This is a genomic window from Devosia enhydra, assembly GCF_900119845.1.
In the GTDB taxonomy this organism is placed as follows: domain Bacteria; phylum Pseudomonadota; class Alphaproteobacteria; order Rhizobiales; family Devosiaceae; genus FPKU01.
The window spans coordinates 398,930-509,968 of sequence record NZ_FPKU01000002.1 but is presented as its reverse complement, the minus strand read 5'-3'; the positions used below and the strand labels follow the sequence as shown (position 1 = coordinate 509,968).

The following is a 111,039-nucleotide window of genomic DNA, read 5'->3' as shown; positions in this document are numbered from 1 at the left end:
CCTGACGCAGCCTGAATATGCCATCCTCGAAGGCGCGATCTCGGGGCGGGCGCTGTATGACGGGCGCATTGATTCACGTGAAGCACTGGCCTTGATCAAGGCGGCAAGGAGCGGGCGATGACCCTCAAGACCCGCCTCATCCCCTGCCTCGACGTCAAGGACGGACGCGTGGTCAAGGGCGTGCAGTTCGTCGATCTCGTCGATGCCGGCGATCCGGTCGAGGCAGCGATCGCCTATGACGCGGCCGGGGCCGACGAGCTCTGCTTTCTCGACATCGCGGCAAGCCATGAAGGTCGCGACACGATCTTCGATGTGGTGGCGCGCACCGCCGAGCACTGTTTCATGCCGGTGACGGTGGGTGGGGGGGTCCGGTCGCTCGAGGATATCCGCAAGTTGCTGCTTTCGGGCGCCGACAAGGTGTCGATCAATTCGGCCGCGGTGCGCGACCCGGACTTCATTTCTCGGGCGGCCGACAAGTTCGGCAACCAGTGCATCGTGGTCTCGGTCGATGCCCGCACTATCGCTCCGGGGCGGTGGGAAATCTTCACCCATGGCGGGCGCAACGCCACCGGGCTCGACGCGGTGGAGTTTGCCCGCGCCATGGTCGGACGCGGGGCAGGGGAGCTGCTCGTGACCTCGATGGATCGCGACGGCACCAAGTCCGGCTTCGACCTCGCCCTCACCCGCGCCATCGCCGATGCGGTGGAGGTGCCGGTGGTGGCCTCGGGCGGCGTCGGTACGCTCGATCACCTCGTCGACGGGGTGAAAGAGGGTCATGCCTCGGCGGTGCTTGCCGCCTCGATCTTCCATTTCGGCACCTTCAGCATTGGGCAGGCCAAGGCGCATCTGGCCGCCCATGGCGTGCCGGTGCGCATGGACCCCAGCGACGCCCCCTAGGGCGAGGAGCAAACGCTCATGAGTTTTTCCCTCGAAGAGCTGGACCGGCGGGTGGCGGTGCGCGCTTCCGCCTCGCCCGATGAGAGCTACACCGCCAAGCTCATCGCCCGCGGCGTCGAGAAATGCGCACAAAAGCTGGGCGAGGAGGCGGTCGAGGCCGCCATCGCCGCAGTGGCGGGCAGGAAGGAGGAACTGGCGGCGGAAGCCGGCGATGTGCTCTATCATCTGCTCGTGCTGCTCCGCGCATCTGATGTGCCGCTGGCACAGGTGATGGCGGAACTGGAGAGCCGCACCGCCCAGTCCGGTCTTGCCGAAAAGGCCGGGCGGCCGCGCTCATGAGCCGGGGTTCGACGCTCGTTTCGCCCTATGTGCGGTTCAGCAAGGCGGAATGGTCGCGGCTGCGCGCCGACGAGCCGATGACGCTGGATGCCGGCGACATCGAGCGGCTGCGCGGGCTGGGCGATCCGATCTCGCGGCAGGAGGCAGAGGAGGTCTATCTGCCGCTCTCGCGTCTGATCTCGCTCTATCACGAGGCCATGCAGGGCCTGCATCGGGCGAGCCAGGCGTTTCTGGGGACCAATGGCGGCAAGGTGCCCTATATCATCGGGGTGGCCGGATCGGTTGCGGTCGGCAAATCGACCACGGCGCGCATCCTCCAGGCGATGTTGTCGCGCTGGCCGGCCTCGCCCAAGGTCGATCTCGTGACGACGGATGGCTTCCTCTTTCCCAATGCCGTCCTCGAGGCGCGTGGACTGATGGCCCGCAAGGGCTTTCCCGAAAGCTATGATCGCGGACGGTTCCTCGGCTTTTTGTCCGATATCAAGTCAGGCCGGCCCAAGGTGACGGTGCCCGTCTACTCGCACCTGGCCTATGACGTGGTGGCGGGGCAATCGATCCTCATCGACCGTCCCGACATCCTGATCGTGGAAGGTCTCAACATCCTGCAGCCAGGTGAGGCGCCCAAGAGCGGCAATCCGGTTCTGTTTGCCTCCGACTTCCTTGATTTCTCGATCTATCTCGATGCCGAGGAGCGTGACCTCAGGCGCTGGTTCCTCGAACGCTTCTTCCGGTTGCGCGAGACGGCCTTCCAGGACCCGCGCTCCTTCTTTCACCGGTATGCGCGGATGGAAGAGGATGAGGCCCGCGCCTTCGCGCTCTCGGCCTGGGAGGGTATCAACAAGCCCAACCTCGTGGATAACATTCTGCCTACGCGAAGCCGGGCCGACCTGATTCTCAAGAAGGGTCCGGACCACGCCATCGCCGAAGTGGCGCTGCGCAAGCTCTAAGGGCTGCCATCAGCGTCAGACGGCGACGCCTTCCCGTTCGGCCAGGGTCCGCAGATCGGCCACCGGCCTCGCCCCGATATGGGAAATCACTTCGGACGCCGCGAGGCAGCCGGCCTTGAGCGCCATTTCGAGCGGCTGGCCACGCGAGAGGCCAAGAAGGAAGCCCGAGGCGAAGAGATCGCCGGCGCCGGTGACATCGACGACATCGGGCACGGGATAGGCCGGCACGGAAATCACCTCGCCATTGGCGACGACCATTGCGCCATCGGCGCCCATGGTTATGGCTGCGAGCTCGGCATCCTTGGCGATGCCGCGTACGGCAGTGCCCAGATCCTGCGTCTGGTAGAGGGCCTTGAGCTCATCGACATTGGCGAGCACGTAGTCGATCGTCTGCGAGCGGATGAGATCGAGGAATTCCTCGCGGAAGCGATGGACGCAGAACGGGTCCGAGAGCGTGAAGGACGTGGCGCGTTCATGCTTGTGGGCATAATGGGCGGCGCGCACGAAGGCCTTCTTGGCCTCGACCGGATCCCAGAGATAGCCCTCCATATAGGTGAGGCCGGCGTCGCCGATCTCGTCTTCATGGATGTCGGCTTCGGTCAGCTGGTGGCAGGCGCCCAGATAGGTGTTCATGGTGCGCTCGCCATCGGCCGATAGCAGGATCATCGAGCGGGCGGTGGCGGCGCCATGGATGAGGCGGGTCGTGGTGTAGTGCACCCCGATGGCCTCGAGATCGGCGGCGAAGACATCGCCGAGCTCGTCATCGGCGACCTTGCCGATAAAGGCAGCCCGTCCGCCGAGAGACGCGACACCGGCCGCCGTATTGGCGGCGCTGCCCCCCGAAATCTGCGTCTTGCTCTCGGGCATGCGGGCATAAAGATAGGCCGAGCGGTCGGCATCGACCAAATGCATGATCCCCTCTGACAGCCCCTCGCGCGCAAGGAAATCGGCATCGATCGGGGCAATGACGTCGACGATGGCGTTGCCGATGGTCAGGACGTCGAAACGGGTTTCGGGCACGGGCGGGCTCTCCAGGAACGGGGGAGGCAATAGAGGATGGGTGCGGGCGACGCAACCTCAAGCCTCAGGAGACCCGCTCGAACCCCGGCCTCAGGACGGTTGCGCCGGGGGTGGCCCTCAGGCCGGCGACGAAGGTCTGGAGGATGCCGGCGACCAGCCGCTCGCTGCGTTCGGCATCGAGGTCGAGAAGGCCCGGATCGAGCAGCAGCTGCGCTAGCCCGTGCATCAGCGCCCAGGCGCCGAGTGTGGCATCGAGCGGATCGCGCCGTCCGGCTTCGTGGGTCGCCGCGCTGGTGAGGGGCGCGAGCGTTGCTTCCATCGCCACCTTCAGGCTGTCGTCCCCGATCCGGTCGATCTCGGGCGAGAACATCAGCTGGAAGAGCGGCCGGTTTTCCCGCGCAAACCGCACATAGGCGCGCCCAATGGCAGGCAATTGAAGATCGGCAGGGCGGCCTGCTGCCGCCTGCTGCAGGAGCCTGGCGAAGCGGTGGAAGCCCTCGGCGGCGATGGCAGCCACGAGTTCGTCGCGATTGCGGAAATGCCGGTAGGGCGCGGCCGATGAAACGCCTACGCGGCGCGCCAGTTCGCGCAAGCCGGGTAGGGGGCTGCCCGCCGCCATTGCATCCAGCCCCGCATCGACGAGCGCCTGCGCCAGATCGCCATGATGATAGCTCTCCTCCCGCGCTTGCGCCGATGTGGGCACTGGAAACATCTGACTTAACCCTGTTCACATACGCTGCTAACATCGTTCGCGTGATTTGAGCAGCGCTCACATCGCGCTTTCCACCAAGTGAGCGGAGTCAACATGGGCGATATCGTCCTGACCATTGCCCATCATCTGGGCGTTTTCGCCGTCGTGGCCATGCTGGGCGCCGAATTCGCGGTGCTGCGTGCCGGAGTGACCCCGAACGCCGTCCGGCTGCTGGGTCGGCTCGACGCGATCTATGGCGGGGCGGCGATCCTCGTCCTGCTGGCCGGGTTCGGACGGGTGTTTCACAACGAGGCGAATTTCTATCTCGCCAACCCGGTGTTCTGGACCAAGATCGGGCTGTTCGTCGTGGTGGGGCTTTTGTCCGTGCCCCCGACGCTGGCCTTCCTGCGCTGGAACAAGGCATTGAAGGCCGATGCAGCCTTCACGGTGCCGGCCGGAGACCTCAAGCGCGTGCGCACGCTGCTCCATGCCGAACTGGGCCTCCTCTTCCTCATTCCCATTGCCGCAGCCCTCATGGCCCGCGGCATCGGATTGTAGGGGACAAAAGGGGCGGGGGGATTTCTCGGGGGACTGCTTCGTACGTGCCCCGGGGTCATTCCCGAAGGCGGGAAAGCAGTTTTGTTTCGCCTGGTGGTGCCTGTAGATCGCAAACTGGATCCCCGCTTTCGCGGGAATGACGTCGAGTATGGGGTGGGTTGGGTGGCGTAGGACCGTATGGGCGCCGCGTCGCCTCGCCTAAGGCTCCTCTCCCGGAAGGTCGCCTTCGAGCGGCAGGGTACCTTTTGGCGGCGGGGTCTTGGGTTCGAAGCGGCACCATTCGGCGATGAGGCAGTGCCAGCATTCGGGCTTGCGCGCCTTGCATACATAGCGGCCGTGCAGGATCAGCCAGTGATGGGCGTGCCGCCGATAGCGGTCGGGCACGATCTTTTCGAGGCCCAGTTCCACGGCCAGCGGCGTCTTGCCGGGGGCAAGGCCCGTGCGGTTGCCGACCCGGAAGAGATGGGTATCCACCGCGATGGTGGGCTGGCCGAAGGCGATGTTGAGCACCACGTTTGCCGTCTTGCGGCCGACGCCGGGCAGCGATTCGAGCGCTTCGCGAGTCTGGGGCACTTCGGAACCGAATTCGGCGATGAGCCGCTCGGAGAGCGCCAGCACGTTGCGCGCCTTGGTGCGGAAAAGCCCGATGGTGCGGATATGGGCCTCGATGGTCTCGAGCCCCAGCGCCACCATTTTCTCGGGCGTATCGGCGATGGCAAAGAGCGGCCCGGTGGCCTTGTTCACCCCCACATCGGTGGCCTGGGCCGAGAGAACGACCGCCACCAGCAGGGTGAACGGGTTGACATAATCGAGCTCGCCCTTCGGTTCCGGGTTCGCTGCCGAAAAAGCGCCAAAAATCGCGTCGACATCTGATCGTGAGAGGCGTCTTGTTCGTTTAGGCGAAGTCATGCGAGCCTCGATTCCATCCGACGAAGTGATGCAAGGATGTCGACCACCACGCAAGCCCGGCCGCTCTTTGCCGCCAAGCTCACACCGCACAATTCCCTGACCGGCAACGGGCAGCGCATCGTCATCGCCGTGATGGTGGTGATGGCCTCGGTGCCAGGGATGGTGTTTTTCTCGATGGGCGCCTGGCCGATCGTCGGGTTCATGGGCCTCGACATCCTCGCCGTGTGGTGGGCGCTGTCGGCCGCGCGCCGCAATGGACGCGCCTTCGAGGAGGTGACGCTCTGGCGCCACCAGCTCGACATCCTCAAGGTGGACGGCAAAGGCCAGCGCCGGAGTTTTTCGTTCAACCCCCTCGCGGTGCGCCTCGTGATCGACCGGGACATCAACGAGCGCACCCGCGCGCTTCATCTGCGCGGCGCGGACCAGACGCTGGAGATCGGGGCCTTTCTCGCCGAAAACGAGAAGTCGAGCTTTGCCAAGGCGTTCGGGACGGCGCTGCGGCAGGCCCGCAGATAGGCCGATCCGTCAAAATCGGGTCGATCGCGAGGGGGCTCTGCCCTAGTCTGGGGTGATGAGCTCCCCATCGACAGCCCACGAAATGCCTCACGACCAGACCCTTGCCGCCCATCACGATTACGAGCGGGTACGCCGCGCCATCGCTTATCTCACCGAGACGGGACCGGAAGATCTCGACCTGCCTATGTTCGCAAAGGCGCTCGACCTTTCCGAACGGCAGCTCGTGGCGCTGTTCCAGGCCTGGTGCGGGCTGACGCCCAAGAGTTTTTCGCAAGCCGTTGCTCTCGATCATGCCCGACGCCTGCTCGGCGGAGAGGGCAGTATAATCGGGGTCGCCTATGACGTGGGTTACTCCTCGGCATCGCGGCTGCACGATCTCTTCGTGACCCATGAGGCCATGCCGCCCGGCGCCTGGCGCGACAGGGGCGAGGGGCTGGCGATGGACTGGGGCGTGGCGCCCTCGCCCTTCGGCCTCGCCGTGATGGTCACGACGCGCTGGGGGCTCGCCGGCCTCGGCTTTGCCGATGGACCCGAGGACGTGGAGGCCGCTTTCGCCGATCTCGCCCGCCGCTGGCCCCGGGCCCGCTATGCCCGCAATGATGCGGCCGTTGCCGCGCTGGCCCGCCGCATCTTCGAGCCCGGACGCTGGCAGTCCGACGAGCCGGTGCGGGTGGTGCTGATCGGCACCGATTTCGAAGTCTCGGTGTGGCAGACCCTGCTCGGCGTGCCGGTGGGCCGGGCGACCACCTATGGCGCACTCGCCCAGAACCTCGGCCGGCCGACGGCGGCGCGGGCGGTGGGGGCGGCGGTGGGGCGCAACCCGATCTCCTTCGTCGTGCCCTGCCATCGGGTGGTGGGCGCGACGGGCGCGCTCACCGGCTATCACTGGGGATTGCCGCGCAAGCGCGCCATGCTGGGCTGGGAGGCCGGGGTGACCGCGGTCTAAAGCGCTTCACCTTATGGTTGAACCGCCTCTCAGGACGAACTGAGCTCTCAGTCGGCCTCCCTCTCCTTGGACGGGGGAGGGCCGGGGTGGGATGAGGGGAGCAAGTGAATCAACGGTGCGTCTGGTGGCTCCCCGCCCCCCACCCTTGATCCCTCCCCGCAAAGGGGGAGGGTGACGACTGCAGCGCCGCGCATCAGCCCAAACGTGAAGCCTCTAGAGTGTAACCTTCTCGATCATCGCGCCATCGGGCCCGATGCGGTAAGCGACGGGCTCGCCGGTGGCGATCTCGCGCTTCAGGATCTCGTCGGGGGTCAGGCCCTCGATGGCCTTGACCAGCGCCCGCAGCGAATTGCCGTGCGCGGTGACGAGCACAGTCTTGCCGGCCTTGAGATGGGGCAGGATTTCGGCCTCGAAATAGGGCTGGGTGCGATCGGCGGTGTCCTTGAGGCTCTCCCCGCCCGGCGGGGGCACATCATAGGAGCGGCGCCAGATCAGCACCTGCTCGTCGCCCCATTTGGCCCGCGCATCATCCTTGTTGAGCCCCGACAGATCGCCATAGTCGCGCTCGTTGAGGGCCTGGTTGCGGGTGATGGTGAGGTTGACGATGCCCATTTCCTCGAGGATGAGGTCGAGCGTGTGCTGCGCCCGGCGCAGGGCCGAGGTGTAGAACAGGTCGGGCACGATGCCGGCCGCCGCGAGCTTCTTGCCGGTGGCGCGCGCCTCGCCGATGCCCTGTTCGGTCAGCTCCACATTGCGCCAGCCGGTAAAAAGGTTCTTGAGGTTCCATTCGCTCTGGCCGTGTCGGACCAGGATCAGCATGCCCGTCATAATCTCTCCTAATCCTTGAGGCCGAGCACATCGGCCATGTCGTAAAGCCCGGCAGGCTTGTCAGCCGCCCAGAGCGCGGCGCGCACGGCGCCATTGGCAAAGATGGCGCGATCATCAGCGCGGTGGGAGAGGGTGATCATCTCGCGATCGCCCGCAAGGATGACGCTGTGCTCGCCCACCACGGTGCCGCCCCGCAATGTGGCAAAGCCGATGGTGCCCGGCTCGCGCGGCCCGGTATGGCCATCGCGAACGCGCACGGACACATCATCAAGCGCAACGGCGCGGCCCTCGGCAGCCGCCTGCCCCAGGAGCAGGGCCGTGCCCGAAGGCGCATCGACCTTGCGGTTGTGGTGCATTTCGAGAATTTCGATGTCAAAGCCCGGCAGCGCCTTGGCCGCCTGCCGCACGAGACCAGCGAGCAGGTTGACCCCGAGCGAGAAATTGCCGGACTTGACGATGCGCGCGCCGGCCCGGGCGGCCGCGGCGATCTCGTCGCTTTCTCCCGGCGTGAAGCCGGTGGTGCCGCAGATATGGATGAGCCCATGCTCTGCGGCATGGCGCGCCAGCATGACGCTGGCCGAGGGCACGGTGAAATCGATGATGGCATCGGCCCCGGCAAGGGCGGTAGCGATGTCGTCGACGACAGCAACGCCCAGCGCATCGGTGCCCGCAAGCGTGCCGGCATCCTTACCGATGGCGGCCGAGCCGTGCCGGTCGAAGGCGGAATGGACGGAAGCGCCCGCGATCTGCGCGGCCCGGATGACGGCTGCGCCCATGCGGCCGCCGGCCCCGGCCACCGCGATCTTTACATCCGACATCGCCAACTCTCCTTCAAAGCCCCGGCCTTTTACCAAGAGCGGCCGGTTCAGGCCAGCCGCGTGCCGCTCGCCATTTCGGCCAATATCGCGCGGGCGGCCTCGGCAGGGTCCTGTGCGGCGGTGATCGGGCGGCCGACCACGAGATGGGTGGCGCCCGCCGTAAGGGCCTGGCCGGGGCCCATAACCCGCTTCTGGTCGCCCTGCGCGGCGCCAAGCGGGCGGATGCCGGGGGTGACGATGGCCATGTCGGGCCCCAGCACGGGGCGTACCATCTGTGCTTCGGTCGCCGCGCAGACGAGCCCGCCAATGCCCGCATCGCGCGCCTGCTGCGCACGCAACAGGACGAGCCCGGCTGCATCGCGGGCATAGCCGGCTTCCCTGAGATCCGCATCGTCCATTGAGGTCAGGACCGTGACCCCGAGCACGGTTGCGCCCGAGCCCTCCGCCGCTTTTGCCGCGACACGCATCGCCTTGGGATAGGCGTGGATGGTGAGCATCTGCGCGCCAGTCGAAGCAAGGGCCGTGACGCCTTTTTCGATGGTGTTGTCGATGTCGAGCAGCTTGAGATCGAAGAACACGCGCTTGCCGGCGGCGAGCAGCGCCTTGCCGAGCGAAAGGCCATCCCCGCCGTAAAACAGCTGGTAGCCGATCTTGTAGAAATCGACGGCATCGCCCAGCCGGGCGATCAGCGCCTCGGCTTCGGCGCGGCTATCGAGATCGAGGGCGACGATGAGGGTTCCGGCCATGACACTCTCTCGGCGTTTCGGTTGCCGCCTCCTGCCACAGGGGGCGATGGCGGGCAAGCGCTTCGGCATGGGCGATGGCCGGCAGGGCGTGGCCCATCCGGGTTCGGGGTAAGGTTGGGCGGCCCGGCGAGGCGGTTTGCCTCGGCGCGGGTGGTCCGCAGTGTGGTGAGACTTGCGCCTCGCCGGGTGTTCGGGATTTTTGGCTTAAGTCGGGATGCGAACTGGGCGTCTGGGCTATGTCCCCGGGTCCCGGGAGTGTTGAGGTCCCGTCCTGGCCTTGGCCCTCTGGCCATGCGCATCATCGAGGGCCTGCGAGCCCGCGACCGGCCCCGCACCCGCATCCCACCCCGATCTTTGCCGTTCGAGCGTAGCTCTCATGGCCTTCTCCCCTCAAATCGCTCCACTGGAGCGATTTGGCCTGCGGCACGGCTCGAAGCGTCGCGACACCACCCGGGTGGGAGATGAGGGCATTATGGGGGCGGTGGATGGGGGTGGGGATAAATTCTCTGCTTTCAGGCTGCTGGCAGAGAGACCTCATGGTGAGGAGCGGCGCAGCCGCGTCTCGAACCATGAGCGGGGAATTCGGTGCAAGCGGCCCTCGTGGTTCGAGACGCCCCTGCGGGGCTCCTCACCATGAGGGCCTCTCTTTACGTCACATCGCGGCCTTTTCGCCTCAGAGGCCAAGGCGGCGGAGGGCGGTTTGGGCGTCGGGCATACCACCTCTGGCGCGTTCGCGGAGGAGGCGGATAAAGTTGGCGCGCCAGATGGTGTCGCCGGCGGCGTCGAGCAGGGCGAAGCTTTTGGCGTAGTCGTGCCTTACGCAGCGGCTGCCCATATGCATGCCGTGGAAATAGAGATGGGCGGCCGCCACCTGATCCGCACGGCTGCGATCGGCATTGGCCACGACGGCCTTGCAGAGCGCATCGGCCTCGGCATTGGTGATAGCCTTGCCCGGCGGCGGCATCTCCGGCTTGCGGCCGGTCTCTACTGCGGTGATCAGCGCCGCGAGGGTGACCTGGCGGCTGTCGAGGGTGAAGGGCGGCTTGTCCCGCCCCGCAAGGCCGAGCACGTCGCCCGTGCGCGATTCGGTCATGAACCGGCGATGCTCGGACAGTAACTGGCACGACCAGGTGGCGCCGCGCTGGCCGGTCACCGGATTGTAGGTGTTGGCGCCATAGCGGAAGCAGATGCGATTGCCTTCGGTCTTCCAGTCGCCGCGCAGGATGACGCGATTGCCCGGATACCAGAGGTAGCTCGTGCCGCCCTTGGCGAGATATTCGACCTGGGTGCCGTGCCCCGGTCCGAAGAAGAGCTGCGTCTTGTTGACGAGGCTCGATTGCGCCAGGGCCGGAAAACTACTGAGCCCGAAAAGCAGAAGGCCGGCAAAAAGCCGGCGCATTGAAACAGTGATCACCAATAGCCCCCCGAAATACATGCCGCAGTATCTGGCATGCAAAGCAGGGGCAGGTAAAGCCGGCCTCAGGCGCCGCCGCGCGAGAAGGCCATGAGTTCGCGGACCTGGGCGTCGACCTTGCGCTGGATGCCGGCTTCCCTGGGGGCGCCCTCGGCGTCGAAGGCGTCCGAGGCAGGGCCGACGCCGAGGAGGGTGGGGGTGACGAGAGCGCCGACTTTGAGCAGCGCGTCGCGCAGGTGGTAGATGCCGACGATGGCGCCATATTTGCCCGAGGAGACCGCCCCGAGCCCGAACACCGCATGCCTGAACTGGCCCTGCTTCTGGCGCGAGATCCAGGTGATGGTGTTGAGCATCAGCGGCGAGACGCCCGAATTGTATTCGGGGCTGGCGATGAAGATGATATCGGCCGCCGCGAACTTGCCGGCCAGAATGCCGGCCGCCTCGGGGGTGTGATCGGCCTCGAGATCCTCGTTGAAGATCGGCATGGGATAATCGCCCAGATCGATATCCTCGACCGCGGCGCCGGCGGCGCGCAGTCTGCCGCTCACATGGGCGCGCAGGATCTCGTTATACGAGCCCTTGCGGATCGAACCGCAAAGCGTGATCGCCGTCTTCATGTCGTTGCCCTCATGCTGCCGGCGATATCAGGTCTCGAAAAAGCTCTTGAGCTTGGAAAAGAACCCGTCCGAGGTCGGCGAGGTCTCGCGCGTGTTGAGCTTTTCGAACTCCTCGAGCAGCTCGCGCTGGCGCCGCGACAGGTTCTGCGGCGTTTCCACATCGAGCTGGACATAGAGATCGCCGATATCCTTGCTGCGCAGGATCGGCATGCCCTTGCCCTTGAGGCGCACGCGCTGGCCCGGCTGGGTTCCGGGCGACACCTTGACCCGGGCGCGCGCGGCATCGAGGGTTGGCACCTCGAACTCGCCGCCAAGCGCCGCCGTGGTCATGGCGATGGGCACGCGGGCATAAAGATCGGCCCCGTCGCGCTGGAACAGGTCGTGCGGCTTGACCGACACGAAGATGTAGAGATCGCCCGGCGGCCCGCCGCGCAGCCCGGCCTCGCCTTCATTGGCGAGCCTGATGCGGGTGCCGTCCTCGATGCCCTTGGGAATGTCGACCGAAAGGGTGCGGTTCTGCTGGCGCCGGCCCTGGCCGCCGCAATCGGTGCAGGGATTGTCCATCATCTGGCCGCGGCCGTGGCAGACCGGGCAAGTGCGCTCGATGGTGAAAAAGCCCTGCGCCGCGCGGACCTTGCCGTGCCCGTTGCAGTGCTTGCAGGTGGAAAGCCCCGTGCCGGGCTTGGCGCCCGAGCCATCGCAGGTATCGCAGGTGACGAGGGTGGGCACGTCGATGTCGACGGTGCGCCCGAGGAACGCTTCCTCGAGGGTGATCTCGAGATTGTAGCGCAGGTCCGAGCCGCGCAGGCGCGACTGGCTGGCGCGTCCGCCCTGGCCCTGGCCGCGGCCCCCGCCCATGAAATCGCCGAAGATATCCTCGAAGATATCGGACATGGAGGAGGAGAAATCGGGCCCGAAACCGCTGGCGCCGCGCCCGCCGCCGTTTTCGAAGGCAGCGTGGCCGAACCGGTCATAGGCCGCCCGTTTCTGGGCGTCCTTCAAGGTATCATAGGCCTCGTTGATTTCCTTGAAGCGGTGTTCGGCTTCGGCATTGCCGGGGTTGCGATCCGGGTGGAACTGCATGGCAAGCTTGCGATAGGCGCTCTTGAGGGCCGCCTCGTCGCTCCCCTTGGGCACGCCGAGCACATCGTAGAAGTCGCGTTTAGCCAATCTCGATCGTCTCTCGGGCTGTTCTGGCAGGGCGCGCGCCGGCCCAAAGGATCGAGCCGTCGCGGTGCGCCCGCCTCAAATAGGTATGGTGCGCCGCTCTTACCATAGGACAAGCGCGAGGCAACACCCCGCGCGGCCGGCGGAACCCCTCAGATGTAGCGCGGATCGGTGCCGAGCGCGAGGGCGAGCGCCATCCCGACCTCGCCTTGGGCGAAGGCCGCCTTGGTCACGACCTGCCCCAGGCCGAAGAAATCATGGGTCACCCCATCATAAAGGCTGGTGGTGACGCGGATGCCGGAGCGCTTGAGCGCCTGGCCCAGTTGCTCGCCATCGCTGCGCAGCGGATCGGCGCCGGCCAGAACGAGGCTGATGGGCGGCAGGCCGGAAAGATCGGCCCGAAGCGCCAGCGCGATGCGCTTGTCATAGGCCTGCTTGGTCTGCTCGAAAACCTGCTGGCCGAGCCATTTCGCCCCGGGCGTGCCGAGCGGCAGGGCCGCGCCGCATTCGCGATGGCTGGGCGTATCGAGCCCGCCCCCGGCAACCGGGGTGAGCATGGCGACATGGACGGGATGGGGCAGCTTGTCGGCGCCACGGCTGTCGCGGGCAAAGAGCGCGACATTGAAAGCGAGATTGCCGCCCGACCCTTCACCCGCCACCGCGCAGCGGCGCGGATCGATGCGCAGGCCCTCGGCCTCGCGCATCAGCCAGGCCCAGAGCGCATTGGCATCGTCATGGGCGGCGGGGAATTTGTGCTCGGGCGCCTGCCGGGGCAGCACCGCGATCACCACCGCCCCGGTGCGCAGGGCGAGGGTGCGGCAGGTTTCGTCATGGGCATCGAGGCTGCCCAGCACCCAGCCGCCGCCCGGAAAGAACAGGATGGCGCCGGCTTCCCCCGAACGGGCCGCGGCGCGGCGGCGATAGACGCGAGCATCGAGAAGTCCTGCGGCGCCGGGGATGCGGGCCGGCTCCATGTCGACGCCCATGTCGTCTGTGCGCCGGAGGATGGTGCGGGCGGCGAGGACCAGCGGGGGCAGGGCGCGCGCCTCCTCGAGCTTGAGCCCCTGCAAGCCGCGACCGCCCAGCTTCTGCCAGACCGCGAGCACGTGCCCCATATCGGCATCGAGCCGCGGCGGCTCGACCGGCTTGGGGGGAGCAACCGAAAAACTGGCGGTTGCGATGAAGCTCTTGGGGTCGGCGGCGGACAAGGGTCAGCGGCTTTCTGGCAACGGGCCAAATCAGTTGGAGTAGGCCAAAGATGACCGCTTTGTGGCATGCGCCGCAACCCTGATTCACGTGAAACGCCCCCGATGCGCACAGGGCAATGCAAATGTTGCCCCAAGGTCGCAGCCGGACCAACAGCGCAAACAAAAAGGGCCCGGCGCTGTGCCAGGCCCTTGAAGACTGTCGGAAGGAAACGATCAGGCCGACTTCTTGTCGTCCTTGACCTCTTCGAAATCGGCATCGACGACATCGTCGTCCTCGGGCCGGGCGCCTGAGGCCTTGGCCTCGGCTTCCGCCTGGGACTGCTTGTACATCGCTTCGCCGAGCTTCATCGAGGCTTCGGCGAGGGTGGCGGTGCGCTCCTTGATCTGCTCGGCATCGTCGCCGTCGATCACTTCGCGCAGGCCCACGATGGCCGCCTCGATGGCGCCCTTTTCATCGGCCCCGACCTTGTCGCCATAATCCTTGAGCGACTTCTCGGTCGAATGGATAAGCGATTCGGCCTGGTTCTTGGCCTCGACCGCCTCGCGCCGCTTCTTGTCGGCCTCGGCGTTCTGCTCGGCCTCCTTGACCATGCGCTCGATGTCGGCATCCGACAGGCCACCCGAGGCCTGGATGCGGATCTGCTGCTCCTTGCCGGTGCCCTTGTCCTTGGCCGAGACATTGACGATGCCGTTGGCGTCGATGTCGAAGGTCACCTCGATCTGCGGCACGCCGCGCGGCGCCGGCGGAATGCCGGAGAGGTCGAAATTGCCCAGGAGCTTGTTGTTGGCGGCCATTTCGCGTTCGCCCTGGAACACGCGGATGGTCACCGCCGACTGGTTGTCCTCGGCCGTCGAGAAGGTCTGGCTCTTCTTGGTCGGGATGGTGGTGTTGCGATCGATGAGGCGCGTGAACACGCCGCCCAGCGTCTCGATACCGAGCGAGAGCGGGGTCACGTCGAGCAGCAGCACATCCTTGACGTCGCCCTGCAGCACGCCGGCCTGGATGGCGGCGCCCATGGCGACCACTTCATCCGGGTTGACGCCCTTGTGCGGCTCCTTGCCGAACAGCTGCTTGACGATCTCCTGCACCTTGGGCATGCGGCTCATGCCGCCCACCAGCACCACTTCGTCGATCTGCGCGGCGGTGACGCCGGCATCCTTGAGCGCCATCTTGCAGGGGTCGATGGTCTTCTGGATCAGGTCATCGACCAGCTGCTCGAACTTGGCGCGCGAGAGCTTGAGGGTGAGGTGCTTGGGGCCCGAGGCATCGGCGGTGATGAAGGGCAGGTTGATTTCGGTCTGCGTCGAGGACGAGAGCTCGATCTTGGCCTTTTCGGCAGCCTCCTTGAGGCGCTGAAGGGCGAGCTTGTCCTTGCGCAGGTCGATGCCCTGCTCCTTCTTGAACTCGTCGGCGAGATAATCGACGAGCCGCATGTCGAAGTCTTCGCCACCGAGGAAGGTGTCGCCATTGGTGGACTTCACCTCGAATACGCCATCGCCGATCTCGAGGACGGAAATGTCAAAGGTGCCGCCGCCAAGGTCATAGACCGCGATGGTGCCGGTGTTCTTCTTGTCGAGGCCGTAGGCGAGTGCCGCCGCGGTGGGCTCGTTGATGATGCGCAGCACTTCGAGGCCGGCGATCTTGCCGGCATCCTTGGTGGCCTGGCGCTGGCTGTCGTTGAAATAGGCCGGCACGGTGATGACCGCCTGGGTGACGGTTTCGCCCAGATAGCTTTCGGCCGTTTCCTTCATCTTGGTGAGGATCATGGCCGAGATTTCGGAGGGCGAGTATTTCTTGGCCGCGACATCGACCCAGGCGTCGCCATTGTCGCCCTGCACGATCTTGAAGGGGACGAGGCCCTTGTCCTTTTCCACCATCGGGTCGTTGTAGCGGCGCCCGATCAGGCGCTTGACCGCGAACAGCGTGCCTTCCGGATTGGTGACCGCCTGGCGCTTGGCCGGCTGGCCGACCAGACGCTCTCCATCCTTGGAGAAGGCGACCATGGAGGGCGTGGTGCGCGCGCCTTCCGCATTCTCGATGACCTTGGGGGTCGAGCCATCCATCACTGCGACGCAGCTGTTGGTCGTGCCCAGATCGATACCGATGACTTTAGCCATGTCTTCTAGCCTCTTTCCTAGCGAACCCATGCTGGAACCCCGAGGATCCGGCAGTTCCGTGGTCCACTCGCGCGGACCCAGGTCCCCGTATGAGATTTGGTTCATATTGCCCGCTTCCGGGCGTCGAGGGCTATATAGGAGGCTGATTCCGGCCCTGCAAGCGCGATGGCCGGGAAAACCCGTCTGCCCCCGTTCCGCCCCGCTTCCTGCCCGAGGCCGCCCCCTTGACCCCAGCCGATCTTATTGTCGACCATCTCGATGACGCCACGCAGATCGCCCTGATCGACGCGGTGGTGGAAAGCCTGTCGGTCGCGCCGTTCTTCCAGCCGACCCTGCCGCGCTGGGGCACGCCGTTTTCGGTGCGGATGACCAATCTGGGGCCATTGGGCTGGGTCTCGGACAAGCGCGGCTATCGCTACCAGGCGCTGCATCCCGATACGGGGACGCCCTGGGCGCCGATGCCGACGATGCTGCTCGCTCTTTGGCAAAAGCATGCCGGCTATGCCCATCCCCCCGAGGCCTGCCTCGTCAATCATTATGGCCCCAAGGCGAAGATGGGCCTTCACCAGGACCGCGACGAGGCCGATTTCGACGCGCCCGTGCTCTCGGTTTCGCTCGGCGACAGCGCGCGGTTCCGCCTGGGCGGCACACGGCGGGAGGATCCGACGACGAGCTTCATGCTCGAATCGGGCGATGTGATGATGCTGGCAGGGCCCGAGCGGCTCGCCTTCCACGGCATCGACAGGCTGATGCCGGGGACGTCCACCCTCCTGGGGCGCCATGCGGGCGTCTTTCCCGAGGGCGGGCGGATCAATCTGACGCTGCGGCGGGTGACCCTGCCGTGATCGACATCGGGACGGTGCTGCTCGACGACGCGCTTGCCGGCCGCGCGCTGCTCTTTGCCGCCCCCCGCGACTGGATCAGCGCGCGCCGGGGCGCCGAGGTGCCCGACGCGCTGGCGCGGATGCGCAAGGCGCGGGAGGCGGGATATTACCTTGCCGGCGCGCTCGGCTATGAGCTGGGGCTCTGGCGCGAAGAGCGGCTGCGCCCACTGCTGCCCGATGCCGACCTGCCGCTCATCGAGATGGGGGTGTTCGATGCGCCTGAGGTGCTCGCGGGACACGACCGGATCGATTGTCTCAGGCGCTGCGGGCGGGGTCCGGCCGAGGTCGAACTGAGGCGGCTCGGGCATGACGGGGCGGATCATGGCGCGGCGGTAGCCGCCATCCTGCGCTATATCGCGGCGGGCGACATCTATCAGGCCAACCTGACCTTCAGGGCGCGCCTCGAAAGCCGCGGCGATCCGGCGGCGCTCTATCGCCTGCTGGTGGCGGCCCAGCCGGTGGCGCATGGGGCGCTGATGCGGCTTGCCGACGCGCATGTGCTCTCGCTCTCGCCCGAGCTCTTCGTGGCCAACGAAGGGGGCCGCCTCACCGCCCGGCCGATGAAGGGCACGATGGCGCGGGGCGCGACCCAAGAGGCCGACGCGGCGGCGCGGGCACGGCTTGCCGCCGATGCCAAGAACCGGGCCGAGAACCTGATGATCGTTGACCTTCTGCGCAACGATCTCTCGCGCATCGCGCGGATCGGCAGCGTGCGGGTGCCGCAGCTTTTTGCCGTCGAGACCTATCCCAGCCTCCACCAGATGACCTCGACGATCACGGCGGAGATGGCTGAGGGCATCGACCCCATCGATGCGCTGCTGTCGCTTTTTCCCTGCGGCTCGATCACCGGGGCGCCCAAGATTCGCGCCATGGAGATCATCGCGGAACTGGAGCCCGAGCCGCGCGGGTTCTATACGGGGGCCATCGGATCGATCGCCCCCGATGGCGATTTCCGCTTCAACGTCGCGATCCGCACCCTCGTGATCGGTCCGGACGGGCGGGGCGAGATCGGCGTCGGCGGGGGCATCGTGGCCGATAGCGAGGCGGGGGATGAATATGAGGAAGCGCTGCTCAAGATGAGTTTTCTGAAGGCCGCCGAGCCGCCCGGATTGATCGAAACGCTGCTCTGGGAAGAGGGCAGGGGCTATTGGCTGCTCGACCGGCATCTCGAGCGGCTCGCGGCGTCGGCCGGGGCGCTGGGGATCGCGCTCGATGACGGCGCGGCCGGGGATGCGCTCGAAGCGGCGATTTCGGGGTTTTCGGCGCCGCGCATGCGGGTGCGGCTGTTGCTCGACCCCAGGGACGGGCTCTCGGTAACCGCCGTGCCGATGCCGCCCCAGGCGCCGGGCCCCTTCCGCTTCGCGATCGCGCCCGAGATCATCGACGAGACCGATCCGCTGCTGATCCACAAGACCACGCGGCGCCACATCTACGATCCGCCGCGCGAAGCGATGAAGGCGCTTCTGCCGATCGACGAGGTGGTGTTCCTCAATACGCGCGGCGAGCTCACCGAAGGCTCGATCACCTCGCTGTTTGTCGAGCGCGATGGCGTGCTCTTGACCCCGCCGCTGGCCTCGGGGCTTCTGGCCGGGGTGCTGCGGGCCGAGCTCATCGCCACCGGACGGGCGCGCGAGGCGGTGCTGCGGCCGGCCGATCTGGAAGGCGCCATTATCCATCTTGGCAATTCGCTGCGCGGGCTGATGCCCGCCAAGCTTGTTGCGCCCGAGGCCGGGGCCTAGACTTTGGCCATGATCCGCATTTCGTTCCCGTTCATCCTTGCCCTCCTCTCCTGCGGCGTCGCGGTGGCGCAGGCCGTGCCCGAGGGGCCGCGCGCCCAGGCCTGGTGCGGGGTCGCCCTCTCGATGATGGCCGAGGAGGTGGCGGACACGGCCAATGCCGAGCAGAAACAGCTCGCCGAAATCTTCCGCGATGGCGGCACGGCGCTGATCGAGGCGGCAACGGTCGCCTATGGCGATTCCGGCTGGTCGCCCGAACGCACCGACGAACTGCTCGCCAGCCTCAGGATCGAGGTGGAAGCGAGCCTTGCCGGCGACGCGCGTCCGGCGCTGAGCTTTGAGGATTGCGCGGCGCTTGCCGGTTTTCCGCAATGACGCGCAGGACGAGGAGAAAGACGCGATGATCGATCCGAAAAGCGATGTGCTCGTCATTGTCGACATGCAGCATGATTTCCTGCCCCGCGGTGCGCTGGCGGTGGCCGATGGCGATGCCATCATTCCCGGCATCAGGGCGCTGGCCGAGCGCTTCGATCATCTGGTGCTGACGCAGGATTGGCATCCGCCAGGCCATCTCTCCTTTGCCTCGAGCCATGCGGGGCGGGCGGCGTTTTCGGTGATCGACCTCGATTATGGCCCGCAGGTGCTCTGGCCCGACCATTGCGTCCAGGGCACGCAGGGGGCCGAGATCCATCCGGCGATGCGCCTCGATGCAGCCGAGCTCATCATCCGCAAGGGCTATCGGGTCGGCATCGATTCCTATTCGGCCTTTCTCGAGGCCGATCGCAGGACGCCGACCGGGCTTGCCGGCTATCTGCGCGAACGGGGGCTCTCGCGGGTCTATCTCTGCGGGCTGGCGCTCGATTTCTGCGTCGGCTGGTCGGCACTCGACGCGCGGGCGTTCGGGTTCGATGCGATCGTGGTCGAGGATCTCTCGCGCGCCATCGATGCGGATGGCTCGCTGCAAAAGGCGCTCGCCGACATGGATAGGGCCGGCGTCACGCGAGTGACGAGCGGCGCGATTAGCTGAACCGGACGCCAGCTAGGCCGTTTCAGGTTTGGGCTGATGCGCGGCGCTGCAGTCGTCACCCTCCCCCTTTGCGGGGAGGGATCAAGGGTGGGTGGGCGGAGAGCCACCAGACACACCGTTGATTCACTGGCTCCCGTCACCCCTCCCCGGCCCTCCCCGTCCAAGGGGAGGGAGGCCGACTGAGAGCTCAGTGCGTCCTGAGAGGGATCCAGCCTTAAGGTGAAGCGCGCTAGAGCTTGGGCCCGTCGACGATGCGGGCGCTGGCAATGGCGATTTCCTTCATCACCAGCGCATATTCGCTGCGCCCATCGGGCAGGAAGCGGAAGACGCCGTCGCGGCCGTTGAAGCCTCCGGCGATGGTCAGCGCCGCCCGGTCATATTTGGGCGTCGACTGGGAGAGGGCCGAGGCGTTGGCGAGGATGACGGCGGTATAGGAGATGGTGGCGAGCGGGTGCGGTTCGCCCCCGAACAGGGCGCGGTATTCGCCGGCCAGCGCCTGGTAGCCGGTTTCATCGACGGCCGGATAGAGCGCGCCCGACAGGAAGGGCGTGTTCATGATGGCCTGGTCGCCGTTCCAGTCGGCCGAACCCACGATCTGCACCGTGCCCATGGGCACGCCGGCCTCCTCGAGCATCACGGCAAAGCTGGGCGCGGTCGAACGATCGGGCAGGAACAGCGTGTCGATCTGGCGCGATTGCAGCAGGGGGGCCACCTGCTGGACCAAGGCGCGGGCTTCGGCCTCGTTGGAAAAGGAATAGACCGCCCGGGCGTTGAGCCCGAGATCGGCTGCCGCCTGGCGGAAGGCGCCCTCATGGATGCGGCCGAAATCGGTGGCCGGGAAAATGCCGGCAAAGGCGCGCTTGCCCTTGCCATGCACGAAGCTCAAGGCGCGCTTGGCCTCGACCTCGGGGAGGACGTTGAGGAGATAGACCCCTGGAGCGGCGGCGCCCGAATTGTTGGAAAAGCCGATGACCGGGATGCCGGCGGTGCGCGCCACCCCGCCCACCGCCGTCACCTGATCGGCGCGCAGCGGCCCGAGGATGAGGCTCGCGCCCTCGGCCACCGCCTGGCTCGCCGCCTGCGCCGCGCCGCCCGCCGTATCCCCGCTGTCCTTGAGGACGAGGGTGATGTTCTCGGTGAGGTTGGGGCTGTCGGCGATGAACTTCATGCCCAGCTGGGCGGCGTTGGAGAGCGAGCTGCCCACCGAAACCAGCGCCGGATCGCCCGAAAGCGGCAAAAGCAGCGCCACGCGGGTGGGCCCGGTGCCGAAGGTGCGGCCCTGCACGGCCGGAAGGGCGGACGCGTCGGCGGTGGTGCCGCCCTCGCTCATCATCGGGCCGAAGCCGACCGAGGCGCAGGCGGCCAGGAGGCCGGCAAGCGCGATGCCGGTGGCGATCCGTGCGATGCGTCCCAATCGGCCGATGCTGTCCACTCTGCCCCCCGCGTCGAGAAAATCCTTGCGCACCAAGCTTTCCGGCAATCATGCCCGGAACAAGGCAGGCCGCCCCGGCCCCGGCTCGTCTATACAGGAGCAGGCCTCGCGCTTAAAGACTAAGGCGAATGGGCGCGCCAGAAGGCACAGCGCCTTCGAGCCGCAGGGAGGGCGCGTGACCGAGGGAACGCCAGAGCCAAGCTATCACGTCGCCGGCCAGAAGCTCGCCGCGACGCGCCCGCAGCAGGGGCTGTATGTGGTGGCGACCCCGATTGGAAACCTTGCGGACATCACCATCCGCGCGCTCGGTGTGCTGGCCGGTGCCGATCTCGTGCTCTGCGAGGATACGCGGCATTCCGCCACGCTGCTCGACCATTACGGCATCCGCACGCCGCGCCGGGCGCTGCACGAGCACAACGAGCATGCGCGCATCGGCGAGGTGATCGACCGGCTGGGGCAGGGGGCGGCGATCGCGCTGATTTCCGATGCCGGGACGCCGCTGCTCTCCGATCCCGGCTTTCCGCTGGTGCGCGCGGTGCGCGAGGCGGGGCTGCCGGTCTTTGCCGTGCCGGGCGCCTCGGCGCTGCTCTCGGCGCTGTCTGTGGCGGGGCTGCCCACCGATGCCTTCGGCTTTTTCGGCTTTCTGCCGGCCCGGCAGGCGGCCCGCCGCAAGGCGCTGGCGCAGGAGGCCGAGCGGCGCGACACGCTGGTCTATTACGAATCGCCGCGACGGCTGGCCGAGACCCTGGCCGACATGGCCGAAAGCTTCGGGGCCGATCGCGAGGCGGCGGTGGCGCTGGAATTGACCAAGCGCTTCGAACGGGTGGAGCGGGGCACGCTGGCCGATCTCGCCGCGCGCTTCGCCGAAGGCGAAACCAGGGGCGAGGCCGTGGTGCTGGTGGCCGGCGCGCCCGAGCGCGTGGTGGCTGAAGCTGACTGGCAGGAGGCCCTTGCCGAGGCGCTGGAGGCCCAGAGCGTGCGCGACGCCGTGGATGCCGTTGCGGCCCGTTTCGGGCTTAAGCGCAAGGAGGTGTATGATGCCGCGCTCGCCCTCCGCGAACAAAAGCCCTGATCGCGCCCGCGCCGAACGGCAGGGCCGCCGTGCCGAAACCCTCGCGGCGCTGTGGTTCAATTGCCGATTCTATCGGGTTATCGCAAAGCGCTACAAGACGCCGGTGGGGGAGATCGACCTCATCGTGCGGCGCGGGCGATCGATCGTCTTCGTCGAGGTCAAGACGCGCGGCAGCGCGGCGGGCGAGGCCAATGCGCTGGCTTCGGTCAACCGGCAGCGGCTGGTGCGGGCGGCCGAGTATTTCCGGGCCCGCAATCCGCGTCTCGCCGATCACCCGATGCGGTTCGACGTGTTTTTCCTTGCACCCGGCACATGGCCGCGCCATGTCAGGAATGCCTTTTCCGCCACCGGTTTCTAGATCCTCCGAGAGCTTGCCATGCCGCTTCGCATCGCCGTGCAGATGGACCCCATCGCCTCGATCAACCCCAGGGGGGATTCGACCTTCGCGCTGATGCTCGAGGCGCAGGCGCGCGGGCACGAGATCGCCTATTACACCCCCGACACGCTGGCGCTGCGCGACAATAAGGTCAGCGCCAATCTCGCCCCGATCACGGTGACCGACGCCGAAAAGGGCCAGCATTTCACCCTTGGTGAGTTCGCCCGCGCCGACCTTTCGGGCTTCGACGTGGTGCTGATGCGCCAGGACCCGCCCTTCGACATGAACTACACCACCCTCACCTATTTCCTCGAGCGGCTGGAGCCGAAGGTGCTGGTGGTCAACCCGGCGGCGGCGGTGCGCAACAGCCCCGAAAAGATCCTCGTCACCGAATTTCCCGAACTGATGCCGCCCACTCTCGTGACGCGCGATCGCGGCATGATCCACGCCTTCCGCAAGGAGCATGGCAACATCATCGTCAAGCCGCTCTATGGCAATGGCGGGGCCGGGGTGTTCTTCATCCAGGAAGGCGACCACAACCTCAATTCGCTGATCGAACTGTTCGAACAGGCCTTTCCCGAGCCCTTCATGGTGCAGAAATACCTGCCCGACGTGCGCAAGGGCGACAAGCGCATCATCCTCGTGGATGGCGAGGCGGTGGCCGGGCTCAATCGCATCCCCGCCGAAGGCGAGGCGCGCTCCAACATGCATGTCGGCGGGCGACCCGAACTGTCTGAGCTGACCGCCAAGGAGCGCGAGATCTGCGCCGCCATCGGCCCGCGGCTCAAGGCACTCGGAATGATCTTCGTGGGCATCGACGTGATCGGTGGGTACCTCACCGAGATCAACGTCACCTCGCCCACCGGCATCCGCGAGATCAAGCGCTTCGGCGGCCCCGACATCGCCGCTCTGATCTGGGACGCGATCGAGACGCGCCGGGCGGCGGTTTAGCCGCGTGTCCGATCCGGACAAGGCCCAGCAGATCCTGGCCGTTGCCTATGACGCAACGGCCAACGCCGCCTATATCCGCCTGTCGCCAGGCCCGGTGGTCGAGAGCCAGGAGGCCTCGCCGGGGGTCGTGTTCGACTACGATGCGCGGGGCCATATCGTGGGCATCGAGGTGCTCGATGCCCGGATGCGCCTGTCGCCGGGCCTTCTCGATGACGCGATCAGCCCCCGCTCTTGAAGGGCGCTGCCTGCAATAATCCCCCAGATCAGGGCGTGAAGCGCAGGCCGAGGAGGACGTTGCTGGTGGGCGAGGAGACGTCGTCGCCATCGACATCGACATAGCCGAAGCTGTTCTGGAACTTGTATTCGGCGTAGAGCGCCACCTGATCGGTGAGCTGGGCGCGCACGCCCGCGCCGAGCTGGTAGCCCGGGCCCGTGCCGCTCCAGGTCTCGCCCACCGAATCCTCGAAGGTGATGTTGAGAAGGCCCGCGCCGGCGAGACCGTAAACGGCGAAGGTGTCGTTGAGGGCGACGGTGTATTCGAGGTTGGCCATGAGGCTCAGCGTCCTCAGATAGTCCTCGAGATAATCGTATTCTGCCGAGGTCCACATCAGGTCGAGCTCGGCGGAAAGGCCGGGAACCGGTGTGCCCACGCCCACCGATGCGCCCACCACCGGGCCGGCCAGCATGTCGTATTCCTCGTGATAATCATAATAGCTGGAGAGGCCGGCCAGGCGCGCTCCGCCATAGATCTCGGCATAAAATCCGGACCAGTCGCTGGCGAGCGCCTAGCCCGGAGCGATGAGTGCAAGCAGGGCCACGGCAATCGAACGCATCGAGATATCCCCCAAGGATGTGGAGTGGACTGTGCGCGGCTTCGCAAAGCCTTTCAATATCGCGCCTGGAGGCGCGAGAGGGCGCTCAATGCACACTTGCCGCCTTGATGCGCAAAAGCCACACTGGGCGGGGCAGGGCCGGGAGCGATGACGGCCGGGAGGGTGTCATGAACAGTTTCCTCGTTGCGCTTGCGACCTTTTTTGCGACCGTCGGGGTGGCCGATATCGCCTTCATCTTTGCGGCGCTGACCAAGGATGTATCGCATGGCCGGCGCTTCGCCTTTGCCACGCGCGGGGCGCTGGTGGCGGGTGGCATCCTGCTTGTCTTTGGGGTGATCGGGGACGGGATCCTCAAGGTCTTCGGCATCACCCTGCCGGCGCTGCGCACGGCGGGCGGGGTGCTGCTGCTGCTGATTGCCATCGACATGGTGTTCGCACGGCATTCCGGCGCCACGGGCACCACCGATGACGAGGAGGCCGAATCGCGCCAGCGCGACGATCTCTCGATCTTTCCGCTCGCCATGCCGCTTCTGGCCGGGCCCGGCGCGATCAGCGCGGTGATCCTTCTGACCACGGGAGCTGAGAGCGATCTCGATCGCTGGCTGGTGCTGCTGGCGCTGGTGCTGATCATGGTGCTGGCCTGGATCACCATGCTGCTCGCCATTCCCATCCAGCGGCTTTTAGGCCTCACTGGGCTTGCGGTGGTGTCGCGCATCGTGGGGATATTGCTGGCGGCGCTGGCGGTGCAATTCCTCTTCGATGGCATTGCGGCGAGCGGACTTCTCGGCGCGCCGCCGGGCTGACGGCGGGGCGAAAAAGCAGGGGCCGCAGCCTTGCGGCCACGGCCCATGAAGCCTCCGATACGGTCGGCCTGCCCGGGGGCAGGCCTATTTCTTCTTGCCCGACGTCGCGGCGGTCACCGCTGTCCCCGATGCGGGGGCGGTAGCCGTCTTGATCTTGTCCTTTTTGGGCTTCTTGGCTTCCTTGTTGGAACGCAGCTGACCTTTGGCCATGGGCTACACCTGTCGCGTGCCGGACCGGGCACCTGCCCGATCACTGGAGCCCACTAGAGCTAGGCCCGCGCTGCCAAGGCCGCAATAGGCAAGGGCTGCGGCCCGGCGATTATTTCGCCGAGCGGCACCGGCCGCTGGGCCCCAGCGCCGCCACCGCGCGCGGATCGCAGCCGGTGAGGAGGAACACTGTCCAGTCGTCGCGGCTGCCATAGAAGGCGTTGCGATCCACCATCGGCTTGATGCCCGCGACATGGCCCGTCTGGGTCCACTGCCAGAAGGTCCAGGCGCGGTTGCGATAGCGCTCATGCGGTTCGGCGGCGGTGGAGCGCAGCCAGAAGGCGTTGGGGAAATACTGGCCCTCGAGCACGTCGCGGTGGAAATTGATGTCGGTATAGATGATCGGCAGCTTGCCGGTGTGGCGCTCCATGGCGTCGAGCATCAGCTGGATCTTCTCGAGCGCATCGGCCCGGCTCGGCTTGGTCTTGCAGCTCGAATGATTGTTCCATTCGAGGTCGAGAACCGGGGGCAGCGCATCGGGATCGGCCGGGACCATCTGTTCGAACCAGCGCGCCTGCTCGCTCGCCAGCGAGCACCACGTCATGAAGTGATAGGCCCCGCGCGGGACCCCGGCTTCGCGCGCGCCGCGCCAGTTCGCGTAGAAATTGGGATCGATGTAATCCTTGCCCTCGGTGCCCTTCATGAAGACGAAATGCATGCCGTCGCGACGCACCTGGTTCCAGTCGATCGCGCCCTGGTAGCGGGCGACGTCGATGCCCTGGATCGGCAGGCCGCGGGCGCGTGCCACGCCCTCATGAGGCCGGCTGTCGCCGGGGATCGGGGCGCCGATGCCGCCCGGCGAGCGGGCACAGGCGGCAACGAGCGCAACGACGGCCAGGGCCAGAAGCGTTCTGGCCAACACGGAGCAAAGGGTGCGCGCAAGGCTGGGCATGGGCGAGTTCAAACCGGAAAAAGACGAGACTTTGTCGGTACTTGAATCAACATGGGCAGCTTAACGAAACCTTGCGCTAACCCTCACACCAGCGAGCGTGGTTAACCGCCACAGCGTTGCCGCGATGCGTTCGCCAAACGTTCTTGTTTGCACGCTTTTGCGATGCTAGGGTTTGTGCGTATCGGGGGCGGCGGGATGGTGACGCGGGTCAGGACGGTGGCGTTCCGGGGCATCGAGGCGGTGCCCGTGGACGTGCAGGTGCAGATTGCCCCCGGCGCGCTGCCGAGCTTTGTCATCGTCGGGCTGCCCGACAAGGCGGTCAAGGAATCGGGGGAGCGGGTGCGGGCGGCCCTGCACGCCTCGGGCCTGTCGCTGCCGCCCAAGCGCATCACCATCAACCTGGCGCCCGCCGACCTGCCCAAGGAGGGCAGCCATTACGACCTGCCCATCGCGCTCGGGCTTATGGCGGGGATCGGGGCCGTGCCCGGCGATGCCTTTGCCGGCTATCTGGTGATCGGGGAGCTTGGGCTCGACGGCCGGCTCGCCCCGGTCAACGGCACGCTGCCGGCGGCAATCGCGGCAGGTGCGGAGGGGCTGGGCATCATCTGTCCCGAGCCCTGCGGGCCCGAAGCGGCCTGGGCCGGCGAGGAGATCGATATCGTCGCGCCCGAGACGCTTCTGGCGCTGGTCAACCACATGGCCGGCCACCAGCTCTGCGCCCGGCCGCTGCCGCGCCGCCAGCCGCCGCGCGAAGGGCTGCCCGACCTTGCCGACATTCGCGGGCAGGAGGTGGCGCGCCGCGCCCTCGAAGTGGCGGCCGCCGGGGGACACAACCTTTTGATGATCGGGCCGCCGGGCGCCGGCAAGTCGATGCTGGCGACGCGGCTGCCCTCGATCCTGCCGGCGCTCGATCCGCGCGAGCTGCTCGATGTCTCGATGATCCAGTCGATCGCGGGCGAACTCGATGGCGGGGCGCTGTCGGATCGGCGGCCGTTCCGCGCGCCGCATCATTCGGCCTCGATGGCGGCGCTTGTCGGCGGCGGGCTGAAGGTTCGGCCGGGCGAAGTCAGCCTTGCCCATAATGGCGTGCTGTTTCTCGATGAATTGCCGGAATTCCCGCCTTCCGTTCTCGACAGCCTGCGCCAGCCGATGGAGGCGGGCGAGACGGTGATCGCGCGGGCCAATGCGCGGGTGACGTTTCCTGCGCGCTTCCAGCTCGTGGCGGCGATGAACCCGTGCAAATGCGGGCTGGCCGGCACGCCGGGCCATACCTGCCGGCGCGGCGATGCCTGCGCCGCCGATTATCAGGGCCGCGTCTCGGGCCCGTTTCTCGACCGCATCGATTTGCGCATCGACGTGCCGGCGGTGGGCGCCGCCGAGATGATCGGGCCGGCAACGGGGGAAAGTTCGGCAAGGGTCGCCACCCGCGTGGCGGCGGCTCGTCGCATCCAGCGCATGCGCTATGAACGGCTCGGCGCCATGGGCGTCGCCACCAATGCGGCGGCCCCGGCGCGGCTGATCGATGAGGTCGCCGCCCCCGACAAGGAGAGCCAGGCGCTGCTGCTGCAGGCGGCCGAACGCTTCAAGCTCTCGGCCCGCGCCTATCACCGGGTGCTCAAGGTCGCGCGCACGCTGGCCGATCTGTCTGGCGTGGAGAGGGTGGGGCGTCCCCATGTCGCCGAGGCGCTGAGCTACCGCCTGGGCTTTGGCGGCGGCTGAGGGCCGTCGGAGCGATTTTCCCTCCGCGCTCGAGCGCTCTATTCGCCGTAGCGCTCAGCCGCGCCTTTGCCGGGGACCGGGGTGAGCGGCGTCGGTGCCATCGGCGGCGGCAGGGGGCCGGCGCCGAGGCTGGCCTCGAGCCGGCGCATCAGCGCCATGCGCTCGGCGTCGGTTGCGGCCGATTGCAGCGACTGGCTGAGCGAAATGACGAAATGGGCATAGGCGTTGTGCCAGTCATAGCCGAGCTGGGCCGGATCGATGCGCGGCTGCGCCGCCCGCTCCACCCCGGCAACGCCCATGGCGCGCAGCTCGAAGGCATCGTCGAGCATGGGCAGCACCACCTGGTCGCCCGCGAGCGACCCGGTGGAGACCAGCGCCTCGCGCAGCGCGCGCCGCTCCTCATCCTCGCCATGGGTGAGAAAGAGGGCGCCATGGGCGGGCAGGCGCGCCGCCACCCAGGCCATGAGCTCGGTGTGGTCGGCATGGGCCGAATAGCTGTCCATCGAGCGGATGCGGGCCCGGACGGGAATTTCGGTGCCGTGGATGCGCACCACCTTGGCGCCCGACAGGATGATCTGGCCGAGCGTGCCGGGCGCCTGGTAGCCGACGAACAGCACGGTGGCATTGCCGCGCGGCAGATTGTTGCGCAGGTGATGCTTGATGCGTCCCGCATCGGCCATGCCCGAGGCCGAAAGGATGATGGCGCCGCCCCGGATGGAATTGATCGCCTTGGAGGCCTCGACCGCCTCGACGATGCGGAAGCGCGGATCGCTGAACAGCTGGTCGGCCGAGAGCGCGCTGTCCTCGAACATCGCCGCATGCTGGCGGTAGACCCCGGTGACCCGGCTGGCCAGCGGCGAATCGAGAAACACCAGCTGCGGATTGATCTCGCCGTCGCGGATCAGCACCCCGATGTCGTGCAAGAGTTCCTGGCTGCGCTCGACGGCGAAGGCGGGGATGATGAGATTGCCGCCGCGCCCCAGCGCCGCGTTGATCTCCTCGCGCAGTATCGCCCGGCGTTCGGGCAGGGTGCGATCGGCGCGCTCGCGCCCGCCATAGGTGGCCTCGCACAGGATGTAGTCGAAATCGGCCGGAGCGTCGGGCTCGGCATAAAAGATCTTCTCGTCCGGGCCGATATCGCCCGAAAACAGCAGGCGCACGGGCTTGCCGGCGCCGTCTGCCACTTCCACCTCGATGGATGCCGAGCCCAGGATGTGGCCGGCATTCCAGTACCGCGCGCGCACGCCGGGCCCCGGCTCGATCCAGCTGCCATAGGGCACGATGACCCGGTGGCGCAGCGCCTCGGCGGCATCTTCCATGGTGTAGAGCGGCGCGGCGGCGGGCTCGCCCTTGCGGCCGCGCTTCTTGGTTTCGGCCTCGGCCTCGCTCTCCTGGATGCCGGCGCTGTCGGGCAGGAGATATTCGAGCAGCCCGGCCGTCGGCTCGGTCATGTGCATGGGGCCGCGCCAGCCCATGCGGTAAAGCCGCGGCAGCAGCCCGGCATGGTCGATATGGGCGTGGGTAAGGAGGAGGAAGTCGATATCGCCGGGTGAAAACGGCAGCGGCTTGTGATTGAGGTCGCGGACCGACTTGTTGCCCTGGAACAGCCCGCAATCGACGAGGAACTGCCCGCCCGGATGACGGACCCGATAGCACGATCCGGTAACGGTGCCGGCGGCCCCGTGAAAGCTCAAGGTGACGCTCATGGGACCTCCCGGCAGGGATTTGAGATCAGGGACCGCTCAGCGCGGGGCGCGTTTGGCGAGGATGCGCTGCAGGGTGCGCCGATGCATGTTGAGCCGACGCGCCGTCTCCGAGACGTTGCGTTCGCAGAGTTCGTAGACGCGCTGGATATGCTCCCACCGCACCCGATCGGCCGACATCGGATTGTCGGGCGGGGCAGGGGGTGCCTCGCCGGTGGCGAGGAGGGCGTTGATGACGTCGTCGGCATCGGCGGGCTTGGAGAGGTAATCGACCGCGCCGAGCTTCACCGCGGTGACCGCGGTGGCGATGTTGCCATAGCCGGTGAGCACGACGGCGCGGGCATCGGGACGCCGCGAGTGGAGGGCCGAGACGATGTCGAGCCCGTTGCCGTCCTCGAGCCTGAGATCGACCACCGCATAGGCCGGCGGATCGGCCTCGACGGCGGCGAGGCCATCGGCGACGGTATCGGCGCTGCGGACGGAAAAGCCACGCTTCTGCATGGCGCGTTCGAGGCGCGTGAGGAAGGCCTTGTCGTCATCGACGAGAAGCAGGCTCTGGTCGCCTGGCGGCAGCTCGATCTCTGTGCTCATGGTGCCTCTCAGATAGTATCGCGGCGTGGAAAGGTCAAAGGCTGCCTGCGGAAATAGCCGCTGCGCCTCAGGATTCTGGGCTGCCCGTGTCTTCTACGGCGCCACGGGGCCAGGTGATCACGACGCGCGCATGGCCCTCGGCGCCGGCATTGGAAAAGCCGAGCCGCGCTCCGGAGCGCTCGAGCAACGTGCGCGCGATAAAGATGCCGAGCCCCAGCCCGCCGCCCGTGCCCTGCGCGCCGTCGCCGCCGCGCGTGGTGAGATAGGGTTCGCCGAGGCGCGCCAGCAGTTCGGGCGGATAGCCCGGACCATCGTCGGTGATAGAGACCGAAAGACTCTGGGCGTCCCACATCGCCACCACCTCGACGCCCGAGCGGGCGAAATCGGTGGCGTTCTCGATGAGGTTGCCCAGCCCGTAGAGAAGGCCGACGCTGCGCTGCACGACCGGTTCGGGACCCTGCCCCTGGGCGATGATGGCCACCTGCTTGTCGCGCTGCTGGTGCGGACGCGCCACTTCGGCGAGGAGGGCAGGCAGGGTGGCGCTCTGGAACGGATCGCCGCCATCGGCACCCAGATTGCGCAATTTGGCGAGGATGGCGCGGCAGCGCGCCGCCTGCGAGATGATGAGCTCGACATCCTCGCGCAAAGGGCCCTCGGGCACTTCGTCGCGCATTTCGCGGGCGGCGAGCGCGATGGTGGAGAGCGGGGTGCCCAGCTCATGGGCGGCGGCGGCGGCAAGCCCGTCGAGCGCCGAAAGCTGTTCGCGCCGCGACAGGGCGAGCTCGGTGGCGGCCAGGGCATCGGCGAGCTGGCGGGCTTCGTGGGCGACGCGGTTGGTGTAGGCGGCGATGAACACCACCCCGCAGAGGATCGAGACCCAGATGCCGATGACATAGACCCGGTCAAAGACGATCTGCTGCCCCGGCGCCCAGGGCAGGGGCAGGTGCACGATGGCGAGCAGCGAGGCGAGCATCACCACGAGGCCTGCCAGCAGTAGCGTCACCCGCTGGGGCAGGGTGGTGGCCGAAACCGAGACCGGGGCGAGGAGGAGGAGCGAAAACGGGTTCTGCAGCCCGCCCGTCAGCGCGAGCAGGCCGGCCAGCTGCAGGCAGTCATAGGCGAGCAGCAGCGTTGCGACCCTCACCGGCAGCCGCAGCGGACCGGGGGGATTGACCGTCAGCGCGCCATTGAGCGCCACCGAAAGCCCGATCAGCGCAAGACAGGGCACGAGCGGAACGTCGTAGCCGAGCCCGAAGGCGACGAACAGCACGCTCGCCGCCTGCCCGGCGATGGCGAGCCAGCGCAGCCACACCAGTGTGGCCAGCCGCAGCGGTCGCCAGGCACCCGGCAATCCGCTTGCTTCAACAGCCTGTGCGCTCATTTTTTGTCCTCCAGCGCCCGCATAGTAAGTGCGAACCCTGAATCAAGATTTCTTCCGGCGCCAAAAAATGCGCCCCGGCCGTTGATCCTTACGTGAAAGGGGCCACATCGGACGCATTCGTGACCGGGAGACAAGAACAGATGTCCACTGCAATCATCAAGCCTCAATGGTCGCCGCTCACCATCGCCCTCATGGTGATCGGCTTCATCGTCTGGTGGCCGGCCGGCCTTGCCGTGCTGAGCTATATCCTGTGGGGTGAATATATGGGCGGGTCGGCCGAAAAGGCTCAGCGCTTCGTCGACAAGCAGAAGGCGTTCTTTGGCAAGCATGCCAATCGTGCCGGCAGCGCCACGACCAGCCATGGCGCCTGGACCGGGTCGCACAGCGGCAATGCCGCCTTCGATGAATATCGCGCCGAGCAGCTGCGCAAGCTCGAGGAAGAGCGCCGTCGCCTCGACGAGGAGATCGCCGCCTTCCACGAATACAATGCCAGCCTCAACAAGCAGAAGGAGCGCGAGGAGTTCGAGCGCTTCATGGCCGAGCGTCGTGGCAGCCGGCAGGGCTTTGATGCCAAGCCCGAGGATCGGCGCTACTGAGCGCGACGAGCTGCGCACTCACCCGCGCAGTCAAAGGATGGCGCCCCGGAAGGGCGCCATTTTTGTGCGCGCCGCCCCGGCGAATCGCGGCAATGATCGGGACATGATCTTTTCGAAAAAGCGACCCCAGCGCTGGCCCGAGACCGCCTCGCTCGAGATCGGCGGCCGCCCGGTCGCCGTCTCGGTGCGGGTCTCGAGCCGGGCCCGCTCCTACCGGTTGAGCCTGCCCCATGTGGGCCCGCCGGTGCTGACCGTGCCCGCCACCGGCCGCTGGCCCGACGCCGAGGGTTTTCTCATCCGCCAGACCGGATGGCTGGCCCTGCGCATGGGACGTCGGGCCGAGCCGGTGGGCTTTGCCGATGGCGCGGTGATCCCGCTGCGCGGGGTGCCGCATCGGATTGTCGCTACCGGAAAGCTGCGCGGCGTCGTGACCCCGAACGATGCCGAAGGCGAGCGGCAGCTGCTGGTGCCGGGCGCCCCCGAGCACATGGCGCGCCGGCTCTGCGACTGGCTCAAGGTCCAGGCGGCCCAGGATCTCGAAGCCCGGTGCGCCGTGCATGCGGCAACATTGGGGGTGACCGTCAAGGCCATTGCCATGCGCTCGCAGGCGACCCGCTGGGGCTCGTGCTCATCGACCGGACGGCTCAATTTCAACTGGCGGCTGGTGATGGCGCCGCCCGATGTGCTCGATTACGTCGCCGCCCATGAGGTGGCCCATCTGGTCGAGATGAACCATTCGCCGGCCTTCTGGCGGGCCTGCAAGCGGGCCATGCCGGGAATGGACGAGGGCCGGACGTGGCTCAAGGCCAATGGCACCGTGCTGATGGGCTACGGCGCCGAAGGCTGATCCTCGACCCTTACTGGCGTCCGCCGAAGATCTCGCCCAGGAGATCGACGATGGTGCGGGTCGTGCGCTGCGGCGGCGCCTGCTCCATCGGCTGCAGATCGGGCTGGGCATACTGGGTCTGGGCGCCATACATGCCGGGCAGTTCGGCCACGGCATAGCCCTCATGGGCCTTGCTCATGAACTGGCTCCAGATCTCGACCGGCACGCTGCCGCCGGCAAGCTTGGTGGCCGTGTCATCGTCATTGCCGAGCCAGACCCCGGTGACCATGCGCGCGGTATAGCCCACGAACACCGCATCGCGCGCCTTCTGGCTCGTGCCCGTCTTGCCGGCCATCGGCCAGCCATCGAGCTGGGCCCGCTTGCCGGTGCCGATCTCGACGGCGGTGTGCAGCATGTCGTTCATTTCGGCGACGACGACGGGCGACACCACCTCGCCGGGCCCGGCGGGAATGCTCTCGTAGAGCACCTGTCCATCGACGGTTTCGATGCGGGTGATGACATTGGCGATGACGCCCTGCCCGCCATTGGCGAAGGGGGCGTAGGCGGCGGTGAGTTCGAGCAGCGACACCTCGGCGGTGCCCAGCGCGATCGAGGGCACCGCCGGCAGGTTGGCGGAAATGCCCATGCGCATGGCCGCTTCGACCACGGCCTGCGGGGTGACGTCGATGGCGAGTTTGGCGGCGATGGTGTTGAGCGAATAGGCCAGCGCATCGCGCAGCGTCACCTGGCCGCGATATTGCCCGCCGGCATTTTCCGGCGCCCAGCCCTCATAGTTGAAGGGCGCGTCCTCGGCGACGGTATCGGGCGTATAGCCCTTTTCCATCGCAGCCATCCAGACGAAGGGCTTGAAGGCCGAGCCGGGCTGGCGGCGCGAGGTGACGGCGCGGTTGAATTGGCTCTGCCCGTAATCGGTGCCCCCGACGATGGCGCGCACGGTGCCGTCGGTTTCCATCGCCACGAGCGCGCCCTGCGAGAAGCCGAGCTCGCTGCCCTTGGCGGTCACCATCTCCTTGACGACGAATTCGGCGTGCTTTTGCAGGTCCCAGTCGATGGTGGTGGAGACGATCACGTCCTGCTTCACCTCGCCCAGATAGGCGGTCATCAGGCTTTCGACCCAGTCTGCGACGTAATATTCGGCGCCGGCCACCCGGGTGCGGATGCGCTTGTTGGGATCGATGGCGGCGGCATCGGCTTCGGCCTGCGAGATATAGCCTTCCTCGGCCATGGCGCCGAGCACGAGGCGGGCGCGGGTGGCCGAAGCCTCGGGATTGGTGCGCGGGTTGAGGCGGCTGGGCGCCTGCAGCGAGCCGGCGAGGATGGCCGCTTCGCCCAGCGACAGATTGCGCGCCGACTTGCCGAAATAGGTCTGCGAGGCCGCCTCGATGCCGTAGGAATTGTGCCCGAAGAACACCCGGTTGAGATAGAGCTCGAGGATGTCTTCCTTGGTGTAGTTGCGCTCGAGCCAGAGCGAGAGCAGCGCTTCCTGGATCTTGCGGCCGTAATTCTGGTCGGGCGTCAGGAAGAGGTTCTTGGCCAGCTGCTGGGTGATGGTCGAGCCGCCGCCGGTGATCCGGCCTTCGGTGGTGTTGTTGATGAAGGCGCGCAGGATGCCGATCGGATCGACGCCGAAATGCTCGTAAAAGCGCCGGTCCTCGATGGCGAGCACGGCGGCCGGAACGTAATGGGGCAATTCGCGCAGGGCCACGGCCTCGCCGCCCATCTGGCCGCGATTGGAGATCAGCTGGCCATTGGCGGCAACGATGCGGATATTGGCGGGACGCTCGGGCACGGCCCAGCTGTCGGCGGCCGGAAGCTGCACGGCGTAATAGGCGACGACGCCGGCGATGGCGATGCCGCCCCAGACCGCCAGCACGAAACCCCAGTAAAAGAGCTTGCCGACGAACCAGCCGAAGGTGAGGGGGCGCTTTTCGCGACGGCCCTTGCGCGCCTTGGCCGGCTTGGCCTTGCCGCGCCGCTCCGGGGCGATGGGCTCGCCGGCATCGAGCGCGAAGGCCGCGTCGCTGCCGCCCAGTTGCGGCTCGACGCGTTCTGCCCTGGCCGAGCCCTTGCGGGCGGGACGCGGCTTGCTTGCCGGCTTGCCCGGTGCTGCCCCGACTCGGTCTTCGGGCGACAGGTGCAGGTCCATATAGGGGGCTCCGGCAGATTTCTTGCGCATCGGCCCTCCGGCTGCCGCTCATCCAGGCAAAGGACGACGGCCCCCGGCCGGGGCACTGGCTGGCGCGCCCCGGCTCGAAGCCCTGGGCGACGCATCGCGTTCCTTGCCGTATCGAAGCTAAATGTGGCCGGTTTATGTGGTCTTAAGCGGCGCGCATCGCCCTGTGGCAGCGAAGGGACACTCCCTGCCGCTGAAGCCATGCTCCGAGGTCATCAAAACCGAAAAGCACCACACGCTTTCGAGGCGCTGCGCGCCCCGATCCGGCCAGTCTTCGCTAGACGTCGAGATTGGCCACCGACAAGGCGTTGTCGTTGATGAAGTCGCGGCGCGGCTCGACGAGGTCGCCCATCAGCTGGGTGAAGAGCAGGTCGGCATCGGTGCCTTCCTTGACCTGCACCTGCAACAGGGTGCGGGCATTGGGGTCGAGGGTGGTTTCCCACAGCTGCTCGGGGTTCATCTCGCCCAGCCCTTTGTAGCGCTGGAGCGAAATGCCCTTGCGGCCCAAGGCCATGACATTGGCCAGAAGCGTGGCCGGCCCGAAGATCTCGTGGGTCTGGTCCTTGCGCTCGAGCTTCGCGACCCCGCCATAGAGGTCGCCGAGCTTTTCCACCAGCTGGCGGATCTTGCGGGCATCGGCGCTCTGGAGCAGCTGGGAATCGATGGCATGGGTCTCGGTGACCCCGCGCAGGGTGCGGGTGAGCACGAGTCCGCCCTGGCCATCCGACCGGCCCTCCCAGCCGCGTTCGAGCTCATCGGAAACCCGATCGAGCCGCTGGGCGACACGGGTCGCGACCTCGGCGGCGGTGGCAGGATCGGCCAGCGCGTCGGTATCGAGCCCGCCCACGATGGCGGCCTGCTCGATCAGCTGGCGGTTGTAGCGGGTGTTGAGGTTCTCGATGGCCTTGACGATGTCGCGCGCCTGCCGGACCGTGGCGAGAAGATCGGCGCCAGCCAGCCGGTCGCCGTCGCGGGTGGCGAGGACAGCGTCGTCGCTGCCGGCATCGATGAGGTAATCCTCGAGGCTGCGCTCGTCTTTCAGATACTGTTCGGAGGAGCCGCGCTTGATCTTATAGAGCGGCGGCTGGGCTATGTAGATGTGGCCCCGGTCGAGCAGCTCGCGCATCTGGCGGTAAAAGAAGGTCAGCAGCAGAGTGCGGATATGGGCGCCGTCGACATCGGCGTCCGTCATGATGATGATCTTGTGGTAGCGCAGCTTCTCGATGTTGAAGTCTTCGCGCCCGATGCCGGTGCCCAGCGCCATGATCAGCGTGCCGACCTGGTCAGAGGCCAGCATGCGGTCAAAACGCGCGCGCTCGACATTGAGGATCTTGCCGCGCAGCGGCAGAACCGCCTGGGTGGCGCGATCGCGACCCTGCTTGGCCGAGCCACCGGCCGAATCGCCCTCGACGATGAAGATCTCGGACTTGGCCGGGTCCTTCTCCTGGCAGTCGGCGAGCTTGCCGGGCAGCGAGGAGATTTCGAGCGCGCCCTTGCGCCGGGTGAGCTCACGCGCCTTGCGGGCTGCCTCGCGGGCGGCGGCCGCCTCGGCCACCTTGGCGACGAGGATGCGCGCTTCGGCCGGATGCTCCTCGAGCCACTGGCTGAGCTTGTCGTTGACGACGTTCTCGACCACCGGGCGAACCTCGGAGGAAACGAGCTTGTCCTTGGTCTGGCTAGAGAATTTGGGATCCGGCACCTTGACCGAAAGCACGCAGGTCAGCCCCTCGCGAATATCGTCGCCGGTGAGCTGGACCTTCTCCTTTTTCAGCACCCCGCTCTGCTCGGCATAGGTCGTGACCTGCCGCGTGAGCGCCCCGCGCAGGCCGGCCAGATGCGTGCCGCCATCGCGCTGGGGGATGTTGTTGGTGAAGCACAGCACGTTCTCGTGATAGCTGTCGTTCCACCACATGGCGACCTCGACGCTGATCCCGTCCTTCTCGGCCGAAAGCGAGATGGGCGCCGAAATCAGCGGGGTCTTGGCCTTGTCGAGATAGCGCACGAAGGCCTCGAGCCCGCCTTCGTAATAGAGATCGACCTCCACCGGCTCGGGGTGGCGCAGATCCTTGAGCAGGATGTGGACGCCCGAGTTGAGGAAGGCCAGCTCGCGCAGGCGATGCTCGAGCGTCTTGAAATCGAACTCCACCATGGTGAAGGTCAAGGGCGAGGGCAGGAATGTGACCTCCGAGCCCGAGCGCCCCTCATAGGTGCCGGGCAGGAGAGCGGCGTCATAGCTGCCGGTCTGCTTCAGCGGGGCATCGGCGACCCCGTGGGTGAAGCTCATCTCGTGGATTTCGCCATCGCGGCGGATGCGCAGCTTCAGCCACACCGAAAGCGCGTTGACCACCGAGACGCCCACGCCATGGAGGCCGCCGGATACCTTGTAGGAATTCTGGTCGAACTTCCCCCCGGCATGGAGCTGGGTCATGATGACCTCGGCCGCCGAGACGCCTTCGGATTTGTGGATGCCGGTGGGAATGCCGCGGCCATTGTCGATGACCGTGCAGGACCCGTCGGCATTGAGGATCACCGAGACCAGGTCGGCATGGCCGGCCAGCGCCTCGTCGATGGCGTTGTCGACCACCTCATAGACCATGTGGTGCAGGCCCGAACCGTCATCGGTATCGCCGATATACATGCCGGGCCGCTTGCGGACCGCGTCGAGCCCCTTCAGCACCTTGATGGAATCGGCGCCGTATTCGGCGGGTTCTGGCCTCGTGTCGTCGCTCATTGGTCCCCGAATCAGGGTCTATTGCCGTTCGATTGTTCCTAGCGGATCACACCAATATCCCCAAGCCGAATGGCCCGAAACGGGCCGATTTCCGTGGGTTTGGCGGGGTTTTGCACCCTTTCGGGCCTGGGCGGCCCCGCGATGCTCGCTATCAATGTCCATATGGGGTGAAGGGGCGGGCAATGAAAGAGCCCATGGGGCCTCAGCGCCTCAGGCGCCCGCCCTCGACATGCACATGCTCGGCCCGCTCGCCCAGTGCCTCAAAGAGAATGGCGTCCGTGCCCGTCATGAAGCACTGGCTGCCCAGGGCGTCGATGGCAAGAAAGAGCTGGGCGCGCCGGCCCGGATCGAGATGGGCCGCCACCTCGTCGAGCAGCAGGAGCGGTGCAAGACCGCTCATCGAGCGCACCAGCCGGGCCTGCGCCAAAACGAGCCCGATCAGCATGGCCTTCTGCTCGCCGGTGGAGCCCAGCGCTGCGGGCATGGATTTTTGCGCATGCACCACTTCCAGATCGATGCGATGCGGGCCCACGAGGGTGCGCCCGGCGGCACGGTCACGGTCGCGGTCGGAACGCCAGAGGCTGCGCAGCACGGTCTCGAGCGCGCTCGATTGCTCGGGCGCACTCTCGGGCAGCAGCGGGGTCAGGGCGAGATGGGCCGAGGGAAAGGCATCGTCGGGCAGCGAGCGATCGAGCAGATCCTGGAGGTGCCCCACCGCATCGGTACGGGCGAAATGCAGCGCGGCGGCCGCCTCGGCCATCTGCGCCTCGATGGCATCGAGCCAGAGTGGGTCGGCCGGTTCCGAGAGCAGCCGGTTGCGCTGGCGCATCGCCGTATCGAAGGCCGAGACGGTGGCGGTGTGGCCCGGCACGAGCGTGGTCACGAGCGTATCGAGAAAGCGCCGCCGATCGCCCGCAGGCCCGGTGAAGAGCCCGTCCATCGCCGGGGTCAGCCAGATGACGCGCAGATAGGCGCTCATCTCTTCGATGGTGCGGGCATTGGCGCCATTGATCCGCACCCGCCGGCTGCTGTCGCCCGGGCTCATGCCGGTGCCGATATCGACCGGGCCTTCCGGCCCTTCTACGGTCGTGGCCACCGCCCAGCCGCTGTCGCCGGCCTGGTTGGCGAGCGTCTCGAAGGGCGCGCGCCTCAGGCCCCGGCCGGGCGCCAGCAGCGAGATGGCTTCGAGCAGATTGGTCTTGCCCGCCCCGTTGGGGCCGGTCAGCACCACATGCCGCCCGTCGAGATCGAGGGCGGCGTGGGCGTAGTTGCGGAACTGGCTGAGGCGCAGGCGCGAAAGATGCGGATAACCCATGATCTGCCGGGGCGGCTGGCTCACCGGCAAGCCGGGGCGCGCGCCCTCACACCCGCATCGGCATCAGGACATAGAGCGCGCTGGCCTCGCCCTCTTCCTTGACGAGGGTGGGGGAGCCCGCATCGTTGAAGAGGAAGACCACATTGTCCGAGCGGATCTGGCCGACGATGTCGAGCAGGTAGCGGGCGTTGAAGCCGATCTCGAAGCGATCCTGCTCGAAGGCGACGGCCAGTTCCTCATTGGCGGTGCCATGGTCGGGATTGGTGACCGACAGCTCGAGCTGTCCATCCGAGAGCGAGAGTTTCACCGCCTTGCCGCCGCGATCGGATGCGATGGTGGAGACGCGGTCGACGGCGGTGGCGAAGGTCGCGCGATCGACCTGCATCTCCTTGTCGTTGTTCTTGGGCGTCACCCGCTCGTAATCGGGGAAGGTGCCTTCGATCAGCTTGGAGAGGAGGACGACCGGCCCGAGGGTGAAGCGGATCTTGGTGTCGGACACCTCGACGGCGATATCGCCTTCGGCGCCATCGAGCAGCTTCTGCACTTCGCCGACCGTCTTTTTGGGTACGATGATGCCGGGCATGCCGGCGATGCCTTCGGGGGCAGGAGCTTCGGCGCGGGCGAGGCGGTGCCCGTCGGTTGCAACCGCGCGCAGCCGCGCTTCCCCGCCGACATCGAGGGCATGCATGTAGATGCCGTTGAGATAATAGCGCGTCTCCTCGTTGGAGATCGCGAACTGGGTGCGCTCGATGAGCTCGCGCAGCGTGGTGGCCGGAATGGAAAAGCTGTGGCTGAAGCTGCCCGACTTGAGATCGGGGAAGCTGTCGGGCGAGAGGCAGGCGAGGTGGAAGCGCGAGCGCCCCGAGGTCAGCAGCACCTGATCGGCGCCATCGGTCTCGAGCCGCACTTCGGCGCCATCGGCGAGCTTGCGGGTAATCTCGTAGAGCGTATGGGCGGGCACGGTGGTGGTGCCGGCGCCCGAAACCATGGCGGGCACGCTTTCGGTGACCTCTATGTCGAGATCGGTGGCGCGCAATTCCAGCGCCCCGTCGGCAGCGCGCAGCAGCACATTGGCGAGGATCGGATACGTGTTGCGCCGTTCCACCACGCGATGCACATGCCCCAGCGACTTGAGCAGGTGGTTGCGCTCGAGAGTGACTTTCATGATGGCCGGCCCTATTCGACGAAACAGCCCCCGGATCGGGGGCTGCGACATTTGCAATTTAAGCCGGCAAAGGCAAGGCCGGGCGCGATATGCCGCGGCCCGGCCTTGCACTGGCTCTGGTGATGTGGACTATTCCTCGAGCATGCGCTTGAGGAGTTCGATCTCCTGGGCGAGATCGCCATCATCCTTGATCATCTGCTCCACCTTGCGCACCGAATGCAGCACCGTGGTGTGATCCCTGCCACCGAAGCGGCGGCCGATCTCGGGCAGCGAGCGGCTGGTCAGGGCCTTGGCCAGATACATGGCGATCTGGCGCGGCCGCACCACGTCGCGCGAGCGGCGCGAGGACAAGAGGTCGTTGCGCGGCACCTTGTAGTGGCGCGAGACGATGCGCAGGATATCCTCGATGCGCACGCGGCGGATTTCGCGGGCCCGCACCAGGTCGGCCAGCGTGCGCTCGGCCAGCGGCACGGTGATCGGCTCGCGCGTCAGCTGGTTGGCGGCGACGAGCCGGTTGACGGCCCCGTCGAGGTCGCGGCCATGGCTCACCACCACCTGGGCGATATAATCGATGACGGCGGGCGGAAAATGCAGCCCGGCAAAGCGGCCCATGGCCTGCTCGCAACGGCGGGTGACGATGTCGCGGCGCAGCTCGACGTCAAAGGGCGCGATCGGCACGACGAGCCCGCCCGAAAGCCGCGAGCGCACGCGCTCGTCAAGCATTTCGAGATCGCGCGGCGGGGCGTCACCAGCCACCACCACCTGCTTGGCCCCGGTCAGGAGCGTGCCCAGCGTATGGCCGAACTCGGTGGCCGACTTGCCCTGCAGGAACTGCATGTCGTCGATCAGCAGCAGGTCGACACGCCGCAGCCATTCCTTGAAGGCGAGGGCCGACTGGCGCTGCACCGCGGTGATGAAATGGTACATGAAGTGGTCGGCGGTGAGATAGACGATGTGCCGCTTCTCGTCGGCGGCGCCGGCCGCCCAGGCGATGGCGTTGAGCAGGTGCGATTTGCCCAGCCCGACGGTGGAATGGATATAGACCGGGTTGAAGCTCACCGTGTTGTTGGCGGCGGCATGGGCGATCTGCTTGGCCACGCCGAGCGCCATCTCGTTGGGCGCCCCGGTCACGAAGGTCTCGAAGGTCATCTTGGGGTCGAGCGCGCTGCCCGAAAGCGCATCCCCGCGCGGGGCGGCGGGAATGGCGAGGCTCGCCCCGTCGATCACCGGGCGCGGCTGGGGCGGGGGCGCCGCCGGTTCGGCTGCGGGCTCGGCGGGCGGCTGCAGCCTGGGGCGCGCCTGCCCGTTGACCCGCACGGTGAAATGCAGGCGCTCGACCGCATCGGTTTCGGCCTGGAAGCAAGAGAGGATCTTTTCGGCGTAGTTGGACTGGATCCACGAGCAGAGGAAGCGCGTGGGCACCGAAAGATGGGCCAGCCCGTCCACCATCTCCTCGAGTTCGAGCCGCACGAACCAGGAATTGAACACATCCTCGCCGACGGCCGCACGCAGCCGCGCCCGCACGCGGGCAAACAGGTCGCGCCCGCTCACCGTGTCCTGCGTCCCGCTGTTGCGTCCGACATCGTCGAAAAGCTGATCATTGCCGCTGCCTCTTGAAGAACCGATTTCGGCGGCAACACTGCCGCTTTCGGAACCTGCGCCCCGCATCATTGTCTCTCGCCTTGTCATCCCGCGCTGCCGGACCCAGAGGGTACGGCTCGCGGATCTTGTCATCGCCGCCATCGCTGACGGCGTCGCCCTTTTCCGGGCGCGTGGTTGTGCTGCCGGTCCTGCCCCGCAACATGGCAGAACCGTCTCGTGGTCGCAGTCTCCTGCGGCCGCTCCGACCGATCCTTTCACTGATGCCACTGCCAGAACGGCGTGGCGCTGAATTAGTTTCCGGGCAACTCCAAGTCTAGGTGTCCAGCTCTGTCGATGGTACGCAAAAACAAGACAACACTACCCGTTCCCCGGCAGCGATGAATACATCGCGGCCCGGAATCCGTACTTTGGATGTTACACTGTTGCTGCCGAGGCCGGGTGCCTGAGGCGTCTTTCCCGTGACAGCCAGGGCATTCTAACAGGCGCCCTTGGCCAATCAACCATCGAATCCGCGATTCAGGGGGTTGACAGAAAAGACTCGGGTCAAGGGAAAAATCCCGGTTCCCCCACTCTTCCCCAAGGCTTGCCCACAAGCTTTTGTGAGTCATTGGAGAATCGGCTCCGGGCCCGCTATCGCCCCCGCGGGCAAGGCTTGCTGGCGTGCAAAAAAATCCGCGCGATCGCCGCCAAAGACGCGGCCACGGCCAGCGACCTTCTGCCGCAAGTGCTTGAATTCATGTCCGTTTCAATGCCGGCCGCGGGTCGGTGACAGAACTGTCACAAAGCTGCCACACCAGCTGTGAAACCGGTTGCCGCACTCTGGGGGGTGCACGCGGCGCCGGTGCTGCGGGCAACAAAAAAGGCTCCCCGAGGGGAGCCTTGTCCGTCTCAGGTCCACAAGGGACCCGGAGGCTTCGCGATCAGGCCTGGAGGGCCTTGATGCGGTGGTTGAGGCGGCTGACCTTGCGGGCCGCGAGATTGGCGTGGACGATGCCCTTCTGGGCGGCGCGCACGATCTCGGGCTGGGCGGCGCGGAGCGCCTCGGCAGCGGCGTCGTGGTTGCCGCCGGCGATCGCCTCTTCAACCTTGCGGATGAAATTGCGCATGCGCGACCGGCGCGACTTGTTCACCGCCGTACGGGCAGCGATCTTGCGGGTGGCCTTCTTGGCCGAGGGTGTATTGGCCATGGGATCCTCTTGGGCCTCTTGTCCGCACGCGCCGCATGATCCGGCGCCGCAACGGGCATGACAAATGAATAGGGCGGCAAACCGGCCGCCAAGTCGGGGGTTCTATAGGGTGAAGGCGGGGCCCAGTCAACAGCAATGTGACCGCGCCCGAGCCCTAGCCCTGGCGGCCGCGCTTCTGGCAGACGGGGCAGAAGAAGCTCGAGCGCCCCGATTGCACGATGCGCGCGATGGTGCCGGTGCAGCCGGGGGTGGGGCAGGGCTCGCCCTCGCGACCATAGACCTTGAAGCTGTGCTGGAAATAGCCCAGCTCGCCATCGGCGGCGCGAAAGTCGCGCAGGGTCGAGCCGCCCGCGGCAATCGCCTCGCGCAGCACCGCGGGCACCGCCTCGGCCAGCCTTTCGAGCGCGGCCGTGGGCCCGCCGGCCTTGGTGACGAGCGCCCCGACCGGCGTTTCGGGATGGATATGGGCCCGATGCAGCGCCTCCACCACATAGATATTGCCCAGCCCCGCCACCACGCGCTGGTCGAGAAGCCCGGCCTTGACCGGCGCCTTGCGGCCGGCAAAGCGCTGCGCCAGCATGGGGGCCGAAAAGCCGTTGCCCAGGGGCTCGGGGCCCAGATCGCTGAGCCAGGGGCTTTTGTCGGCATCCTCGGCCAGGTCGATAAACCCGAAGCGGCGCGGATCGGCATAGAGCAGCGTCAGGGCGCCGAGCCTGGGGTGGTCGAGCCCCCATTCCATGTGATCGTGCTTGCCGGTGGCATCGCCCGGCCGGTAGCGGCTGGGCTCGGCGAGGGCGGGGCCTTGGCTGTCCGCCGCAAGGAAACGGTAGCTGCCCGTCATCCCCAGATGCGAGATGATGGTGGGGCCGGCCTCGAGCCCGATCAGCAGGAATTTCGCCCGCCGCCCGACGGTGAGGATGCGCTTGCCGGAGATCGCCTCGGCAAATCCGGGCGGAAAGGGAAAGCGCAGGTCGGCGCGGTTGAGGCCGACACGCATGATGCGCGCGCCTTCGAGAAACGGCGCCAGACCGCGCCTCACGGTTTCGACTTCGGGCAGTTCAGGCATTGCAAACCCTTCGGGCGGTCCATGGGGTCGCAGCCGGCACTGCGCCATGGCGCGCCCCGGCACCTTCCTCTATGGTGCGCCCGCATGCACGGATAGCTGATCGGAATGCCGCGATGGTCACTGAACAAGCCCGCGAGACGACCCATTTCGGGGAGCGCGAGGTAGCGCTAGAGGACAAGCAGGGGCTCGTCAACGCCGTGTTCCACGGGGTTGCCGACCGCTACGACCTGATGAACGATCTGATGAGCGGAGGCGTCCACCGGCTCTGGAAGGACGCCATGGTGGCCCGCCTCGCCCCGCCGCGCGTGGGCAAGGCGCCCTACCGCGTGCTCGACATGGCGGGCGGAACCGGCGATGTCGCCGAGCGCATCGTCAATGCCTCGGTGGGCCATGCCGAGGTGGTGGTGGGCGACATCAATACCGACATGCTGCGCGTGGGCGCCGAGCGCGCCCGCTGCTGGCGCTTTCCGGGGCAGGTGAGCTTTGTCGAGGCCAATGCCGAGGAGCTGCCCTTTCCCGATGCCTCGTTCGACGCCTATACCATCGCCTTCGGCATCAGGAACGTGCCGCGCATCGACAAGGCGCTGGCCGAGGCGCATCGCGTGCTGCGGCGCGGCGGGCGCTTCCTCTGCCTCGAATTCAGTCATGTCGACCTGCCCGGGCTCGATGGCGTCTATCGCGCCTTCTCCGATCGCGTGATCCCGCCCATGGGGCGCGTGGTGACCGGGGATGCGCAGCCCTACCAGTATCTGGTGGAATCGATCCGCAAGTTCCCGACGCCCGCTGCCTTTTCGGGCATGATCGCGGCGGCCGGCTTCAAGCGCGTCACCCATACCGCCTATTCGGGCAATATCGCCGCGCTGCACGCCGCCTGGAAGCTCTGATGGGTCTTGCTGCCTATTTCCGGCTCGCGCGCGCCGGCTTCGTGCTTGCGCGCGAAGGCGCGCTCTCGATCCTCGACAATCCCGCCCTGCCGCCGGTGATGCGCACCGGCATCAGGCTCGGACGGCTGATCGAGCGCCCATCGGTGCGCGAGACCGGGCGCGTCGAGCGGCTGACCAATGCGCTCAACCGGCTGGGCCCGACCTATGTGAAGTTCGGCCAGACCCTCGCCACCAGGCCCGACATCGTGGGTGCGGCGGTGGCGGCCGATCTCGCCGTGCTCCAGGACAAGATGGAGCCCTTCGATGCGGCGCTGGTGCCGGGGCTGCTGCGCGATGCGCTGGGACCGCGGGCCGCCGACCTCGTCGATCTCTCCCCGCCGATTGCGGCGGCCTCGATCGCGCAGGTGCATCGCGCCACGCTGGTGGAGGCCGATGGCACGCGGCGGTCCGTTGCGGTCAAGCTGCTGCGCCCCGGCGTGCGCGAGCGCTTTGCCGCCGATCTCGAGAGTTTTCGCGCCGGTGCGCGATTGGCTGAGCTGTTCCTGCCATCGATCCGCCGGCTGCGCCCCATCGATGTGGCAGAGACGCTCGAGCGCTCCGCCTGGCTGGAGCTCGATCTGCGGCTCGAAGCCGCCTCCATGTCGGAGTTTTCCGACAATCTGGCCGCCGATGGCGATTTCCGCATTCCGAGCCCCAGCTGGGACCATACCAGCGACAGCGTGCTCACCACCGGCTGGGTCGATGGCATCCCCATCGCCAACCATGCCGCCCTCGATGCCGCCGGCATCGACCGCAAGGCGCTGGCGCGCAAGGTGCTGGCGAGCTTTCTCCAGCATGCCATCCGCGACGGCTTTTTCCATGCCGACATGCATCCGGGCAATCTCTTTGCCGATCCGGCCACGGGCGGGGTAGTGGCGGTGGATTTCGGCATCATGGGGCGCATCTCGCGGGTCGAGCGGCGCTTTCTCGCCGATATCCTCTATGGCTTCATCACCCGCAATTACCGGATGATCGCCGAGCGGCATTTCGAGATCGGCTATGTGCCATCGACGCAGTCGGTCGATGAATTCGCCCTCGCGCTGCGCGCCATCGGCGAGCCGCTGCAGGGGCGGCGGGCGTCCGACATCTCGATGGCGCGGGTTCTGGGGCAGCTCTTTTCCACCACCGAACTCTTCAACATGCAGACGCGGCCCGAGCTGGTGCTTTTGCAGAAGTCCATGGTGCTGGTCGAGGGCGTGGCCCGCGCGCTCGATCCCGATCTCGATATCTGGGCGATCTCGGAGCCGGTGGTGGGTGAGTGGCTGAAGCGCGAGGCCGGGCCCATGGGCCGCATCGAGGCGGCTGCCGCCGAGGGCAAGGCCGCCTTCGATGCGCTGCGGCGGGTGCCCGCGCTGGTGCTGGGAGCCGAGCGGCTCATTCTCGAGCATGAGGCGGACCGGCTGAGGAAGGCGCGCCAGCGCGCCGCGCTCTCCGCCTGGACGGGGCCGCTCATCGTTATCGCCGTGATCGTCGGGCTGCTGGCCCTCATTTTCTGAGGACCGCCCAAGCTTGCCGCTCGCCCAAGCCGCCATTAAGGTCGCGCCCGACGGGGACCTGGCCAGGAACGAAAGCCTTATGACCATCAGCACCATCGGACGTCTCGCCGGCATCGGCGTGCTCACCCTCGGCCTTGCCGGCTGCTTCGACATGACCATGGATCTCGACATCCTGAGCGAGACGACGGCGCGATCGACGATCGTGCAGACCATGCCTTCGGATGTCTACCAGATGATCGCGCAGGCCCCGGCCGGGCAGGGCGGCTTCTGCACTGCCGAGGGCGAGAGCCTCGAAATCGCGGCCGACGGCACGGCCTCCTGCACCCAGATCGTCGAAGGCAGCTATGCCGATATCGAGGCGGCAGACGATGCCGACAGCTTCGATGTCGCCGTGGTTTCGCCGGGCGTGGTGCGGATCACCTTCCGCACCGAAAGCGTCGGCAGCGAGATCGCGGCCGAGGGCGGCGAGGACCCGCAGATCATGAACATGATCACCTCGATGTTCGAGGGCCGGGCGATGACCGTGCGCATCATCGGCAGCGAACTGATCGAAACCAACATGACCCCCATGGCGGATGGCCGGGGTGCCGAGCTGGTGATGGCCTTTACCGACCTCATCGCTGGGACGGCGGACGTGCCCGACGAACTCTATGCCGTGGTCAGGGTCCAGCAGTGAACGATGCCTTGACGGTAGAGCTGCTCTGGCTGCCACATGGGGAGGGCCTGCCCCTGCCCAGGGCCGAGACGGTGCATTCGGCCGGCATGGACCTGAGGGCAGCTTTGCCTGCGGAGGCTCCGATGACGCTTGCGCCGGGCGCCCGCGCGCTGATCCCCTGCGGCTTTGCCATAGCGCTGCCCCAGGGCCATGAGGGGCAGGTACGTCCCCGCTCGGGCCTTGCCGTCAAATACGGGGTGACGGTGCTCAACGCGCCCGGTACCATCGATGCCGATTATCGCGGCGAGGTGAAGGTGCTGCTCATCAACCACGGCAGCGAGCCCTTCGCCATCACGCGGGGGGACCGCATCGCCCAGCTGGTGGTGGCCCCGGTGGCACGCGCGCGATTCGAGCAGAGGGAGCGACTCGATGATACTGAAAGAGGGGCTGGCGGCTTCGGTTCGACTGGTCGCGCCTAGCGTTCTGATCCTCGCCGGGCTGGCGCTGCCGGCGCTGGCGGGCGATCGGGCGCTGTTCGATCCTATCGGCTATTCGGCCGACGGGCGCTATTTCGCCTTCGAGGAGTTCGGCATCCAGGACGGGTCGGGCTTCGCCTATTCCAACATCTATGTCATCGACATCCCCGCCGATGCCTGGGCCGAGGGCACGCCACTCCGCCTGCGGCTCGAGGATGAGGGCCAACCCATGATCGCGGTGCGCGAGCAGAACCGCGCCGAGGCCGAACCGGTGCTGTCCGGGCTCGAGATCGCGGTGCCGGCGGATATCGTGGCGCTGATCGGGGACGGGGAGTTCGATCCCGAAGCCAGTGCGCTCGATTTCGGGCTTCCGGGCTACGGACCGGGGCAGGTGCGCGAGAGCTTCACGCTGGGGCTCGAAACCTTCGACATGCCCGGCGCGCGGGCCGGCTCCGAGCCCTGCGAGACCTATCTCAACGCCTCGGCCCAGGGTTATGCGTTGACCCTTGCCGGGGACGGCGAATTCCGCGAGCTGCATCGCGATACCCGCCTGCCGCAATCGCGCGGCTGCGTCGTCACCTACCGCCTCCATGGCGTGGTGCTGCCGATGAACGCGCAGGACCTCGATGCCGCGCTCGCCATCATTTCGAGCTATCCCTTCGGCTTTGAGGGCCCGGACCGGCGCTTCCTCGCCGTGCCGCTGATGAACGGGCGATGAGTTTTTCGCCCGAGGAAACCCGCCGCTATGCCCGGCACCTCGTGCTCAAGGGCGTTGGCGGGGCGGGGCAGCAGAAGCTCAAGGCAGCGCGCGTGCTGGTGATCGGTGCCGGCGGGCTGGGCGCGCCGGTCATCGCCTATCTCGCAGGCGCCGGTACCGGCACCATCGGGGTGGTGGACGACGACACCGTCTCGCTCTCGAACCTCCAGCGCCAGATCATCCACACGACGGCGGGCAACGGCACCGCGAAGGTCGAGAGCGCGCAGGCCTTCGCGGCGGCACTCAACCCGGCCATCAGCCTCGTGCCGCATCGGCTGCGGCTCGATGCGGCCAATGCACCGGGAATCCTCGGCGATTATGATCTCGTGGTCGAGGGCTCGGACAATTTGCCCACCCGCCGCATCGTTGCTGCCGCAGCCGAGGCGCAGGGCAAGCCGATGGTCTCGGGCGCCGTCTCGATGTTCGATGGGCAGGTGACGACCTTCCTGCCCGGCGGCGCGCGGCTCGTCGACCTTTATGGCGACATGGACGACAGCGACCTGCCCAATTGCGAGATGACCGGCATTCTGGGCCCGGTAACCGGCGTCATCGGCACGCTGATGGCGATGGAAGTGCTGAAGCTCGTCACCGGGGTCGGCGAGCCGCTGGTGGGGCGCGTGCTGCTCTATGATGGCCGCGCGGCGCGGTTTTCGGAGTTTTCCTACGGGGCGGGGTGAGCGCCGGGATTTGGGTCTCAGGCCGCTGAAGCCCACCCACGCTCTATGTCATTCTTGCGAAAGCAGGAATCCCCGTTTCACGCTGCAAGCATCCTGAACGGAGGTCCCCGTTTTCACGGGGACGACCCGGTGGGAGGGGTAAAATGCGAGCAACCAACGGGCCCAACGTCAGTCGGACCCCCGCTTAGGCGTCGGGGTGCTGGAAGACCAGGGCGGCATTGGTGCCGCCGAAGCCGAAGGAATTGGAGATCACCACCCCGAGATCGACATTGTCGCGCCGCTGCCGCAGGATCGGCATGTCGGCAAAGGCGGGGTCGAGTTCCTCGATATTGGCGCTCTCGGCGATGAAGCGGTGCTTCATCATCAGGATCGAATAGATCGATTCATGCACGCCGGTCGCGCCCTGGCTGTGGCCGGTGAGCGACTTGGTGGCCGAGATCGGCGGGCACTTGTCCTCGTTGCCAAAGAGCGCCCGGATCGCCTCGAGTTCCCGGGCATCCCCGACCGGGGTCGAAGTGGCGTGCGGGTTGATGTAGTCGACCAGGCGCTTCACGCCTTCAAGCGCCATGCGCATGCAGCGCTCGGCGCCTTCGCCCGAGGGCGCGACCATGTCGACGCCATCCGACGTCGAGCCATAGCCGACGATTTCGGCATGGATGGTGGCGCCGCGCGCCAACGCATGCTCGCGCTCCTCGAGCACCAGCACGCCCGCGCCGCCGGCGATGACGAAGCCGTCGCGGTTCTTGTCATAGGCGCGCGAGGCCTTTTGCGGTGTGTCGTTGAAGTCCGAGCTCATGGCGCCCATGGCGTCGAACAGGGCCGACAGCGTCCAGTCGAGATCCTCGTGGCCGCCGGCAAAGACGATGTCCTGCTTGCCCCACTGGATCTGCTCGAAGGCGGAGCCGATGCAATGCTTGGAGGTGGCGCAGGCCGCCGAGATCGAGAAATTGATGCCGCGGATGCCGAAGCTCGTGGCCAGCGTCGCCGAGGCGGTCGAGCCCATCGCCTTGGGCACGGCCAGCGGCCCGATGCGCTTGGGGCTCTTTTTCTCGCGCGTGATGTCGGCGGCTTCCACGATGGTGCGGGTGGAGGTGCCGCCCGAGCCCATGATGATGCCGGTCATCGGATTGCTGATATCGGCGCTTTCGAGCCCGGCATCGGCGATGGCTTCCTGCATCGCCACGTAATTCCAGGCCGCGCCCTTGCCCATGAAGCGTGTGACGCGCCGATCGAGGACCGAGAACGGATCGAGGGTGGGGGCGCCATGCACCTGCGAGCGAAAGCCCAGCGCGGCATAGTCTTCGGCAAAGCTGATGCCGGGCCGCGCCAGGCGCAGGCTCTCGACCACCTCGGGCACGCTGTTGCCGATCGAGGAGACGATACCCATTCCCGTGACGACGACACGCCTCATTCTGTCTCGCTTCCCGTTAGCATGAGAGCCGGAACTGTCCGGTCAGATATCGGTGAACAGCCCGACCCGCAGGTCCTTGGCCTCGTAGATGACCTTGCCGTCGGCCTTGACGAACCCGTCGGCGATGCCGAGCGTGACGCGCGAGCGCATCACTCGCTTCAGATCGATACCGTATTCGACGAGTACAACGTCATTGGTCACCTGGCCGGTAAATTTAATCTCTCCGCCCAACGCGCGACCCCGCCCGGGCGATCCGCCCCAGCCCAGAAAGAAGCCCGTCATCTGCCACAGGGCGTCGAGCCCCAGGCAACCGGGCATAACCGGATCGTTCTGGAAATGGCAGGCGAAGAACCAGAGATCGGGGTTCACGTCGAGTTCGGCCCGCACCTGGCCGCGATGATGGGCGCCGCCATCCTCGTCGATATGGGTGATGCGATCGAACATCAGCATGGGCGGCAGCGGCAGGCGGGCATTGCCCTCGCCGAAAAGCTCGCCCTTGCCGCAGGCGATGAGGTCGTCGTAAGCGAACTGGTGCCGGCGTTCCGCCATCGGTTTCCCCTGCGCGTGAATTGAACCCGTGTGTAGTGGCCGCACATCGGGGGGTCAAGTCGCGCGCGCCCTCGACGGGCCGTTGCAAAGTGCCCGAATGCCGCAGCGCCGGCCGGAGTGCTTGTGCGCAAGGGAGGGCGCCGCTATAAGTCGACCAAGAGGTTCCGGTTCAAGATCTTGACCAAGGACGTTCATGCCCGAGCGCAGCCTAGCCGCCCGTACCGTGCCCTCGCGCCGCCCCTGCCTCACAGCGGTGCTGCGCATGGCCGGCCTCCGCCCGACCCGGCAGCGTGTCGCCCTCGCCGAACTGCTGTTCGGGGGCGCCCATCGCCATGTCAGCGCCGAGCAGCTTCACACCGAAGCCAATTCGGCCCATGTCAACGTGTCGCTGGCCACCATCTACAATACGCTGCACCAGTTCCGCAGCGCAGGGCTCTTGCGCGAAGTGGCGGTGGACGCCTCGCGCTCCTATTTCGATACCGACACTTCGGACCACCATCATTTCTATATCGAGGACGAGCAGCGGGTGATCGACATCCCCTCATCCTCCATCGTCATCCAGAACCTGCCCGAGCCGCCGCCCGGCATGGCGGTCACCCATGTCGATGTGGTGATCAGGGTACGCAAGGAGGTCTGAACGCCCCGCCGCTCCTAAACCGGTTCACCTTTTGGTTGAATCGCCTCTCAGGGTGCACTGAGCTCTCAGTCGGCCTCCCTTCCCTTGGACGGGGAGGGCCGGGGAGGGTTGACGGGAGCCAGTGAATCAACGGTGTGTCTGGTGGCTCTCCGCCCCCCACCCTTGATCCCTCCCCGCAAAGGGGGAGGGTGACGACTGCAGCGCCGCGCATCAGCCCAAGCGTGAAACGGCCGAGCATCCGCTGAATGAAAAAAGGCCGCGTGAGCGGCCTTTTGTGTGTCTGGTGATGCGGCTCGCCCTATTCGAAGGCTTCGCCCTTGTAGACGCCCCAGAGCAGGTCCTGCTGCAGAAAGCCGGTATACTGGCGCGGGCGACCATTTTCGGGATGGTCGGTGGCGACCACTTCGCACCACGAGCCGTCGCAGCGCCCGATCTCGACGGGAAAGCCGGGCGTGACCCAGGCGCGCACGGCAGCCGCCTCGTCGCGATTGGCCCTGAGCCCGATGCGATCCTCCGATTGCGGCGCGGTGGTGATGCCGGCCCGGCGCCCCGAAAGGAGGTTCTGGTGCACCCAGCCCTCCGAGCCATCGGCATCGCGGATCTTCCGCCAGGTGTCGAATTCCTGGATGATCTCGACCGGCGTGCCGGCCCTGACATAGACCCAGGCGATGCCATAGCGCGTGCCCGGCCCCACCCGCACATTGATCGGCGTCGAGCGCGTTGTGGCGAAACGGGGCAGGGGCAGGCCGGTGCTCGGACCTTCCGCCGCGTGGCTGCGCTGCGACAGGCCGATGGCGGCCGAGCCGATGCCGAGAAGGAGCAGGGCGACGAGAATCATGGCACGCATGACAGCTGCCGATTCCCGCCGGTAGACCCGGTGGGCCGAGGGGAAGGGGTGTTCTTGGTCGATCATGACTTTGCGTGGCTGTGCGATTTGACCTATCACTTACCCCGAAGACCTTAATGGTCGCTGAAAGGACCTCGTGATGTCCCCGGTCGCGGACCCAAAGGCCATTGCCAGCTGCACAGGACCGCGCGGGTGACCGGCAGGCGGCCCCGGATCTTCGTCACGCGGCGCCTGCCTGAGACGGTCGAGGCGCGCATGGCGACGCTGTTCGACGCCAGCTTCAACGCCAGTGATTCGCCCCTTTCGGCCGACCAGCTGGTCGCGGCCCTTGAGGGGCATGAGGTGCTGGTCTCCTCGATCACCGACCGCATCGATGCGGACCTGTTGGGCCGCCTGCCGGCGGGGGTGCGGCTCATCGCGCAGTTCGGCAACGGGGTCGACAATATCGATGTCGAGGCCGCCTATCGGGCCGGCCTCACGGTCACCAACACCCCGAGCGTTTTAACCGAGGATACCGCCGACATGGCGGTGATGCTGATGCTGGCCCTTCCGCGCCGGCTGGTCGAGGGGGCCGGGGTGCTGTTGGGCGACGAGGCCTGGCCGGGCTGGGCGCCGACCTGGATGCTGGGGCGGCGGCTGCGGGGCAAGTCGCTGGGCATTGTCGGGCTCGGGCGCATCGGCACGGCGGTGGCGGCGCGGGCCCGGGCCTTCGGCCTCTCGATCCACTATTTCGCGCGCGACCGGCGGCCGCCCGCGCTCGAGGAGATGCTGGAGGCCACCTGGTGGCCCGATCTTGACGCGATGCTGGGGGCGGTCGACATCGTCAGCCTCCATACCCCGCACACGCGCGATACCTACCACATTCTTTCGGGCGAGCGGCTCGCGCGCATGCGCAAGGATGCCTATGTCGTCAATGTCTCGCGCCCCGAGCTCATCGACGAAAAAGCGCTGGTGGCCGAAATCCGCTCGGGCCATCTCTCTGGGGCGGCGCTCGACGTGGTCGAGCACCGGCACGGCATCAACCCCGATCTCTTGTCGCTGGCGCGCGAGAACCGGGTGATCCTCACCGCCCACATGGCCTCGGCAACGCTCGAGGCCCGGGTGGAGATGGGCGAGACGGTGATCGTCAATATCCGCACCTTCATGGACGGACATCAGCCGCCCCATCGGGTTTTGCCCGACGGGCGGCGCTGAGCCTCAGCCGGAGCGTTTCACGTTTGGGCGGATGCTTGGCGTTGCAGTCGTCACCCACCCCCTTGCGGGGAGGGATCAAGGGTGGGGGGTGGAGAGCCACCAGACACCCCGTCGATTCACTGGCTCCCATCACCCCAGCCCGGCCCTCCCCGTCCAAGGAGAGGGAGGCCGACTGAGAGCTCAGTTCGTCATGAGAGGCGATTCAACCACTAGGCAGCGCATAGAGCGTTTCCAGGCGAAGTGAATACCGCTCCAAGCCCCGCCTCGGGAACGCCCGATCAGGCGCTCTTGTCGACGCCCGCCGTGTCGGCCTCGCCCGAACCGCCAGCCCCGCCGCCGCGCGAGACCCCGACCATGGCCGGCCGCAGAACGCGCTCGCCGATGGCAAAGCCGGTCTGCACCACCTGCACCACGGTGCCCTCGGGCTTGGTCGCGTCGGGCACCTCGAACATCGCCTGATGCCGGTGCGGATCGAATTTCTGGCCCTCGGCCTCGATCGGCTTGACGCCGTGCTTGGCGAGGAGCCGCTGCATCTCGCGCTCGGTCATGTCGATGCCCTCGATCAGCGACTTGAGCGTCGCATCGGCCGAGGCGCGGGTTTCTGGGGAAATGACCATCAGGGCTCGCGAGAGCGAATCGGTAGCCGTGAGCATGTCGCGGGCAAAGCTCGCGATGGCATAGGCGCGGGTGTCGGCCACTTCGCGCTCGGTGCGCTTGCGCAGATTGTCCATCTCGGCGGCGAGGCGGAGCATGCGGTCCTTGAGCTCGGCGTTTTCGCCCGAAAGCTGCTCGAGCGCCTTGGCCGCTTCATCACCGGCATCGGCGGAGACGGAGGCGTCCGCGGCGGCGCTCGCTTCGGCGATTTCCGCTTCGGTTTCGTCGTTCGGGGTCTTGTTCTCGTTCATCCCAATTCCGCTTATTCTTGGCTTGAGGCCTGTTGCGCTCGCATATCGGACAGACGGCGGCGCTTTTCAACCCTTGGTGAGCGCAGCCGGTCCCTCCCGGGCGGGCAGGGCGGCCCCGGCTTCAGCTTCGGGTCTGCTTCTTGCGCCCCATCATGGCGCTGACGACATTGGCGGTATAATCCACCACCGGCACGATGCGCGCGTAATTGAGCCGGGTGGGCCCGATGACGCCGACCACGCCCACCACCTTCTCGTTGGCATCGCGATAGGGCGATAAAATCACCGAAGAGCCCGAGAGCGAGAAGAGTTTGTTCTCGGACCCGATGAAGATGCGCACCCCTTGCGCCTTTTCCGCATCGCCCAGCAGCTCGATAAGCCCGGTCTTGCTTTCGAGCTCGTCGAAGAGCTCCCGGATGCGCTGCAGGTCCTCCGACGCCATGGCGTCGTTGAGGAGGTTGGCGCGCCCGCGCACGATCACCGTCGGGCTGGCCATCGGGGCATCAGAGAGCTCGGCGAGCCCGCTTTCAACCAGACGGCGGGTCAGCTCGTCGAGTTCGGCCTTCTGCTCGCTGCGGCGGGCCGCGAGCGCGGCGCGCGCTTCGCTCAGCGTACGTCCTACGGCGATCGAAGCGAGGTAGTTCGAGGCCTGCGTCAGGGCGCTGGCCGTAAGCCCCGGGGGCAGCGGCACCACGCGGTTTTCCACCGATCCGTCCTGTCCCACCAGGATGGCCATGGCCGTCTGCGCATCGAGCCGCACGAATTCGATATGGCGCAGCACCATGTCGGCCTTGGCCGCGATCACGAGGCCCGCCCCATGCGAGAGCCCCGAGAGCACCGTGGAGGCTTCGGTGAGGATATCCTCGATATCGCCTTGGCCGGAGTGCCCCTCGATCTGCTGGGCGATCTTGCTGCGCTCGGCTTCGTCGACCGCGCCCACTTCGAGCATGGCATCGACGAAAAAGCGCAGGCCTTCCTGCGTCGGCGCGCGGCCGGCCGAGGTGTGGGGCGGCGCGATCAGCCCCAGATCCTCGAGATCGGCCATTACATTGCGCACCGATGCGGGCGAGAGCCCGATCGAGAGAATGCGCGACAGGTCGCGGGACCCCACCGGCAGGCCCGTCTCGAGATAGCGCTCGACGAGCTTGCGGAAGATATCCTGGCTTCTGGCGTTGAGGACGGAGAGAAACTCTTCTGCTGGCCTGCTCATGATCCGGTACGGCGCGGAGAAAATCTCGGCATCGATAAGGATGTAGGCAAATTGCGCGGGGAAGCAAACACCCCTCATGCTTGTTCCGGCTCGCGCCAGGGGTTAAGAGGCGGTTAATCGTGCAGTTTCGAAGGTGATTTGCCCATGCGCCCGTCCGGACGCCAGCCGAACCAGATGCGCGCCGTGACGCTGGAGCGCGGCATCGCCCCCAAGGCCGAGGGCTCGTGCCTCGTGTGCTTCGGCTCGACCCGGGTGCTCGTCACCGCCACCGTCGAGCAGGGCGTGCCCTCGTGGCGGCGCGGGCAGGGGCTGGGCTGGGTCACCGCCGAATATGGCATGCTGCCGCGCGCCACCGATACCCGCACCCGCCGCGAGGCGGCCCAGGGCAAGCAATCGGGCCGCACCCAGGAAATCCAGCGGCTGATCGGCCGGTCGATGCGCGCCGTGGTCGACATGGCGGCGCTGGGCGAAAACCAGATCATCCTCGATTGCGACGTGCTCGAGGCCGATGGCGGCACCCGTACCGCCTCGATCACCGGCGCCTATGTGGCGCTCGCCGATGCGATCACCTGGCTCAAGGCGCGCGGGCTGACCAAGGGCGAGCCGCTGCGCGACAGCGTCGCCGCCGTGTCCTGCGGCATCTTCCGCGGCACCCCGGTGCTCGATCTCGACTATCCCGAGGATTCAGAGGCCGATACCGACGCCAATTTCGTCATGACCGGCAGCGGGCGCTTCGTCGAGATCCAGGGCACCGCCGAACAGACGCCCTTCAGCCGGGCCGAGCTCGAGACGCTGATGGCGCTGGCCGAGGCCGGTATCGGCGAGCTGACGGCGCTGCAAAAGGCGGCGCTCAACCCCGCATGACAGCGCCCCATCCCCTCCGGCTCAAGCGTGGCGATACCCTGTTGCTGGCAACCCACAATGCCGGCAAGCTCAGGGAATTCCGCGAGTTGCTCGAACCCTTCGGGCTCGAGATCGTGTCGGCCGGGGAGCTGGGCCTGCCCGAGCCCGACGAGACCGGCACGACCTTTGTCGAGAACGCCCGCATCAAGGCCCATGCCGCGGCGATTGCCAGCGGCATGATCGCGCTTTCGGACGATTCGGGGCTTTGCGTCGATGCGCTGGGGGGCGATCCGGGCGTCTACACCGCCAACTGGGCCGGGCCGGGGCGGGATTTCTCCATCGGCATGCGGCGCGTTGAGGATGGGCTGCAGGCAGCGGGTGCCAGCGAGCCGGGCCAGCGGCGGGGCCGCTTCGTGGCCACGCTCTGCCTTGCCACCCCCGATGGCCGAGATGCGCTCTATGAGGGCGTGGCCGAGGGCACGCTGGTGTGGCCGCCCCGCGGCACCATCGGCTTCGGCTTTGATCCGGTGTTCATGCCCGATGGCCATGATCGCACCTTCGGCGAGATGAGCTCGGCCGAAAAACATTCCTGGGCCCCCGGCAAGGTGGGGCTCTCGCATCGCGCCCGCGCCTTTGCCGGCTTCGTGGAGGATGCCCTTGCCCCCTGACCAAATGATGGTGCATGGCGATGGCCGCGGGCGCGGCAACGGGCTTTTCGGCATCTATGTGCACTGGCCGTTCTGCGCCGCCAAATGCCCCTATTGCGACTTCAACAGCCATGTCCATCGCGGTGCCTTCGACGAGGCCGACTACGTTTCGGCCTATGAGCGGGAACTGGCCTATTTCGCCCGGCTGACGCCCGGCCGAACCGTGCAGTCGGTGTTTTTCGGCGGCGGCACGCCCTCGCTGATGGCGCCGCGCTCGGTCGAGACCATCCTCAACGCCATCGCCCGCAACTGGACGCTCGACCCCAAGGCCGAGATCACGCTCGAAGCCAACCCGACCAGCGTCGAGGCCGACCGCTTCCGCGGCTATCGCGCCGCCGGCGTCAACCGCGTATCGCTGGGGGTGCAGTCGCTGCGCGAAGCCCCGCTCAAGGAGCTGGGACGCCTGCATAGCGTCGAGGAAGCGGTGGCCGCCGTGCGGCTGGCGCAGTCGATCTTCGACCGGTCGAGCTTTGACCTCATCTATGCCCGCCCGCGCCAGACGCTCGACGACTGGCAGGATGAGCTGACCGAGGCGCTGTGGCTGGCCCAGGGGCATCTCTCGCTCTACCAGCTCACCATCGAGATGGGCACGCGCTACTATGACCTGCACCGCACCGGCAAGCTCAAGATGCCGGACGAGGACCTCTCGGCCGATTTCTTCGAGCTGACCCAGGAAATGACCGAAAAGGCCGGCCTGCCGGCCTATGAGATTTCCAACCATGCCCGGCCGGGGCAAGAGAGCCGCCACAACCTCATCTACTGGCGCTATGGCGAATATGTCGGGGTGGGTCCGGGTGCCCATGGCCGGCTGGTCATCGACAACCAGCGCCACGCCACCGCCTGCGAGAAGATGCCCTTCGACTGGCAGCGCCGTGTCGCCCAGCGCGGCCACGGCATGGCCACCGACGACATTCTCACTTGGGAAGAAGAGGGCGATGAACTGCTTGTGATGGGCCTGCGCCTGCGCGAGGGCATCGACCCTGAGCGCTTCGCGCGCCTCTCCGGGCGGCGGCTGTCGGATCGCCAGATCGCCGAACTGCGCTCCATCGGCTTTGTCGAGACCCTGCCCAACGGCTTCATCCGCGTGACCGACAAGGGCTGGCCGGTGCTCGACGCGGTGGTCGCCGACCTCGCGGCCTGAGGTCGGGGCTTAAGGGGCGCGGGAGAGGACATCACTGGCGCTTGCCGGTATTGCGCCTGCGTGCTCTGCTCATCGGGTCCTGAAAGGATCCGATTCCATCATGTCTTTTAAGCCGACCCTCCTGGCGCCTTTGGCGCTTGCGCTCTGCCTATCCGCCCCCGTCCCCGCCCTGGCCCAGCCCGATGGCGTGCCGCCGCTGGCCGACCAGTTGCTCTGGTGCGGATCGGCGATGTTCTGGCTTGCAGGCGACGCCGAGGAAGACGGCAAGGCAGAGGACATGGAGACCTTCGATGGCTGGAGCGAAGCGCTGACCGGGGCCGGCGTTACCCTTCTCGAAGAGGCCGGCATGGATGGCGACGCGATCGCCGCGCTCATCGACGACTATGATGTCGAGGTGCTCGAGCAGATGGCGCAGGAAACCATGCGCTACGACCCCCTTGCATGCTTCTCGCTGATCGAGCCGGTGGACGGGGCGCCGGCGCAGGAAGCGACGTGATTTAGCTCAAGCAAACGGAGGTCCCTGCGTTTCCTGGGCCTCCCTTTGCTTTTGCGCGCCTGCAGCCAGCCCCGAAACAGAAAAGCCCGGAGCGTGAGCCCCGGGCTTTTGATTTTAAAGCGCGCAGGCCTTATTCGGCCGCTTCGCCCTTCTGGAGTTCCTTGCCGGTCGCCTGGTCGACGACCTTCATCGAGAGGCGGACCTTGCCGCGCTCGTCAAAGCCGAGGAGCTTGACCCAGACCTTGTCGCCTTCCTTGACCACATCGGTGGTCTTGGCGACGCGCTGCTCGGCCAGCTGGCTGATATGCACGAGGCCGTCCTTGGCGCCGAAGAAGTTGACGAAGGCGCCGAAATCGGCGGTCTTGACGACGGTGCCCTGGTAGATGGCGCCCACTTCGGCTTCGTCGGTGATCGACTTGATCCACTTGATGGCCGCGTCGATCTGCTTGCCGTCCGACGAGGCGATCTTGATCGTGCCATCGTCCTCGATATTGATCTTGGCGCCGGTCTTCTCGACGATCTCGCGGATCACCTTGCCGCCGGTGCCGATCACTTCGCGGATCTTCTCGGTCGGGATCTTCATGGTCTCGATGCGCGGGGCGAACTCGCCCACTTCGCCACGGCTGGTGGCGAGCGCCTTGGCCATTTCGCCCAGGATATGGGCGCGACCGTCCTTGGCCTGGGCCAGGGCGACCTTCATGATCTCCTCGGTGATGCCGGCGATCTTGATGTCCATCTGAAGGCTGGTGACGCCTTCGGAGGTGCCGGCGACCTTGAAGTCCATGTCCCCGAGGTGATCTTCGTCACCCAGGATGTCAGAGAGCACCGCGAAGCGCTCGCCTTCGAGGATTAGGCCCATGGCGATGCCCGCCACCGGGCGCGCCAGCGGCACGCCGGCATCCATCAGCGCGAGCGAGGTGCCGCACACGGTCGCCATCGAGGACGAGCCATTGGACTCGGTGATCTCGGAGACGACGCGGATGGTGTACGGGAATTCCTCGGCCGAGGGACGGATCGGGTTCACCGCGCGCCAGGCCAGCTTGCCATGGCCGATTTCACGACGACCCGGCGAGCCCATGCGGCCCGCCTCGCCCACCGAATAGGGAGGGAAGTTGTAATGGAGAAGGAAGTTCTCCTTCTTCGTGCCCTCGAGCGTATCGATATACTGCTCGTCCTCGCCCGTGCCGAGGGTCGCGACCACGAGGGCCTGCGTCTCGCCGCGGGTGAAGAGCGCCGAGCCGTGGGTACGGGGCAGCACGCCGACTTCGGCAACGATCGGACGGACCGTCTTGAGGTCACGCCCATCGATGCGGTGGCCGGTGTCGAGAATGTTCCAGCGCACGATCTTGGCCTGGAGGTTGTGCACCACCTCGCCCAGATCCTCGGACGAAACCTCGCCAGCCTCGATGCGGGCAGCAAAGGCTTCCTTCACCTTGGCGTTGGCGGTGCCGACGGCGGCGTAGCGGGCCTGCTTGTCGGTGAGCTGGTAGGCGGCGCGCAGGTCGGTCTCGGCAATCGCCAGAACGTCCTTTTCGAGCGCGGAATAATCGGGAGCGGTGAACTCGCGCGGCTCCTTGGCGGCCAGCTCGGCCAGCTTGATGATCGCGTCGATGACCTTGCGGCTCTGCTCATGGCCGAACATCACGGCGCCCAGCATCACCTCTTCGGAGAGCTCCTTGGCCTCCGATTCCACCATCAGCACCGCATCCTGGGTGCCGGCCATGATCAGGTCGAGCTTGGAATCGCTGCGCTTGTCGATGGGGGTGTTGAGCACGTACTGGCCATCGATATAGCCGACGCGCGCCGCACCGATCGGGCCCATGAAAGGCACGCCGGAGATGGTCAGCGCGGCCGATGCCGCGACCATCGCGAGCACGTCCGGGTTGTTCTCGAGGTCATGCTGGAGAACGGTGACGATGACCTGCGTCTCGTTCTTGTAGCCCTCGGGGAAAAGCGGGCGGATCGGGCGGTCGATGAGGCGCGAGATCAGTGTCTCGGCTTCGGTCGGGCGCCCTTCGCGCTTGAAATAGCCGCCCGGGATCTTGCCGGCGGCGAAGTATTTTTCCTGGTAGTTGACCGTGAGCGGGAAGAAATCCTGCCCCGGCTTGGCCGACTTGGCCGAAACCACCGTGGCCAGCAGCACGGTCTCGCCGAGCGTGGCGAGCACGGCGCCATCGGCCTGGCGGGCGATCTTGCCGGTTTCGAGGGTGAGGGGCTGGCCGCCCCAGTTGAGCTCGACCGTGTGGTGAGCGAAGTCGATGGACATGGTTCTCGTCCTTCCATTTCTGCCGGAACGAGCGGGAACGCGGGGCGCGCATCCTTCCCCACGAACTCGTCCGGTGTGCCAGCCGCGCCGCGCACCCCATGTGCTCGGCCGGCCCAAAATCGGCACGGTTTCCGCGGCTGACACCGCCTGTGCGGCGGAGGGGCGGAACATGGACAAGACGATGAGCCGCTCAGATGTCCGCAAGACAAAGGGGACGGGCACCCTCGGGGTGCCATGAGCGGCCGACGATCTCGCCATGCTCCGCATGGACTTGTCGGCCTTGCGCTGAGGTCGGGCCCGCACAAGACAGGCTTCCGACCGGGACCTGCGAGGCGTGCCTCGCGGGAGGGGTCGATATCGGCCAAAGGCCGATCACGGGCCACAGGGGCCGGAGGAAAGCTCCGGTCCCCGGGATTGCGACGCCTAGCGGCGCAGGCCGAGGCGCTCGATCAGGGCCTTGTAACGGGCCTCGTCCGACTTGCGGACATAGTCGAGCAGGCGACGACGGGTCGACACCATCTTGAGCAGGCCACGACGGGAGTGGTTGTCCTTGTTGTGGCTCTTGAAGTGCTCGGTCAGGTTAGCAATGCGCTCCGACAGGATCGCGACCTGGACTTCGGGCGAACCGGTGTCGCCTTCCTTGGTCGCGTATTCGGAAATGAGCGTGCTCTTGCGGTCTGGCGTGATCGACATCGGTCCATCCTTTCAAACGGGGGGAAAAGTCGCTGCGCTCCGGGATGTCGTCCAGGGCGAGCCGGGGCGGGAAAGGGCGCGAAGGCCCTGCCGCATGCGGGGGCATATAGGGCATGCCGGCACCAATTGCCAGTCAATTCTCGAAAAACGCCGGGGTTCGGCCCGCCACCGGGGGCCGATCGAGGGCGGTCGGGAGCGCCCTCTCAGCCGACCGCAGCATCCTCCGCGGGGGTGGCCAGAACCGGGTCGAGCGCGGCGAGCGGAATGCGGAAGCGCCATTCCATGCCATCGGGGTGAAGCGTCGAGCCGACTTCGGCTGAAAGCGATCGCCCGACCATGGTTTCGAGCACCGTGGTGCCGAAGCCGCGCCGGCTCGACGGCTGGGGCGGGACGGGCACGTGTTCGCGCCAGGAGAGCGCGACATGCTCGCCCTCCACCTGCCAGTCGACGGTAAGACGCCCGGCTTCGGTGGAGAAGGCGCCATATTTGACGGCATTGGTCGCCAGCTCATGGGCCGCCATGCCGACGATCTGGGCCGACTGCGCATTGAGGCGTACCGCCGGACCGCTGAGCTGCACCCGCCCGGTGTCGAGATCGGTGAAGGGCTCGAGCTGGCGGCGCAAAAGCGCGCCCAGTTCCACCCCGGCCATCCCATGGGCCAGTAGCAGGTCGGTTGAACCGGCAAGCCCCATGATGCGGCGCTCGAAGGCGGCGACGAATTCGGGCACCGAGGTCGCCGAGCGCGCCGTCTGCTTGGCCATGGCGGCGATCACCGTCATCTGGTTCTTGCTGCGATGGGCGAGCTCGCGCATGAGGAAGCGGATTTCGGCCAGCGCTGCCTGCCGGGCCTCGGCGGCATCGCCGATGGCGTCCGCGACCGTGGCGATCTCCGAAATGGGATAGGCCCGCCGCAGCACGGCCTCGCCCGATCCCAGGCGCTGGGCGTCTTCGGCGAGAAGCTTGACCGACCGCCCGATCCTGAGGCTCAGCCAGTAGATCGCGGCGATGGTGGCGAGCCCGACGAGGAAACCGCCCCCGAAAAGCCAGGCGATGCTGATCACCAGCGGCTGGGTGATCACCCATTCGGGGGCCCAGGCCACCAGCGTCCAGTTGGTCAGAGGCGAGCGACGCGTAATGATGCGCAGCGTCTCGTTCTCGGCGCGCACCGCCTGCCAGCCGTCCGCCTCGATCAAGGGGGCGCCCTCGACAAGGCGGAAGGGCATGCCCGTCTCGCCGGCTCCGGGCGATCCGGCGACGAGCGTTCCCTTGGCATCCACGAGGCCCACCTCCCAGCCCGCTGGCAGGCGAATGGCGAGGAGCGCGCTCGAAAGTCCGGCCGCCTCCTGGTTGAGCGCCACGACCACGGGGGCGGCCCCGGCAGGGGCGACGGGCATCAGGATATTGTAGACGAGTCGACGCGACTCGGCGCCCACCAGCACATCCGAGATCACCACGGCGCCGCTGGAAAAGGCGAGTTCGGCCGAAGCGGGGTCGGCGGTGCGCGAACGCACGTCGTCATAATCGCGTCGCGTCGAGAGCAGCGTCTCGAGCCCGCGATCCATCACGAAGATGTTGGCGCCCGTACCCGCAAGCGCGAGCCGGGCGCGCTCGTGAAAACCGCGATAATCGCCCGTCGCGAGGGTGGGGGATGTGGCGAGCACCCGCAGCGTCGTGATGTTGGCGGCGATTTCGCGCTCGACGGTCTGTACGAGGGCCCCCACCGTGCCCTGCACGAGGGTCTCGGTAATCTGTTCCTGCGACAGGGCGTTGCGGCCCAGCAGCATGGCCGAGAACAAGAAGCTCGGCACCAGCGCCACGAGCGCCAGACCGATGAGATAATAGGCGATGGGGCGCGAACGGCCGGGGCGCTTAGCCCTTGCATCGCCCTTGTCCTGCTTGACCAGAAGCCGCCTCCCACCCCTTCGGCCGCCGCGAATGCAACAGGCCCCCGGGTCCGAGCAAAGCGCTCCTCCCGCCGATCGATGTCGATAATGGCGTCACAGCCGGGCCCTGTCCATAAAGCAGGACATAGCGCCGCAGCCGGTCAGCCTCCGGAGAGGAGGCGCGAAGGATGAAAATGCCCGGCCTCGACGCGCCCCAGCGCACAGGCCTCGCCCTTGAAGCTGGCCCAGGCTTCGCCGAGGTTGACCGGCGCCCGCGCGCCGGTCAGCAGCACCGGATTGCCATGGCCGATCGCCGTCATCTGCTCGGGAGAAAGCCGGATTTCGGGCAGCTCCCCCAGCGCCTCGGCGATGGGCCGCAAAAGCGCGTCGCGGCCCGCTTCGTCAAGCGCTTCGATTGCTTCAAGCCCAACGGCGTCCGCTTCGTGGAAGGGCCCGACGGCGGTGCGCCGCAGCGCCGTGACATGCCCCTTGGTGCCGAGCGCCTCGGCGAGGTCACGGGCCAGCGCGCGCACATAGGTGCCCTTCTGGCAGATCGCCTCGAAGCGGCTCTCCTCGCCCGAATGCGCGATCAGCCGAAGCGAATCGATGGTGATCTCGCGCGGGGCGAGCACCACGGTCTCGCCGGCGCGCGCCAGATCATAGGCGCGCTGCCCGTCGACCCGGATGGCCGAGAACGGCGGAGGGGTCTGGAGGATGGTGCCGGTAAAGCGCGACAGCAGCGCAGTGAGGGCCGGTGCCTCGGGCCGCACGGGCGAGGTCGCGATCACCTCGCCCTCGATGTCGTCGGTCGTGGTCGCGCTGCCCCAGCGCACGGTGAAATGATAGGTCTTGGTACCGTCCTGGATCATCGGCACGGTCTTGGTCGCCTGTCCGAAGGCGATCGGCAGGATGCCGGTGGCGAGCGGGTCGAGCGTGCCGGCATGACCGGCCTTGGCGGCCGAATAGAGCCATCTGAGCTTGCCGACCGCTTCGGTCGAGGCCAGGTCATAGGGCTTGTCGAAGATCAGCCAGCCCGAAATCGGGCGCTTGATGCGCTTCGGCTTGGTCACCGGTGAAATCCTTCAAAAAAAGCATCCGCGCTGATGGCCGCGCGGCTAAAGAGTGAGCCGAAGGCCCGGACGGCCGGAGCGGAGCCGAGCGCCGCCTCAGGCGGGGCGGCCATCCTCGGGCTCGTCGCCATCCTCGCCCCGCTCGACATCCTGACGGACGCGGTCCGAGCGCAGCAGGGCATCGATGCGGCCGAATTCGTCAAAGGTGGTATCGACGAAGAACCGCAGTTCGGGCGCAAACTTGAGATCGAGCTCGGGCGCCACGCGGCCGCGCAGGAAGCGCCGGTGGCGGTTGAGGGCTTCGACGATCTCCTCCGCCCGCTCGCCGCCCAGCGGCATGACATAGGCGGTGGCCAGCTTGAGGTCGGGACTCATCCGCACCTCGGGCACGGTGATCACGGCGCCCGCAAGCGCGTCATCCTCGATTTCGCCCCGCGCGAAGACGCCGGCCAGGGCGTGGCGGACGAGTTCGCCCACGCGCAGCATGCGCTGGCTGGGTCCGGTGGGTTTGCCGTTCGACTTCTTCATGCCGGGCATCTAGGAGCAAAGGGCGGCGAAATCAATCGTCATCACGCAGGGCCGCCTCGATCATCTGCCCGGTGCGCTGCAGATCGGCGGCATCGTCGAAGACCCCGAGCGGCACGATGACGAGGTCGTCGGCCCCCGCCACGAACAGATGGGTTGCCGTCGCCACCACCGTGGCGATGGCCTCGCGCGCGAGCACGCGCCGGCCCGAACCGCTGACGACCGCGATGCCATGCGGGAGGATGTCGACCGTCTGCGTGATCGGCACGGGGATCCGCCGCCGCGCCTTGCGGTAGGCAAGCAGCGTGCGCACGAGGACGAAGATGCCGAAGGCCAGCACGCAGAAAAATCCGCCGATGGCCCAGAAGCGCCAGCCATCGGTCCACTCATCAGGCAGGAACCCGAGGATCATGCCGCCCCCGCCGGCCAGCCCGATCAGGAGCCAGAAATCGCTGCGCCGTCCGTCGCGCGGCAGCGTTTCCCAGGCCAGGGCATCGGCCGAGGTCAGGGTGTGACTGGCAAGGCTGCGCGGCTCGAACGGCGTCATGGGCGATTGCTCCGCCCGCAGCCTGCCTCGGCCCGAAGACGTCCATACGCCCCGCTCATGATCGCGTGTCCCCAAGGCCGGCACGTCGCCCGGCCATCGGGCCAATCATCGGAGATTTGCGGCGCAAAGAAAAGCCTGCGCCGCGCGCCGTCAGCTGGCCGCTTCGGCCTTGTCGATCATACGCCAGCTGTCGAGAACCCGGTGGCGGTCCTGATCCACATGCGGCATCGAGCGCTCCTGCGGGGTCTGGAACAGCCATTTGGGTCCGCGCGGCCCGGAGCTCCACTGCACGAGGAAGGGCGAGAGCAGCATCGGCACCAGCACGGGGCTGAGCCACGCCACGGCTTCGGGCATCGAGACGATGACCACGATGGTGGCGGCAGCGGCAAAGGCGACGATCCAACCGACGGCGCGCCAGGCGGTGACGCTGTCAAGCTGGCTGGTGCCGCGTTGGGTCGAGGGCCAGCCGCCATCCCGCCCGGTGAGGATCTGCCAGATGGCGCGGCACTGCACCATCAGCATGATGGGAGCGAGCGCGGTGGTGAAGACGACCTCGCAGACCACCGACACGAGCACGCGACCCGTGCCGCCATAAAGCCGGTTGGTGCCATCGAAGGCGCCGCGCAGGAGGATCAGCAGGCGCGGCAGCAGCAGCAGCGCGATGACCTGCGCGGTCAAAAGCAGCGCCGGCCCGGTATTGGAGGGCCGCAGCCAGAAGGTGCCCGAGGCGCGGTCGGCGGCGATGGCGGCAAGCGCGAGAAAGGCGAACCACAGCGGCGAGGCCATGTAGCTCATGATGCCCTGCGCGAACACCACGCGGCTCCACAGCCGCAGCCGCGGCGCGATCAGCAGCCGCAGATATTGCAGATTGCCCTGACACCAGCGGCGGTCGCGCTTGGCGAATTCCACGAGGTTCTCGGGGCCTTCCTCGAACGAGCCGCCGAGATCGGGATGGAGCTCGACCCGCCAGCCCATGCGGGCCAGAAGCGCGGCTTCCACATAGTCATGGGAGAGAATGGCGCCGCCGAAGGGCGGCTTGCCCGACAGCACCGGCAGGCCGCAGCTTTCGGCGAAGGCCCGCATGCGCACGATGGCGTTGTGGCCCCAATAGGGACCCTCCGCGCCCTGCAGCATGGCGGTGCCGGCGGCGAAGGCGGCCGAATAGTAATTGGCGCTGAACTGCACGATGCGCCCAAACAGCGAATGCCCCGAAACGATCTGCGGCACGGTCTGGATGAGCCCGACATCGGGGCTGGCCTCCATCCGCGCGGCCATGGCCACGAGCGTCTCGGCGGCCACGAGGCTGTCGGCATCGAGGATCACGGCATAATCATAGGCCGCGCCCGAGCGGGTGATGAAATCCTCGATATTGCCGGCCTTGCGCCCGTGATTGATCTCGCGCCGGCGGTAGAACACGCGGCACCCGTCCTCGGCATGGCGCGCCAATTGCGCGAACCAGCCGGCTTCCTCGAGCGCGATCGCATCCGAGGTGGTGTCCGACAGAATGGCGATATCGAAGCGATCGGCGACCCCGAGGCGATCGAGCCCGGTGCACATCGCAGCCACGCGTGCGAAGGTCGAGGCGGGATCCTCGTTGTAGATCGGCACCAGCACAGCGGTGCGCCCTGTGGCCGGTGGCGGCTCGATGGCCGGCCGGCGCCCGAGGGTGAACAGGCCCAAAAGCCCGACCCCGGCGCCCCACGCCAGCCAGGTCAGGCCCAGGAACATGGCAATGCCGGCCGCCCCTTCCACCCAGTCCACCCCGCCGCGGGCCCAATAGCCGCGGAACAGCAGGTAACCGATGATCCCGTTGGTCAGGGCAAAGGCGACGATGCCGAGCCGAAGCGCGGGCACGGTCCAGTCAGACCTCGGGGCGGGGCGGGTCATGGTCAGCGCGCCGAAAAAGCGAAGAGTACGCGCATGAAGCCCAGGCGCGGCCAGCGGATGCGGCGCTCGAGCTCCTGACGCGGCATGGCAAGCGGCGCATCGGGCAGTTGGTGGGCGCTGAGCGCCTGCATATAGGCCTCGGTGTCGTGCTTCATTGCTGTCTTGTCCACTGATAGAGCCAGGTTTCGGTGATCTGGCGACCACCGCTGATGAGATAGACGCGCAGCTCGGACAGCGTCGCGTCGGCAAAGTCGATATCCATGGCGACGCGCCAGCGCTGGGTGCCCTCGACCCTGCTGATCGCCTTGGTCTTGATGACGCCCGTGCTCACATCCACGAAGGCGTCGACACCCTCGCGCAGCAGCTCGGCGTCCGAAAGCGGGCCGCCCTGGAAATCGATGACGAACTTGCGCACGCTGTCGGGCTCGGGCAGGCCGCCCGAAACACCGCCATGGCCGGTTCGCGTTTCATAGACATAGCCAAGAGGGCCATTTTCGGGCGGTGGCAGGTCGCCCCACAAAAGCCTGTAGCGATAGGTGCGCCGGTCGCCGGCCTTGACGGGCTCGGCCGGCACCCAGAAGGCGCCGATATTGTCTTCGGTCTCGTTGCGCGCAAAGCTTTCCGTCACGCGCACGAAGCCGTCGCCCCAATCCTCGAGCGGCTCGCAGATAAGGCTGGGGCGCCGCTCGTAATGGGCACCGGCATCCTGATATTCGTCGAAGCTGCGCCCGCGCTGTTCGAGACCGAAGGCGCGCGGATTGAATTCGCGCAGCCAGGAGCTGGTGGGAAACGCCGGATTGTTGAGCGCGCGCCAGGCATTGATGCCGCTGGCGCGGTGCACGGCGAGCCCGTTGCTGTCATGCACCTGCGGGCGATAGTCGTCATAGCCGGTGCGGTTGGCCTCGGCGAACAGATACATCGAGGTCATCGGCGCCACGCCCAGCTGCTTGACGTCGGCGCGGAAGAACAGCCGGGCCTCGACCTCCATCTCGGTGGTCTGGCGCGAGGGGCCGGCCGCATCGATCACGAAGCGATAGGCCCCGGCGACGCTCGGGCTGTCGAGCTCGGCATGTACCACCAGCGGCCCGCCCTCTTTCGGGCGCTCGACGTAAAAGGCCGTGAAATCGGGAAATTCCTCGGCTTCGCCATCGGTCCAGGAGTTGATCACCAGCCCGCGGGCGCTGAGCCCATAGACATTGCCGCGCCCAAGCGCGCGGAAATAGCTGGCGCCCAGAAATGAGGCCAGTTCGTCGAACCCGTCATGGTTGATCGGGGAGTTGATGCGCAGGCCGGCCACGGGGAAGGGCGTATCGCCCATCGCGTCGGCCGCCGCCTTCATCTCGGGATGGCGGAATTCGTAGTCGCGGGTGAAGAAATCGAGCGGACCGGCAACGCCGTCCTTGACCTCGTAGAGCCGCACCGGGCGGTTGAAGAGCCAGCCTGTGGGGTAGGCGGCAAGCCGCACCGCGCCCCCGTCGCTCCAGCGCATCTGGTCTTCGAGGAAGTAGATGCGGCGATAAAGATCGTAATCGATCGACAGCGTCGTCCAGGGCTGCGCGGAGGCCGGAACCCAGGGCAGGCCGGCGCGCCGTTCTGCATCGGCTGCCAGCGCATCGAAGCTGAAGGACGCGGGTTCGGACTGTGCCCGCGCCGGCATGGGAACCGGCAGGGCAAAGGCAGCGGTGCTCGCGCCCAGCAGGCCGAGGACAAGACGTCGCGATGGATGGAAAACGGACACGGGTGGGAACCGAACTCTCGATGGCGGCGTAAGAAGCACGTTTTGGGGGAGTTGTGCAGGGGTCGAATGCAACGCGCACATGCGGGTTCCCGCATGTGACCCATGCAATTTTCGCATTTCTGCCCAAAAGCCCGGGCATGAGACAATAACGACTGATTTTCAGTCAGTTAGCCGCTGGCGCTGCGAAGCAGAGGCGAGGGGCGGTCCGGCTCAGTGTGCCGGTCCTATGTCGACCATCCACTGAACGCCGAAGCGGTCGGTGAGGATCCCGAAAATATCGCCCCATGGCGCCCTTTCGAGCGGCAGCAGCACGCTGGCGCCATCCGAGAGCCTGGTCCAATAGCCTCTGAGCTCGGCCTCGTCCTCGCCCGAAAGCGAGATCGCGATGGCGCTGCCCGACCCGCTCGGCATGCCGGGCGGCGTATCGGAGGCCATCAGCGTCATGCCGTTCTGGGCGGTGAGCTGGGCGTGCATCACCCGGTTCGCATCATCGGGTCCGTGGCTCATGCCGCCCTCGGCATAGGTGGTGAGCTCAAGCCTGCCACCCAGCACATGCTGATAAAAGCGGATGGCCTCGTCCGCCCGGCCATCGAAGTTGAGATAGGGATTGAGAAGCGTCGGCAAATGGTCCTCCCTCCAGAGCATTTCAAGGCGAAGTCGGTTTCGGTCCGGCGTCCGGAAGCGGCGACCGGCGAAGACACGCAGTTGAGCGCCGTTCCCGGGAACCGATCATAGCCAGCGGCTGCCTGCCTCCAGAACGCCACGACAATCAAGACGGTAACAATGGCAAGAAAAAGGGCCGCCCGAAAGGCGGCCCCTGATCACTTTGGCTTGGCCTGCGCTCAGAGCGTGCGCTGCACGCTCTCGACGCGGAAGCATTCGATGACATCGCCGGCGCGGATGTCTTCGTAATTCTCGAAGGCCATGCCGCATTCCTGGCCCATCGGCACGTCCTTGACTTCGTCCTTGAAGCGCTTGAGCGTCTTGAGCTTGCCTTCGTGGATGACCACGTCGTTGCGCAGCAGACGAACCCCGGCGCCGCGCTCGACGATGCCTTCGGTGACCCGGCAGCCGGCGACCTTGCCGACCTTGGTGATCTGGAAGACTTCGAGGATCTCGGCGTAGCCGATGAAGGTCTCGCGGCGTTCGGGCTTGAGCAGGCCGGACATCGCCGACTTCACGTCATCCACGAGGTCGTAGATGATGTTGTAGTAGCGGATCTCGATGCCGTCGCGGGTGGCGAGATCGCTGGCCTGCTTATTGGCACGCACGTTGAAGCCGATGACGATGGCGTTCGAGGCCGAAGCCAGCGTCACGTCGCTTTCGGTGATGCCGCCCACGCCCGAATAGAGGATCTGTGCCGAAACCTCGTCGGTGGAGAGCTTGTTGAGGCTCGCCACGATGGCTTCGACCGAACCCTGCACGTCGCCCTTGATGACCAGCGGGAACTTGGAGATGCCCGAGGCCTTGAGCTGGTTCATCATCTGCTCGAGGCTGGTGGCACCGCCGCCCGCCGTCTTCTCGCGAATGGCGCGCTGGCGATATTCGGTCACCTCGCGGGCCCGTGCATCGCTCTCGACCACCGAGAAGCGGTCGCCCGCGCTCGGCACGCCGTTGAACCCGAGCACTTCGACCGGAACCGACGGGCCGGCTTCCTTGACCTGGTTGCCCTTGTCGTCGATGAGCGCGCGCACGCGGGCGAATTCGGTGCCCGCCACGACGATGTCGCCGACCTTGAGCGTGCCGCGCTGCACCAGAACCGTCGCCACCGCACCGCGGCCGCGATCGAGCTTGGCTTCGATGACAAGGCCCTCGGCGCGCCCGTCGCGGGCCACCTTGAGTTCGAGCACTTCGGCCTGCAGCAGGATGGTCTCGAGCAATGTGTCGAGGCCGGCATGGGTCTTGGCAGACACCTCCACGTCCAGCGTCTCGCCGCCCATCGTCTCCACAAACACTTCGTGCTGCAGCAGCTCGGTGCGGACGCGGGTGGGGTTGGCGTCCGGCTTGTCCATCTTGTTGATGGCCACGATGATCGGAACGCCCGCCGCCTTGGCGTGCTTGATGGATTCGATGGTCTGGGGCATCACCCCGTCATCGGCCGCCACCACCAGAACGGCGATGTCGGTCGCCTGGGCGCCGCGGGCACGCATGGCGGTGAAAGCCTCGTGGCCCGGAGTGTCGAGGAAGGTGATCTTGGCACCGTTCTTTTCGACCTGATAGGCGCCGATATGCTGGGTGATGCCGCCCGCCTCGCCCGAAACCACATTGGCTTCGCGGATGGCATCGAGCAGCGAGGTCTTGCCGTGGTCGACGTGACCCATGATGGTCACGACCGGCGCACGATCGGTCAGGTCTTCGGCCTTGTCGTCCGAGGCGAGATCGAACAGGCCCTCTTCGACGTCGGCGTCCGAGACGCGCTTCACCGTATGGCCGAGCTCGGTCGCGATGAGTTCGGCCGTGTCGGCATCGAGCACATCGTTGATCGTGGCCATCTGGCCCTGCTGCATCAGCATCTTGATGACGGTGACAGAGCGCTCCGCCATGCGGTTGGCCAGTTCCTGGACCGTGATGGCCTCGGGAATGACGACCTCGCGGCTGAGCTTGGGCGCATCCTGCTGGTTGCGGCCCATCTTCTTGTCGCGACGGCGGCGCATGGCCGCGAGCGAGGGACCGCGATCGCGGTCGTTCTCGGTGGTGGCGCTCGAAACCGTCAGGCGGCCACGCCCGGCTGCACCTTCATCGGCGCGGCGCGAGGGACGCTCGGGCTGCGCGCGGCTGGCGCGGCGGGCATTCTCGAGTTCGGCGGCATTGACGATCGGACGGCCGGCGGCCGGCGGCGTCGTGCGCGTCTTGCGGCCATCGGCCTCGGACGGCGCCGGCGGGGGCACGTTGCCGATCGGCATCATGCCGGCGCCCGGAGCCGGGCGGCGGGCGGCCGGAGAGGCCACGGGACGCTCGTTGGGGCGGCGGGCGGCACCGCTCGCGGCAGGGCGTTCGTTGGGACGCCGGGCCGAGGCGGGGCGCTCGGAAGGCGCACCCGAACGGGTCGGTGGCGCGGCAGGCGCCGGCGCGGCTTCGGCAGCCGGCTGCTCGGGCTGGGCGGCGGCGCGCTCGGCGGCGGCTGCTGCCTCTGCGGCGGCGCGCTGGCGGGCCAGCTCTTCCTGCTCGGCCTGCTCGCGGATCGCGCGGCGACGCGCATCTTCCTCGATGCGGCGCGCTTCATCGGCGCGGGCGCGGGCATCTTCCTCGGCCTGGCGGCTGGCAGCCTCGCGCAGGACGCGGGCGCGGGCATCCGATTCCGACGAGGTGAGGCCGGTGGAGCGGCCACCAATCGGGCCGCCACGCATCTGGCCGCGCTGTCCGCCGCCGGCGGAGGCGCCCGGGCCGCGCGGGGGCGGGGCAGAACCCGTTCCGGTGCCGGGCGCGCCTGGCGGCCCGACGCGGCGCGTACGCTTCTCGACCACCACGGTGCGCGAGGAGCGCGCCGCTCCGGGACGCCCGCCTAAGCTGGGAGCGCCCTTGAGCGTCAGCGTCTTCTTGCCGCCGCCCTGGTTGTCGTCGCGCTTGTCGTCGTTATCAGCCATAAACTTCGCGTCTCTTCTCTTAATTGGCGATGAAAACAGCCAGTCGCCTGGCCTTTTCCACTGCCGCCTGGGCTGCCGCGCCTTTTGTGAGCGCAGCATGTATCACATTTTCAAGCCCGAGTGCCAAACCCAATTGGGTCGAATCGAGCAATTCGAAATGGTCGGTTTCCGCCGGCTCGGCGGCAGTTTCGGCCATCATCTCGCGCTCGAGCCGGCGCCGGCCGGCAAGCGCGGAAACCATTTTTGCACGCCCGTCCTCCGCCGCATCGGTGGCGGTGATGAGCGCGACAACCCCGCCGGAGCCGATGGCCTCGCGCACTTTCGTCGCGCCGGTCACCAGCTGCCCGGCTTTCCGAGCCATCGACAGCGCCGAGAGCAGCCGCTGCTCGAGCCGCAGCCGCGTCAGGGCCGCAAGATCCTCGGGCACCGTCACCGGCGCCTGAAGGCTGCGGGCGAAGTGGCGGCGGCGCACGGCCTCCTCCACCTTGCTCGCGCCCAGCGTCACCCAGGCGCCGCGCCCCTCGGCCTTGCCCTCGACATCGGGCACCAGCACGTCGTCGGGCCCCACCGCGAAGCGCACGAGCTCAGCCGCGGGCAGGCTTTCCCGCGTCACGACGCAACTGCGCATCGGCTCCTCGCGGCGCGGCATCAGGTCGTTACTCCGCCGGTTCGGCGTCCGCTTCCGCGTCCGCCTCATGCTGGGCCGCCGGCAGATCGGCCTCGGTGATCCAGCCGGCCTTGAGGCGGGCCGAAAGGATCATCTCCTCGGCTTCTTCGCGCGACACGGGGAAGCCCTTGAGGGTCCCGTCGAAGCGCTTGACCTCGCCGTCCTTGCGCTCGGACCAGCCGACGAGATCGTCGGCGGCGCAGCCGGCAAAGTCCTCGACCGTCTTGATGCCGTCCTTGCCCAGCGCGACCAGCATGGCGGCCGTCAGGCCCGGGATTTCGTAGAGCTCGTCCGCAACGTCCAGCGCCTTGCGCTCGTCGTCATGGGCCTGCTCGATGGCGTTGAGATAGTCCACCGCGCGGGTCTGGAGCTCGCCGGCGGTTTCCTCGTCGAAGCCCTGGATGGCGGCGATTTCGTCGAGTTCGATATAGGCCAGTTCCTCGATCGAGGAGAAGCCTTCCGAAGCCAGGAGTTGGGCAACCATCTCGTCGACGTCAAGGGCATCCATGAACAAGGCGGAGCGTTCGCTGAACTCCTTCTGGCGCCGCTCGCTCTCTTCCTGCTCGGTGAGGATGTCGATATCCCAGCCGATCAGCTGGCTGGCGAGGCGCACATTCTGCCCGCGCCGGCCGATCGCGAGGCTGAGCTGCTCGTCGGGCACCACCACCTCGATGCGCTCGGCCTGCTCGTCGAGCACCACCTTGGCGACATCGGCCGGCTGGAGCGCCGAGACCACGAGGTCGGCGATGGTGTCGGTCCAGGGGATGATGTCGATCTTTTCGCCCTGAAGCTCGCCCACCACGGCCTGCACGCGGCTGCCGCGCATGCCGACGCAGGCGCCCACGGGGTCGATGGAAGAGTCGTTGGAAGTCACGGCGATCTTGGCGCGGCTGCCCGGATCGCGGGCGATCGAGCGGATGGTGATGATCCCGTCATAGATCTCGGGCACCTCCTGCATGAACAGCTTGGCCATGAACTGCGGATGGGTGCGCGACAGGAAGATCTGCGGCCCGCGCTGTTCGCGGCGCACGTCATAGATATAGGCGCGCACGCGGTCGCCATAGCGATACATCTCGCGCGGGATGAGCTCGTCGCGCCGGATGATGGCTTCGCCACGCCCCAGGTCGACGATCACATTGCCATATTCGACCCGCTTGACCGTGCCGTTGACGATCTCGCCGATGCGGCCGTGATATTCCTCGTACATCCGGTCGCGCTCGGCATCGCGCACCTTCTGCACGATGACCTGCTTGGCCGACTGCGCCGCGATGCGGCCGAATTCCATCGGCGGCAGCGGCTCGGTCAGGAAATCGCCGATCTTGGCGCTCGGATTCTTGGTCTTGGCGTATTTGAGGCTGGTCTGCCGACCCGGCTCTTCGACCGTCTCGACGATCTCGAGCAGGCGCCACATGCGGGTCTCGCCCGAACGCGGATTGATCTCGACGCGGATCTCGGTCTCGGAGCCGTAGCGCGCCTTGGCCGCCTTCTCCATGGCGTCCTGCATCGCCTCGATCACGATCATGCGGTCGATCGATTTCTCGCGCGCGACCGCATCGGCGATCTGCAGGAGCTCAAGTCGGTTCGCGCTGACGGCCATCTCAGTTCGTCTCCTCGGCGGTGGTCGTAGGGCGAGCGGGCGGCTCGTCGCCGTCCCGGTCGTCTTGGGTGTCGGTGTCTTGGGTGTCGTCGTCGCCGTCCGCGTCGCCATCGAGCGGCGCCATCACGGTCTCGATCTCGTCGTCATCGTCGATGGGGTGTTCGGCCTGGTCGGTGGCCGCCTTGTCCATCAGCGCATCGGTCATCACCAGCTTGGCATCGCCCAGGAGCGCGAGCGGCAGCACGCGGTCCGGATCGGTGCCGGCGGGCGCATCAGGCAGGGTGATGGTGACGCTTTCGGCACCCACCGCCTTGATCAGCCCGCGGAAGCGCTTGCGCCCCTCCAGCATGTCGGAGAGCTCGATCTTGGCCTCGTGCCCGATATAGGTGGCAAAGTCGCGCGCCCGCACCAGCGGACGGTCGATGCCGGGGGACGAGACCTCGAGGTGATATTCGCGGTCGATCGGGTCCTCGACGTCGAGGATGGCCGAAACGTCCTGCGACAGGCGCTCGCAATCGGAGATGGTGAAGCGGCCGTTCTCGTCCTCGGCCATGATCTGCAGGGTGCAGCCATTTTCCTGGGTGATCTTCACCCGGACCAGCGCATAGCCCAGATCATTGGCCACCGGCTCGATGATTGCGGCGATCCGGGCCTCGAGCCCGGTCTGCTTGATGTAGCGTTTCTCGGTAAGGTCGAAAGCCATAGGCTCCGTCATGAAACAAAAAAGAGCGGGGCCGGTCGGCTCCCACTCTGCAAACTGCCAGAGATGATGGCGTCTATATACGCCGCAAGCCGCCGGAACGCAAGGGTCGCGCACCGGGGCCCGCCGGCGGCGTGGTTCACTTCTCCCAGGTGACGTTCTCGACATCCGCGCCGAGGCCCTTGAGCGCGTCGCGCAGGTCCTTGACCATCGGGTCGGGGCCGCAGAGGTAAAATTGCTGCGACAGGTCCGCCACATGCCGCTTGAGGAACGCGGCATCGATGCGCTCATGCAGCAGGTTGGCATCGGGGTCCTGGGTCACCGTCCAGATGGTTTCGAGCCCGCCCATGCTTTCGAACAGCCCGCGCTCGATGATGTCGGCTTCGGTGCGGTTCGAGACGATCAGCGTCGAGCCCTTGAGCCTGCGCTCGACCCGCGCCTGCTTCAGTATGGCGATGAAGGGGGTGACGCCGGCGCCCCCGGCGATGAACACCCCCGGCCCCTTCCAGGTGATGGTGCCCCAGGGATCGCGCAGGATCAGCCGCTGCCCCGGTTTATAGCCATAAAGGCGCTCGGTCATGCCGTCGCCATCGGTATCGAAATAGCTCTTGATGGTGAATTCGAGCCCGCCTTCGTCCGGCAGCGCCGTGAAGGTGAAGGGGTGCTTCTTGTCGCGGAACCCGGCCTCGTCGAGCGAGAGCTCGGTGGCCTGGCCGGGCGTGAAGCTATAGCCCTCGGGCTTTTCCACCCGATAGCGGCGGGTGTTGTGGGTGACGTCGGTGATCTCGAGAATGGCGACGCTCTGGTCCATGCCGGTGCTCCTGTTCCGGCATGTCAACGCGCAACCCGTGCTCCGCGTTCAGGCCCGGATAAAGCTCAGGTAAAAGCTCGTCATCCGCCCCTCGCGTCGGGCCTTGTCCTCGTAGCGCGTCGACTGCCAGCCGGGATAGGGCACATGCCAGTCGCCCGCAGCGTTGGTCTCGAAACGAAACTCGGGGGCGCGCAGCACATGGGCCAGCGTCCAGTTGGCATAATCCTCGATATCGGTGGCGAAATGGAAGGTGCCACCGGGCCTCAGCACGCGCGCCAGCTCGCCCAGCGTCGTGTGGGAAACGAAGCGGCGCTTGTGGTGGCGCGTCTTGGGCCAGGGGTCGGGATAGAGCAGGTAGACCGCATCCACCGACGCCGCCGGCAGCGTCACCAGCAGCTTGAGCGCATCGTCGGTAAAGAGCCGCACATTGGCGAGCCCGTTCTCGTCGATGGCCTGCACCATCTTGGCGATGCCGCCCGAAAACACCTCGCAGCCGATAAAGCCGGTATCCGGCGCCTCGGCTGCCTTGCGCGCCAGATGCTCACCCCCGCCATAGCCGATCTCGAGAATGATCCGGGCGGCTTCGGGCAAGAGGGTGTGGGGATCGAGCGGGGCGGCTTCGGGCAGCGTGATCGAGAGGCCCGGCAGCACCTCGCGAAACAGCTCGTCCTGCCCCTTGTGCAGCCGCTTGCCGGAGCGGCGGCCGAAAAAGGCGCGGGGCTCGCCGGCTTCGTTGAGCGGATGGTGGCGTTTTTCGGTCATTGGCGGGCGGCGGCAGCTCAGGCTGCCGCCTTCGCCTTTGCCTTGAGCGCCGCCTTCAGCGCCGGCACGAGATCGGTCTTCTCCCACGAGAAGCTGCCGTCGCGGCCCGGCTTGCGCCCGAAATGGCCATAGGCCGAGGTGCGGGCATAGATGGGCTTGTTGAGGTCGAGCTTGGTGCGGATGCCGCGCGGGGAGAGGTCGAACACCTCGCCGAGCACCGTTTCGAGATCGGCTTCGTCGACGGTGCCGGTGCCATGCAGGTCGACATAGATCGAGAGCGGCTGGGCAACGCCGATGGCATAGGAGAGCTGGATCGTGGCCTTTTCGGCCAGCCCGGCGGCAACGACGTTCTTGGCGAGATAACGCGCCGCATAGGCGGCCGAGCGGTCGACCTTGGTGGGGTCCTTGCCCGAGAAGGCGCCGCCGCCATGCGGGGCGGCCCCGCCATAGGTATCCACGATGATCTTGCGGCCGGTGAGGCCGGCATCGCCATCGGGCCCGCCCACCACGAACTTGCCTGTGGGGTTGACGTGCCAGATGGTCTTGTCGCTGATCCAGCCCTCGGGCAGGGCCTGGCGGATGAAGGGCTCGACGATCTTGCGCACATCGGCCGAGGTCAGGCTGGCATCCAGGTGCTGGGTCGAGAGCACGATCTGGGTCACCCCGACGGGCTTGCCGTCTTCGTAGCGCACCGTCACCTGGCTCTTGGCATCGGGCCCGAGCACGGCGGCCGGGCCCTCGCCGGATTTGCGCGCCTCGGCGAGGGTCTCGAGGATCTTGTGGGCATAGTAGATCGGCGCGGGCAGCAGCTCGGGCGTCTCGCGCGTGGCATAGCCGAACATGATGCCCTGGTCGCCCGCACCCACATCCTTGTTGCCGCTTTCATCGACGCCCGCCGCGATGTCGGCCGACTGGCCGTGCAGCAGCACGTCGATCTTCACCGTCTTCCAATGAAAGCCGGACTGCTCATAGCCGATGGCGCGGATGGCCTTGCGGGCGGTCGAGCGGAATTTGGACGGGTTGACCACGGGGTTGCCCGCCCCGTCGAGCAGCACCTTGCCTTCGCGGTCGGTCTTGAGCAGGGTTTCGGGCACCCGCACCTCGCCCGCGATGATCACGCGGTTGGTGGTGGCCAGCGTCTCGCAGGCGATGCGCACCTTGGCCGGATCCATGCCGGTCTTTTTGGCCTCGCGGAAGACGAGATCGACGATCTCGTCGGAAATCCGGTCGCACACCTTGTCGGGATGGCCTTCGGAGACCGATTCGGACGTGAAAAGATAGGAAGAGCGCACCACCGACTGCCCCTGGGTCAGGCCGCCATCTGCGCGGCGCCCATGGGAGGCGCAGGCTCTGGCGGGGAAAGAGCCGCCGCGGACGGAGGCGATCCCCTCGGGGGACCGGACCGGAACGGCGGATTGAAACTGTGCCGCCAAAACGGGCGGGATGCCGCGGTTTTTGCCATCGGCGCGGGTTTGGGTCAAGGCATATATAAAGAAAGCTTTATGTCCCGCAGGCCTTGTGGGGAGAAGACCATGCTGCGGGCGGGCCGTGCCGCCTAGGCGATGGGCCTCGGGCGGCGACGGCGGGAGAGAAGCCCCGCAACGAGTGCGAGCCCTACCAGTCCTGCGAAGGGCCACATCCCGAGCCGGATGAAAAGGGTGGGCCCGCCCTCTGCCTGCGGCAGCTCGGCGATGAGCGTTGAAGCGGCCCGCGGTGCGAGCGCGGCGGTGATCCGCCCCGCGCCATCGGTGATGAAGGTCACGCCCGAATTGCCCACCCGCACGAGCGGCAGCCCGCTCTCCACCGCCCGCACCCTGGCGTGATGGGCGTGTTTTTCCGGCCCGATCGAGCCATCGAACCAGGAATCATTGGTGATGTTGAGAATGAACCCGGCCGCCTGAGTGCCGCCCGGATAGGCATCGGCCGAAAACAGCCCCGAAAAAATGGCTTCGTAGCAGATGAGCGCGATGAAGGGCAGCGTGCCCTGCGGGCTCACCAGCCGCCGGCCATTGCCCGGCGCCCAGCCATTGGTGCCCGGCACGAACTGCCTGATGCCGAAGCGCGCGAAAAGATCGGCGAAGGGCAGATATTCCCCGAACGGCACCAGATGCGCCTTGTCATATGACGCGACGATCTCGCCATCGGTGGAGATGGCCAGCAGCGCATTGTATCCCGGATTGCCGGCGCCGGTTTCGGCGTCGGCGCGCGGCGCTCCGGTCAGCAGCATGGTTTCGGGGGGCAGCATGCGGGCGATCCGTGCCAGCGCCTCGGGATACTGGCTCATGAAGAAGGGCAGCACCGATTCGGGCCAGATGAGGTGGGTGATGCCCTCGAGCCCCGGATCATGGGCGCCCGACGGCGCCTCGGAGAGCCCGATCAGCCGGTCGATGATCGCGGCGGGCTGCGCTGCCGCCCAGTTGGTGTGCTCGGTGATCATCGGCTGCACGAGCTTGAGGCGCATGTCCTGCCGCATCACCGTCTCGGTGCTTACGAGCCGCCAGCTGCCATAGCCCAGTTGTGCCGCGATGACCGCGATGGCGAGCACGCCGGGCAGCATCCGGCGGGCCAGCGCCCGCCCGTCGGCTGGCCAGGCCAAGGCCGGCGTCGCCGCGATCAGGATGGCGATGAAGGTGAGGCCATAGATGCCCACGATGGAGGCAAGCTGCATCATCGCGTCATTGGCGGTGAGCGCGTAGCCCAGGAGATCGAAGGGAAAGCCCGAGAACAGCGTGCCGCGGGCCCATTCGGCGAGCGAGAGGGCGCCGGCAAGGGCGACGATCCGCCAGGGCCCATCCGACCACAGCAGATGCGCCAGAGCCGTGCCCATCCCCCAGAACAGGGCGATGAGCGCGGCAAGCGCCAGGATCGCCAGCGGCATCAGCGCCGGATACCAGCCGCCTTCGAGAAAAAACGCGCTGCCCAGCCAGTGGAAGGCGATGGTGAAATAGCCCAGCCCGAACCAGAAGCCGATGCGGAAAGCCGGGCCGAACAGGCGCCTGAGCCCGCGCCGGGATTCCGCGCCATCGAGCGCCCAGACGAGAACGGGCAGGGCGAGAAACAATGCCGGCAGCACGAAGAGCGGCGGTGCCGACAGCGCGCCCAGCGCCCCGGCGATCACCATCATGAGGGCACGGCGCCAGCCGGAGGCGAGCATGACGCTTTCGGCGAGACGGTTCATCGGCTGGGTCTCGGAAAAAGCGAATCAGGCGCCATGGGCCCAATGTGCCGGGCAGGCCGAGGGGGTCAAGGGGGCGGGCTCTCCCCCAAGGGGCTCAGCCGCCCGCCATGACGCGCGCAGGGCCGCTGAAGCGGCCTATTCGGCCGCCGCCTGCGCGTCGTCTCCGCCCCCGCCGCCACTCGTGCTGGCGAGGCTGCGGCGCTGCTTGATGCGCTTGATCTTGACGCGCTTGATCTGCCGGCTGTCGGCCGCCATCACCTCGAACTCGAAGCCGCGGATGCCGGTCACGACTTCGCCCTTGGCCGGTACGTGGCCGGCAAGGTCGAACACCAGCCCGCCGATGGTGTCGACGTCCTCGGCATGCTCGCCGGGGTCGAAATCCTCCCCGATGGCGGCGCGCACCTCGTCGAGCTCTGCGCGCGCCGAAGCCACGAAGATATTGGAGTTGACCCTGCGGATCAGCGAGGTATCGAGATCGTCATGCTCGTCGGCAATGTCTCCGACGACGGCTTCGAGCAGGTCCTCGATGGTCACGAGCCCGTCGGTGCCGCCATATTCGTCGATGACGATGGCCATGTGCAGCCGCTTCTGCTGCATCTGCGTCAGGAGCTCGCCCACCGGCATCAGCGGGGGCACGAACAGCACCGGCCGGATCAGCTCGAGCTTGGAGACCTTGGTGCGCAGCCCCGTCGACAGGAGGCGGATCGGCACTTCCTTTTCGGGGTCGAGCACCGGATCGGTGATGCGCCGCAGCGCATCCTTGACGTGGATGAAGCCGGTGATGTTGTCGAGGCTGTCGTCATAGATGGGGATGCGCGAGATCCCCTCCTGGCGGAACCGCGCCACCAGCGCCCCGAAGGTCTCGCTGGCCTCTGCCGCAACGATGTCGGCGCGCGGCACCATCACGTCCTCGACGCGGCGCTCGCCCAGCTGCAGCACATTCTGCAGGATGATGCGTTCGGAGGGGGTGAAATCGGCGGATTCGCCGGTGCCGCCATTTTCGAGCGCCACTTCCAGGTCGTCGCGCAACGAGACCGTGCGCAGCGCCAGAAGCGATTTGAGGCGGTTCCAGATCGATGGCCCCCGCTGCTGGACGGGAGCCTGTCTAGAGTGCGGCTCGGGAGACGGCTCCTGGGCCATGGGCACCAGGGCGGTGGACCGTGACGCCTCGGGCGTCGTGCTGCTACTGTCGCTGTCGTTCATCTCAAGCGCCGCTTGCACGCGGCATAAATCCTCGTCTGGTTACACTGGGTTCGGCGTGGGCGGCGTGTCCGGCCCGTCCTCGCCATAGGGATCGGCGATCCCCAGACTGGCGAGTATTTCGGTTTCGAGGCCCTCCATTTCGAGGGCCTCCTCATCGTCGAGATGATCATAGCCCAAAATATGGAGAAAACCATGCACCACAAGATGGGTGAAGTGGTCATTGAACGAAATGCCGAGATCTGCGGCTTCCCGTTCGAGGGTTTCGCGGGCGAGGATCACGTCGCCCAGAAGCCCTGAAAGCGGCGCGAAGGGCTCGATCTGGGGAAAGGAAAGCACGTTGGTGGGCTTGTCCATGCCCCGCCAGTCGCGGTTGAGCTCCTGCTGCTCGGCATCGTTGGTCAGCACCACCGAAAGCTCGGATACCCCCGCGATCTCGGGCTCGGCATGGGTCAGCGCACGCCGGATCGCGGCCTCGGCCAGCGTCTCCAGCCCCTCGGGCCAGGCCTCGTCATTGCGGATGACGGCGATGTCGAGCGGCGCGCTCAGCGGGATTTGTCCTCTTTGGCCGTGGCGCCCTCATAAGCCCGCACGATGCGGGCCACAAGGGCGTGGCGCACCACATCCTTGTCCGAGAAGCGCGAAATATGCACGCCTTCGATGCCATCGAGCAGCCCGAGCGCTTCGACGAGGCCCGAGCGTTCCCCGCGCGGCAGGTCGACCTGGGTGGGGTCGCCCGTGACGATCATCTTGGAGTTCTCGCCCAGCCGGGTGAGGAACATCTTCATCTGCATCGAGGTGGTGTTCTGCGCCTCGTCGAGGATCACCACCGCATTGGCCAGCGTGCGCCCGCGCATGAAGGCGAGCGGCGCCACCTCGATGATGCCGGAGGTAATGCAGCGCTCCACCACTTCGGGCTTCATCATGTCGTAGAGCGCGTCATAGAGCGGGCGCAGATAGGGATCGACCTTGTCCTTCATGTCGCCGGGCAGGAAGCCGAGGCGTTCGCCTGCTTCCACCGCCGGTCGCGACAGGATAATGCGGTTGATGTCGCCGCGCTCGAGCAGCGATGCGGCGTGCGCGACTGCCAAGTACGTCTTGCCGGTGCCGGCGGGGCCGACGCCGAAAACCAGCTCGGCCCGCTCCATGGCGCGCATATAGGCGTCCTGCGCCGGGGTGCGGGCGACGATGGTGGCCTTGCGCGTGGCGATCTGGGCCATGCGGACTTTCCCCTTCTTTTCGAAGGTGGGCAGGGTCAGCTGGCTGTCCTCGCTCTGGACCATGCGGATGACCGCATCGACATCGCCGATCTCGGCGCTCTTGCCCTCTTCGAGCAGCGCATAGAGCGATTCGAGCACGCGCCGCCCCTGGTCGACCGAGGAGGCCGACCCCTTGAGCATGACATGATTGCCGCGCGGCGTGGCCGTCACCGCCAGCCGCTGCTCGATGAGCGCGAGATTCTGGTCGAATTCGCCGAAAAGCTGCGCGGCGAGCCGGTTGTCGTCGAAAGCGAGTTCAAGCTGGGATGAAAGGGCGTTGTCGGCGGTGGGGGCCAAATGCCTGCTCAAATGCTGAAGCTCCGAATGGCGTCGATCTCCGTCATGCAGGCCCGGTCGAACGGCCGGGCCGCTGGAGGCTGGAAACGCCCGACGCACGCGTCATGCGCTCCACCTCATGCAACGAGGCTAGCAGAACCCGGTTCCACGCGCGTGACAATCCTGCCCTTGAGCGAATTATTACCCACAGCGACGATTTCCACCGGCACGATCTGCCCGATGAGCCGCTCGGGCCCATCCATGTGCACCGCCTGCAGATAGGGCGAGCGCCCCCCGACCTGGCCGGGATTGCGGCCCTTCTTGTCGATGAGCACCGGCAGGGTGCGCGCCACGCAGCTTTGCGCGAACCGCGCCGTGCCGGCCGCGATCGCCGCATTGAGCCGGGCGAGGCGCTCGGCCTTGACCGGTTCGGGTACCTGATCGGTCATGCTGGCGCCCGGGGTGCCGGGGCGGGTGGAGTATTTGAAGGTGAAGGCCGAGGCATAGCCCACGGCCTCCACAAGCGCGAGCGTCGCCTCGAAATCTTCATCGGTCTCGCCGGGGAAGCCGACGATGAAATCGCCCGAGAGCGCCATGTCGGGCTTTGCCGCCCGGATGCGCTCGATGATGGCAAGATACTGGGCCGCCGTATGGCGCCGGTTCATGGCCTTGAGGATCGCGTCCGAACCCGACTGCACCGGCAGATGCAGATAGGGCATCAGCGCATCGAGGTCGCGATGGGCCGCGATCAGCCCGTCATCCATGTCGAGGGGGTGGCTCGTGGTGTAGCGGACGCGGCTGAGGCCGGGGATGTCGGCGAGGCGGAAGCAGAGCTCGCCCAGCCCCATCGGCCGGCCCGTGGCGTCGAGCCCGTGATAGGCGTTGACGTTCTGGCCCAGGAGCGTCACCTCGCGCACCCCGGCATCGGCGAGCCGCCGCGCTTCGGCGAGAACATCGGCCACCGGCCGGCTGGTTTCGGCGCCGCGCGTATAGGGCACGACGCAGAACGAGCAGAACTTGTCGCACCCCTCCTGCACCGTGAGGAAGGCGGTGAGCCCGCGCGCGATGGTCGCCTCGCGGCTTGCCGCCGGCAGGTGGCTGAACTTGTCCTCGGGCGGGAATTCGGTGTCCACCACCTTTTCCCCGCTTCGCGCCCGCGCCACGATCTCCGGCAGGCGATGATAGCTCTGCGGGCCCACCACGAGGTCGACGACCGGGGCCCGCCGCGCGATCTCGTCGCCTTCGGCCTGGGCCACGCAGCCGGTGACCCCCACCATCAGGTCTCCGCCCGCCTCACGACGCTCGGCGCGCATCTCGCGCAGGCGCCCCAGTTCGGAAAAGACCTTTTCCGAGGCCTTCTCGCGGATATGGCAGGTGTTGAGCAGCACGAGGTCGGCCTCGGCCATCTCCTTGGTTTCGACATAGCCCGAGGCGCCGAGCGCATCGGCCATGCGCTCGCTGTCATAGACATTCATCTGGCAGCCATAGGTCTTGATGAAGACCTTGCGGGCATTGGGGAGAGAAGCGTTCGTCATGGCCGCTCCTTACACCGGAACGCGCGGCGGCGCCATATGGGCCGCCTCAGCGTGTCAGTTCCGGGATCGGCAGGCCACGATTGAGTGCCACCAGCATGCGCCGCACGTCGGCCTCGGCCGCCCGGGTGATGGCCTTGCGATCCTCGCCCTCGGCCAGGGGGCGCGGCAGCCCGAAGGCCACCGTCACGTCGCGCACCCCGCCCGAGAGGATTTCGCGGATATTCTCGCGCGTCGTCTTGGAGCGGATCCAGGCGATGAGGCTGCGCTCGTTGCGCGACACCGGCAGGCCCTGCAGATGGGTATAGGCGATGGTGAGGGGCTGCACCGCCACATCCCTTGCGCCGGCCTCGATCATGGCGTGCTGGGCCGCCCCCACAAGGGCCGAGCGGAAGGGCAGTACATGCGTACCGATATCGGACTGGCCTTCGGCAAACAGCAGCACAGAGCCGCCATCGGCCATGCGCCGGCCCATCTCGCGGGTGGTGCGCCCGGCATCGGAGCGGCGCGTGCGGTCAACGAAGATGGTCTTTTGCAGCGAGGCCATGAAGCCCACGAAAGGCCAGCGCCCCACCTCCTGCTTGGCCACGAAGGAGACGTCGGCGACCGAGCCGATGGCGATGATGTCGGTCCACGAGATATGGTTGGCGGTGATCAGCGTCGGCTTGCCGGCATTGGGCTGCCCGATGACCCTGACCCGGAGGCCGAGGAAAATCGCGCCCAGCCGGTGGAACAGCCGGGGCAGGATGTGCCAGCCCGGCAGGTTGAGCCGGGTGATAAGGAACTGGATGGGCAGCGCCACGATCATGAAGGGGACCATGACGAGGACGAAAAAGAGGACGCGGAAGATCATTCCTCGCTCCCGCTGCGCCGCGGCCCGCCGGTGAGCGGTACGGCATAGAGTTCGAGCCTGTGGTCGACGAGCCGGTAGCCCAGCTTGCGCGCGATCACCTCCTGGATGGCCTCGATCTCCTCATTGCGGAACTCGATGACCTTGCCCGAGCGGATATCGATCAGGTGGTCATGGTGCTCGTCGGGGATGGGCTCGAAGCGGGCCCGGCCGTCCTTGAAGTCGTGCTTGGTGACGAGCCCGGCTTCCTCGAAGAGGTTCATGGTGCGATAGACCGTGGAGAGGGAGATGCGGGGGTCGATGGCCGCGGCGCGCCGGTAGAGCTCTTCGACATCGGGATGATCGATCGCCTGTTCGATGACCTGTGCGATCACCCGGCGCTGGTCGGTCATGCGCATGCCGCGCGCCGCGCATTGTTCCTCGAGCGAGGCGATGGCCGGTGGCTTTTCCGTCATGGCCCGCCCCTTTCGCAGTCCCCGTGAGGAGTCGGGTTAGCCAAGATCGCGTCCCATGACAAGAGCGGTGGCCGCGCCGCCCTCCGCCCTCGGGTAATAGCCGGTGCGCCGCCCGAGCTCGGCAAAGCCGAACTTGCGATAAAGCGCGATGGCGGCGGGGTTGTCGGCCGCCACTTCGAGAAAAAGCCGGCGGGCGGGGCTGTGCATCAGGTCGGCCAGCAGCGCGCGCATCAGCGCCTCGCCCACCCCCTTGCCGCGCCAGCGCTTTGCCACCGCGATCGAGATCAGTTCCGCCTCGTCGGCCGCGAGCCTGAGGGTGGCGAAGCCGGCGATGCGGCGGCGCGCGTCGCAGGCGATGAAGGTCGGCGTGTCGCGCCCGTCGATGAAGCCGATGAAGTCTTCGGCCGGCCAGCCGCGATAGAAGCCCTCGGCATGGATGGCGGCGATGGCCTCGGCATCCTGGGGCTCTGCCATCTCGACATGCAGCCCGCGCGGGCCCAGCCACATCCTGTCCATCACGAAACCGCGGCGCTGCCGGGCAGCCGGGCGATGCGCGCCTTCTCCTGCGGCTTGGCATCGGCGCCGCGCAGATAGAGCGGCTCGGGCGGGAAGGCTACGGGGTCGGCATCGGCCACAAAGCGCGCCAGGGCCGAGATATCGCAGAACGGGGTCTCGCGCACCGGCTCGTGAGGGCCGACCAGCGCGCGGGCGTCCGTCATCGGCAGCAGGGCGGGGCCATCGGCAGCGACGCCCGGGGCGGAAAACCGCTGGCGATAGGCTTCGTCCCGCCGCGCATCGATGAGCACGGTGAAGGGCCCGGCCTCAGGGCCGGAAAGGGACATGGCGATGAGGGTGGGAATGCCGAGCACCGGCACGCCCAGTCCCAGCCCAAGCCCGCGCGCCGCCGAAAGCCCGATGCGCAGCCCGGTGAACGAGCCCGGCCCGCTGGTCACCCCGATGCGGCCAAGATCGCGCAAGGCGAGGCCGTTGCTGGCCAGAAGGTCCGCAACCGCCGGCAGGATGCGCTCGGCATGGCCCTTGGCCAGGTCCTCTACGAGGGCATCGGCGATCGCCGTGCCGGCCGTCGTTGCGCCATAAACGGCCAGCTGCAGGCGCGGGCCCGAAGTATCTATGGCAAGGGTCAGAGGAGGCAGTGTGACGCTCATAAAGCGTCACATAAAGGCTTTGCCGAAAAAGGGGAAACCACTTTTCCGCAACGGGCCGGCAGAGCCCGGCCGGTCAGATCTGCTGCACGGCCTCGACGCCGGGCACGAAGTGCCGGAGGAGGTTCTCGATGCCGCTCTTGAGCGTGGCGGTCGAGGAGGGGCAGCCCGAACAGGCTCCCTGCATGTGCAGGAAGACCGTGCCGTCGCGGAAGCCCTTGAAGGTGATGTCCCCGCCATCCATGGCCACGGCCGGGCGCACGCGGGTGGCGAGCAGCTCCTTGATCACCTCGACGGTTTCCTTGTCGTCCTCGGCGAAGAACTCGCCCTCCTCGGCATCGTGCTGCACCGAGGAATCGGCCAGAACCGGGCGGCCGGAGAGGAAATGATCCATGATCGCGCCGAGCACGGCCGGCTTGATATGGCCCCACTCGCTCGAATCCTTGGTCACCGAGATGAAGTCCGATCCCAGGAACACGCCGGTAACGCCGCCGATCTCGAACAATGCCTCGGCGAGCGGAGAGGCGCTGGCCGCCTCCATGTCGCGGAAATCGCGCGGCTCGCCCACGAGCACCTCGCGACCGGGCAGGAACTTGAGCGTTGCCGGATTGGGCGTGGCTTCGGTCTGGATGAACATCGGCGCGGAACTTTCGTTTGGAACGGTTCTAAATTAATGTTCCGCGGCGCCGGACGCAAGGGGTTGCGGGCGATCAGGTCAGCGCGGCGATCTGTTCGTCGGTCAAGGCGCCCGGCACGATGGTGATCAGCAGCGGCAGGGCCTTGGCGCCGCTTCGGGTGGCAAAGGCCGAAACTAGCGGGCCCGGCCCTTCATTGGAGGCCGATGCAGCCAGGACGAGAATGGCGATGCTGGAATCGGCGGCGATCACCTTCTCGATCTCCTCGACCGGCCGGCCCTCGCGGATGACCGTCTCGGTTCGCACCCCGCCGATCTCGTTGATGCGCGCGATGCGCTGGTCGAGCAGCGTCTCGGCAGCCTCGCGCGCTTCGGCCCGCATCACCTCCTCGACCCCGAGGAACTGGGTGAAATCCTCGCTCTCGATCACCGAGAGCAGCACCACCGTGCCGCCCGTGCGCTTGACGCGGCCGGCCGCGAAGGTCACGGCGCGATCGCATTCCTCGGTATCGTCGATGACCACGAGGAATTTGCGCTTGTAGTCCCGCACCGGCTCGGGAGGCACGGGGGCTTGATCCGTTTCACTCATCCTCGGCACTCCTGATTTGCGGGAAAGCCGGAGCCTGCCATTGCCGGCCCGGACTGTCCAGTTGCGGCCCGCCGACCGGCTGACGCTGCCTCTAGCGTACGAAGCCGACGATCCTGCGGACCTCATCCATGATCGGGGCGGCGATGGCGCGGGCCCGCGCCCCGCCGTCGCGCAGCACACCGTCGATGGTTTCGGGGTCATCGAGCAGCTCGCGCATCCTCGTGCTCATCGGCGAGAGCACCGAGACGGCGAGATCGGCCAGCGCTGGCTTGAACACACCCCAGCCCTTGCCGCCGAATTCGGCCAGCACCTCGGGCTTGCTCCTGTCCGAGAGCGCCGCATAGATGCCTACGAGATTGTCGGCCTCGGGCCGGCCGGCAAGGCCCTCGACCGTCTCGGGCAGTTCGGCCGGGTCGGTGGTGGCGCGGCGGATCTTCTTGGCGATGGCGTCGGCATCGTCGAGCAGCGAGATGCGCGACTGGTCGGAGGGGTCCGACTTGCTCATCTTCTTGGTCCCGTCCCGCAGGCTCATGATGCGCGTGGCGGGCCCGGCGATCAGCGGGTCGGTCATGGGGAAGAATTCGCCCGTGTCCCCGCCCAGTCCCAGCGCCTTGATGGTCTGGGCATAATCATTGTTGAACTTGGCGGCGATGTCGCGGGTGAGTTCCAGATGCTGCTTCTGGTCGTCGCCCACCGGCACCTGGGTGGCCTTGTAGAGCAGGATGTCGGCGGCCATCAGGGAGGGATAGGCCAGAAGCCCCAGCGAGACATTCTCGCTGTTCTTGCCGGCCTTGTCCTTGAACTGCGTCATGCGGTTCATCCAGCCGATGCGGGCGATGCAGTTGAACACCCAGGCGAGCTCGGCATGCTCGGCCACCTGCGACTGGTTGAAGATGATCGAGCGCTTGGGGTCGATGCCGGCGGCGATGAAGGCGGCGGCCACCTCGCGGGTGGCGCGGCGCAGCGCCTCGGGCTCCTGCCAGACCGTGATGGCGTGCATGTCGACGACGCAATAGAGCGTCTCGTGGGTGTCCTGCAGCGGCACGAAGCGCCGGATGGCGCCCAGATAATTGCCCAGGTGCAGATCGCCCGAGGGCTGGATGCCGGAAAAGACGCGCGGGGTGAAAGCCATGGGTCGAGCCAGATCGCTGTGAGCAAGGGTTGCGCGCTGTTAGCAGGCTTGGTGCCGGCCCGACAAGCCTCGGCACCCGGGCCGGGCCTCTCAGCCGCTCCGCTTGAGCCGGCGCAGCAGCGCCCCCAGCCGCATCGCGCCGCTCCAGTGCACCGCGCCGAAATAGACGAGAAAGCCGATGGCGCAGAGCCCGGCCAGCGCCAGCGCCTGGAGGACGAACGATCCGCCGGGCGTGAACACCGGCGCAATGGTCAGCAGCAGGCCCCAGAGCAGCCCCGCCATAACGAGCGCCGAGAGGAGGATCAGGCCCAGCCTTCGGGCTTCGGCCATGGGCATGAGGAAATGCCCGCGCCGCGCGAGGAACAGCGCCAGGAGCCCGGTATTGGCCCAGGCCGAAACGGTCGTCGCAATCGCGATGCCGACATGGGAAAGGCTTGGAAAGAGCAGCAGCGACAAAGCGATGTTGAGCACCACCGACAGGCCGGCGAAAACCGTGGGCGTGCGCGTGTCCTCGCGGGCAAAGAACCCCGGTTGCAGCACGCGTATGAGCACGAAGGCCGGCAGGCCCCAGGCAAACGCAACAAGGGCGCGCGCCGTCTCGGTGCTCGCCTCGGGGGTAAAGGCGCCGCGCTCGAACAGCACCCGCACGATGGGTTCGGCCAGCGCCACGAGTGCGGCGGCGGCCGGCAGCGACAGGAGCATGGCGATCAGCAGCGACTGGCTCTGCAACCCGTGCGCTTCCTCCATCCGCTTGCCCTTGAGCGCCTTGGAAAGCTCGGGCAGGAGCACCGTGCCGATGGCGATGCCGATGATGCCGAGCGGCAGCTGGTAGAGCCGGTCGGCATAATAGAGGTACGAGATCGCCCCCGCCGCCCCCGAGGCGATGATGGTGCCCACGAAGATATTGATCTGCGTGATGCCCCCGGTGAGGATCGCCGGCACCGCCAGCGCCCAGAAGCGGCGCACCTCGGGGTCGAGCCGGGGCAGGGCGAAGCGCGGCAGCATGCCGGCCCGCCGCACTGCCTCCCACACCGCATAAAGCTGCACGAAGCCGGCGGCGAGCGTCGCGATCGCCACCCACACAGCCGCCTCCGACCCTTGGACGGCGAGGATGATCAGCGGGATCATCGCGACGATCGAGACGATATTGAGCAGCACGGGGGCGAAGGCGGCAGCGAAATAGCGCCCCAGGCTGTTCAGAATCGCGCCATAGGCCGCCATCAGGCTCATGCAGGCGAGATAGGGAAAGAGGATGCGGGTGAGCAGAACCGTCAGCTCGTATTTGTCCCGATCATCGAGAAAGCCCGGTACAAAGGGCTGCAGCAGCACCGGCATGAAGATTTCGGCAAGGATCGTCACCACCACCAGCGCGGCGGTGAGCCAGGCCATGATGTGCGACGCCAGCGCCTTCGCGTGATCGGCGCCACCGGTTTCGAGCGCACCCGAAAACATCGGCACGAAGGCGGTATTGAACGCGCCCTCGGCAAAGAGCCGGCGGAAGAGATTGGGGAAGCGGAAGGCGGCGTAGAACGCGTCCGCCGCAAGCCCCGTGCCCAGCACCGCCGCCATCATCGCGTCGCGCACGAAGCCGAAGACGCGGCTCAGCAGCGTCAGCCCCCCCACCGAGAGGATGTTGCGGTAAAGGCTCATGGCCGGCCGACACGCCGGCGCAGGTCGAGCGTTGCCCTGATGAGACCCTCATCCTGAGGTGCGCGTCCGGGCCAAGCCCGGACACGCCTCGAAGGACGAGGGTCGGGCTGTCCGAGATCACCCATTGGCCTTGCCGCCTCCGTCGCGGCTCGCGCCGAACACGGCCATCAGCGCATCGCGGATGCGGCGCTGGCGCGGCTTGGAGATGATCTTCTGCCCCGTGAGGTCGGTGACGTAAAAGACGTCGACCGCCTTTTCGCCATAGGTGCCGATATGGGCAGAACCGATGGTGAGGTTGAGATCGGAGATGGCGCGGGTGAGGAGGTGCAGCAGCCCCGTGCGATCGAGGCCCGAGACCTCGATGACGGTGAATTTTTCCGAGAGCGCGTTAGAGACATGCACTTCGGCCGGCAGGGTGAACGGCTTGAGCCGCCGGTCGCGCCGGCTCTCCTTGCCCAGGTCGATGAGGATGTTGCGCTTGCCCTCGAGCAGCTGCTCCACCGTCTTGATGATGCGGGTGGCGCGCACCTTTTCGTCCTCGTCCGAGGTGAAGGCACGCCGCAGGCGGAAGGTGTCGACCGCGTGCCCGTCGCGCGTATTGAAGATCTGCGCCCCGATGATCGAGGCCTCGCACATCGTGCAGGCGCCCGCGATCAGCGAGAGCAGCCGCGGATGGTCGGGTGTATAGAACGAGACTTCCGTGATGCTCTCGAAGGCCTTGACACGGATCGAGCCGGCAAAGGCCTCGCCCGCTCTGTCCGCCTGCCGGATCATGCGGGCGTGTTCGATCTGCAGTTCGGGCTCGGCGCGCAGCCAGTAATGGTCGTAGTGGCGCTCGATATAGGCGTCGAGCTCGTCTTCGGGCCAGCCCTGCCCGCCATCCGAGAGCGCGGCGCGCAGGGCGGTGCGGGCCTCCTCGATGCGGTCCGACTGGGTCACCTGCGAATGCCCGCCCGAGAGCAGCGGCTCGGTGGCAAAATAGAGCGCCCGCAGGAGTGAGCCCTTCCAGCCCGTCCACACCCCGGGCCCCACGGCGCGGATGTCGCAGGCGGTGAGGATCATCAGCAGCGCCAGCCGCTGCGGGCTCTGCACCACATCGGCGAAGGCCTTGGCGGTCTCGGGGTCCTGCAGGTCGCGGCTCTGGGCCACCTGGCTCATCACGAGGTGATGTTCGACGAGCCAGGCCACCGTCTCGGTCTCTGCCGCTGAGAGCCCCAGCCTCTGGCAGAACTTGCGGGCGATGCGCGCGCCCACCAGCGAATGGTCCTCGAGCCGGCCCTTGGCGATGTCGTGGAGGAAAAGCGCGATATAGAGCAGGCGCGTGTCGTTGAGCTGGGGCAGGAGCTCGTGGGTCAGGGGCAGTTCGGTCCTGAGCCCGCCATTGGCGATCTCGGCCATCACGCCCACGGCGCGGATCAGGTGCTCGTCCACCGTATAGTGGTGGTACATGTTGAACTGCATGAGCGCGACGATCTTGCCGAAATCGGGCACGAACTTGCCCAGCACCCCGCTCTCGTTCATCGCCCGCAGGATGCGCTCCACCGAGGCCGGCGCGGTGAGGATCGCGAGGAAATAGCCATTGGCGCGCGCATTGTTGCGCAGGTCCCCGTCGATCAGGCGCAGCGAGCGGCGCACTGCCTTGACCAGTTCGGGATGCAGCAGCAGCTGCTCGCGCCCGGCCACGAGAAACAGCTTGATGAGGTTCGTCGGATCCTTTTCGAAGGCGCTGGGGCTCGCGATGTTGAGCCGGCCGGTATCGACGATGAAGTCGGGCTCGCCCTTGATCTTGACCTGGCCGCGCCGGAAGGGCGCGAGCACGCGGCCCACGAGGTCCATGTCCTTGGCATGGGCGAATTCGAGGCTGGTGCAGAAGATGCGGGTCAGGTCCCCCACATCCTTGGCCACGAGGAAATAGCGCTTCATGAAGCGCTCCACCCCCAGCATCCCGAGCCTTTGGGTATAGCCCATGGCTTCGGCGAGCTCGGGCTGGATATCGAAGGTCAGCTTCTCCTCGGCCCGGCCGGTGAGATAGTGCATGTGGCAGCGCACCGCCCACAGAAAGTCCTCGGCCCGCTGGAAGAGCCGGTATTCGGCCGCCGAGAACACGCTTTTCTCGATGAGCTCGTGGCTCGTGCGCACCTGATAGAAATATTTGCCGATCCAGAACAGCGTGTTGAGGTCGCGCAGGCCGCCCTTGCCGTCCTTGATGTTGGGCTCCACCACATAGCGGGTATTGCCCATCTGCTTGTGGCGCTCGTCGCGCTCGGCCATCTTGGCGGCGATGAATTCGGGGCCCGTGCGGGGCACGATCTCGCTGGCAAAGCGGCGGGTCAGCTCCTCGAAAAGTGCGGTATCCCCCGTGAGGAACCGGGCCTCGAGGGTCGCGGTGCGCACCGTCATGTCGGCCTTGGCCATGCGCAGGCACTCATCCACCGAGCGCACCGCATGGCCCACCTTCTGGCCGAGGTCCCAGAGCATGTAGAGCACATATTCGGTGATCTGCTCGCCCCAGGGGGTCTGCTTGTAGGGCAGGATGAAGAGCAGGTCGATGTCCGAACCCGGCGCCAGCGTGCCGCGTCCATACCCGCCCACGGCGGCCAGCGCGATGGTCTCGGCGCCCGAAGGGTTGTCGAGCCGGTAGACATGGCGCGTGGCGAAGAGGTGAATGGCGCGGACGATCTCGTCCTCGGCCTGGGCGAGGGTCTCGGCGCAGCGCGTGCCCCGCCGCGTGGCGATGAGGTCGGCCCGCGCGCCCGCCCGCGCATCGGCGAGGGTGCGGCGCAGCACCGCGAGCGCCACGGCGCGGCCCTCGGTGGAATTGGCCTTAGCCTCGGCCAGTTCGCCCAGGATGATCGACAAAATGGCGTCGGCCCGCATGGGCGCGAAGGCCGGCCGGGCCTGAGGGGGCGCGTCGGCGTCGGCTTTGGTGCGGATGTCAGCGTCGGCTGGCGGCATCACGGGCTTTTTTCAGGTCGTAGAGGGCGTCGAGCGCCTGGCGCGGCGACATTTCGTCAGGCCTCAGGCTGTCGAGCAGGGTCTGCACCATATCGGTGCGCGGCTCGGGCGGCGGCGGCTGATGGGCGAACAGCGGCAGATCGTCTAGCACGGCGCCGCTTCCGCCGGAAGAGCGTCGCTCGAGCGTGGTGAGCACAAGCCGGGCGCGCTTGAGCACCCGGTCCGGCATGCCGGCGAGCCGCGCCACCTGGATCCCGTAGGACCGGTCGGCCGCGCCGCCCTTGACCTCGTGCAGGAACACCACGTCGCCTTCCCATTCCCGCACCGCCATCGTGTGGTTGGAGACCCTCGCAAGGGTGCGGGCAAGGCTGGTCATCTCATGGAAATGGGTCGCGAACAGGGCGCGGCAGCCGGTCTCGTCATGCAGTGCCTCGGCGCAGGCCCAGGCGATCGAGAGCCCGTCGAAGGTGGCGGTGCCGCGGCCGATCTCGTCGAGCACGACCAGCGAGCGGGCGGTGGCGCGGTTGAGGATGGCGGCCGTCTCGACCATCTCGACCATGAAGGTCGAGCGGCCATGGGCGATGTCGTCCGACGCGCCGACGCGGGAAAACACCCGGTCCACCACCCCGATATGGGCCCGTGCGGCGGGCACGAAGCTGCCCGTCTGCGCGAGGATGGCGATCACCGCATTCTGGCGCAGGAAGGTCGATTTACCGCCCATGTTGGGGCCGGTCACGAGCCAGAGCGCACCCTCCGAGAGATCGCAGTCATTGGCCACGAAGGTGCGGTTCTCCGCTCCCAGCATGGCTTCGACCACGGGGTGCCGGCCCCCTTCGATGGCGAAGGCGAGGCTGTCGTCGATCTCCGGGCGGCAATAGCCGCGCGCGGCGGAAAGATGGGCAAGGCCCGCCGCCACGTCGAGTGCGGCAAGCCCGTCGGCCACCCCGCGCAGCGCCCCGGTCTCCATGAGCACCGCCTCGCGCAGGCGGGCAAAGATCGCCATCTCGAGCCCGAGGGCCGCTTCGTGGGCCCGCGCGATGCGCCCCTCGAGCTCGCTGAGCTCGGCGGTGGTGAAGCGCATGGCGTTGGCCATGGTCTGGCGATGAAGGAACCGGTCGGGAAAATCTCCCTCCAGCAAGGTGCGGCCATGGCTGGCGGGCACCTCGACATAATAGCCCAGAACCCCGTTATGGCGGATCTTGAGGGCCTTGACCCCCGTCATCTCGATGAGCCGCGCCTGGAGCGCCGCAACCACCGCCCGGGTCTCGCTCGCGAGCGCCCGCTCGCCATCGAGCGCCCCGTCATACCCTTCGGCCACGAAGCCGCCCTCGCGCGCGAGCAGCGGCGGATTGTCGCCAATGGCGAGAAGGAGCTCGGCGCCCAGCGCCTCGGGCGCCGCCGCCAGATGCTCGGCGATCGCGGAGAGATCGGCCGGCAGCCGCGCCTCTCCCGAAAGCGCCGCTCCCAGATCGCGAGCCGCGCGGATCGCCGATCCGATGGCAAAGAGATCGCGCGGGCCGCCCCGTTCGAGCGACAGCCGCGTCAGGGGCCGCATCAGATCGGGCGCCGCGCGCAGCCCCTGCCGGATGGCGCGGGTCAGCGCCGGCGTCTCGAGGAGACGCGCCACCGCATCGAGCCGTGCGTTGATCGCCCTCGCATCGGTCAGGGGCGCCACCAGCCGCCGCGCCAGGAGCCGCGAGCCCGCCGGGGTGCAGCAGGCATCGATTTCCGCCAGCAGCGAGCCCTTCGGCTGGCCGCGCTGGGTCTCCACCAGTTCGAGCGAGTAGCGGGTGGCCGCATCGATCGCCATATGGCTCGAGACCCGCTCCTGGGTCGGCGGCCTCAGGGCCGGGGCCGCGCCCTTCTGGGTCTCGGCGACATAGGCAACGAGTGCCCCGAGCGCCGCCCGCGCGGCGCGCGAAAAGGCAGTGGGGTCCACCGATCCGTCGGCGAAGGCGGATTTCAGCGTTTCGGCGCCCTGGCTCGAATCGAAGGCTTCGGGCGGCCGCAGCACCATATGGGCCACCGCCCGCCCGAGCCCCAGCGCCCGCAGCGCCTCGGCAGCGGCTTCGCTCAGCAGCAATTCGGCCGGCGCAATGCGCGAGAGCTCGTCGCCCAGCGCGGCGGCGGTAATGTCCATCACCATCATCTCGCCGGTCGAGATATCGGCCCATGCGAGCGCGAAATCGGCCTCGCCATGGCGCAGCATGGCCAGGGCAGCGAGGTGGTTGGGCCCGCGCTGGGGCAGCAATTCGTCCTCGGTCAGCGTGCCGGGCGTCACGAGGCGCACCACGTCGCGCTTGACCACCGACTTGCTGCCGCGCTTCCTCGCTTCGGCGGGGTCCTCGACCTGTTCGCAGATGGCGACGCGGTGCCCCAGCCGGATAAGCGTGTTGAGGTAGTCGTTGGCCGCGTGGATCGGCACCCCGCACATCGGGATGTCGGCGCCGCGGTGCTTGCCGCGCTTGGTCAGCACGATCCCGAGCGCGCCGCTGGCGATTTCGGCGTCCTCGAAGAACAGCTCGTAGAAATCGCCCATCCGGTAAAACAGCAGATAGCCGGGATTGATCGCCTTGATCTCGAGGAACTGCGCCATCATCGGGGTGATGGTGCTGGTATCCTCGTCGTCGGGCCGGGCTGGGGAGAGCGCCTGGTGCATGCCATTCCACTGTAAACAGGGGCGCGAACTTAAGGGCTTTGCCCGGCCGTGCCAACCGCCTCGCGCAAAGGCTTCACCGCTTTGCGGGGACGGCAAAACCGGCTATTGGCCGCAGGACACCATCACTGGGGACGGCAATGGCGGTTTTCACCGAACGGTTTGGCGAACATGAGGGCCAGCGGGTCGACCGTTTCCGCCTCGTCAGCGACAAGGGCGCCGAGGTCGAGATCATATCCTATGGCGCCGCCGTCACGGGCTGGCGTGTGCCCGTCGCCGGCGCCATGCGCCCGGTCGTTCTCGGATTTCCCGATCTTGCCGCCTATGTCCAGAGCCCGGCGCATATGGGGGCCGTGGTCGGCCGCGTCGCCAACCGCATCGCCGATGCGCGCTTTTCCCTCGATGGCCAGACCTATGTCCTGCCGGCCACCAAGGGCGGCTATTGCCTGCATGGCGGGCCCCGGGGCTTTGCCCATCGCGTCTGGCAGGGCGAGCCCGACACCAAGGGCACTGCGGTGCGGCTCTCGCTCCGCTCGGATGATGGCGACATGGGCTTTCCCGGCACTGTCGAGATTGTCGCCACCTGGCGGCTCGAAGGGCATCGGTTGAGCCTTGCCCTCGATGCCACGGCCGACCGCCGGACCCCGCTGAGCCTTGTGCAGCATCTCTACTTCAACCTCGGCACCGGCCCCGACGTGCTCGATCACCGCTTGAAGATCGCGGCGTCGGCCTTCACGCCCAACAGCGATGCGCTGATGCCCACCGGTGCCATCCTGCCGGTCTCGGGCAGCAAATGGGATTTCCGGCAGCCGCGCAGCATGCGCGACCCGGGTGGCGCCCCCGTCGCCTATGATGGCAATCTGGTGCTCGATGCCGGTCGCGCCATCGATGCGCCCGTCGTCGAGGCCACTCCGCCCGAGGGCGATCTCGTCATGAGGCTCTGGACCGACCGGCCGGGCGTGCAGCTTTACAATTCGCCCTTCGTCACCCACGGCTTTGCCGGCCATGACGGGCGCCGCTACGGCCCTTTCAGCGGCTTCTGTCTCGAGGACCAGAGTTTCCCCGACGCCCTCTCGCATCCGCATTTCCCCTCGATCCTGCATGGGCCCGACCGGCCCTACAGTCATCGCTGCGCCTTCGAGATCGCACCGGTCTCCTGAGCGTTTCGGGTTCGCCGCCCTGAAACGCGACACGCTCCATGCGTTTCAGAGCCGGTCGATGGGGTCCATCAGCGTATGGATCCGGTCGGCCCCGAGCCGCGCGAGCTTCAAGAGCAGCGCCTTGCGCCGGGCGCTGGCCAGCGGGGCGTGCGGGGCCTGCCGCACGATCGCCGCATCATGCCCGTCGGCCACGATCAGCCCTTCCTCGGCCGGAAAGATGTCGGGGTCGAGTTCGGGCGGCTTGGCAAAGAAGAACCGGTCGCAGAAGTCCTTGTATTCGGGCCATTTCCGGTCGACGCGGAAATCGGTGAGGCTCGACTTGATCTCGACGATCCAGACCTCCCCGCCCGGTCCAACGCCCAGCACATCGGCCCGCCGTCCATTGCGCAAGGGTACCTCGGCGTAGCAGCAGAAATCATGGGCCTGCCGCAAGAGCCGCATCACCCCGCGCTGCACCCGGAGCGCCGTGGCGCTCTGGCGCAGGTCGACGATCGGCGGCAGCCCCTCCATCAGGGAAGTGCCGGCCGGGCCGTGCGACGTCCGAGCGCCCCGGCAGAGATAAAGCTCAGCACCACCAGCGGCAGCCCGATCCCGAAGCTCCAGCGGATGCCGAAATGCTCGGCGACAAAGCCCAGGAGCGGCGGGCCGACGAGGAAGGCGACAAAGGAAATCTGCGCCAAGGCCGCCACATTGACCGCTGCCGGCCGGTCGGTGCGCTGCGCCGCCGCCGACATGGCGAGCGGGAAGATGGCGCTCGACCCCACGCCCAGAAGCGCAAAGCCGAGAAGCGCTATGCCCGGATGGGGGGCAAAGAACACGATCAGCGTCCCGAGCCCCAGGATGGTCAGCAGCGTCCGGGCCACTCCGGCGGGGGAGAATTTCTCGACAAAGCCATCGACAAAGAACCGCGTCACCGCCTGCGCGCCGGCCCCGGTCGCCACCGCGATGCCGGCAATGAAGGGCGCGGCCGAAAATTCATTGGTCATGTAGATCGCCGACCAGTCGATGCCCGCCCCTTCGAGGATCATCGCCGAGAGCGTCACCACCACGAGCACGAGAATGGGCAGCGATGGGGCGGCAAAGCGCGGGCCCGCCTCGGTGCTGCCACCGCTGCGATGGGGTGCCGGATCGAACCGCCCCAGGATCACCGCAACGCCGAGCGCGATCACCGGCACCATGGCCAGCATCTGGGTCTGCGGCGAGATGCCGGCCTGCGCCACCGTTGCGCCCACGAGCCCGGAGGAGAAGAAGCCGAAGCTCCAGAAGGCATGCGAGCGGTTCATGATCCGCCGCCCGATCTGGTGCTCCACCCGGTCGGCTTCGAGATTGACGATGATTTCGATCGCCCCGATCAGCAGCCCCACCGGCAGGAGCAGCAGGAAGAAGGCGAGGGGACCGGGCGCGAAGGTGGCGAGCGCATAGCCGAGCGACAGAAGCGGGATCATCCCGAGGATGGCCCGGCGATAGCCGATGCGGTCGAGCAGCGGGCCGCCAAAGGTCAGGGACACCAGCGTTCCGGCTGCCGTGCCGATCAGCGCCAGCCCCAGCTCGCTCTCGGAGGCGCCCATCTGCGCCTTGAGTTCGGGCAGGCGCGGAAAGAGGCTCCCCATGCAGAACGAATACATGAAGAAGGCGCCATAGACGCGCATCTGCGGCGGCAGCGAGAGGCCGAATCTCATGGAGGAAACCTTGAACGGGAAGGCCGTAACGATACCCCAAAACGTTTCGGCGCGTCCAGATGGGCGTGCTCGCGATGGCCGGGCAAAAGCCGCGCAGCCGCCGCGCCAACCGACCCGGCTGCGCGGCGATGGGCAGGGCGCTCCATGTGATTTCAGCGATTTCGATCCCGTCCATCGAAAGCCCCGATTGACGGGCAAAACTTTGCCCTTACACATGCGCCATGATCAAAAATCTCCGCGCGATTTTTCCCTCTCATCGTCCCCGATCCGGCCGCCTTCTGGCACTGGTCGGGCTGGCCCTGGCGCCTGCATTGTCTCTGCCCGCTCAGGGGGCCGAGCAGCTGCGCGACACCGCCTTTCGCCAGGTCAACGCGGCCTGGTGGGCGGCAGGGGGCATATCGCGCCCAGGGGACGGGCGCTTCTGCATCGATGTGCCCGCCGGCAATGGCGATCCGTGGTCGGTGATGGTGGGGCAGGATGGCCTCACTCTTGCGCCCGAGACCGGCTACCGCCTGCGCTTTTCGATCACTGCCGATCCGCCTGCGGCCTTTGCCGCCGTCGTGCAGGGCGCCAACGAGCCTTTCGAGCCGATCGCGCGGCTCGAAGGCATCGCCGATGAAGACGTCGTGGGCTATCCGCTGGGGTTCATCACCGGCGACCTGAGCGATGGCGAGGCGGTGCTGCAGTTCCAGTTCGGCGGCGCGCCCGAGCCGGCAACCATCTGCCTCTCGCATGCCTCGCTCGTCGATCTGGGGCCAATGGGCCAGGAGCGCAAGAACCTCGCGCCGCTCATCCGCGTCAACCAGCTGGGCTATCTGGCCGATGGGCCGCGCCGCGCCACGCTGCTTTCGGAGGCGACGGAGCCGGTGCTGGTGCGTCTGCTCGCCGAAAACGGCACGGCGCTCTGGCACGGGTTCTCGACGCCTGTGGGGCTCGATCCGGCCTCCTGGCTCTTCGTCCATCGCATCGATTTTTCCTCCGCCACCGCGGATGGGCAGGGCCTCGTGCTCGAGGCTGGCGCAGCGCGCAGCGATCCCTTCGCCATCGGGGTCAATCCCTATGGTCCGCTCGCCACCGATGCGCTGCGGTTCTTCTACCTGGCGCGTTCCGGCATCGCGATCGAGGCCGACTTTGCCGGCGAGCGCAACGCCCGCCCGGCCGGGCATGTGGGTGTTCCCGGCGGTCCGGGCCTCAACCAGGGCGATGTCGCCGTGCCCTGCCAGCCTTTGCCGGATTGGCCGTGCGACTATGCCCAGGACGTTACCGGCGGCTGGTACGATGCCGGCGACCACGGCAAATACACCGTGCCCGGCGCGCTAGCCGCGGCCCAGCTGATGGCCGCCTATGCCCGTTCTGCTCGCGATGGCCGCGAAGCGCGCTTCAGCGATGGCCGGTTCTCCATCCCCGAGGCCGGCAATGGCGTGCCGGACCTGCTCGATGAGGTCCGCTGGGAGCTCGACTGGCTGCTGCGCATGGTGGTGCCCGAGGGCCGGCCGCTTGCCGGCATGGTGCATCACAAGGTGCATGACATCGGCTGGACCCATATTCCCATCCTACCTTCGGATGATCCCCTGCCGCGCCGGCTGCATCGGCCCTCGACCGCCGCGACCCTTGATTTCGCTGCCGTCGCGGCGCAGGGCGCGCGGCTCTTTGCGCCCTTCGACCAGCCTTATGCCGATCGGCTGCTGGCTGCGGCGCGTCGGGCCTATGATGAGGCCATTGCCCATCCCGAACTCATCGCCGGGCCGGCCGACCCCGATCTCGGCGGCGGCGCCTATGACGATACCGATGTCAGCGACGAGTTCTACTGGGCGGCGGCCGAGCTCTTCATCACCACCGGGGAAATGCCCTTCCTCGAAGCCGCCAGGGCTTCCCCGCACTGGTCCGGCCCCGTCTATCCCTCGCCGATCTTTGATTGGGCCAGTGTGGCGGGCTTTGCCCGCCTGCAACTGGCCGCCCATCTCGATCGCCTGCCACCCGCCGATGCCGAATTGGTCGGCGCGTCGGTGGTAAGCGGGGCGGAAGCCTTTCTCCAGCGTCAGAATGCGGGCAGCTTCGGATCGCCCTACCAGCCCACCAACGGGCTCTATGCCTGGGGATCGAACCATCTCGTGGCCCAGGCAGCGCTCGTCATGGCGGCGGGAGCCGATCTCTCTGGCCGCGCCGACCTGCGCGACGGGGCCATCGAGGCGATGGACTATATCATGGGCCGCAATGCGCTGGGGCAGAGCTATGTGGTCGGCTATGGCCTGCGCCCGCCGCTCTATCCGCACAGCCGGCACTTCGCCCACGGGCTCGATCCGCTCTTCCCGCCGCCGCCTGATGGCACGCTGGTGGGCGGGGCCAATTCGGGGCGCGACGATCCGGTGGCGAGCGCGCTCTTTGCCGAGGGCTGCGCTCCTCAGTCCTGCTATCTCGACGATGTGGAGAGCTGGTCGACCAACGAGATCGCCATCAACTGGAATGCGGCGCTGGTGCAATATTCCGCCTGGCTCGCATTGCAGTGATGAAACCGATGGCGGCGTCGCACCGTTAAGGTATGAGCGACGCCGCCATGGGTGATGCGTCAGGCGCGGTCTATGCAGACCTTGGTCGTGCCTGCATTGCGGAAGCCGAGGGCCGTCGCTGCTGCCTTGGAAAGATCGATGATCCGGCCTTTGTGGAAGGGTCCCCGGTCATTGATCTTCACAGTGATGGACTTCCCCGTACGCTGGTCGACGACTTTGACGACGGTGCCGAAGGGAAGGGAACGGTGGGCGGCGGTCATGGCGTTCTCGTTGAAGCGTTCGCCAGAAGCCGCCGTCTTGCCGTGGAACCCCGGGCCATACCAGGAGGCGCCACCACACTGGTCACCCGCTGCAAGGGCCGCTCCCATCGAGACGATGGACAGGCCCGTTGCCAGCGCGGCAACCACGACGATGTTCTTGGTCACTCTTGTACTAACTCGCACTTTGTTAAACACAACGGCAGCCGGGCTAGGCAGGCGCTGTGGCCCAAATGTGAACCCGGCGTGAATCATTCTGGCCAAAGCTTGATTCCTGCTCTTCGGCGAGCTGGTGTTGCGCAAAAGCCGCGGAATCCGGGCCTTACGCTGTGAACAGCGGGGATAACCGAGCCTGCTTTTGACCAATTGATAAAAATTCCGGGCTGCGCTAGCCTCGTCTCTGGAACCGTTCCAGGGAGGCCAGAATGGCAGTGGGAACGCTGAAGCCGGGCATCGCCGCGGGGCGCCTCGATCCCGGTCACTACGCCGAGAATTTCTCGGAGCTGCACCCCGCGCTCGACCTGCATGAGGCGCGGGTGGAAGCCGATCGCTGCTATTTCTGCTTCGATGCGCCCTGCCTCAATGCCTGCCCTACCGAGATCGACATCCCGCTCTTTATCCGGCAGATCGGAGCGGGCAATCCGCTGGGGGCAGCCGAAACCATCTTCGAGCAGAACATCCTCGGGGGCATGTGCGCCCGCGTGTGCCCCACTGAGCAGCTCTGCGAGGAAGCCTGCGTGCGCGAGGCGGCGGAGGGCAAGCCGGTGCAGATCGGGCGCCTGCAGCGCTACGCCACCGACGCGGCCATGGCCACCAATACCCAATTCTTTACCCGCGCCGCACCCACCGGGCGCAGGATCGCGATCGTGGGTGCTGGTCCCGCTGGCCTCGCCTGTGCCCATCGGCTGGCGATGCACGGCCATGATGTCACCCTGTTCGATGCCCGCCCCAAGGCCGGCGGGCTCAACGAATATGGCATCGCGACCTACAAGACGCCCGACGGCTTCGCCCAGGCCGAGCTCGACTACGTGCTCGCCATCGGCGGCATCAGCGTCGAACTGGGGCAGGCGCTGGGGCGGGATTTCCACCTCGACGATCTTGCCTCCCGCTTCGATGCCGTCTTCCTCGGGATCGGGCTCGGTGGCGTGAATTCGCTCCTCGCAGAGGGCGAAACCGCCGAGGGCGTTCGTGACGCCGTCGATTTCATCGCCGAACTCCGCCAGGCCAGCGATCTGTCGACGCTTGCCATCGGCCGGCGCGTCATCGTCATCGGCGGCGGCATGACGGCCATCGACGCGGCGGTGCAGGCGAGGCTGCTCGGCGCCGAGGAGGTGACCATCGCCTATCGCCGCGGGCGGGAGGCGATGAATGCCAGCCAGTTCGAGCAGGATCTGGCGCAAAGCCGCGGTGTCGTCATCCGCCACTGGCTCGCCCCCCGCCGCGTGCTGTCCGAGGGCGGCCGCGTCACCGGCGTCGAGTTCGAATATACCGGCCTTCAGGATGGCCGCCTCGTCGGGCTCGGCCACACCATGACCATCCCGTGCGACCAGGTGTTCAAGGCCATCGGCCAGACCCTCACCGGGCGCACCGTCGAGGGGCTCTCGGTGGTGGGGGGCCGCATCGATGCCGATGCCGAAGGCCGCACCTCGCGCCCCGGCTTCTGGGCGGGCGGGGATTGCGTGGTGGGCGGGGACGATCTCACCGTCAGCGCCGTCGCCCAGGGCCGCGATGCTGCCGAAAGCATCAACCGGTATCTCTCATGAGCATCCCGCTCCGCCTCTGCGCCGTCGCGCTCGCGCTTTCACCCCTGCCGCTGCTGGCGGCGGAGGGGCTGGATGGCGAGTGGTGCAGTGCGGCGGGCGAGCGGCTGCTCATCGACGCGGCGGGGCCGGGCTTTAACGAGCACACCGTCTGCCAATGGCTCGAAGGCAGGCCCGAGGCGGCGGTTTTCGATGCTGCCATAGCCTGCGCCAATGTCTATCCCAGCGGCGACACGCTGGTCACCACCGAAGAGCGCATGGGGCGGCTGGTCTCCGACGGCACTGCCCCCATCACCATCTTCGCCCGCTTCGAAGCGGACGACCCGGTCGCTTTCAAACGATGCGCGCCCTGATCGGCTGAACGCCCGGCCGCAAGGATAAAGCCAGAGGAGGCTCAATTGGCAGATCTGCGCAGCAACTTTCTCGGCATCAAGTCACCCAATCCGTTCTGGCTGGCGTCGGCGCCGCCCACCGACAAGGCCTATAATGTCGAGCGCGCCTTCCGCGCCGGCTGGGGCGGGGTGGTGTGGAAGACCCTCGGCGAAGCGGGTCCCCCGGTGGTCAATGTCAACGGCCCGCGCTACGGCGCCATCTGGGGCGCCGACCGCAGGCTTCTGGGCCTCAACAATATCGAGCTGATCACCGACCGGCCGCTCGAGGTCAATCTGCGCGAGATGAAGCAGGTCAAGATGGCCTGGCCCGATCGCGCGCTCGTCGCTTCCATCATGGTGCCCTGCGAGGAGGAGGCGTGGAAGGCCATCCTGCCGCTCGTGGAAGAGACCGGCGCAGATGGCATCGAGCTAAATTTCGGCTGTCCGCACGGCATGTCCGAGCGCGGCATGGGGGCTGCGGTCGGGCAGGTGCCCGAATATGTCGAGATGGTCGTGCGCTGGTGCAAGCAATATACCCGCATGCCGGTGATCACCAAGCTCACCCCCAACATCGCCGATATCAGGAAGCCCGCGCGCGCCGCCCACAAGGGGGGCACCGATGCGGTGTCTTTGATCAACACCATCAATTCCATCACCTCGGTCAATCTCGATACCTTCTCGCCCGAGCCCAGCATCGACGGGCGCGGTACCCATGGCGGCTATTGCGGCCCGGCGGTAAAGCCCATCGCGCTCAACATGGTGGCCGAGATCGCCCGCGATCCCGAGACGCGCGGCCTGCCGATCTCGGGTATTGGCGGCATCACCACCTGGCGCGACGCGGCCGAGTTCATGGCGCTGGGCGCTGGCAATGTGCAGGTCTGCACCGCCGCCATGACCTATGGTTTCAAGATCGTCGAGGAGATGATTTCGGGGCTCTCCAACTGGATGGACGAGAAGGGCCACCGCACCCTGTCCGATGTCGTCGGGCGCGCCGTGCCCAATGTCACCGACTGGCAGTTCCTCAACCTCAACCACGTCACCAAGGCCCATATCGATCAGGACCTCTGCATCAAATGCGGCCGCTGCCATATCGCCTGCGAGGATACCTCCCACCAGGCGATCACCCGGCTCAAGGATGGGGTGCGGCATTTCGAGGTGATGGAAGAGGAGTGCGTGGGCTGCAACCTCTGCGTCGATGTCTGCCCGGTGGAAAACTGCATCACCATGGAGCCGCTGCCCGCCGGCGCGCTCGACCGTCGCACCGGCCTCACCGTGTCGGACACCTATGCCAATTGGACGACCCATCCCAACAACCCGGCTGCCAGGAAGCCGGAAGTCGAACCGGCCGAGTGATGGAAAAGGTCCTCGGCATCGGCGGCTTCTTCTGGCGGGCGCGGGACCCCGAGGCGCTGGCGCTCTGGTACCAGCAGCATCTCGGGGTCGATGGCGTGCCTTCGGACTACGATACGCTGCCCTGGCAGCAGGAGGCTGGCACCACGGTGTTCGCGCCCTTCAAGCACGACACGACCTATTTCGACCGGCCCGAACAGCAGTTCATGGTCAATTTCCGCGTCCGCGACCTCGATGCCATGATCGCCCAGCTCGAGGCTGCCGGCATAACTGTCACCCTTGATCCCGAGTCCTATCCCAACGGCCGCTTCGCCCGCCTCCACGACCTCGAAGGCAACCCCATCGAACTCTGGCAGGAGCTGGCGGCAAAGGGGTGAGACCTGAGCCAGTGGCCCCCCTCACCCTGTCCCTCTCCCCGGCGGGGAGAGGGTACTCATCCTGCCGACATCAACTGGCCGGAACGATCCGCATAAAGAACCGGGGCTACTTACTTTGCGCTGGAGCCAGCGCTCCTGCAGAGACCATCGGCCCATCGTCCCCTCTCCCCGCCGGGGAGAGGGACAGGGTGAGGGGACTGCGACAGCCGCCTCGCCGAAATTGAGGGGTCTCTCACGGCCCATCCCGCTGGCCTCAACGCCCGACTTCAGTTACCCCTTGCCTCGCATGGGGGAGCCAAATCGTGGATGAAACGCTGATTCTGGTCGGGCGCGTGGTGTTCGGCCTGTTCTTCCTCATCGCCGGCCTGCGCAATTTTGCCGGCTTCAAGGATCGCATTCCCTCGATGACCAATTATGGCTGGCCGCTGCCCCCGCCCATCGTGGCGCTGGGCTTTGCCATCCAGCTCGTCGGTGGCGCGCTCCTGGCTCTCGGGCTTTTCGTCGATTGGGCGGCGCTCGCGCTCATCGCCTTCCTCGGGCTCGCCACCGGCCTTTACCACAACCTCTTCCGCTTCGAAGGCAAGGCGCGCGATCCGCATCTCTACCTGACGCTGGTCAACATCACCCTGGCCTCGGGCCTCCTGATGATCATGGGCGCCTTCTAGGGCGCCTCACCGGTTCCGTTGAAGGCGGAGACGCCGCGGCGCTCGAGCCTTAGCCTCGCCGGTCCACTGCGCTTTGCAGCCAGGGTGCGCTTTCGGCCATGCGCGCTTCCCAGGCCTCGATTTGGGCCATGTGCCGCACGGTCAGGCCGATATCGTCGAGCCCTTCGAGCAGCACCAGCCGCTCGGCTTCGGGCACCGCAAACGCAATCGGTTCGCCGCCCGGCCCGCTGATCGTCTGCGTCCTGAGATCGGCGGTAAAGGGCGCGCCATTGGCCGCTACCACGCGCGCGACGAGCTCGGCATAAAGCGCCTCGGGCAGGGTGATCGCCAGCACCCCGTTCTGGAGGCAGTTCTCGCGGAACTGGTCGTTGAAGCTCTTTGCCACGAGGCAGGAAAAGCCATTGGCCTGCAGCGCCCACACCGCCGCCTCGCGCGAGCTGCCGCAGCCGAAATTCTCGCCCGTCACCAGAATGGCCGGATCGGCGAAGTGCGGCTGATTGAGCACATGGGCCGGGTCGGGGGTGCCATCGGCCTGCCAGCGCGTGCGCATGAACAGCATGCGCCGGTAGTCGGGCTTAAGGCTGCGCGCCAGCTGGATGGGCGAGATCGCATCGGTGTTGATATCGTCCTCGAGCAGCGGCACGGCCGCCCCGGTGGTTGCGGTAAAAGCCCGCATGCTCATGCCTCCTCGAGCTTGCGCACGTCGGTGATGACGCCGGTCACCGCCGCTGCCGCCGCCATGGCGGGGCTGACGAGGTGGGTGCGCACCCCCGGCCCCTGCCGCCCCTCGAAATTGCGGTTGGTGGTCGAAACCACCCGCTCGCCCGGCCGGCCGCGATCGCCATTGCCGCCCGCGCACATCGAGCAGGCCGATTCGGCCCATTCGAAGCCGGCCTCGATGAACACCCGGTCGAGCCCCAGCGCCTCCGCCTCGCGCTTGACGATGGTCGAGCCCGGCGAAATCATCGCGATCACGCCCTGCGCCACCTTCCGGCCGCGCACGATGGCGGCGGCCTCCTCGAGATCGGGAATGCGGCCATTGGTGCACGAGCCGATGAAGACGCGGTCAACCTTGAGCCCTTCGAGCCGCGCGCCGGGGGAAATGTCCATATAGCCCAGCGCCTTGTCGAGCGCCTCATCGCCCTGCGTGGCCGGCACCAGCCCACCCACGCCCGTGACCTGCCCCGGATTGGTGCCCCAGGTGACCTGCGGGGCAAGATCGGAACAGTCGATGACGATATCGGCGTCGAACACCGCGTCTTCGTCCGAGCGCAGCATGCGCCAGGTCTCGAGCGCCCGCGCCCAGTCCTCCCCGATGGGCGCGAAGGGCCGGCCTTCAAGCCAGGCGAAGGCGGTCTCGTCCGGCGCCACGAAGCCGGTGCGCCCGCCCATCTCGACGGTGAGGTTGCAGAGCGTCATTCGCGCCTCGATGCCCATGGCTTCCACCACCGGCCCGGCATATTCCACCGCATGGCCATTGGCGCCCGACACCCCGAGCGTGCCGATGATGTGCAGCGCCACGTCCTTGGCCGTCACATGCCGGCCGAGCCGGCCCTCGAGCCGGATGCGCATGGTTTTGGGGCGCTTCATCGCCAGAACCTGCGTCGCCAAAACATGTTCGAGTTCGGTCGTGCCGCAGCCGAAGGACAGGGCCCCGAGCGCGCCGACCGTCGCGGCATGGCTGTCGGGCACGCAATGGGTCGCCCCCGGCAGCACCATGCCGAGCTCGGGTCCGATGACATGCGAAATGCCCTGTTCGGGATCATCGACATCGAAGATGCGGAAGCCGAATTCGACCGCCCCGGCCCGCTGCGCGCGCAGAAACGGCGTGCCCTCGGGGTTGGTCGTGTCGTCCCGGCCCCGACGGGTAGCGATGGTGTGGTCCTGCACTGCGAAGGTCAGGTCGGGCCTGCGCACCCGGCGCCCGGCCTTGCGCAGCTTTTCGAAGGCCTTGGGCCCGTGCAGTTCGTGGACCATGGTGCGGTCCATATAGATGATCTCGCGCCCATCGAGCCGTTCGGCCACGAAATGGGCGTCCCAGATCTTTTCGAACAGGGTCTTCTTGCCGGATATCTCGGCCATGGACAGGTCCTTCGTCTTCAGCCCTAGATACTGGGCTTGACCAGCGCCATCAGCGTGCCGGCATATTCGGCTGCCATGTCGGGCGAGAGCTGCCGTGCCTTGCCGAGATAGCGCTTGATGGTTTCGAGCACGAGCCGCTTGCGCCCCGAGAGCTCGGCGAGATACTCGGCCGCGCCCGCCGCGAACCGGTCGTCGGGATAGATCTTGCTCACCAGCCCCAGCGCCAGCGCCTCCTCGGCCGAAATCGTCTCGGCGGAATAGACGAGATGGGCCAGCGCCTTGGCCGGCAGCTTGTGCAGCAGCGCCGAGATCGCCAGCGTCGCCGGAATGGAGTGGCGGATCTCGGGCAGGGCGAACTTCGCCCGATCCGAGGCCAGCGTGATGTCGCAGGCGCCGGCCAGAGCGGCGCCGAGGCCGATGGCATCGCCATGCACCAGCGCCACCACGGGCACGGGGCAGGCGGCGATGGCGTCATAAAGGTCGAGCGTCGCGCCCATCTGCTTTTGCCGTGCGTCCCAGGGCAGCGCCTCGGGCACCTCGCCCTTGCCGTCACGCCCGAGACAGAAGGCCGGGCCCTGCGCCCCGATCGCCACAAGATGCACGCTGGGGTCGGCGCCGGCAGCACCGAGCACGTCGACCAGCACGCCCATCTGCTGGCGCGTCAGCACATTGCCGGCGTCCGGCCGGCCAAGATCGATATGGGCAATGCCCGCCTCGCAGCGGACGAGATGGGGCTGCAAAGGAGCCGTGGTGAGCATTTCGCCTCTAAATTGCATACGAGAATAGCGATAGTGCATTTTTTTGAGCGCGACTAGTGTATTTGTCGGTCGGGACCTCTTAGAGGTCGGGGGCGATACGTGGGGTAGGGCGATGACCAGGTTCGAGACTGCCGAAAGCGAGTGGACGGCTGAGCAGGCGACCTTCGCGCAAAAGCTCCGGGGCAGCGCGCGGGGCAAGATAGGGGTGCCCTTCCTCAACCTCCTGCCCCAGCCGGCACTCGCCGAAAAAGTCGCCGATGTCGGCGCCTGGCTTCGCTTCGAGGGCACGCTGCCCGCCGATATCCGCGAACTCGTGACGCTCGCCACCGCCGCCCATTGGCGTTCGCCCTATGAATGGACCGGCCATGCACGCCTCGGGCTCGCCGCCGGGCTGGAGCGTGAGGCGCTTCGCACGCTCGCTGAAGGTGGCACCCCGGATCTGCCGCCCGACCAGGCGCTGGCTCTTGCGGCCGCACGCGCTATCCTCGCCTCCGGATCGCTCGATGATGCGCGCTTTGTCGCCCTTGCCGGGCGCTTCGGCCGCGAAGGCGCCATCGAACTCGTGACGCTCTGCGGCTATTACAGCCTCCTCGCCATGGTCATCGGCACCGGCTATGCCGAGGGCGAAGCACCCGATTGGGGCGATACCGTCGCCCGCTCGCTCGCGGCGGAGGCCTGAGCGCATGGCGGCGCTGCCCACGATCCCGACCCTGCTGTCCGGGCTTGGCGCCCTCGTCATCGGCACGATTGGCGGGCTCGTCTTTTCCTATCTCCATCTGCCTTTGCCCTGGACATTGGGGTCGCT

Annotated in this window: 108 protein-coding genes and 1 pseudogene (2 of these 109 only partly in view); 41 read left to right on the top strand and 68 right to left on the bottom strand. The window is 67.1% G+C overall.

The window, feature by feature from the left end:
* The 4 genes in view from hisA to coaA are tightly spaced (at most 18 nt apart) and all read left to right on the top strand, a layout consistent with a single transcriptional unit that may run on beyond the window.
* Positions 1-121, top strand: partial view of a 1-(5-phosphoribosyl)-5-[(5-phosphoribosylamino)methylideneamino]imidazole-4-carboxamide isomerase gene (gene hisA / locus BT183_RS11565; RefSeq protein WP_072343016.1) — the end only. The gene continues 620 nt to the left of window position 1, outside the view; 121 of the gene's 741 nt are visible here — the last part of the coding sequence; its start codon lies off the left edge, out of view; it ends in the stop codon at positions 119-121.
* Positions 118-897, top strand: a complete 780-nt coding sequence (gene hisF / locus BT183_RS11560) for an imidazole glycerol phosphate synthase subunit HisF (RefSeq protein WP_072343014.1) — start codon at positions 118-120, stop codon at positions 895-897. The genes hisA and hisF overlap by 4 nt, the downstream gene beginning before the upstream one ends.
* An 18-nt stretch (positions 898-915) precedes the next feature.
* Positions 916-1,236 carry a phosphoribosyl-ATP diphosphatase gene (locus BT183_RS11555; protein WP_072343011.1) on the top strand — a complete coding sequence of 107 codons (321 nt, stop codon included), beginning with the start codon at positions 916-918 and terminating at the stop codon, positions 1,234-1,236.
* On the top strand, positions 1,233-2,183 hold the full coding sequence (gene coaA / locus BT183_RS11550) for a type I pantothenate kinase (protein ID WP_072343009.1): 951 nt from the start codon (positions 1,233-1,235) through the stop codon (positions 2,181-2,183). Before BT183_RS11555 ends, coaA begins: the two co-directional genes overlap by 4 nt.
* A 15-nt stretch (positions 2,184-2,198) precedes the next feature.
* Here the strand turns inward: coaA and BT183_RS11545 are convergent, their stop codons facing one another.
* Positions 2,199-3,203 (bottom strand): adenosine kinase, encoded by a 1,005-nt coding sequence (locus BT183_RS11545; RefSeq protein WP_072343006.1) that lies wholly within the window; start codon positions 3,201-3,203, stop codon positions 2,199-2,201.
* Between the two features lie 64 nt (positions 3,204-3,267).
* Positions 3,268-3,915, bottom strand: a complete 648-nt coding sequence (locus BT183_RS11540) for a TetR/AcrR family transcriptional regulator (RefSeq protein ID WP_072343004.1) — start codon at positions 3,913-3,915, stop codon at positions 3,268-3,270.
* A 93-nt stretch (positions 3,916-4,008) separates the two neighbouring features.
* Here BT183_RS11540 and BT183_RS11535 point away from each other — a divergent pair, with 93 nt between their 5' ends.
* Positions 4,009-4,452, top strand: coding sequence for a DUF2214 family protein (locus BT183_RS11535; protein WP_072343001.1), 444 nt, complete (start codon positions 4,009-4,011; stop codon positions 4,450-4,452).
* 198 nt (positions 4,453-4,650) lie between these two features.
* Here BT183_RS11535 and nth read toward each other — a convergent pair whose 3' ends face one another.
* The gene (gene nth, locus BT183_RS11530) at positions 4,651-5,361 is read right to left on the bottom strand and encodes an endonuclease III (RefSeq protein WP_072342998.1); all 711 of its coding nucleotides are present in this window, start codon (positions 5,359-5,361) and stop codon (positions 4,651-4,653) included.
* Between the two features lie 36 nt (positions 5,362-5,397).
* Here nth and BT183_RS11525 point away from each other — a divergent pair, with 36 nt between their 5' ends.
* Together BT183_RS11525 and BT183_RS11520 are read left to right on the top strand one after the other, a co-directional pair.
* On the top strand, positions 5,398-5,877 hold the full coding sequence (locus BT183_RS11525) for a DUF2244 domain-containing protein (RefSeq protein ID WP_072342995.1): 480 nt from the start codon (positions 5,398-5,400) through the stop codon (positions 5,875-5,877).
* Positions 5,878-5,959: 82 nt separating this feature from the next.
* The gene (locus tag BT183_RS11520; protein ID WP_072342992.1) at positions 5,960-6,823 is read left to right on the top strand and encodes a bifunctional helix-turn-helix domain-containing protein/methylated-DNA--[protein]-cysteine S-methyltransferase; all 864 of its coding nucleotides are present in this window, start codon (positions 5,960-5,962) and stop codon (positions 6,821-6,823) included.
* Positions 6,824-7,036: 213 nt separating this feature from the next.
* Here BT183_RS11520 and BT183_RS11515 read toward each other — a convergent pair whose 3' ends face one another.
* The 8 genes from BT183_RS11515 to dnaK all read right to left on the bottom strand — a co-directional run bounded on the left by BT183_RS11515 (position 7,037) and on the right by dnaK (position 15,739).
* Entirely contained in the window at positions 7,037-7,651 is a 615-nt protein-coding gene (locus BT183_RS11515) for a 2,3-bisphosphoglycerate-dependent phosphoglycerate mutase (RefSeq protein WP_072342989.1), read from the bottom strand.
* Between the two features lie 8 nt (positions 7,652-7,659).
* A complete protein-coding gene (dapB, locus tag BT183_RS11510; protein WP_072342986.1) occupies positions 7,660-8,469 on the bottom strand; it encodes a 4-hydroxy-tetrahydrodipicolinate reductase in 810 nt (269 codons plus the stop codon).
* 47 nt (positions 8,470-8,516) lie between these two features.
* Complete coding sequence (pyrF, locus tag BT183_RS11505; RefSeq protein WP_072342984.1) at positions 8,517-9,215, bottom strand: orotidine-5'-phosphate decarboxylase; 699 nt, start codon at positions 9,213-9,215, stop codon at positions 8,517-8,519.
* Between the two features lie 673 nt (positions 9,216-9,888).
* Entirely contained in the window at positions 9,889-10,629 is a 741-nt protein-coding gene (locus BT183_RS11500) for a hypothetical protein (RefSeq protein ID WP_143145772.1), read from the bottom strand.
* 65 nt (positions 10,630-10,694) lie between these two features.
* Positions 10,695-11,246, bottom strand: a complete 552-nt coding sequence (locus BT183_RS11495; RefSeq protein ID WP_072342977.1) for an NADPH-dependent FMN reductase — start codon at positions 11,244-11,246, stop codon at positions 10,695-10,697.
* A 27-nt stretch (positions 11,247-11,273) separates the two neighbouring features.
* Positions 11,274-12,416, bottom strand: coding sequence for a molecular chaperone DnaJ (gene dnaJ, locus BT183_RS11490; protein WP_072342974.1), 1,143 nt, complete (start codon positions 12,414-12,416; stop codon positions 11,274-11,276).
* Positions 12,417-12,565: 149 nt separating this feature from the next.
* A complete protein-coding gene (locus tag BT183_RS11485) occupies positions 12,566-13,621 on the bottom strand; it encodes an alpha/beta hydrolase (protein ID WP_072342971.1) in 1,056 nt (351 codons plus the stop codon).
* Between the two features lie 213 nt (positions 13,622-13,834).
* Positions 13,835-15,739 carry a molecular chaperone DnaK gene (gene dnaK / locus BT183_RS11480; protein ID WP_072342968.1) on the bottom strand — a complete coding sequence of 635 codons (1,905 nt, stop codon included), beginning with the start codon at positions 15,737-15,739 and terminating at the stop codon, positions 13,835-13,837.
* 224 nt (positions 15,740-15,963) lie between these two features.
* Between dnaK and BT183_RS11475 the strand changes: the two genes are divergently transcribed.
* From BT183_RS11475 to pncA, 4 genes are read left to right on the top strand one after another with little or no spacing between them, the layout of a single operon-like run.
* Positions 15,964-16,584 carry an alpha-ketoglutarate-dependent dioxygenase AlkB gene (locus tag BT183_RS11475; protein WP_072342965.1) on the top strand — a complete coding sequence of 207 codons (621 nt, stop codon included), beginning with the start codon at positions 15,964-15,966 and terminating at the stop codon, positions 16,582-16,584.
* On the top strand, positions 16,581-18,362 hold the full coding sequence (gene pabB, locus BT183_RS11470) for an aminodeoxychorismate synthase component I (RefSeq protein ID WP_084603471.1): 1,782 nt from the start codon (positions 16,581-16,583) through the stop codon (positions 18,360-18,362). Before BT183_RS11475 ends, pabB begins: the two co-directional genes overlap by 4 nt.
* Positions 18,363-18,371: 9 nt before the next feature.
* Positions 18,372-18,734 carry a hypothetical protein gene (locus BT183_RS11465; protein WP_072342962.1) on the top strand — a complete coding sequence of 121 codons (363 nt, stop codon included), beginning with the start codon at positions 18,372-18,374 and terminating at the stop codon, positions 18,732-18,734.
* 25 nt (positions 18,735-18,759) lie between these two features.
* Complete coding sequence (gene pncA / locus BT183_RS11460) at positions 18,760-19,386, top strand: bifunctional nicotinamidase/pyrazinamidase (RefSeq protein ID WP_072342959.1); 627 nt, start codon at positions 18,760-18,762, stop codon at positions 19,384-19,386.
* A gap of 229 nt (positions 19,387-19,615) precedes the next feature.
* Here the strand turns inward: pncA and BT183_RS11455 are convergent, their stop codons facing one another.
* Positions 19,616-20,818, bottom strand: a complete 1,203-nt coding sequence (locus BT183_RS11455) for a penicillin-binding protein activator (RefSeq protein ID WP_143145771.1) — start codon at positions 20,816-20,818, stop codon at positions 19,616-19,618.
* 175 nt (positions 20,819-20,993) lie between these two features.
* On the opposite strand from BT183_RS11455, the gene rsmI reads away from it, so the two are divergent.
* From rsmI to BT183_RS11435, 4 genes are read left to right on the top strand one after another with little or no spacing between them, the layout of a single operon-like run.
* Complete coding sequence (rsmI, locus tag BT183_RS11450) at positions 20,994-21,890, top strand: 16S rRNA (cytidine(1402)-2'-O)-methyltransferase (protein ID WP_072342951.1); 897 nt, start codon at positions 20,994-20,996, stop codon at positions 21,888-21,890.
* Positions 21,856-22,248, top strand: a complete 393-nt coding sequence (locus BT183_RS11445) for a YraN family protein (RefSeq protein ID WP_072344656.1) — start codon at positions 21,856-21,858, stop codon at positions 22,246-22,248. The genes rsmI and BT183_RS11445 overlap by 35 nt, the downstream gene beginning before the upstream one ends.
* Before the next feature lie 18 nt (positions 22,249-22,266).
* Entirely contained in the window at positions 22,267-23,217 is a 951-nt protein-coding gene (gene gshB / locus BT183_RS11440) for a glutathione synthase (RefSeq protein ID WP_072342948.1), read from the top strand.
* A 4-nt stretch (positions 23,218-23,221) separates the two neighbouring features.
* Positions 23,222-23,452, top strand: a complete 231-nt coding sequence (locus BT183_RS11435; RefSeq protein ID WP_244545318.1) for a DUF2283 domain-containing protein — start codon at positions 23,222-23,224, stop codon at positions 23,450-23,452.
* A 28-nt stretch (positions 23,453-23,480) separates the two neighbouring features.
* Here BT183_RS11435 and BT183_RS11430 read toward each other — a convergent pair.
* Positions 23,481-23,984: pseudogene (locus BT183_RS11430) on the bottom strand (outer membrane protein); the annotation flags it as partial.
* 233 nt (positions 23,985-24,217) lie between these two features.
* Here BT183_RS11430 and BT183_RS11425 point away from each other — a divergent pair.
* Positions 24,218-24,853 carry a MarC family protein gene (locus BT183_RS11425; RefSeq protein ID WP_244545317.1) on the top strand — a complete coding sequence of 212 codons (636 nt, stop codon included), beginning with the start codon at positions 24,218-24,220 and terminating at the stop codon, positions 24,851-24,853.
* An 84-nt stretch (positions 24,854-24,937) separates the two neighbouring features.
* Here BT183_RS11425 and BT183_RS21170 read toward each other — a convergent pair whose 3' ends face one another.
* Positions 24,938-25,063, bottom strand: a complete 126-nt coding sequence (locus BT183_RS21170; protein WP_280173930.1) for a hypothetical protein — start codon at positions 25,061-25,063, stop codon at positions 24,938-24,940.
* Between the two features lie 109 nt (positions 25,064-25,172).
* The gene (locus tag BT183_RS11420) at positions 25,173-26,012 is read right to left on the bottom strand and encodes a glycoside hydrolase family 25 protein (protein WP_072342939.1); all 840 of its coding nucleotides are present in this window, start codon (positions 26,010-26,012) and stop codon (positions 25,173-25,175) included.
* Between the two features lie 195 nt (positions 26,013-26,207).
* On the opposite strand from BT183_RS11420, the gene BT183_RS11415 reads away from it, so the two are divergent.
* On the top strand, positions 26,208-27,731 hold the full coding sequence (locus tag BT183_RS11415; protein WP_072342936.1) for a YifB family Mg chelatase-like AAA ATPase: 1,524 nt from the start codon (positions 26,208-26,210) through the stop codon (positions 27,729-27,731).
* 38 nt (positions 27,732-27,769) lie between these two features.
* Here the strand turns inward: BT183_RS11415 and BT183_RS11410 are convergent, their stop codons facing one another.
* The 3 genes from BT183_RS11410 to BT183_RS11400 form a co-directional block, all read right to left on the bottom strand.
* Positions 27,770-29,437, bottom strand: a complete 1,668-nt coding sequence (locus BT183_RS11410; protein ID WP_072342933.1) for an MBL fold metallo-hydrolase RNA specificity domain-containing protein — start codon at positions 29,435-29,437, stop codon at positions 27,770-27,772.
* Positions 29,438-29,473: 36 nt separating this feature from the next.
* Positions 29,474-30,025: an ActR/PrrA/RegA family redox response regulator transcription factor gene (locus BT183_RS11405; RefSeq protein WP_072342931.1), complete on the bottom strand. Its 552-nt coding sequence runs from the start codon at positions 30,023-30,025 to the stop codon at positions 29,474-29,476.
* 67 nt (positions 30,026-30,092) lie between these two features.
* Positions 30,093-31,406: an ActS/PrrB/RegB family redox-sensitive histidine kinase gene (locus BT183_RS11400; protein WP_072342928.1), complete on the bottom strand. Its 1,314-nt coding sequence runs from the start codon at positions 31,404-31,406 to the stop codon at positions 30,093-30,095.
* Between the two features lie 140 nt (positions 31,407-31,546).
* Here BT183_RS11400 and BT183_RS11395 point away from each other — a divergent pair, with 140 nt between their 5' ends.
* Both BT183_RS11395 and BT183_RS11390 read left to right on the top strand, forming a co-directional pair.
* Entirely contained in the window at positions 31,547-32,002 is a 456-nt protein-coding gene (locus tag BT183_RS11395) for a DUF2852 domain-containing protein (protein ID WP_072342925.1), read from the top strand.
* A 103-nt stretch (positions 32,003-32,105) separates the two neighbouring features.
* Complete coding sequence (locus BT183_RS11390) at positions 32,106-32,849, top strand: M48 family metallopeptidase (protein WP_072344650.1); 744 nt, start codon at positions 32,106-32,108, stop codon at positions 32,847-32,849.
* A gap of 10 nt (positions 32,850-32,859) precedes the next feature.
* On the opposite strand, the gene BT183_RS11385 is transcribed toward BT183_RS11390, so the two are convergent.
* The 7 genes from BT183_RS11385 to mutM form a co-directional block, all read right to left on the bottom strand.
* The gene (locus tag BT183_RS11385) at positions 32,860-35,025 is read right to left on the bottom strand and encodes a transglycosylase domain-containing protein (protein WP_072342922.1); all 2,166 of its coding nucleotides are present in this window, start codon (positions 35,023-35,025) and stop codon (positions 32,860-32,862) included.
* 274 nt (positions 35,026-35,299) lie between these two features.
* Positions 35,300-37,753, bottom strand: a complete 2,454-nt coding sequence (gene gyrB, locus BT183_RS11380; RefSeq protein ID WP_072342919.1) for a DNA topoisomerase (ATP-hydrolyzing) subunit B — start codon at positions 37,751-37,753, stop codon at positions 35,300-35,302.
* A gap of 202 nt (positions 37,754-37,955) precedes the next feature.
* Complete coding sequence (gene recF, locus BT183_RS11375; RefSeq protein ID WP_244545315.1) at positions 37,956-39,092, bottom strand: DNA replication/repair protein RecF; 1,137 nt, start codon at positions 39,090-39,092, stop codon at positions 37,956-37,958.
* Positions 39,093-39,114: 22 nt separating this feature from the next.
* Positions 39,115-40,233 (bottom strand): DNA polymerase III subunit beta, encoded by a 1,119-nt coding sequence (gene dnaN / locus BT183_RS11370; RefSeq protein WP_072342916.1) that lies wholly within the window; start codon positions 40,231-40,233, stop codon positions 39,115-39,117.
* A 129-nt stretch (positions 40,234-40,362) separates the two neighbouring features.
* Positions 40,363-41,904, bottom strand: a complete 1,542-nt coding sequence (gene dnaA / locus BT183_RS11365) for a chromosomal replication initiator protein DnaA (RefSeq protein ID WP_244545314.1) — start codon at positions 41,902-41,904, stop codon at positions 40,363-40,365.
* Positions 41,905-42,755: 851 nt separating this feature from the next.
* Positions 42,756-43,022, bottom strand: a complete 267-nt coding sequence (rpsT, locus tag BT183_RS11360; RefSeq protein ID WP_072342913.1) for a 30S ribosomal protein S20 — start codon at positions 43,020-43,022, stop codon at positions 42,756-42,758.
* Between the two features lie 154 nt (positions 43,023-43,176).
* Positions 43,177-44,088: a bifunctional DNA-formamidopyrimidine glycosylase/DNA-(apurinic or apyrimidinic site) lyase gene (gene mutM, locus BT183_RS11355; protein WP_072342911.1), complete on the bottom strand. Its 912-nt coding sequence runs from the start codon at positions 44,086-44,088 to the stop codon at positions 43,177-43,179.
* A gap of 113 nt (positions 44,089-44,201) precedes the next feature.
* Between mutM and ubiE the strand changes: the two genes are divergently transcribed.
* The 6 genes from ubiE to BT183_RS11325 all read left to right on the top strand — a co-directional run bounded on the left by ubiE (position 44,202) and on the right by BT183_RS11325 (position 49,072).
* On the top strand, positions 44,202-44,972 hold the full coding sequence (ubiE, locus tag BT183_RS11350) for a bifunctional demethylmenaquinone methyltransferase/2-methoxy-6-polyprenyl-1,4-benzoquinol methylase UbiE (protein WP_072342908.1): 771 nt from the start codon (positions 44,202-44,204) through the stop codon (positions 44,970-44,972).
* Positions 44,972-46,507, top strand: coding sequence for a 2-polyprenylphenol 6-hydroxylase (gene ubiB / locus BT183_RS11345; protein WP_072342905.1), 1,536 nt, complete (start codon positions 44,972-44,974; stop codon positions 46,505-46,507). Before ubiE ends, ubiB begins: the two co-directional genes overlap by 1 nt.
* A gap of 79 nt (positions 46,508-46,586) precedes the next feature.
* A complete protein-coding gene (locus BT183_RS11340) occupies positions 46,587-47,183 on the top strand; it encodes a hypothetical protein (RefSeq protein ID WP_143145769.1) in 597 nt (198 codons plus the stop codon).
* Positions 47,180-47,641 (top strand): dUTP diphosphatase, encoded by a 462-nt coding sequence (gene dut / locus BT183_RS11335; protein WP_072342899.1) that lies wholly within the window; start codon positions 47,180-47,182, stop codon positions 47,639-47,641. Before BT183_RS11340 ends, dut begins: the two co-directional genes overlap by 4 nt.
* Positions 47,592-48,356 (top strand): DUF2259 domain-containing protein, encoded by a 765-nt coding sequence (locus BT183_RS11330; protein WP_072342896.1) that lies wholly within the window; start codon positions 47,592-47,594, stop codon positions 48,354-48,356. The genes dut and BT183_RS11330 overlap by 50 nt, the downstream gene beginning before the upstream one ends.
* On the top strand, positions 48,353-49,072 hold the full coding sequence (locus BT183_RS11325; RefSeq protein WP_072342893.1) for a HesA/MoeB/ThiF family protein: 720 nt from the start codon (positions 48,353-48,355) through the stop codon (positions 49,070-49,072). The genes BT183_RS11330 and BT183_RS11325 overlap by 4 nt, the downstream gene beginning before the upstream one ends.
* Positions 49,073-49,256: 184 nt before the next feature.
* On the opposite strand, the gene fabB is transcribed toward BT183_RS11325, so the two are convergent.
* Both fabB and fabA read right to left on the bottom strand, forming a co-directional pair.
* Positions 49,257-50,483, bottom strand: a complete 1,227-nt coding sequence (fabB, locus tag BT183_RS11320) for a beta-ketoacyl-ACP synthase I (protein WP_072342890.1) — start codon at positions 50,481-50,483, stop codon at positions 49,257-49,259.
* 42 nt (positions 50,484-50,525) lie between these two features.
* On the bottom strand, positions 50,526-51,032 hold the full coding sequence (gene fabA, locus BT183_RS11315) for a 3-hydroxyacyl-[acyl-carrier-protein] dehydratase FabA (RefSeq protein ID WP_072342887.1): 507 nt from the start codon (positions 51,030-51,032) through the stop codon (positions 50,526-50,528).
* Positions 51,033-51,225: 193 nt separating this feature from the next.
* Here fabA and irrA point away from each other — a divergent pair, with 193 nt between their 5' ends.
* Entirely contained in the window at positions 51,226-51,669 is a 444-nt protein-coding gene (gene irrA, locus BT183_RS11310; protein ID WP_084603466.1) for an iron response transcriptional regulator IrrA, read from the top strand.
* Positions 51,670-51,967: 298 nt separating this feature from the next.
* On the opposite strand, the gene BT183_RS11305 is transcribed toward irrA, so the two are convergent.
* Positions 51,968-52,516 carry an SH3 domain-containing protein gene (locus BT183_RS11305; RefSeq protein ID WP_072344639.1) on the bottom strand — a complete coding sequence of 183 codons (549 nt, stop codon included), beginning with the start codon at positions 52,514-52,516 and terminating at the stop codon, positions 51,968-51,970.
* 255 nt (positions 52,517-52,771) lie between these two features.
* On the opposite strand from BT183_RS11305, the gene BT183_RS11300 reads away from it, so the two are divergent.
* Complete coding sequence (locus BT183_RS11300) at positions 52,772-53,710, top strand: 2-hydroxyacid dehydrogenase (protein ID WP_177282559.1); 939 nt, start codon at positions 52,772-52,774, stop codon at positions 53,708-53,710.
* A 278-nt stretch (positions 53,711-53,988) separates the two neighbouring features.
* Here BT183_RS11300 and grpE read toward each other — a convergent pair whose 3' ends face one another.
* Positions 53,989-54,615 carry a nucleotide exchange factor GrpE gene (grpE, locus tag BT183_RS11295; protein WP_072342881.1) on the bottom strand — a complete coding sequence of 209 codons (627 nt, stop codon included), beginning with the start codon at positions 54,613-54,615 and terminating at the stop codon, positions 53,989-53,991.
* A gap of 121 nt (positions 54,616-54,736) precedes the next feature.
* A complete protein-coding gene (hrcA, locus tag BT183_RS11290) occupies positions 54,737-55,822 on the bottom strand; it encodes a heat-inducible transcriptional repressor HrcA (protein ID WP_072344636.1) in 1,086 nt (361 codons plus the stop codon).
* Positions 55,823-55,966: 144 nt separating this feature from the next.
* On the opposite strand from hrcA, the gene rph reads away from it, so the two are divergent.
* The 4 genes from rph (at position 55,967) to BT183_RS11270 (ending at position 59,009) form a co-directional block, all read left to right on the top strand.
* Positions 55,967-56,686 (top strand): ribonuclease PH, encoded by a 720-nt coding sequence (gene rph, locus BT183_RS11285; RefSeq protein ID WP_072342879.1) that lies wholly within the window; start codon positions 55,967-55,969, stop codon positions 56,684-56,686.
* Positions 56,683-57,333, top strand: coding sequence for a non-canonical purine NTP pyrophosphatase (locus tag BT183_RS11280; RefSeq protein ID WP_072342877.1), 651 nt, complete (start codon positions 56,683-56,685; stop codon positions 57,331-57,333). Before rph ends, BT183_RS11280 begins: the two co-directional genes overlap by 4 nt.
* 7 nt (positions 57,334-57,340) lie before the next feature.
* The gene (gene hemW / locus BT183_RS11275; protein ID WP_072344633.1) at positions 57,341-58,513 is read left to right on the top strand and encodes a radical SAM family heme chaperone HemW; all 1,173 of its coding nucleotides are present in this window, start codon (positions 57,341-57,343) and stop codon (positions 58,511-58,513) included.
* Positions 58,514-58,613: 100 nt separating this feature from the next.
* Positions 58,614-59,009 (top strand): hypothetical protein, encoded by a 396-nt coding sequence (locus tag BT183_RS11270; protein WP_143145768.1) that lies wholly within the window; start codon positions 58,614-58,616, stop codon positions 59,007-59,009.
* 130 nt (positions 59,010-59,139) lie between these two features.
* On the opposite strand, the gene pnp is transcribed toward BT183_RS11270, so the two are convergent.
* The 32 genes from pnp to mutS form a co-directional block, all read right to left on the bottom strand.
* Complete coding sequence (pnp, locus tag BT183_RS11265; RefSeq protein WP_072342871.1) at positions 59,140-61,275, bottom strand: polyribonucleotide nucleotidyltransferase; 2,136 nt, start codon at positions 61,273-61,275, stop codon at positions 59,140-59,142.
* A 423-nt stretch (positions 61,276-61,698) separates the two neighbouring features.
* Positions 61,699-61,968 carry a 30S ribosomal protein S15 gene (gene rpsO / locus BT183_RS11260; RefSeq protein ID WP_072342869.1) on the bottom strand — a complete coding sequence of 90 codons (270 nt, stop codon included), beginning with the start codon at positions 61,966-61,968 and terminating at the stop codon, positions 61,699-61,701.
* Positions 61,969-62,171: 203 nt separating this feature from the next.
* Positions 62,172-63,776 (bottom strand): sensor histidine kinase, encoded by a 1,605-nt coding sequence (locus tag BT183_RS11255; RefSeq protein WP_143145767.1) that lies wholly within the window; start codon positions 63,774-63,776, stop codon positions 62,172-62,174.
* A gap of 236 nt (positions 63,777-64,012) precedes the next feature.
* On the bottom strand, positions 64,013-64,921 hold the full coding sequence (gene truB / locus BT183_RS11250; protein WP_072342864.1) for a tRNA pseudouridine(55) synthase TruB: 909 nt from the start codon (positions 64,919-64,921) through the stop codon (positions 64,013-64,015).
* Positions 64,922-65,017: 96 nt separating this feature from the next.
* Positions 65,018-65,449 (bottom strand): 30S ribosome-binding factor RbfA, encoded by a 432-nt coding sequence (rbfA, locus tag BT183_RS11245; protein ID WP_425290562.1) that lies wholly within the window; start codon positions 65,447-65,449, stop codon positions 65,018-65,020.
* A 31-nt stretch (positions 65,450-65,480) separates the two neighbouring features.
* A complete protein-coding gene (locus BT183_RS11240; RefSeq protein WP_072342860.1) occupies positions 65,481-65,993 on the bottom strand; it encodes a hypothetical protein in 513 nt (170 codons plus the stop codon).
* Positions 65,994-66,143: 150 nt separating this feature from the next.
* Positions 66,144-67,880, bottom strand: coding sequence for a glucans biosynthesis glucosyltransferase MdoH (gene mdoH, locus BT183_RS11235; protein ID WP_072342857.1), 1,737 nt, complete (start codon positions 67,878-67,880; stop codon positions 66,144-66,146).
* 2 nt (positions 67,881-67,882) lie between these two features.
* Positions 67,883-68,035: a hypothetical protein gene (locus BT183_RS20760; protein WP_177282495.1), complete on the bottom strand. Its 153-nt coding sequence runs from the start codon at positions 68,033-68,035 to the stop codon at positions 67,883-67,885.
* Positions 68,032-69,618 (bottom strand): OpgD/OpgG family glucan biosynthesis protein, encoded by a 1,587-nt coding sequence (locus BT183_RS11230; RefSeq protein WP_072342855.1) that lies wholly within the window; start codon positions 69,616-69,618, stop codon positions 68,032-68,034. Before BT183_RS11230 ends, BT183_RS20760 begins: the two co-directional genes overlap by 4 nt.
* A 210-nt stretch (positions 69,619-69,828) precedes the next feature.
* Positions 69,829-70,242 (bottom strand): VOC family protein, encoded by a 414-nt coding sequence (locus BT183_RS11225; RefSeq protein ID WP_072344631.1) that lies wholly within the window; start codon positions 70,240-70,242, stop codon positions 69,829-69,831.
* A 218-nt stretch (positions 70,243-70,460) separates the two neighbouring features.
* Positions 70,461-73,202 carry a translation initiation factor IF-2 gene (gene infB, locus BT183_RS11220; protein ID WP_072342852.1) on the bottom strand — a complete coding sequence of 914 codons (2,742 nt, stop codon included), beginning with the start codon at positions 73,200-73,202 and terminating at the stop codon, positions 70,461-70,463.
* 19 nt (positions 73,203-73,221) lie between these two features.
* Positions 73,222-73,851 carry an RNA-binding protein gene (locus BT183_RS11215; protein ID WP_177282493.1) on the bottom strand — a complete coding sequence of 210 codons (630 nt, stop codon included), beginning with the start codon at positions 73,849-73,851 and terminating at the stop codon, positions 73,222-73,224.
* Between the two features lie 7 nt (positions 73,852-73,858).
* Positions 73,859-75,466, bottom strand: coding sequence for a transcription termination factor NusA (nusA, locus tag BT183_RS11210; protein WP_072342847.1), 1,608 nt, complete (start codon positions 75,464-75,466; stop codon positions 73,859-73,861).
* Position 75,467: 1 nt separating this feature from the next.
* Complete coding sequence (rimP, locus tag BT183_RS11205) at positions 75,468-76,169, bottom strand: ribosome maturation factor RimP (RefSeq protein ID WP_072342845.1); 702 nt, start codon at positions 76,167-76,169, stop codon at positions 75,468-75,470.
* Positions 76,170-76,305: 136 nt separating this feature from the next.
* Positions 76,306-76,977 carry an FAD-binding oxidoreductase gene (locus BT183_RS11200; RefSeq protein ID WP_072342844.1) on the bottom strand — a complete coding sequence of 224 codons (672 nt, stop codon included), beginning with the start codon at positions 76,975-76,977 and terminating at the stop codon, positions 76,306-76,308.
* 48 nt (positions 76,978-77,025) lie between these two features.
* Positions 77,026-77,739 (bottom strand): tRNA (guanosine(46)-N7)-methyltransferase TrmB, encoded by a 714-nt coding sequence (trmB, locus tag BT183_RS11195; RefSeq protein WP_072342841.1) that lies wholly within the window; start codon positions 77,737-77,739, stop codon positions 77,026-77,028.
* 17 nt (positions 77,740-77,756) lie between these two features.
* Positions 77,757-79,034, bottom strand: coding sequence for a methionine adenosyltransferase (gene metK / locus BT183_RS11190; protein WP_072344628.1), 1,278 nt, complete (start codon positions 79,032-79,034; stop codon positions 77,757-77,759).
* Between the two features lie 260 nt (positions 79,035-79,294).
* The gene (gene lnt, locus BT183_RS11185) at positions 79,295-80,917 is read right to left on the bottom strand and encodes an apolipoprotein N-acyltransferase (protein ID WP_072342839.1); all 1,623 of its coding nucleotides are present in this window, start codon (positions 80,915-80,917) and stop codon (positions 79,295-79,297) included.
* Between the two features lie 135 nt (positions 80,918-81,052).
* Complete coding sequence (locus BT183_RS11180; RefSeq protein ID WP_244545313.1) at positions 81,053-82,138, bottom strand: hemolysin family protein; 1,086 nt, start codon at positions 82,136-82,138, stop codon at positions 81,053-81,055.
* Between the two features lie 21 nt (positions 82,139-82,159).
* On the bottom strand, positions 82,160-82,666 hold the full coding sequence (gene ybeY / locus BT183_RS11175) for an rRNA maturation RNase YbeY (protein ID WP_072342834.1): 507 nt from the start codon (positions 82,664-82,666) through the stop codon (positions 82,160-82,162).
* Complete coding sequence (locus BT183_RS11170) at positions 82,663-83,685, bottom strand: PhoH family protein (RefSeq protein WP_072342832.1); 1,023 nt, start codon at positions 83,683-83,685, stop codon at positions 82,663-82,665. Before BT183_RS11170 ends, ybeY begins: the two co-directional genes overlap by 4 nt.
* 104 nt (positions 83,686-83,789) lie before the next feature.
* Complete coding sequence (miaB, locus tag BT183_RS11165; protein WP_072342829.1) at positions 83,790-85,187, bottom strand: tRNA (N6-isopentenyl adenosine(37)-C2)-methylthiotransferase MiaB; 1,398 nt, start codon at positions 85,185-85,187, stop codon at positions 83,790-83,792.
* A 46-nt stretch (positions 85,188-85,233) separates the two neighbouring features.
* Positions 85,234-86,037, bottom strand: a complete 804-nt coding sequence (locus BT183_RS11160; protein WP_072342828.1) for a lysophospholipid acyltransferase family protein — start codon at positions 86,035-86,037, stop codon at positions 85,234-85,236.
* A complete protein-coding gene (locus BT183_RS11155; RefSeq protein WP_072342825.1) occupies positions 86,034-86,489 on the bottom strand; it encodes a Fur family transcriptional regulator in 456 nt (151 codons plus the stop codon). Before BT183_RS11155 ends, BT183_RS11160 begins: the two co-directional genes overlap by 4 nt.
* Positions 86,490-86,525: 36 nt before the next feature.
* Positions 86,526-87,005, bottom strand: a complete 480-nt coding sequence (rimI, locus tag BT183_RS11150; RefSeq protein ID WP_072342822.1) for a ribosomal protein S18-alanine N-acetyltransferase — start codon at positions 87,003-87,005, stop codon at positions 86,526-86,528.
* Complete coding sequence (gene tsaB, locus BT183_RS11145) at positions 87,005-87,655, bottom strand: tRNA (adenosine(37)-N6)-threonylcarbamoyltransferase complex dimerization subunit type 1 TsaB (protein WP_072342820.1); 651 nt, start codon at positions 87,653-87,655, stop codon at positions 87,005-87,007. Before tsaB ends, rimI begins: the two co-directional genes overlap by 1 nt.
* 73 nt (positions 87,656-87,728) lie before the next feature.
* Positions 87,729-88,289, bottom strand: coding sequence for a NifU family protein (locus BT183_RS11140; RefSeq protein ID WP_072342817.1), 561 nt, complete (start codon positions 88,287-88,289; stop codon positions 87,729-87,731).
* A 73-nt stretch (positions 88,290-88,362) separates the two neighbouring features.
* A complete protein-coding gene (locus tag BT183_RS11135) occupies positions 88,363-88,875 on the bottom strand; it encodes a universal stress protein (RefSeq protein ID WP_072342814.1) in 513 nt (170 codons plus the stop codon).
* A gap of 91 nt (positions 88,876-88,966) precedes the next feature.
* Positions 88,967-90,007, bottom strand: a complete 1,041-nt coding sequence (trpS, locus tag BT183_RS11130; protein WP_072342811.1) for a tryptophan--tRNA ligase — start codon at positions 90,005-90,007, stop codon at positions 88,967-88,969.
* Between the two features lie 90 nt (positions 90,008-90,097).
* Entirely contained in the window at positions 90,098-91,657 is a 1,560-nt protein-coding gene (gene murJ / locus BT183_RS11125; RefSeq protein WP_072342808.1) for a murein biosynthesis integral membrane protein MurJ, read from the bottom strand.
* Positions 91,658-91,774: 117 nt separating this feature from the next.
* The gene (locus BT183_RS11120; RefSeq protein ID WP_244545312.1) at positions 91,775-94,612 is read right to left on the bottom strand and encodes a [protein-PII] uridylyltransferase; all 2,838 of its coding nucleotides are present in this window, start codon (positions 94,610-94,612) and stop codon (positions 91,775-91,777) included.
* On the bottom strand, positions 94,593-97,271 hold the full coding sequence (mutS, locus tag BT183_RS11115) for a DNA mismatch repair protein MutS (RefSeq protein ID WP_072342806.1): 2,679 nt from the start codon (positions 97,269-97,271) through the stop codon (positions 94,593-94,595). Before mutS ends, BT183_RS11120 begins: the two co-directional genes overlap by 20 nt.
* A gap of 137 nt (positions 97,272-97,408) precedes the next feature.
* On the opposite strand from mutS, the gene BT183_RS11110 reads away from it, so the two are divergent.
* The gene (locus tag BT183_RS11110) at positions 97,409-98,428 is read left to right on the top strand and encodes an aldose epimerase family protein (protein ID WP_072342803.1); all 1,020 of its coding nucleotides are present in this window, start codon (positions 97,409-97,411) and stop codon (positions 98,426-98,428) included.
* A 45-nt stretch (positions 98,429-98,473) separates the two neighbouring features.
* On the opposite strand, the gene BT183_RS11105 is transcribed toward BT183_RS11110, so the two are convergent.
* Positions 98,474-98,938 (bottom strand): MmcB family DNA repair protein, encoded by a 465-nt coding sequence (locus BT183_RS11105; protein WP_072342800.1) that lies wholly within the window; start codon positions 98,936-98,938, stop codon positions 98,474-98,476.
* A complete protein-coding gene (locus tag BT183_RS11100; protein WP_072342797.1) occupies positions 98,938-100,107 on the bottom strand; it encodes an MFS transporter in 1,170 nt (389 codons plus the stop codon). Before BT183_RS11100 ends, BT183_RS11105 begins: the two co-directional genes overlap by 1 nt.
* A gap of 59 nt (positions 100,108-100,166) precedes the next feature.
* On the opposite strand from BT183_RS11100, the gene BT183_RS21165 reads away from it, so the two are divergent.
* Both BT183_RS21165 and BT183_RS11095 read left to right on the top strand, forming a co-directional pair.
* Positions 100,167-100,298, top strand: a complete 132-nt coding sequence (locus BT183_RS21165) for a hypothetical protein (protein ID WP_280173929.1) — start codon at positions 100,167-100,169, stop codon at positions 100,296-100,298.
* 120 nt (positions 100,299-100,418) lie between these two features.
* Positions 100,419-102,614 (top strand): glycoside hydrolase family 9 protein, encoded by a 2,196-nt coding sequence (locus tag BT183_RS11095; protein WP_177282490.1) that lies wholly within the window; start codon positions 100,419-100,421, stop codon positions 102,612-102,614.
* 59 nt (positions 102,615-102,673) lie between these two features.
* On the opposite strand, the gene BT183_RS11090 is transcribed toward BT183_RS11095, so the two are convergent.
* On the bottom strand, positions 102,674-102,982 hold the full coding sequence (locus BT183_RS11090) for a septal ring lytic transglycosylase RlpA family protein (RefSeq protein ID WP_072344619.1): 309 nt from the start codon (positions 102,980-102,982) through the stop codon (positions 102,674-102,676).
* 314 nt (positions 102,983-103,296) lie between these two features.
* Between BT183_RS11090 and BT183_RS11085 the strand changes: the two genes are divergently transcribed.
* The 5 genes from BT183_RS11085 to BT183_RS11065 all read left to right on the top strand — a co-directional run bounded on the left by BT183_RS11085 (position 103,297) and on the right by BT183_RS11065 (position 107,394).
* The gene (locus BT183_RS11085) at positions 103,297-104,634 is read left to right on the top strand and encodes an NAD(P)-dependent oxidoreductase (protein WP_072342794.1); all 1,338 of its coding nucleotides are present in this window, start codon (positions 103,297-103,299) and stop codon (positions 104,632-104,634) included.
* Positions 104,631-104,984 carry a hypothetical protein gene (locus tag BT183_RS11080; protein ID WP_072342790.1) on the top strand — a complete coding sequence of 118 codons (354 nt, stop codon included), beginning with the start codon at positions 104,631-104,633 and terminating at the stop codon, positions 104,982-104,984. The genes BT183_RS11085 and BT183_RS11080 overlap by 4 nt, the downstream gene beginning before the upstream one ends.
* A gap of 45 nt (positions 104,985-105,029) precedes the next feature.
* Positions 105,030-106,355 (top strand): NAD-dependent dihydropyrimidine dehydrogenase subunit PreA, encoded by a 1,326-nt coding sequence (gene preA / locus BT183_RS11075; protein ID WP_072342787.1) that lies wholly within the window; start codon positions 105,030-105,032, stop codon positions 106,353-106,355.
* Positions 106,355-106,729, top strand: a complete 375-nt coding sequence (locus BT183_RS11070) for a VOC family protein (RefSeq protein ID WP_072342785.1) — start codon at positions 106,355-106,357, stop codon at positions 106,727-106,729. The genes preA and BT183_RS11070 overlap by 1 nt, the downstream gene beginning before the upstream one ends.
* Before the next feature lie 302 nt (positions 106,730-107,031).
* Positions 107,032-107,394 (top strand): DoxX family protein, encoded by a 363-nt coding sequence (locus BT183_RS11065; protein WP_072342782.1) that lies wholly within the window; start codon positions 107,032-107,034, stop codon positions 107,392-107,394.
* A gap of 49 nt (positions 107,395-107,443) precedes the next feature.
* Here the strand turns inward: BT183_RS11065 and leuD are convergent, their stop codons facing one another.
* From leuD to BT183_RS11050, 3 genes are read right to left on the bottom strand one after another with little or no spacing between them, the layout of a single operon-like run.
* On the bottom strand, positions 107,444-108,070 hold the full coding sequence (leuD, locus tag BT183_RS11060) for a 3-isopropylmalate dehydratase small subunit (RefSeq protein WP_072344616.1): 627 nt from the start codon (positions 108,068-108,070) through the stop codon (positions 107,444-107,446).
* 2 nt (positions 108,071-108,072) lie between these two features.
* Positions 108,073-109,476 (bottom strand): 3-isopropylmalate dehydratase large subunit, encoded by a 1,404-nt coding sequence (leuC, locus tag BT183_RS11055; RefSeq protein ID WP_072342778.1) that lies wholly within the window; start codon positions 109,474-109,476, stop codon positions 108,073-108,075.
* Positions 109,477-109,499: 23 nt separating this feature from the next.
* Complete coding sequence (locus BT183_RS11050) at positions 109,500-110,234, bottom strand: enoyl-CoA hydratase/isomerase family protein (protein ID WP_072342775.1); 735 nt, start codon at positions 110,232-110,234, stop codon at positions 109,500-109,502.
* Between the two features lie 112 nt (positions 110,235-110,346).
* Between BT183_RS11050 and BT183_RS11045 the strand changes: the two genes are divergently transcribed.
* Both BT183_RS11045 and BT183_RS11040 read left to right on the top strand, forming a co-directional pair.
* Positions 110,347-110,913: a carboxymuconolactone decarboxylase family protein gene (locus BT183_RS11045; protein WP_072342772.1), complete on the top strand. Its 567-nt coding sequence runs from the start codon at positions 110,347-110,349 to the stop codon at positions 110,911-110,913.
* 4 nt (positions 110,914-110,917) lie between these two features.
* Positions 110,918-111,039 carry the 5' portion of an AbrB family transcriptional regulator gene (locus BT183_RS11040; RefSeq protein ID WP_072342769.1) on the top strand. It continues 994 nt past the right edge of the window, so the window shows 122 of its 1,116 coding nt (coding positions 1-122); its start codon is at positions 110,918-110,920; its stop codon lies beyond the right edge, outside the window.

What these genes read in the sequence shown, in the direction of transcription:
- BT183_RS11525 (WP_072342995.1), top strand. Translation starts at nt 5,398, where the DNA reads ATGTCGACCACCACGCAAGCCCGGCCGCTCTTTGCCGCCAAGCTCACA.
- nusA (WP_072342847.1), bottom strand. Translation starts at nt 75,466, where the DNA reads ATGGCCGTCAGCGCGAACCGACTTGAGCTCCTGCAGATCGCCGATGCG.
- BT183_RS11390 (WP_072344650.1), top strand. Translation starts at nt 32,106, where the DNA reads ATGATCTTTTCGAAAAAGCGACCCCAGCGCTGGCCCGAGACCGCCTCG.
- leuD (WP_072344616.1), bottom strand. Translation starts at nt 108,070, where the DNA reads ATGCGGGCTTTTACCGCAACCACCGGGGCGGCCGTGCCGCTGCTCGAG.
- BT183_RS20760 (WP_177282495.1), bottom strand. Translation starts at nt 68,035, where the DNA reads ATGAAGCACGACACCGAGGCCTATATGCAGGCGCTCAGCGCCCACCAA.
- nth (WP_072342998.1), bottom strand. Translation starts at nt 5,361, where the DNA reads ATGACTTCGCCTAAACGAACAAGACGCCTCTCACGATCAGATGTCGAC.
- pnp (WP_072342871.1), bottom strand. Translation starts at nt 61,275, where the DNA reads ATGTCCATCGACTTCGCTCACCACACGGTCGAGCTCAACTGGGGCGGC.
- pncA (WP_072342959.1), top strand. Translation starts at nt 18,760, where the DNA reads ATGATCGATCCGAAAAGCGATGTGCTCGTCATTGTCGACATGCAGCAT.
- BT183_RS11420 (WP_072342939.1), bottom strand. Translation starts at nt 26,012, where the DNA reads ATGCCCAGCCTTGCGCGCACCCTTTGCTCCGTGTTGGCCAGAACGCTT.
- BT183_RS11080 (WP_072342790.1), top strand. Translation starts at nt 104,631, where the DNA reads ATGAGCATCCCGCTCCGCCTCTGCGCCGTCGCGCTCGCGCTTTCACCC.
- rph (WP_072342879.1), top strand. Translation starts at nt 55,967, where the DNA reads ATGCGCCCGTCCGGACGCCAGCCGAACCAGATGCGCGCCGTGACGCTG.
- BT183_RS11340 (WP_143145769.1), top strand. Translation starts at nt 46,587, where the DNA reads ATGACCATCAGCACCATCGGACGTCTCGCCGGCATCGGCGTGCTCACC.
- BT183_RS11330 (WP_072342896.1), top strand. Translation starts at nt 47,592, where the DNA reads ATGATACTGAAAGAGGGGCTGGCGGCTTCGGTTCGACTGGTCGCGCCT.
- lnt (WP_072342839.1), bottom strand. Translation starts at nt 80,917, where the DNA reads ATGAACCGTCTCGCCGAAAGCGTCATGCTCGCCTCCGGCTGGCGCCGT.
- grpE (WP_072342881.1), bottom strand. Translation starts at nt 54,615, where the DNA reads ATGAACGAGAACAAGACCCCGAACGACGAAACCGAAGCGGAAATCGCC.
- hisF (WP_072343014.1), top strand. Translation starts at nt 118, where the DNA reads ATGACCCTCAAGACCCGCCTCATCCCCTGCCTCGACGTCAAGGACGGA.
- leuC (WP_072342778.1), bottom strand. Translation starts at nt 109,476, where the DNA reads ATGGCCGAGATATCCGGCAAGAAGACCCTGTTCGAAAAGATCTGGGAC.
- BT183_RS11300 (WP_177282559.1), top strand. Translation starts at nt 52,772, where the DNA reads ATGGCGACGCTGTTCGACGCCAGCTTCAACGCCAGTGATTCGCCCCTT.
- hrcA (WP_072344636.1), bottom strand. Translation starts at nt 55,822, where the DNA reads ATGAGCAGGCCAGCAGAAGAGTTTCTCTCCGTCCTCAACGCCAGAAGC.
- BT183_RS11385 (WP_072342922.1), bottom strand. Translation starts at nt 35,025, where the DNA reads ATGCGCAAGAAATCTGCCGGAGCCCCCTATATGGACCTGCACCTGTCG.
- dnaK (WP_072342968.1), bottom strand. Translation starts at nt 15,739, where the DNA reads ATGGCTAAAGTCATCGGTATCGATCTGGGCACGACCAACAGCTGCGTC.
- rimP (WP_072342845.1), bottom strand. Translation starts at nt 76,169, where the DNA reads ATGGCTTTCGACCTTACCGAGAAACGCTACATCAAGCAGACCGGGCTC.
- gyrB (WP_072342919.1), bottom strand. Translation starts at nt 37,753, where the DNA reads ATGAGCGACGACACGAGGCCAGAACCCGCCGAATACGGCGCCGATTCC.
- BT183_RS11325 (WP_072342893.1), top strand. Translation starts at nt 48,353, where the DNA reads ATGAGTTTTTCGCCCGAGGAAACCCGCCGCTATGCCCGGCACCTCGTG.
- BT183_RS11045 (WP_072342772.1), top strand. Translation starts at nt 110,347, where the DNA reads ATGACCAGGTTCGAGACTGCCGAAAGCGAGTGGACGGCTGAGCAGGCG.
- BT183_RS11050 (WP_072342775.1), bottom strand. Translation starts at nt 110,234, where the DNA reads ATGCTCACCACGGCTCCTTTGCAGCCCCATCTCGTCCGCTGCGAGGCG.
- murJ (WP_072342808.1), bottom strand. Translation starts at nt 91,657, where the DNA reads ATGAGCCTTTACCGCAACATCCTCTCGGTGGGGGGGCTGACGCTGCTG.
- rpsO (WP_072342869.1), bottom strand. Translation starts at nt 61,968, where the DNA reads ATGTCGATCACGCCAGACCGCAAGAGCACGCTCATTTCCGAATACGCG.
- ubiB (WP_072342905.1), top strand. Translation starts at nt 44,972, where the DNA reads ATGGGTCTTGCTGCCTATTTCCGGCTCGCGCGCGCCGGCTTCGTGCTT.
- BT183_RS11305 (WP_072344639.1), bottom strand. Translation starts at nt 52,516, where the DNA reads ATGCGTGCCATGATTCTCGTCGCCCTGCTCCTTCTCGGCATCGGCTCG.
- gshB (WP_072342948.1), top strand. Translation starts at nt 22,267, where the DNA reads ATGCCGCTTCGCATCGCCGTGCAGATGGACCCCATCGCCTCGATCAAC.
- BT183_RS11110 (WP_072342803.1), top strand. Translation starts at nt 97,409, where the DNA reads ATGGCGGTTTTCACCGAACGGTTTGGCGAACATGAGGGCCAGCGGGTC.
- BT183_RS11120 (WP_244545312.1), bottom strand. Translation starts at nt 94,612, where the DNA reads ATGCCGCCAGCCGACGCTGACATCCGCACCAAAGCCGACGCCGACGCG.
- hemW (WP_072344633.1), top strand. Translation starts at nt 57,341, where the DNA reads ATGGTGCATGGCGATGGCCGCGGGCGCGGCAACGGGCTTTTCGGCATC.
- dapB (WP_072342986.1), bottom strand. Translation starts at nt 8,469, where the DNA reads ATGTCGGATGTAAAGATCGCGGTGGCCGGGGCCGGCGGCCGCATGGGC.
- fabA (WP_072342887.1), bottom strand. Translation starts at nt 51,032, where the DNA reads ATGGCGGAACGCCGGCACCAGTTCGCTTACGACGACCTCATCGCCTGC.
- BT183_RS11200 (WP_072342844.1), bottom strand. Translation starts at nt 76,977, where the DNA reads ATGGACCAGAGCGTCGCCATTCTCGAGATCACCGACGTCACCCACAAC.
- pyrF (WP_072342984.1), bottom strand. Translation starts at nt 9,215, where the DNA reads ATGGCCGGAACCCTCATCGTCGCCCTCGATCTCGATAGCCGCGCCGAA.
- trmB (WP_072342841.1), bottom strand. Translation starts at nt 77,739, where the DNA reads ATGACCGAAAAACGCCACCATCCGCTCAACGAAGCCGGCGAGCCCCGC.
- mutS (WP_072342806.1), bottom strand. Translation starts at nt 97,271, where the DNA reads ATGCACCAGGCGCTCTCCCCAGCCCGGCCCGACGACGAGGATACCAGC.
- BT183_RS11555 (WP_072343011.1), top strand. Translation starts at nt 916, where the DNA reads ATGAGTTTTTCCCTCGAAGAGCTGGACCGGCGGGTGGCGGTGCGCGCT.
- BT183_RS11415 (WP_072342936.1), top strand. Translation starts at nt 26,208, where the DNA reads ATGGTGACGCGGGTCAGGACGGTGGCGTTCCGGGGCATCGAGGCGGTG.
- BT183_RS11445 (WP_072344656.1), top strand. Translation starts at nt 21,856, where the DNA reads ATGCCGCGCTCGCCCTCCGCGAACAAAAGCCCTGATCGCGCCCGCGCC.
- mutM (WP_072342911.1), bottom strand. Translation starts at nt 44,088, where the DNA reads ATGCCTGAACTGCCCGAAGTCGAAACCGTGAGGCGCGGTCTGGCGCCG.
- BT183_RS11090 (WP_072344619.1), bottom strand. Translation starts at nt 102,982, where the DNA reads ATGGGAGCGGCCCTTGCAGCGGGTGACCAGTGTGGTGGCGCCTCCTGG.
- fabB (WP_072342890.1), bottom strand. Translation starts at nt 50,483, where the DNA reads ATGAGGCGTGTCGTCGTCACGGGAATGGGTATCGTCTCCTCGATCGGC.
- coaA (WP_072343009.1), top strand. Translation starts at nt 1,233, where the DNA reads ATGAGCCGGGGTTCGACGCTCGTTTCGCCCTATGTGCGGTTCAGCAAG.
- BT183_RS11100 (WP_072342797.1), bottom strand. Translation starts at nt 100,107, where the DNA reads ATGAGATTCGGCCTCTCGCTGCCGCCGCAGATGCGCGTCTATGGCGCC.
- BT183_RS11540 (WP_072343004.1), bottom strand. Translation starts at nt 3,915, where the DNA reads ATGTTTCCAGTGCCCACATCGGCGCAAGCGCGGGAGGAGAGCTATCAT.
- BT183_RS11160 (WP_072342828.1), bottom strand. Translation starts at nt 86,037, where the DNA reads ATGATCTTCCGCGTCCTCTTTTTCGTCCTCGTCATGGTCCCCTTCATG.
- ubiE (WP_072342908.1), top strand. Translation starts at nt 44,202, where the DNA reads ATGGTCACTGAACAAGCCCGCGAGACGACCCATTTCGGGGAGCGCGAG.
- BT183_RS11410 (WP_072342933.1), bottom strand. Translation starts at nt 29,437, where the DNA reads ATGAGCGTCACCTTGAGCTTTCACGGGGCCGCCGGCACCGTTACCGGA.
- BT183_RS11425 (WP_244545317.1), top strand. Translation starts at nt 24,218, where the DNA reads ATGAACAGTTTCCTCGTTGCGCTTGCGACCTTTTTTGCGACCGTCGGG.
- dnaA (WP_244545314.1), bottom strand. Translation starts at nt 41,904, where the DNA reads ATGATGCGGGGCGCAGGTTCCGAAAGCGGCAGTGTTGCCGCCGAAATC.
- BT183_RS11105 (WP_072342800.1), bottom strand. Translation starts at nt 98,938, where the DNA reads ATGGAGGGGCTGCCGCCGATCGTCGACCTGCGCCAGAGCGCCACGGCG.
- BT183_RS11520 (WP_072342992.1), top strand. Translation starts at nt 5,960, where the DNA reads ATGCCTCACGACCAGACCCTTGCCGCCCATCACGATTACGAGCGGGTA.
- BT183_RS11085 (WP_072342794.1), top strand. Translation starts at nt 103,297, where the DNA reads ATGGCAGTGGGAACGCTGAAGCCGGGCATCGCCGCGGGGCGCCTCGAT.
- BT183_RS11535 (WP_072343001.1), top strand. Translation starts at nt 4,009, where the DNA reads ATGGGCGATATCGTCCTGACCATTGCCCATCATCTGGGCGTTTTCGCC.
- BT183_RS11155 (WP_072342825.1), bottom strand. Translation starts at nt 86,489, where the DNA reads ATGACGGAAAAGCCACCGGCCATCGCCTCGCTCGAGGAACAATGCGCG.
- BT183_RS11280 (WP_072342877.1), top strand. Translation starts at nt 56,683, where the DNA reads ATGACAGCGCCCCATCCCCTCCGGCTCAAGCGTGGCGATACCCTGTTG.
- BT183_RS11515 (WP_072342989.1), bottom strand. Translation starts at nt 7,651, where the DNA reads ATGACGGGCATGCTGATCCTGGTCCGACACGGCCAGAGCGAATGGAAC.
- mdoH (WP_072342857.1), bottom strand. Translation starts at nt 67,880, where the DNA reads ATGACCCGCCCCGCCCCGAGGTCTGACTGGACCGTGCCCGCGCTTCGG.
- BT183_RS11140 (WP_072342817.1), bottom strand. Translation starts at nt 88,289, where the DNA reads ATGTTCATCCAGACCGAAGCCACGCCCAATCCGGCAACGCTCAAGTTC.
- BT183_RS11240 (WP_072342860.1), bottom strand. Translation starts at nt 65,993, where the DNA reads ATGACGCCGTTCGAGCCGCGCAGCCTTGCCAGTCACACCCTGACCTCG.
- BT183_RS11465 (WP_072342962.1), top strand. Translation starts at nt 18,372, where the DNA reads ATGATCCGCATTTCGTTCCCGTTCATCCTTGCCCTCCTCTCCTGCGGC.
- BT183_RS11135 (WP_072342814.1), bottom strand. Translation starts at nt 88,875, where the DNA reads ATGAGTGAAACGGATCAAGCCCCCGTGCCTCCCGAGCCGGTGCGGGAC.
- BT183_RS11270 (WP_143145768.1), top strand. Translation starts at nt 58,614, where the DNA reads ATGTCTTTTAAGCCGACCCTCCTGGCGCCTTTGGCGCTTGCGCTCTGC.
- BT183_RS21165 (WP_280173929.1), top strand. Translation starts at nt 100,167, where the DNA reads ATGGGCGTGCTCGCGATGGCCGGGCAAAAGCCGCGCAGCCGCCGCGCC.
- BT183_RS11405 (WP_072342931.1), bottom strand. Translation starts at nt 30,025, where the DNA reads ATGAGCACAGAGATCGAGCTGCCGCCAGGCGACCAGAGCCTGCTTCTC.
- tsaB (WP_072342820.1), bottom strand. Translation starts at nt 87,655, where the DNA reads ATGAGCGTCACACTGCCTCCTCTGACCCTTGCCATAGATACTTCGGGC.
- BT183_RS11495 (WP_072342977.1), bottom strand. Translation starts at nt 11,246, where the DNA reads ATGAAGACGGCGATCACGCTTTGCGGTTCGATCCGCAAGGGCTCGTAT.
- BT183_RS11070 (WP_072342785.1), top strand. Translation starts at nt 106,355, where the DNA reads ATGGAAAAGGTCCTCGGCATCGGCGGCTTCTTCTGGCGGGCGCGGGAC.
- dnaN (WP_072342916.1), bottom strand. Translation starts at nt 40,233, where the DNA reads ATGAAAGTCACTCTCGAGCGCAACCACCTGCTCAAGTCGCTGGGGCAT.
- BT183_RS11395 (WP_072342925.1), top strand. Translation starts at nt 31,547, where the DNA reads ATGTCCACTGCAATCATCAAGCCTCAATGGTCGCCGCTCACCATCGCC.
- rbfA (WP_425290562.1), bottom strand. Translation starts at nt 65,449, where the DNA reads ATGAAGAAGTCGAACGGCAAACCCACCGGACCCAGCCAGCGCATGCTG.
- BT183_RS11215 (WP_177282493.1), bottom strand. Translation starts at nt 73,851, where the DNA reads ATGCCGCGCCGCGAGGAGCCGATGCGCAGTTGCGTCGTGACGCGGGAA.
- rpsT (WP_072342913.1), bottom strand. Translation starts at nt 43,022, where the DNA reads ATGGCCAATACACCCTCGGCCAAGAAGGCCACCCGCAAGATCGCTGCC.
- BT183_RS11400 (WP_072342928.1), bottom strand. Translation starts at nt 31,406, where the DNA reads ATGAGCGCACAGGCTGTTGAAGCAAGCGGATTGCCGGGTGCCTGGCGA.
- BT183_RS21170 (WP_280173930.1), bottom strand. Translation starts at nt 25,063, where the DNA reads ATGGCCAAAGGTCAGCTGCGTTCCAACAAGGAAGCCAAGAAGCCCAAA.
- trpS (WP_072342811.1), bottom strand. Translation starts at nt 90,007, where the DNA reads ATGGCTTTCACCCCGCGCGTCTTTTCCGGCATCCAGCCCTCGGGCGAT.
- irrA (WP_084603466.1), top strand. Translation starts at nt 51,226, where the DNA reads ATGCCCGAGCGCAGCCTAGCCGCCCGTACCGTGCCCTCGCGCCGCCCC.
- rimI (WP_072342822.1), bottom strand. Translation starts at nt 87,005, where the DNA reads ATGGACAGGATGTGGCTGGGCCCGCGCGGGCTGCATGTCGAGATGGCA.
- infB (WP_072342852.1), bottom strand. Translation starts at nt 73,202, where the DNA reads ATGGCTGATAACGACGACAAGCGCGACGACAACCAGGGCGGCGGCAAG.
- miaB (WP_072342829.1), bottom strand. Translation starts at nt 85,187, where the DNA reads ATGACGAACGCTTCTCTCCCCAATGCCCGCAAGGTCTTCATCAAGACC.